Source organism: Rhodanobacteraceae bacterium (assembly GCA_024234055.1).
Taxonomy (GTDB): domain Bacteria; phylum Pseudomonadota; class Gammaproteobacteria; order Xanthomonadales; family SZUA-5; genus JADKFD01.
The window spans coordinates 695,079-810,421 of sequence record JACKOW010000001.1 but is presented as its reverse complement, the minus strand read 5'-3'; the positions used below and the strand labels follow the sequence as shown (position 1 = coordinate 810,421).

91 protein-coding genes and 2 tRNA genes (2 of these 93 cut by a window edge) are annotated in these 115,343 nt (G+C 64.0%); 43 read left to right on the top strand and 50 right to left on the bottom strand.

What is annotated here, in order from left to right:
* A protein-coding gene (locus H7A19_03305) for a MerC domain-containing protein (GenBank protein ID MCP5473848.1) crosses the window boundary here: on the bottom strand, positions 1-148 show its start. It extends 347 nt beyond the left edge of the window; only the first 148 of its 495 coding nucleotides appear in the window; its start codon is at positions 146-148; the stop codon falls past the left edge of the window.
* A gap of 76 nt (positions 149-224) precedes the next feature.
* Here H7A19_03305 and H7A19_03300 point away from each other — a divergent pair, with 76 nt between their 5' ends.
* From H7A19_03300 to H7A19_03290, 3 genes are read left to right on the top strand one after another with little or no spacing between them, the layout of a single operon-like run.
* Positions 225-914, top strand: coding sequence for an ABC transporter ATP-binding protein (locus tag H7A19_03300; GenBank protein MCP5473847.1), 690 nt, complete (start codon positions 225-227; stop codon positions 912-914).
* Complete coding sequence (locus H7A19_03295) at positions 911-2,215, top strand: ABC transporter permease (protein ID MCP5473846.1); 1,305 nt, start codon at positions 911-913, stop codon at positions 2,213-2,215. Before H7A19_03300 ends, H7A19_03295 begins: the two co-directional genes overlap by 4 nt.
* A 21-nt stretch (positions 2,216-2,236) precedes the next feature.
* A complete protein-coding gene (locus H7A19_03290) occupies positions 2,237-2,722 on the top strand; it encodes a DUF3299 domain-containing protein (GenBank protein ID MCP5473845.1) in 486 nt (161 codons plus the stop codon).
* Between the two features lie 445 nt (positions 2,723-3,167).
* On the opposite strand, the gene H7A19_03285 is transcribed toward H7A19_03290, so the two are convergent.
* From H7A19_03285 to pepQ, 3 genes are all read right to left on the bottom strand, one after another.
* A complete protein-coding gene (locus H7A19_03285; GenBank protein MCP5473844.1) occupies positions 3,168-4,931 on the bottom strand; it encodes a VWA domain-containing protein in 1,764 nt (587 codons plus the stop codon).
* An 83-nt stretch (positions 4,932-5,014) separates the two neighbouring features.
* Positions 5,015-5,671, bottom strand: a complete 657-nt coding sequence (locus tag H7A19_03280) for a hypothetical protein (GenBank protein ID MCP5473843.1) — start codon at positions 5,669-5,671, stop codon at positions 5,015-5,017.
* A gap of 12 nt (positions 5,672-5,683) precedes the next feature.
* The gene (gene pepQ / locus H7A19_03275) at positions 5,684-7,000 is read right to left on the bottom strand and encodes a Xaa-Pro dipeptidase (GenBank protein ID MCP5473842.1); all 1,317 of its coding nucleotides are present in this window, start codon (positions 6,998-7,000) and stop codon (positions 5,684-5,686) included.
* Between the two features lie 135 nt (positions 7,001-7,135).
* Here pepQ and H7A19_03270 point away from each other — a divergent pair, with 135 nt between their 5' ends.
* Positions 7,136-7,393, top strand: coding sequence for a GlsB/YeaQ/YmgE family stress response membrane protein (locus tag H7A19_03270; protein ID MCP5473841.1), 258 nt, complete (start codon positions 7,136-7,138; stop codon positions 7,391-7,393).
* A gap of 412 nt (positions 7,394-7,805) precedes the next feature.
* Here the strand turns inward: H7A19_03270 and H7A19_03265 are convergent, their stop codons facing one another.
* Together H7A19_03265 and H7A19_03260 are read right to left on the bottom strand one after the other, a co-directional pair.
* Positions 7,806-9,284, bottom strand: coding sequence for a hypothetical protein (locus H7A19_03265; GenBank protein MCP5473840.1), 1,479 nt, complete (start codon positions 9,282-9,284; stop codon positions 7,806-7,808).
* 262 nt (positions 9,285-9,546) lie between these two features.
* The gene (locus tag H7A19_03260) at positions 9,547-10,728 is read right to left on the bottom strand and encodes an MFS transporter (protein MCP5473839.1); all 1,182 of its coding nucleotides are present in this window, start codon (positions 10,726-10,728) and stop codon (positions 9,547-9,549) included.
* Positions 10,729-10,862: 134 nt separating this feature from the next.
* Here H7A19_03260 and ilvA point away from each other — a divergent pair, with 134 nt between their 5' ends.
* Both ilvA and H7A19_03250 read left to right on the top strand, forming a co-directional pair.
* Complete coding sequence (gene ilvA / locus H7A19_03255) at positions 10,863-12,389, top strand: threonine ammonia-lyase, biosynthetic (GenBank protein ID MCP5473838.1); 1,527 nt, start codon at positions 10,863-10,865, stop codon at positions 12,387-12,389.
* 683 nt (positions 12,390-13,072) lie between these two features.
* The gene (locus H7A19_03250) at positions 13,073-14,119 is read left to right on the top strand and encodes a cyclic nucleotide-binding domain-containing protein (GenBank protein MCP5473837.1); all 1,047 of its coding nucleotides are present in this window, start codon (positions 13,073-13,075) and stop codon (positions 14,117-14,119) included.
* Positions 14,120-14,402: 283 nt separating this feature from the next.
* Here the strand turns inward: H7A19_03250 and H7A19_03245 are convergent, their stop codons facing one another.
* The 4 genes from H7A19_03245 to H7A19_03230 all read right to left on the bottom strand — a co-directional run bounded on the left by H7A19_03245 (position 14,403) and on the right by H7A19_03230 (position 18,691).
* Positions 14,403-15,146, bottom strand: coding sequence for a proteasome-type protease (locus H7A19_03245; protein ID MCP5473836.1), 744 nt, complete (start codon positions 15,144-15,146; stop codon positions 14,403-14,405).
* Between the two features lie 353 nt (positions 15,147-15,499).
* Positions 15,500-16,306, bottom strand: a complete 807-nt coding sequence (locus H7A19_03240; GenBank protein MCP5473835.1) for a transglutaminase family protein — start codon at positions 16,304-16,306, stop codon at positions 15,500-15,502.
* A gap of 49 nt (positions 16,307-16,355) precedes the next feature.
* Positions 16,356-17,297 (bottom strand): alpha-E domain-containing protein, encoded by a 942-nt coding sequence (locus tag H7A19_03235; GenBank protein MCP5473834.1) that lies wholly within the window; start codon positions 17,295-17,297, stop codon positions 16,356-16,358.
* Positions 17,297-18,691 carry a circularly permuted type 2 ATP-grasp protein gene (locus tag H7A19_03230; GenBank protein ID MCP5473833.1) on the bottom strand — a complete coding sequence of 465 codons (1,395 nt, stop codon included), beginning with the start codon at positions 18,689-18,691 and terminating at the stop codon, positions 17,297-17,299. The genes H7A19_03235 and H7A19_03230 overlap by 1 nt, the downstream gene beginning before the upstream one ends.
* Before the next feature lie 223 nt (positions 18,692-18,914).
* Between H7A19_03230 and H7A19_03225 the strand changes: the two genes are divergently transcribed.
* The 4 genes from H7A19_03225 to H7A19_03210 all read left to right on the top strand — a co-directional run bounded on the left by H7A19_03225 (position 18,915) and on the right by H7A19_03210 (position 23,413).
* Positions 18,915-20,147 (top strand): alpha/beta hydrolase, encoded by a 1,233-nt coding sequence (locus H7A19_03225; GenBank protein MCP5473832.1) that lies wholly within the window; start codon positions 18,915-18,917, stop codon positions 20,145-20,147.
* 96 nt (positions 20,148-20,243) lie between these two features.
* On the top strand, positions 20,244-21,296 hold the full coding sequence (locus H7A19_03220; GenBank protein MCP5473831.1) for a TraB/GumN family protein: 1,053 nt from the start codon (positions 20,244-20,246) through the stop codon (positions 21,294-21,296).
* Between the two features lie 703 nt (positions 21,297-21,999).
* Entirely contained in the window at positions 22,000-22,518 is a 519-nt protein-coding gene (locus tag H7A19_03215; protein MCP5473830.1) for a DUF4124 domain-containing protein, read from the top strand.
* Positions 22,519-22,654: 136 nt separating this feature from the next.
* Entirely contained in the window at positions 22,655-23,413 is a 759-nt protein-coding gene (locus H7A19_03210) for a DUF4124 domain-containing protein (protein ID MCP5473829.1), read from the top strand.
* Between the two features lie 387 nt (positions 23,414-23,800).
* On the opposite strand, the gene H7A19_03205 is transcribed toward H7A19_03210, so the two are convergent.
* Both H7A19_03205 and H7A19_03200 read right to left on the bottom strand, forming a co-directional pair.
* A complete protein-coding gene (locus tag H7A19_03205) occupies positions 23,801-24,190 on the bottom strand; it encodes a glyoxalase/bleomycin resistance/dioxygenase family protein (protein MCP5473828.1) in 390 nt (129 codons plus the stop codon).
* 89 nt (positions 24,191-24,279) lie between these two features.
* Positions 24,280-24,609: a hypothetical protein gene (locus H7A19_03200; GenBank protein MCP5473827.1), complete on the bottom strand. Its 330-nt coding sequence runs from the start codon at positions 24,607-24,609 to the stop codon at positions 24,280-24,282.
* 125 nt (positions 24,610-24,734) lie between these two features.
* Here H7A19_03200 and H7A19_03195 point away from each other — a divergent pair, with 125 nt between their 5' ends.
* Positions 24,735-26,543, top strand: coding sequence for a serine hydrolase (locus tag H7A19_03195; protein MCP5473826.1), 1,809 nt, complete (start codon positions 24,735-24,737; stop codon positions 26,541-26,543).
* A 206-nt stretch (positions 26,544-26,749) separates the two neighbouring features.
* Here H7A19_03195 and H7A19_03190 read toward each other — a convergent pair whose 3' ends face one another.
* Positions 26,750-27,496 carry a hypothetical protein gene (locus tag H7A19_03190; GenBank protein ID MCP5473825.1) on the bottom strand — a complete coding sequence of 249 codons (747 nt, stop codon included), beginning with the start codon at positions 27,494-27,496 and terminating at the stop codon, positions 26,750-26,752.
* 631 nt (positions 27,497-28,127) lie between these two features.
* On the opposite strand from H7A19_03190, the gene H7A19_03185 reads away from it, so the two are divergent.
* The 3 genes from H7A19_03185 to H7A19_03175 are packed head-to-tail and all read left to right on the top strand — an operon-like array spanning position 28,128 to position 29,262.
* On the top strand, positions 28,128-28,379 hold the full coding sequence (locus H7A19_03185) for a DUF1778 domain-containing protein (GenBank protein MCP5473824.1): 252 nt from the start codon (positions 28,128-28,130) through the stop codon (positions 28,377-28,379).
* Positions 28,289-28,744, top strand: coding sequence for a hypothetical protein (locus tag H7A19_03180; protein ID MCP5473823.1), 456 nt, complete (start codon positions 28,289-28,291; stop codon positions 28,742-28,744). The genes H7A19_03185 and H7A19_03180 overlap by 91 nt, the downstream gene beginning before the upstream one ends.
* 26 nt (positions 28,745-28,770) lie before the next feature.
* On the top strand, positions 28,771-29,262 hold the full coding sequence (locus tag H7A19_03175; protein MCP5473822.1) for an AlpA family phage regulatory protein: 492 nt from the start codon (positions 28,771-28,773) through the stop codon (positions 29,260-29,262).
* Between the two features lie 107 nt (positions 29,263-29,369).
* Here H7A19_03175 and H7A19_03170 read toward each other — a convergent pair.
* The 3 genes from H7A19_03170 to aspS form a co-directional block, all read right to left on the bottom strand.
* Positions 29,370-29,445: transfer RNA gene (locus tag H7A19_03170), tRNA-Thr, on the bottom strand.
* Between the two features lie 55 nt (positions 29,446-29,500).
* Entirely contained in the window at positions 29,501-32,482 is a 2,982-nt protein-coding gene (locus H7A19_03165) for an EAL domain-containing protein (protein ID MCP5473821.1), read from the bottom strand.
* Positions 32,483-32,605: 123 nt separating this feature from the next.
* A complete protein-coding gene (aspS, locus tag H7A19_03160) occupies positions 32,606-34,402 on the bottom strand; it encodes an aspartate--tRNA ligase (protein ID MCP5473820.1) in 1,797 nt (598 codons plus the stop codon).
* A 253-nt stretch (positions 34,403-34,655) separates the two neighbouring features.
* Here aspS and H7A19_03155 point away from each other — a divergent pair, with 253 nt between their 5' ends.
* Together H7A19_03155 and H7A19_03150 are read left to right on the top strand one after the other, a co-directional pair.
* Positions 34,656-35,888: an HD-GYP domain-containing protein gene (locus tag H7A19_03155; GenBank protein ID MCP5473819.1), complete on the top strand. Its 1,233-nt coding sequence runs from the start codon at positions 34,656-34,658 to the stop codon at positions 35,886-35,888.
* Between the two features lie 24 nt (positions 35,889-35,912).
* On the top strand, positions 35,913-37,166 hold the full coding sequence (locus H7A19_03150; GenBank protein ID MCP5473818.1) for an EAL domain-containing protein: 1,254 nt from the start codon (positions 35,913-35,915) through the stop codon (positions 37,164-37,166).
* A 12-nt stretch (positions 37,167-37,178) separates the two neighbouring features.
* On the opposite strand, the gene H7A19_03145 is transcribed toward H7A19_03150, so the two are convergent.
* Positions 37,179-37,958, bottom strand: coding sequence for a hypothetical protein (locus H7A19_03145; GenBank protein ID MCP5473817.1), 780 nt, complete (start codon positions 37,956-37,958; stop codon positions 37,179-37,181).
* Positions 37,959-37,970: 12 nt separating this feature from the next.
* Positions 37,971-38,555, bottom strand: coding sequence for a hypothetical protein (locus tag H7A19_03140; protein ID MCP5473816.1), 585 nt, complete (start codon positions 38,553-38,555; stop codon positions 37,971-37,973).
* A 203-nt stretch (positions 38,556-38,758) separates the two neighbouring features.
* Between H7A19_03140 and H7A19_03135 the strand changes: the two genes are divergently transcribed.
* The 4 genes from H7A19_03135 (at position 38,759) to H7A19_03120 (ending at position 41,775) form a co-directional block, all read left to right on the top strand.
* A complete protein-coding gene (locus tag H7A19_03135) occupies positions 38,759-39,697 on the top strand; it encodes a LysR family transcriptional regulator (GenBank protein ID MCP5473815.1) in 939 nt (312 codons plus the stop codon).
* On the top strand, positions 39,694-40,302 hold the full coding sequence (locus H7A19_03130; GenBank protein ID MCP5473814.1) for a hypothetical protein: 609 nt from the start codon (positions 39,694-39,696) through the stop codon (positions 40,300-40,302). Before H7A19_03135 ends, H7A19_03130 begins: the two co-directional genes overlap by 4 nt.
* Before the next feature lie 112 nt (positions 40,303-40,414).
* The gene (locus H7A19_03125) at positions 40,415-41,359 is read left to right on the top strand and encodes a carbohydrate kinase family protein (protein ID MCP5473813.1); all 945 of its coding nucleotides are present in this window, start codon (positions 40,415-40,417) and stop codon (positions 41,357-41,359) included.
* A complete protein-coding gene (locus H7A19_03120) occupies positions 41,356-41,775 on the top strand; it encodes a nuclear transport factor 2 family protein (GenBank protein ID MCP5473812.1) in 420 nt (139 codons plus the stop codon). The genes H7A19_03125 and H7A19_03120 overlap by 4 nt, the downstream gene beginning before the upstream one ends.
* A gap of 360 nt (positions 41,776-42,135) precedes the next feature.
* Here the strand turns inward: H7A19_03120 and H7A19_03115 are convergent, their stop codons facing one another.
* The 21 genes from H7A19_03115 to H7A19_03015 all read right to left on the bottom strand — a co-directional run bounded on the left by H7A19_03115 (position 42,136) and on the right by H7A19_03015 (position 73,417).
* Positions 42,136-42,930: a hypothetical protein gene (locus H7A19_03115; GenBank protein MCP5473811.1), complete on the bottom strand. Its 795-nt coding sequence runs from the start codon at positions 42,928-42,930 to the stop codon at positions 42,136-42,138.
* A gap of 43 nt (positions 42,931-42,973) precedes the next feature.
* Positions 42,974-44,197 (bottom strand): hypothetical protein, encoded by a 1,224-nt coding sequence (locus H7A19_03110; protein MCP5473810.1) that lies wholly within the window; start codon positions 44,195-44,197, stop codon positions 42,974-42,976.
* Positions 44,198-44,310: 113 nt separating this feature from the next.
* A complete protein-coding gene (locus H7A19_03105) occupies positions 44,311-46,488 on the bottom strand; it encodes a DnaJ domain-containing protein (GenBank protein MCP5473809.1) in 2,178 nt (725 codons plus the stop codon).
* Positions 46,489-46,494: 6 nt separating this feature from the next.
* Entirely contained in the window at positions 46,495-48,729 is a 2,235-nt protein-coding gene (locus H7A19_03100) for a polysaccharide biosynthesis tyrosine autokinase (GenBank protein ID MCP5473808.1), read from the bottom strand.
* A gap of 94 nt (positions 48,730-48,823) precedes the next feature.
* Positions 48,824-49,543: a polysaccharide export protein gene (locus tag H7A19_03095; GenBank protein MCP5473807.1), complete on the bottom strand. Its 720-nt coding sequence runs from the start codon at positions 49,541-49,543 to the stop codon at positions 48,824-48,826.
* Between the two features lie 31 nt (positions 49,544-49,574).
* Complete coding sequence (locus H7A19_03090; protein MCP5473806.1) at positions 49,575-50,372, bottom strand: capsular biosynthesis protein; 798 nt, start codon at positions 50,370-50,372, stop codon at positions 49,575-49,577.
* A gap of 87 nt (positions 50,373-50,459) precedes the next feature.
* Positions 50,460-54,299, bottom strand: coding sequence for a TIGR02099 family protein (locus tag H7A19_03085; protein MCP5473805.1), 3,840 nt, complete (start codon positions 54,297-54,299; stop codon positions 50,460-50,462).
* Between the two features lie 22 nt (positions 54,300-54,321).
* Positions 54,322-55,794, bottom strand: coding sequence for a ribonuclease G (rng, locus tag H7A19_03080; GenBank protein ID MCP5473804.1), 1,473 nt, complete (start codon positions 55,792-55,794; stop codon positions 54,322-54,324).
* Positions 55,795-55,971: 177 nt separating this feature from the next.
* Complete coding sequence (gene maf / locus H7A19_03075; protein MCP5473803.1) at positions 55,972-56,547, bottom strand: septum formation inhibitor Maf; 576 nt, start codon at positions 56,545-56,547, stop codon at positions 55,972-55,974.
* A gap of 18 nt (positions 56,548-56,565) precedes the next feature.
* Positions 56,566-57,051 (bottom strand): 23S rRNA (pseudouridine(1915)-N(3))-methyltransferase RlmH, encoded by a 486-nt coding sequence (rlmH, locus tag H7A19_03070; protein MCP5473802.1) that lies wholly within the window; start codon positions 57,049-57,051, stop codon positions 56,566-56,568.
* 17 nt (positions 57,052-57,068) lie between these two features.
* Positions 57,069-57,371, bottom strand: coding sequence for a ribosome silencing factor (rsfS, locus tag H7A19_03065; protein MCP5473801.1), 303 nt, complete (start codon positions 57,369-57,371; stop codon positions 57,069-57,071).
* 35 nt (positions 57,372-57,406) lie between these two features.
* Positions 57,407-57,676, bottom strand: a complete 270-nt coding sequence (locus H7A19_03060; protein ID MCP5473800.1) for a pentapeptide repeat-containing protein — start codon at positions 57,674-57,676, stop codon at positions 57,407-57,409.
* Between the two features lie 297 nt (positions 57,677-57,973).
* Positions 57,974-58,639: a nicotinate-nucleotide adenylyltransferase gene (gene nadD, locus H7A19_03055; protein MCP5473799.1), complete on the bottom strand. Its 666-nt coding sequence runs from the start codon at positions 58,637-58,639 to the stop codon at positions 57,974-57,976.
* Positions 58,636-59,655, bottom strand: coding sequence for a DNA polymerase III subunit delta (gene holA, locus H7A19_03050; GenBank protein ID MCP5473798.1), 1,020 nt, complete (start codon positions 59,653-59,655; stop codon positions 58,636-58,638). Before holA ends, nadD begins: the two co-directional genes overlap by 4 nt.
* An 11-nt stretch (positions 59,656-59,666) precedes the next feature.
* The gene (locus H7A19_03045; protein ID MCP5473797.1) at positions 59,667-60,131 is read right to left on the bottom strand and encodes a chemotaxis protein CheW; all 465 of its coding nucleotides are present in this window, start codon (positions 60,129-60,131) and stop codon (positions 59,667-59,669) included.
* A gap of 72 nt (positions 60,132-60,203) precedes the next feature.
* Complete coding sequence (locus H7A19_03040; GenBank protein ID MCP5473796.1) at positions 60,204-62,384, bottom strand: hypothetical protein; 2,181 nt, start codon at positions 62,382-62,384, stop codon at positions 60,204-60,206.
* On the bottom strand, positions 62,374-69,816 hold the full coding sequence (locus H7A19_03035) for an Hpt domain-containing protein (GenBank protein ID MCP5473795.1): 7,443 nt from the start codon (positions 69,814-69,816) through the stop codon (positions 62,374-62,376). The genes H7A19_03040 and H7A19_03035 overlap by 11 nt, the downstream gene beginning before the upstream one ends.
* A gap of 111 nt (positions 69,817-69,927) precedes the next feature.
* Positions 69,928-71,964, bottom strand: a complete 2,037-nt coding sequence (locus H7A19_03030; protein MCP5473794.1) for a methyl-accepting chemotaxis protein — start codon at positions 71,962-71,964, stop codon at positions 69,928-69,930.
* 51 nt (positions 71,965-72,015) lie between these two features.
* Entirely contained in the window at positions 72,016-72,570 is a 555-nt protein-coding gene (locus tag H7A19_03025; GenBank protein MCP5473793.1) for a purine-binding chemotaxis protein CheW, read from the bottom strand.
* A gap of 10 nt (positions 72,571-72,580) precedes the next feature.
* Positions 72,581-72,949, bottom strand: a complete 369-nt coding sequence (locus tag H7A19_03020; GenBank protein ID MCP5473792.1) for a response regulator — start codon at positions 72,947-72,949, stop codon at positions 72,581-72,583.
* A 27-nt stretch (positions 72,950-72,976) separates the two neighbouring features.
* Entirely contained in the window at positions 72,977-73,417 is a 441-nt protein-coding gene (locus H7A19_03015; GenBank protein MCP5473791.1) for a response regulator, read from the bottom strand.
* Positions 73,418-73,726: 309 nt separating this feature from the next.
* Between H7A19_03015 and gshB the strand changes: the two genes are divergently transcribed.
* Together gshB and H7A19_03005 are read left to right on the top strand one after the other, a co-directional pair.
* The gene (gene gshB, locus H7A19_03010; protein MCP5473790.1) at positions 73,727-74,674 is read left to right on the top strand and encodes a glutathione synthase; all 948 of its coding nucleotides are present in this window, start codon (positions 73,727-73,729) and stop codon (positions 74,672-74,674) included.
* A gap of 41 nt (positions 74,675-74,715) precedes the next feature.
* A complete protein-coding gene (locus H7A19_03005) occupies positions 74,716-75,537 on the top strand; it encodes an energy transducer TonB (GenBank protein MCP5473789.1) in 822 nt (273 codons plus the stop codon).
* 402 nt (positions 75,538-75,939) lie between these two features.
* Here the strand turns inward: H7A19_03005 and H7A19_03000 are convergent, their stop codons facing one another.
* Positions 75,940-77,565: a DUF1501 domain-containing protein gene (locus H7A19_03000; protein MCP5473788.1), complete on the bottom strand. Its 1,626-nt coding sequence runs from the start codon at positions 77,563-77,565 to the stop codon at positions 75,940-75,942.
* 10 nt (positions 77,566-77,575) lie between these two features.
* Positions 77,576-79,369, bottom strand: a complete 1,794-nt coding sequence (locus tag H7A19_02995) for a DUF1800 domain-containing protein (GenBank protein ID MCP5473787.1) — start codon at positions 79,367-79,369, stop codon at positions 77,576-77,578.
* Between the two features lie 276 nt (positions 79,370-79,645).
* Between H7A19_02995 and H7A19_02990 the strand changes: the two genes are divergently transcribed.
* The 8 genes from H7A19_02990 to H7A19_02955 all read left to right on the top strand — a co-directional run bounded on the left by H7A19_02990 (position 79,646) and on the right by H7A19_02955 (position 85,527).
* Positions 79,646-80,209 (top strand): YqgE/AlgH family protein, encoded by a 564-nt coding sequence (locus H7A19_02990; GenBank protein MCP5473786.1) that lies wholly within the window; start codon positions 79,646-79,648, stop codon positions 80,207-80,209.
* Positions 80,202-80,660: a Holliday junction resolvase RuvX gene (ruvX, locus tag H7A19_02985; protein MCP5473785.1), complete on the top strand. Its 459-nt coding sequence runs from the start codon at positions 80,202-80,204 to the stop codon at positions 80,658-80,660. Before H7A19_02990 ends, ruvX begins: the two co-directional genes overlap by 8 nt.
* A complete protein-coding gene (gene pyrR, locus H7A19_02980; GenBank protein ID MCP5473784.1) occupies positions 80,647-81,156 on the top strand; it encodes a bifunctional pyr operon transcriptional regulator/uracil phosphoribosyltransferase PyrR in 510 nt (169 codons plus the stop codon). The genes ruvX and pyrR overlap by 14 nt, the downstream gene beginning before the upstream one ends.
* A gap of 8 nt (positions 81,157-81,164) precedes the next feature.
* Positions 81,165-82,136, top strand: a complete 972-nt coding sequence (locus tag H7A19_02975; GenBank protein ID MCP5473783.1) for an aspartate carbamoyltransferase catalytic subunit — start codon at positions 81,165-81,167, stop codon at positions 82,134-82,136.
* Complete coding sequence (locus H7A19_02970; GenBank protein MCP5473782.1) at positions 82,133-83,413, top strand: dihydroorotase; 1,281 nt, start codon at positions 82,133-82,135, stop codon at positions 83,411-83,413. The genes H7A19_02975 and H7A19_02970 overlap by 4 nt, the downstream gene beginning before the upstream one ends.
* Positions 83,410-83,940, top strand: a complete 531-nt coding sequence (locus H7A19_02965) for a hypothetical protein (GenBank protein MCP5473781.1) — start codon at positions 83,410-83,412, stop codon at positions 83,938-83,940. The genes H7A19_02970 and H7A19_02965 overlap by 4 nt, the downstream gene beginning before the upstream one ends.
* A 449-nt stretch (positions 83,941-84,389) precedes the next feature.
* A complete protein-coding gene (locus H7A19_02960; GenBank protein MCP5473780.1) occupies positions 84,390-84,953 on the top strand; it encodes a sigma-70 family RNA polymerase sigma factor in 564 nt (187 codons plus the stop codon).
* Positions 84,954-85,092: 139 nt separating this feature from the next.
* A complete protein-coding gene (locus H7A19_02955) occupies positions 85,093-85,527 on the top strand; it encodes a hypothetical protein (protein ID MCP5473779.1) in 435 nt (144 codons plus the stop codon).
* A 12-nt stretch (positions 85,528-85,539) separates the two neighbouring features.
* On the opposite strand, the gene H7A19_02950 is transcribed toward H7A19_02955, so the two are convergent.
* Positions 85,540-87,645 (bottom strand): TonB-dependent receptor, encoded by a 2,106-nt coding sequence (locus tag H7A19_02950; GenBank protein ID MCP5473778.1) that lies wholly within the window; start codon positions 87,643-87,645, stop codon positions 85,540-85,542.
* Positions 87,646-87,679: 34 nt separating this feature from the next.
* Positions 87,680-87,880: a rubredoxin gene (locus H7A19_02945; GenBank protein ID MCP5473777.1), complete on the bottom strand. Its 201-nt coding sequence runs from the start codon at positions 87,878-87,880 to the stop codon at positions 87,680-87,682.
* A gap of 149 nt (positions 87,881-88,029) precedes the next feature.
* Between H7A19_02945 and H7A19_02940 the strand changes: the two genes are divergently transcribed.
* Positions 88,030-88,656: a thiamine phosphate synthase gene (locus H7A19_02940; GenBank protein MCP5473776.1), complete on the top strand. Its 627-nt coding sequence runs from the start codon at positions 88,030-88,032 to the stop codon at positions 88,654-88,656.
* Positions 88,657-88,839: 183 nt separating this feature from the next.
* Here the strand turns inward: H7A19_02940 and H7A19_02935 are convergent, their stop codons facing one another.
* Positions 88,840-89,217 carry a hypothetical protein gene (locus H7A19_02935; protein MCP5473775.1) on the bottom strand — a complete coding sequence of 126 codons (378 nt, stop codon included), beginning with the start codon at positions 89,215-89,217 and terminating at the stop codon, positions 88,840-88,842.
* 208 nt (positions 89,218-89,425) lie between these two features.
* Here H7A19_02935 and alr point away from each other — a divergent pair, with 208 nt between their 5' ends.
* The 4 genes from alr to H7A19_02915 all read left to right on the top strand — a co-directional run bounded on the left by alr (position 89,426) and on the right by H7A19_02915 (position 95,666).
* On the top strand, positions 89,426-90,526 hold the full coding sequence (gene alr / locus H7A19_02930) for an alanine racemase (protein MCP5473774.1): 1,101 nt from the start codon (positions 89,426-89,428) through the stop codon (positions 90,524-90,526).
* Positions 90,527-90,530: 4 nt separating this feature from the next.
* Entirely contained in the window at positions 90,531-93,275 is a 2,745-nt protein-coding gene (gene glnE / locus H7A19_02925) for a bifunctional [glutamate--ammonia ligase]-adenylyl-L-tyrosine phosphorylase/[glutamate--ammonia-ligase] adenylyltransferase (GenBank protein MCP5473773.1), read from the top strand.
* A 440-nt stretch (positions 93,276-93,715) separates the two neighbouring features.
* Complete coding sequence (gltX, locus tag H7A19_02920; protein MCP5473772.1) at positions 93,716-95,113, top strand: glutamate--tRNA ligase; 1,398 nt, start codon at positions 93,716-93,718, stop codon at positions 95,111-95,113.
* Positions 95,114-95,228: 115 nt separating this feature from the next.
* The gene (locus H7A19_02915; GenBank protein ID MCP5473771.1) at positions 95,229-95,666 is read left to right on the top strand and encodes a hypothetical protein; all 438 of its coding nucleotides are present in this window, start codon (positions 95,229-95,231) and stop codon (positions 95,664-95,666) included.
* A gap of 306 nt (positions 95,667-95,972) precedes the next feature.
* Here the strand turns inward: H7A19_02915 and H7A19_02910 are convergent, their stop codons facing one another.
* Both H7A19_02910 and H7A19_02905 read right to left on the bottom strand, forming a co-directional pair.
* Positions 95,973-96,947, bottom strand: coding sequence for a ribokinase (locus tag H7A19_02910; protein ID MCP5473770.1), 975 nt, complete (start codon positions 96,945-96,947; stop codon positions 95,973-95,975).
* Positions 96,948-97,096: 149 nt separating this feature from the next.
* The gene (locus H7A19_02905; protein MCP5473769.1) at positions 97,097-98,386 is read right to left on the bottom strand and encodes a NupC/NupG family nucleoside CNT transporter; all 1,290 of its coding nucleotides are present in this window, start codon (positions 98,384-98,386) and stop codon (positions 97,097-97,099) included.
* A gap of 214 nt (positions 98,387-98,600) precedes the next feature.
* Here H7A19_02905 and H7A19_02900 point away from each other — a divergent pair, with 214 nt between their 5' ends.
* Positions 98,601-100,025 carry a diguanylate cyclase gene (locus H7A19_02900; GenBank protein ID MCP5473768.1) on the top strand — a complete coding sequence of 475 codons (1,425 nt, stop codon included), beginning with the start codon at positions 98,601-98,603 and terminating at the stop codon, positions 100,023-100,025.
* Between the two features lie 41 nt (positions 100,026-100,066).
* On the opposite strand, the gene H7A19_02895 is transcribed toward H7A19_02900, so the two are convergent.
* Positions 100,067-100,140, bottom strand: a tRNA-Gly gene (locus H7A19_02895).
* A 67-nt stretch (positions 100,141-100,207) separates the two neighbouring features.
* Here H7A19_02895 and H7A19_02890 point away from each other — a divergent pair.
* From H7A19_02890 to H7A19_02860, 7 genes are all read left to right on the top strand, one after another.
* Entirely contained in the window at positions 100,208-104,059 is a 3,852-nt protein-coding gene (locus H7A19_02890; protein MCP5473767.1) for a response regulator, read from the top strand.
* Positions 104,028-104,963 (top strand): diguanylate cyclase, encoded by a 936-nt coding sequence (locus H7A19_02885; protein ID MCP5473766.1) that lies wholly within the window; start codon positions 104,028-104,030, stop codon positions 104,961-104,963. Before H7A19_02890 ends, H7A19_02885 begins: the two co-directional genes overlap by 32 nt.
* 42 nt (positions 104,964-105,005) lie before the next feature.
* On the top strand, positions 105,006-105,206 hold the full coding sequence (gene thiS / locus H7A19_02880; protein MCP5473765.1) for a sulfur carrier protein ThiS: 201 nt from the start codon (positions 105,006-105,008) through the stop codon (positions 105,204-105,206).
* 258 nt (positions 105,207-105,464) lie between these two features.
* Entirely contained in the window at positions 105,465-106,724 is a 1,260-nt protein-coding gene (locus tag H7A19_02875; protein ID MCP5473764.1) for a DUF819 family protein, read from the top strand.
* A 45-nt stretch (positions 106,725-106,769) separates the two neighbouring features.
* Entirely contained in the window at positions 106,770-109,754 is a 2,985-nt protein-coding gene (locus H7A19_02870) for a diguanylate cyclase (protein MCP5473763.1), read from the top strand.
* A gap of 137 nt (positions 109,755-109,891) precedes the next feature.
* Entirely contained in the window at positions 109,892-111,754 is a 1,863-nt protein-coding gene (sppA, locus tag H7A19_02865; protein ID MCP5473762.1) for a signal peptide peptidase SppA, read from the top strand.
* Between the two features lie 496 nt (positions 111,755-112,250).
* A complete protein-coding gene (locus H7A19_02860; protein MCP5473761.1) occupies positions 112,251-112,706 on the top strand; it encodes a helix-turn-helix domain-containing protein in 456 nt (151 codons plus the stop codon).
* Between the two features lie 239 nt (positions 112,707-112,945).
* Here H7A19_02860 and H7A19_02855 read toward each other — a convergent pair whose 3' ends face one another.
* The 3 genes from H7A19_02855 to ilvD all read right to left on the bottom strand — a co-directional run.
* On the bottom strand, positions 112,946-113,812 hold the full coding sequence (locus H7A19_02855; GenBank protein MCP5473760.1) for an aminotransferase class IV: 867 nt from the start codon (positions 113,810-113,812) through the stop codon (positions 112,946-112,948).
* Positions 113,813-114,061: 249 nt separating this feature from the next.
* Positions 114,062-115,075, bottom strand: coding sequence for a ketol-acid reductoisomerase (gene ilvC / locus H7A19_02850; GenBank protein MCP5473759.1), 1,014 nt, complete (start codon positions 115,073-115,075; stop codon positions 114,062-114,064).
* 179 nt (positions 115,076-115,254) lie between these two features.
* Positions 115,255-115,343, bottom strand: partial view of a dihydroxy-acid dehydratase gene (gene ilvD, locus H7A19_02845; protein MCP5473758.1) — the end only. The gene runs 1,570 nt beyond the window's last position; only the last 89 of its 1,659 coding nucleotides appear in the window; the start codon falls outside the window, past its right edge; its stop codon occupies positions 115,255-115,257.

Sequence of the window (115,343 nt, the reverse complement as noted above, 5' to 3'; positions counted from 1 at the left end):
AGGATTGCAGCGCCAGTTGCATGCTGGGAATCAGGCCAAAGATCAACGGAATCGCCGCGCAATGCACCGCGCACGCCAGCGACACGCCGGCGCCCAGCCCGTCCAGGCTCACTGATCCGCGATGTTTGGGGTGCTGCGGCATACTCATTCGACCATCACACCGGTGCGGCGATAGTGTAACAGTATAACATTGGTTCCAGACAATCCTCCATGAACGTGATGCCGTGTCCCAGCTTCTGATCATCGAGCAGCTACGCTTCGGCTGGCGCCCTGACCGGATCCTTCTGGATCTGGAAGCCGTGCATCTGGAGGCCGGCGAGAGCCTGTTCCTGCGCGGCGCCAGCGGTTCGGGCAAGAGCACGCTGCTGAATCTCATCGGCGGTGTACTGGCACCGGCCAGTGGCAGCATCCGCTTGCTGGGCACGGCCCTGGAAACACTGCGACCGGCCCAGCGGGACCGATTGCGCGCTGACCACATCGGTTACATCTTCCAGCAGTTCAACCTGTTGCCCTATCTGGATGCGATTTCCAACATCCACCTGGCCTGCGGCTTCTCGCGCCGGCGCCGCGAGCGCAGCGCCGCTGCCGGAGCACTGCGAGCCGAACAACTGCTGCAGCGGCTGCAACTGGATCCGGCCGAGTTGGCCGGGCGCCCGGCAGCCCAGCTGTCGGTGGGACAGCAGCAGCGCGTCGCCGCCGCAAGAGCACTGATCGGCGCTCCGGAACTGGTGATCGCTGACGAGCCGACCTCGGCACTGGACAGCGACAGCCGCGACCAGTTCCTGACACTGCTGTTCGAAGAATGCCGTCGCGCTGGCGCGGCACTGCTGTTTGTCAGTCACGACCGAAGTCTGGAGGCGCGCTTTGATCGCAGCCTCGAACTCTCGGCAATCAATCGCGCCGGAGCTGGCTGATGCTGCTGCGCATTGCCTCGGCCAGTCTCTGGAACCGGCGCCTCGCCGTTGGCCTGACCCTGTTCACGGTCGCCATCAGTGTCGCCCTGCTGCTGTTGGTCGAGCGCGTGCGGGTGCAGACCCGGGCCAGCTTTGCCAGCACCATTTCCGGCACCGACCTGATCGTCGGTGCCCGCAGCGGCCCGGTGCAACTTCTGCTGTATTCGGTGTTCCGCATCGGCGATGCCAGCAACAACATCCGCTACAGCACCTTCGAGGAATTGGCGGCACAACCGCAGATTGCCTGGGCCATCCCCATTTCCCTGGGCGACTCCCATCGCGGTTTCAGGGTGATGGGCACCAGCGGCGCGTATTTCGAACACTTCCGCCATGGCCGTGCGCAGCCCCTGCGCTTTGCCAGCGGCGCGCCCTTCAGCGCCTTGCACGAGGCCGTGATCGGGGCCACGGTGGCGGCCAAGCTCGGCTACCAGCTGGGGGACTCGATCATCGTCGCCCATGGCGGCGGCAATCACGACATCATGGTCCACGACGATCAACCTTTCCGCGTGGTCGGCATCCTGGCGCCCACCGGTACACCCGTGGACCACACGGTACACGTGTCGCTGGAGAGTCTCGAAGCCATACACGCCGATTGGCAACATGGCGTGCGCCTGCCCGCGCGCGGACCCGCTCAAGACCACGACCCTGATCACGGGCACGATACGGACCACGATCACGGGCACGAGGCCGACCCCGACCACCACAAACCCGAGAACATCACCGCGATCTTTGTCGGCCTGAAGAATCGATCCGCGGCCTTCGCCCTGCAACGCCAGCTCAACAACTACCCTGGCGAACCGCTGCTGGCGATCATGCCGGCTTACACGCTGACGCAACTATGGAGTCTGGTGGGGGTGGCCGAGTCGGCACTGATGCTGATCTCGATCTGCGTGGTGCTGGCCGGGCTGCTGGGAATGAGTACGGCGCTGGTCACGACGCTGAACGAACGTCGGCGCGAGATGGCCATCCTGCGCGCGCTGGGTGCCAGGCCCTGGCAGATCGCTGCCCTGCTGCTGCTGGAATCGACCGCCATCACCCTGCTCGGCGCATTGGTCGGCGCGCTGCTGATGGCAGTCGCTCTGTGGATCGCCGCACCCTGGGTCGCCGCGTCATTCGGGCTGTATCTGGATCCCTTCGCGTTCACACCGCGTGAGCTAGCCTTCTCCGCTGCGGTACTCGTCGGCGGCCTGATCGCAGGACTGATTCCAGCCTGGCTGGCCTACCGGCGATCACTGGCCGACGGCCTGACCCTCCACACCTGACCTCTGCCTGGGCCCCACTGCATGCGTCTGATCCTGCTCTGCTTCTTCCTGCTCCTGACCGGCGGCCGGGCCCTGGCTGCCGAGACCGCGGCCCGTGAGCTGGACTGGCTGGAACTCATGCCGAAGGACGAAGTGGAGGCGCTGATGGAAGCGCCCACGGTGGTTCACGACGGCATGTTCAAGGCCGAACAGACCGGCAGCTTCGAGGTCATCAAGGAACTGGACGGCATAGAGGTCAGAATCGCCGGCTACATCGTGCCGGTCGAGGTCGACAGCGACAACCAGATGAGCGAGTTTTTCATCGTGCCCTACTTCGGTGCCTGCATCCACGTACCGCCGCCGCCACCCAACCAGATCATCCTGGCACGACTGGCCAAGCCGATCCCGGTCACCGAGATCTACGACGCCTACTGGATCGAAGGTACGCTCAATGTCGAGACCATCAAGAACGACATCGCCGCCTCGGCCTATACCCTCGACGCCAGCAAGGTCACCCTCTGGGAGTAGATGCGACCTTGCATCGCGACGCCCTGTGGGAGCGGATTCATCCGCGACCGGTCATGCCGGGAACTCTCCAAGGGGACCCTGAAAAAGAGCAGGACGCGAAGGACGCGAAGGAAAAGCAACAAGAAGAGCCAGGAAGATAATTGCACGTGTTACAGGCCACATTGGCCGCGGCGCGGCCTGAGTGGCTGGCAAAGCTGTCACGTAGACCCTTCGGGTCAACGTGACTTACTTCCAAGTCCCTGTTGCGCGAATAAGCACGCCGCCATGTCAGAACGGATCTCACGTCCGGCGCCATGCCTGAATCGGCTCTTCTTCGTGTACTTTCTGCTTTTCCTTCGCGTCCTTCGCGTCCAGCTTCTGGCCTGTTACTGGCCGAAGAGCGTTCGCGGGCAGAGCCCGCTCCCACAGTGTTGGCACCTGCCTGTGGGAGCGGATTCATCCGCGATCAGCGGCTCACCGCAATCTGCGCCGGCGCCTCGCCGCCGCTCAGCACCTCGGCCTTGCGCACCAGATCCTCGAGTTCGGCGACCATGCCATAGCGGTCCTGACCCTTGTGCTCGGCGACCAGCCCGGCGATGGCGCCGAGAGCGAATCCATCCAGGTACTTGCCGCCACGCAGGGCCTCGCCGAAGGCTGCCACGGCCGCGGCCAGCTGCAGCTGCGCGGAACCGGCATTGATCTGGCGCGGGCGCGTGACCGTCTGTTCGATCAAGCGGCTGCGCTCCTGCTCGGGCAGCTTGTAGCGCAGTTTCAGCAAGGCCACTTCATTGGACTTGCCCTCGGCCTTTTCGGTGGCCGCGTAGCGCAGCGGCGGCAGCCGCAGAGCCGGCGATCCCACCGGGGTGAGCTCGTACAGGGCAGTGACCGTGTGGCCGGCACCGATCTCGCCGGCATCGACAGCATCATTGTTGAAGTCCTCGCGCGCCAGCATGCGGTTTTCGTAGCCGATCAGACGGTACTCGGCGACCACCGCCGGGTTGAACTCGACCTGGATCTTCACATCCTTGGCAATGGTCAGCAGGTTGGCGCTGAGTTCGGTGACCAGCACCTTGCGGGCCTCGCGCTCCGTGTCGATGTAGGCGTGGTTGCCGTCGCCCAGATCGGCCAGACGCTCGGCGATCTCATCGTTGTAGTTGCCCTGGCCGAAGCCCAGCGTGGTCAGGGCGATGCCACTCTTGCGCTCGCGGGTCACCAGGTCTTCCAGGTCCTGCTGATCGACCATGCCGACATTGAAATCGCCATCGGTGGCCAGGATCACGCGATTGACCCCGCCTTCGACAAACTGCTCGCGAGCCACCTGATAGGCCAGCTGGATGCCCTGCCCGCCATTGGTCGAACCGCCCGCTTCCAGCGCATCCAGTGAAGCAATGATCTGCGCCTTGTCGGCGCCGGAAGTCGACGGCAGCACCAGACCTGCCGCGCCGGCGTAAACCACGATGGCGATGTGATCCTGCGGCCGCATCTGCTCGACCACCAGCTTCATGGCCTGCTTGACCAGCGGCAGCTTGTCGGCACTCTGCATGGAACCGGAGACATCCAGCAGGAACACCAGATTGCTGGCCGGCAACTGCGCCAGTGGCACTTCGAAGCCCTTCAGGCCCACCTGCAACAGCCAGCGCTCCTGGTTCCACGGCGCCAGCGCCAGTTCGGTGTGGACGCTGAAGGGTTGCTCGCGGCTGTCCGGGGTCGGATAGGCATAGTCAAAATAGTTGATGAATTCCTCGATGCGCACGGCATCGGTGGGCGGCAACTGGCCCTGGTCGAGAAAACGACGCACATTGCTGTAGGCGCCGGTATCGACATCAATGGAGAAGGTGGACACCGGTTGCTCGCTGGCGGCGATCACCGCATTCGGCGTGATGTCGGCATAGCGTTCGGTGTCGGTGGGCTCGCCCACGCCAGCCCGGTTCTGCGGCCCATTGGGCAGATTCGTCGGTGCCGGGGCCACCGCACCCACCGCGATGGCCGTCTGCGCCACCACTGGAGCGGAGGGTTGTGCTTCCTGCGGCTTCAGCGCACGCGGCCTGGCCACCGCTTCCTCCTTGGCCAGCAAGACGTCACGGGTATCCGCTTTGGACTCATTCTGGCGCAGCTCGGGGCCGTCCTGTCTGGCAGTCTCGGGCGAGGGACTGTTGCGGGCGCAGGCGCCGAGGGTGAGCGCGGCGGTCATGGCCAATACCAAGGGCAGCGGACGAAGACAGAGTTTCATGGCGGTTCCTTCGGGTCAGGGCCGGCCGCTACTGGCCGGGTTGATCCGAGAAACGCGCCGATGCGCGCAATGGGGTTAAGCCGCTACATCGACACGGCGCAGCGCAGCTTCTCGGTCTGCGGACTGCGATAGAAACGGCGTAGCTGTGTGCGCGCCTGCGGATGGTCCAACCGGCCCTGGAATCGCTGCTGCATGCTGCCGCAGTAGCGTGCGGCGTAGTGACTGGCAAGCCGGTAGCGCTCGCTCTCCACCGCATCCAGCCCACGCTCGAAAGAAATGTGCTCGAACAGGCAGGCCAGCAGCGGCTGCGGACTGTCGGCACGCTGTTCGCGCCAGAGCTGATGCAGCAAGGCGAATTTGTCGACTTCGGCCTGCAGCTCCAGCTCCAGCTGCGTGCAGGGGCGCTCATGCAGGGCGTGCCAGACCACGCAGACGAAATGGCTGACACCCTCGATGACCGCGGCAAAGGCATCCAGCAGCTCCAGTTCGAAGGCGCGCAGGGGATTGCGTTCGATCAAGGGCTCAAGCAGTGCCCGATCCAGATACAGACTGAGTGACAGCTCGTCACCGCCCTGCTGCACCAGCAGCTGCTCACGGGCCTGTCGCTGGCCGCTGCCACGCAAGCGCCGGGCCAGCTCGGCGTCGCTGAACACATGGTCCGCCACCTGCGCCGGCAGGTCCAGATCGTAAAGCGCCTCCAGCCGATGTTGCAGCGCGTTGGTGAGGCGCTCTGCGGTCATCGGCGGCATGGCTCAGGCCGCCAAGGTCCGGAAGGCGTCGCGGCTGAGATTCTCCGGTTCGCCCTCGGTGACGTGGACATCGTCTTCGATGCGGATGCCGCCAAAGGGCAGCAACCGATCAATCAGCGACCAGTCGACGTTGGCGGCATCGGCCGAATCACGCAATCTGGCCAGCAGCATCGGGATGAAATAGAGGCCGGGCTCGATCGTCACCACATGCCCGGGCTCCAGCGTGCGCGTGAGGCGCAGATACGGATGCCCGGCGGGCTTGGGGATGTCGCCGCCGCGATCGTCGCGCTGGAATCCGCCGACGTCATGCACCTGCAGCCCCAGGAAGTGTCCCAGACCATGCGGGAAGAACACGCTGGTGACGCCGCGCTCGACCTGCGCCTCCGCACTCATGTTGACGATGCCGCTGCGCTGCAGGATCCCGCCCAACCTATAGTGACATTGCAGATGCAGCTCGCGATAGTCGAGGCCGGCGCGGACTTCGGTCACCAGACCCTGCTGCAACTCATCCATCTGTCCGATCAGATCAGCAAACAGCCCCGGATCGCGGGCGTAGCTGCGGGTGATGTCACTGCCATAGCCGGCCTCGCTGCCGCCGGCATCGATCAGGAAGCTGCGCGATTCGTCCGGACGCGGCGCTGGCGTGTGGTGGTAGTGCAGGATGGCGCCGTGCTCGTTGAGAGCCACGATGTTGGCATAGGGCAAGCCGTGGTCGGTGTGTCCGGCGGCGGCGCAGAAGGCCAGATGAATTTCATGTTCGGAAGCGCCATCGCGAAAGGCCGCCTCGGCGGCCAGATGGCCGCGCGCACCACGCAGGCTGGCGGCGCGCAGCTGCGCCAGTTCGTAGGGCGTCTTGCGGGCTCGGTGATAGTGCAGATAGGCCAGCGCTGCCTCGGGATTGTTGGGCACATAGCCGTCGATGGCGGCATTGTCCTCGCCGATGATGGCTGCCCGTGTGGCCGCCGGCAGAAATTGCGCCGCATCTTCCGGTGAGCGGATCACCTGCAGATCGAAATGCTCCACCCAGAATCCGGACGGCGCCGCCGGCGGCACGTGCCAGTAGTCCTCGGGTTGGTAGTAGGCCAGCAGCGGTCGCTTTCCCGGCGTGTAGGCAATCCAGCAGGCGGGATGCTGGGTCAGCGGCAGCCAGGACAGAAAATGCGGATTTGGCCGGAAGGGATAGGTCTGGTCATCCAGAAAGCCATAGCGCTCAGTGCCACTGGGGATCAACAGATGATCGAAGCCGGCGCGCTCCAATGCCACATCCGCCCGGCGCATCTGTTCGCGCAGGTGGTCCGCATACAGCTGCTGCAAACCCATGACTACCCTCGCTGCTGACTGGATGAGCGCACTTTACGAGAGGCAGCCGTCGAGGGCCAGTGCAGAATCACCCTTGCAACGACCATCGAACAGAGGGATGGTCAGATACCCCTGAACCGATGGAGATCCATGCTCATGACCGTCACATCCTTGTTGATCTTCCTGTTGATCGGCGCCGTCGCCGGCTGGCTGGCCGGACAACTGATGCGCGGCCGCGGCCTCGGCCTGGTCGGCAATATCGTCATCGGCATCATCGGCGCCTATGTCGGCGGCTGGTTGCTCGGCGGCGTGCTGGGACTGGCGATCGGCGGCGGCATCATCGGCGCCATCATCAACGCCACCATCGGCGCCGTCGTGGTACTGGCGATCATCGGGGTCATCAAGCGAGCCTAGCGTCGGTGTGTCGCGACGGCGAATCTTGTCGCCGCGACTCTGCCGGCGATCCGTGTCGGCCCGGCGCTGCCTGTGGGCCATGAACCACAAGCTCGCCTGTAGGACCGACCTCGCGTCGCGACCGCCAAGCCGCACGTCCGCCGCAGCGGTCGTGCCGCAAGGGCGCTCCTACAGGTGAACAAAGCCGGCGTTGTGCTCACGCGGACTTCAAATCAATCACTTGGGATCTGTGTTCACCGCTTTGCCTTGCCTGAAGCACAAGAATGGCCACGCTGGCGCGCTTCTCTCCTCGAAGCTTCTTCATCACCGAGCGAGGAGCGTCCAGACAAGTCTGGACCTACAACAGCGCCATCCGCGCCGACCCATGACCCGCGCGCCGCTCAAGCCAACACCGCCTTCCCCGCAAGCTGGACTAACCCTCGAAACCGTCCCTGAACAGAGGCGTGGAATCGGAATAGCCGGACACCGTGCCGTTACTGATGACGGTCTGGTTGCCGCGCACGGGCGGCGGCGGTGGCAATGGCTCGGCGCCGATGTAGACCACCGTGCCGCCGCTCAGCGTGCGCGTGGCCGAGTTGTAGCTGGCGCCGCTGAAATCGACCACATCGTTCAGCTGCAGGGCGGCAAAGAACTGGGGCCGAGTCAGGAACACCCCAAACTCGTCGAAGATGTTGACCCCGGTGGTGTCTATCGTCAGCCCCTGGATGGTCAGCAGTGGATCGGCGATGGTCTGGACCGGTCCACGCAGGCGCACGGCGTTGTTGTTGGGATTGCCGCGGTCGCGCACCCGGGTAGCGTACAGGCGTCCAAGGCCGTCGATGTAGCCGCGCACTTCCACCTGCCGGGTCTGGGTCAGGCCGTTGGCCAGAATCAGGTCTTCGTCGCGCGCCTGGGGACTGGCCCGCACCAGCAGCTCATAGGGACTGATCGACACTCCTGGCGTGACCTGTGCCGGCGTCACCGGCACCTGGAAGCGAACAACCGGCCGCACATATTCAATCACTGCCGCATCAAATGCCTGGGTATCGACATAGCTACCCTCGATGATCACCGGCATGCCCACCGCCAGTTCATCACGTCCGCCATAGACAAACTGGGTCGGAGTCGATACCAGTACGCTGAGCGATCCAATCCGGAATTCGGTGGCGTCCACGATCTGGGTAATGATGCCCTGCAGCATTCCGAGGGCACCCGCAGTGCCAGGCGGTACCGGTGTCAAGCAGAAACCCGAGATCACCTGGGTGAGCACCGATCCCGGCTGGAAATTGGGCTGCGATTGAGCGCGCACGGCAAGAAACTCGCCCACTTGCGGCAGCGGCTCGGCACAGAGAATGAAACTGACGCCGGCGTAGCTCACCCACTGACTGCCCACCAGCACCTGGGAGAGATTGGCATCGATGGCCTGCACAGGCCCGCTCAGCAGGAAAGTCTGTCCGAACTGACCCCGGCGTTCGATCAGCGTGGCCAGAACGCTGCCGTTGGGGTCGAGCAAGCCCGCCACCACCACCGGCGTGTTGACCGGCAGGTTGAGATCCGGCTCGACGCCGGCCAGAACAGTATCTCCGTTGACCGTGATCGCCTGTCCCAGCACGCGGAAGGGCGCCGTGCTGGTGACCGGGCCGATCAGCCTGAAGCTGAAGACCGGATTGCCCAGCCCTTTCTGCGGTCCGATCTGGCGTGTCCACTCCATCTGCAGGCCATCGGGGAAATTGCGCAGATCGCCCAGCGTGCCTGGCACCTGATCGATCAGCACCGGCGTTTCCACAGGCAAGGTGACCGGACGGCCATTCAATCTCAGACTGATCATTTCCTGGGCGGCGACTCCAGAAGCGAAGGTGCTCAGGACCACCAGCAACAGACAGAGAGCTGACAACCACCGGTACTTGGCCATGATCCGATCATCCGAAACAGTCTGGATCAGATCGTTGCACCGACTGCGATCGGGTGCAACCAGAGCGTCAGTGTGCCCGGCTTGCCAGGCGGGGTGTGCAGCTCCTAGCGTGGTCTGAAGAGCAAGAGCCAAAGCCCAGCAGAAGCAGCGGAGCAAGCTCCGCTCTACCAGAGCATCGGAGTACGAGGCTTTGGTAGTGCCGAGCTTGCTCGGCAGGGTGTGCGGCGCTTCGGGCGGTCGGAAGAGCAAGAGCGCAGCACGGTCAGGCGCTACGCGCTGGCACCCGCACCCAGAACATCAGCAGCAGCGCGGCGAGAACCGCACAGCTCCCGGAAAAGGCAAATGCCAGCAGTGGCGAAGCGCCCTGATACAGGCCACCAAAGACCACCGACGCCGGCAGCAGCGTGATGCCGGCGATGAGATTGAACCAGCCAAAGGCGGTGCCGCGGCGCTCTTCCGGGGCCAGATCGGCCACCAAGGCCTTTTCCACGCCCTCGGTCGCGGCCAGAAACAGACCATAGAACGCGAACAAGCCATAGAGCAGCAGACCACCCTGACCCAGGCCGCCGAGCACGAAATAGAAACAGGCATAAGCCAGATAGCCGCCGACCAGCAAACGCACCCGGCCGTAGCGATCGGACAAGGCCGAGAGCGGTGTCGAGAACAGCATGGCCACGACCGACACCGCCGCCCACAGCAGCGGAATCTGCGCTTGCGGCACCCCCAGTTCATGGGCGCGCAGCAACAGGAACATGTTCGAGGAATTGCCCAGCGTGAACAGGCCAACGACTACCAGATAGCGCTTGTAGACCGGCGGCAGATCGCGCATGCGCCAGTCGAACGGCCTTGGCGGTGACGTTCGCGGCAGCGACGGCGGCTCACGGATGGCCAGCGCCAGGGCCACGCACAACAGCGCGGGCACGATCGACCACAGGAAGACCTGCTTCAACTCCACGCCGGCCCCGAGCAGCGCAAAAGCCAGCAGCGGCCCGACCACGGCGCCGGCGTTGTCCATCGCCCGATGCAGACCGAAGGCCAGTCCGCGTCGCTCGGGCCCGGCACTGGCGGCGAGCAAGGCATCGCGCGGCGACGAGCGCAGGCCCTTGCCCACACGATCGGTAAAGCGGATCAGCAACAGCCAGGGCCAGGAACTGGCGAAGGCGATCAGCGGCCGGCCCAGCCCGGCCAGCCCGTAGCCGAACACGATCCATGGCTTGCTGCGCCGGGTGCGATCGACGATGACACCGGAAAACAGCTTGAGCAGACTGGCGGTGGCTTCGGCAATACCTTCGATGATGCCGAGCGCGCGCGGCCCGGCCATCAGCACAGAGGCCAGATACAAGGGGATCAGCGGATACAGCATCTCGCTGGCGCTGTCGTTGAGCAGGCTCAGCAGGCCGATCAGCCAGACCGTGCGTGGAAGCTGCCGCAGGGCTGCAAACATGAATGGGCCATCGAACGGGGACCGGGCGGATGCTGTGCGCCCACTGGGCTGTCGTCAATCACCCTGGCACGATCGCTCGGTTGCACGCTTTGCCTGTTGCAATGCAACATCAGGAACCGAAGGAAGCGATGTTCATGGATCCGATACCCGATTATCTGCGCGCCGTGCTCACCTCTCGCGTCTATGAGGTGGCGATCGAATCACCGCTGACCGAAGCCCAGCGGCTGTCGCGGCGACTGGGGCACCGCGTGCTGCTCAAGCGCGAAGATCTGCAGCCGGTGTTTTCCTTCAAGCTGCGCGGCGCCTACAACAAGATGGCCAGCCTCAGCGCCGACGAACGCGCCGCCGGGGTGCTGGCGGTGTCGGCAGGCAATCATGCCCAGGGTGTCGCTCTGGCGGCGCGCGAACTCGGCTGCCGCGCCACCATCGTGATGCCCAGCACCACACCCTCGATCAAGGTCGACGCGGTGGCCGCCTATGGCGCCGAGATCATTCTCGAAGGCGATGGCTACGACGCCGCGGCCGCGGTCGGCAAGCGCCTGGCGACCGAGCGCGGCCTGACTTTCGTCCATCCCTACGATGATCCGGCGGTGATCGCCGGTCAGGGCACGGTGGCGATGGAGCTGTTGCGGCAGCATTCCGGGCCGATCGACGCAGTCTTCATTCCGGTCGGTGGTGGCGGATTGGCGGCCGGCATGGCCGCCTACATCAAGGCGCTACGCCCCGAGATCAAGGTCATCGGCGTCGAGCCGGTCGATGCCGCCTGTCTGGATGCCGCACTCAAGGCCGGCGAGGCGGTGACCCTGGATCAGGTCGGGCTGTTCGTCGACGGCGTGGCGGTCAAGCGCATCGGCGACCACACCTTCCGGGTGCTGCGCGAGCACATCGACGCCATGGTACTGGTCAACACCGACGAGATCTGCGCAGCCATCAAGGACGTCTTCGATGACACCCGGGTGATGCTCGAACCAGCCGGCGCGCTGGCGCTGGCTGGCCTCAAACGCTACGCCGAAACGCTGAAGCAGCCCGGCGCCACGCTGTGCGCCGTGGCCAGCGGCGCCAACGTCAATTTCGACCGGCTGCGGCATGTGGCCGAACGTGCCGAGATCGGCGAATCGCACGAAGCCGTGTTCGGCGTCGGCATTCCCGAAGAACCCGGCAGCTTCCTGCGCTTCTGCCGGGCACTCGGCCCGCGCAGCGTCACCGAGTTCAACTACCGCTTCACGCCCGCAGCGGCGGCGCAGATCTATGTGGGCATCAGCCTGCGCCGCGGCACCGCCGAGCGCCGCGAGATCGCCACCCAGCTGGCGGCCGAAGGCTATGCCGTCAGCGACTACACCGACAACGAGCTGGCCAAGCTGCATGTGCGCCATATGGTCGGCGGTCGCGCCGAGATCAATGGCCGCGAACGCGTCTATCGCTTCGAATTCCCGGAGCGCCCCGGCGCCCTGCTGCGCTTCCTCGAACAGATGGGCACGCGCTGGAACATCACGCTGTTTCACTATCGCAGCCACGGCGCCGCATACGGCCGGGTCTTCGCTGGCATCGAGGTTGCCGACGCCGAGGATGCCAGCGCCCTGCGCGCCAGCCTGGACGCCCTGGGCTTCGACTGCGTCGACGAGACCGAGAACCCGGTGGTGCGGCAGTTTCTGCGAGCCTGAGCGCGGTGAAGCCGGTTCTGGGTTGTCGGTTGTCGGTCGGGGCACGAGGCACGGGGCACGGGAACCACGATGACCCCAAAGCGGCGTCATTGCGAGCCACCTGTATCGGCGCGAAACTGCACATGGGCCATGAACCCGCCTGATGCGCGTAGCCCGTTGTGCCGCGCAGCGGCTCAGCGGGGCTCTTTGGCGTCACCTCCCGGAGAGCGCTACGCGCACTTCGGGCTACAAGAGCCGTCTCTTGCCGGAATATGGCATTACAACGACTTGCGACATGGGTTTATGGAGAGCCACCTGTTCCGGCCTGAAACTGCCCACGGGCCGTGAACCCCCCGCGTCATTGCGAGCGTAGCGAAGCAATCCAGGAGTGTGCGGCGCTACCCTGGATTGCTTCGTCGCTGCGCTCCTCGCAATGACGCATCAACAACTTACGATATGGGTTCATGGAGAGGAGCGCAGCGACGAAGCAATCCAGCCGTTGTAGGTTCTGACTTGTCTGGACACTCTTGAGTCAAAAGCGTCCAGACAAGTCTGGACCCACAACAGCCGATTCCCGATCCCCGATCCCCGAGTCCCGAGTCCCGAGTCCCGAGTCCCGAGTCCCGACAACCGACAACCGACAACCGACAACCAGCACCACCGATCGGGCTATATTCAGGCCATCGCGCTGCGCAGGTCAGGCCATGTCTATCGACGCCAGTCAGCTCAAGCATCTCTACCCGCTGGATTCGCTGCGTCCGGAGCATCTGGACGTGATTGCCAACGAGGCGGAATCGGATGAGTACGGCAAGGGCCATGTGCTGTTCAAGGCCGGTGATCAGGACGAGATCACCCACTATCTGCTGGGCGGTGTCGTCGCCGGCGACTACCCGGACGGCAAGCGCAAGGACATCGTGGCGGATTCGCTGCAGGGCCGCTACCCGATCGGCGATCTGATGCCGCGGCGCTTTACCGCCTCGGTGCAGTCACTCACCGCAACGTTGGTGTCGCTGGACCGGCGCTTTCTGGAGAAGGTCATCACCTTCGACCAGCTCACCCGCAGCGCCGACTTCAAGCTGCTGGACAAGCATCCTGACGGCAATCGCTGGATCTTCCGCCTGCTGCAGAACAATGCCATGCGCCGGGTGCCAGCCGGCAATCTGGAACGACTGTTCTCGCGCTTCGAGGAACTGAGTGTGAGCGAGAACCAGACCATCATTCGCGAAGGCGATGACGGCGATTACTTCTATGTGATCAAGGACGGCGCTGCCAGCGTGCTGCAGTCCGGCGATGGTGATCCGGCGGTGGTGGCCTATCTGGTACGCGGCGACAGCTTCGGCGAAGACGCGCTGCTCTCCAACAGCGTGCGCAATGCCTCGGTGACCATGATGAAGCCGGGCAAGCTGATGCGCCTGAAGAAGAGCGACTTCAGCGAGCTGTTGAAGCAACCCACGGTGGAATGGCTGACCCCCGGCAAGGCCTCGATCCTGGTGCGCCAGGGCGCCGGCGTGGTCGATGTGCGCCTACCCGAGGAATTCAGCGAGCGCGCGATCAAGGGTGCGATCAACATGCCCTTGTACCGACTGCGTGAGTACGCTGTGGACCTGGACCGCGGGCGCTCGTATCTGTGCTACTGCAACACCGGCGAGCGCAGCGCCGCTGCTGCCTTCATCCTGACCAAGCTCGGATTCGAGGCCTACGCCCTGGCCGGTGGCCTGTCCGGCATGGTCAAGCAGATGGACAAGAAGTAGCGGCTGGCACAGCGCACAGCTTCAGGAGTTCCGGTCGCCCGCGGTGGTGCGCCTATTCGCGCATCGAACTTTGGAGGGCGAGAGGGCACGAGGGCACGAGGGCGCGCGAAGGCGGCCTCACCGCGAGCTCTTGATCTTGCGTGCCCTCGTGCCCTCTCGCCCTCGTGCCCTCAAATCAATGACTTGCGGCATGTTGAGTGGGAGCGGGCTCTGCCCGCCATGCGTCGGCTTCGGGTATACCTCGGTCGCGGCTGAAGCCGCTCCCACAGGCGATGCCGCTGACTCAATCCAGCGCCCAATCCGGGGCCGGGATGTTTCGATGGGCTTCGCGCAGCGCTGAAGACCAGCGCTCGCGGATCATCAGGAAGTAATCGTCGTTCTCGCAGATCCGACGCTGCACTGGCGCGACCAGTTCGTCGCGCTTGTAGACCAGCAGGTCCAGCGGCAGACCCACGCTCAGATTGGATCGGAGCGTGGAGTCCATCGAGATCAGCGCCAGTTTCACTCCGTCGGTCAGTGTGGTGGTGCTGTTCACGGCGCGATCGAGGATGGGCTTGCCGTATTTGTGCTCGCCGATCTGCAGGAAGGGCGTGTCCCGGGTGGCTTCGATGAAATTGCCGGCGGCATAGACGTTGAACAGGCGCAGCGTGCGTCCGGCGATCTGTCCACCGAGCAGTATCGAGACGTCGAAGCCCACATCCTGCTTGCGCATGGCATCGGCGTGGTTCTTGTGCACCCAGCGTACCGCTTCGCCGATCAGGGCCGCGGCCCTGAACATGGTTGGCACGTTGTAGATGGTCTGGATGGCGCCGGTCTCGGGATCGGCCAGACCATCCTGAATCAGGTTCACCACCGCCTGCGAGATCGCCAGATTGCCGGCGGTCATGATCGAGATCATGCGCTCGCCCGGCACATGGAAGACGTGCAGCTTGGCGAACACCGAGATGTTGTCCATCCCGGCATTGGTGCGGGTATCGGCCAGCATCACCAGGCCCTCGTCCAGCAGCAGGCCAACGCAATAAGTCATCTGAGGGGATTTCCTGGCTTCGATTTTGGGGGACGAGCATAGCGCGCCGGGTCGGGCACGGCGCGCACGGCCGTTGGAGGGCGCCGCGCCTGCGGCGCCGCTTTGGGTGTTCCAGGACAGGAGGAGGTAAAAAGCGGCCGCGCGCGCGTCCCTCCGCAAAGCGCAACAGCGTCCAGACAAGTCTGGACCCACAGCAACACCCGGCTTTTCCCGTGCCCCGTGCCCCCTGCCCCGTGCCCCGTGCCCCCTTTTGAAGCGCAAGAGCGTCCACACAAGTCTGGAACCACAACAGCGCCGGGCTCTTCCCGTGCCCCGTGCCCCCTTTCCCGTGCCCCGTGCCCCCTGCCCCGCCGCTACTGCGAACCGTCGCCCACCTGCACCGACACTTCCAGGGTCTCGGCCAGACCGCCGTGGCGGACGCCGCGCACGGGGGCGGCGTCGTTGTAGTCGCGGCCGACAGCGACGCGCACATAGCGATCGTCTGGACAGACGCGGTTGGCCGGATCAAAGCCCACCCACCCCAGATCGGTGATCCAGACTTCCGCCCAGGCGTGACTGGCGGCGGCCAGGCCGGCGCCAGCGCACAGGTAGCCGCTGATATACCGGGCCGGGAAGCCCAGCACGCGGGCGCAACTGATCAGCACATGGGCGTGATCCTGGCAGACGCCGGCGCCGGCGCTGAGGGCCTCAGCGGCGGAGGTGGCGACATGGGTGCTATGGGGCTGGTAATCGATGCGCTCACTGACCGCGGTACACAGCCGGTGAATCAGGGCAACCTCACCGTCGCCTTCGTCGCGGCAGGTGGCGGCAAGTTCCTGCAGGGCCACATCCGGCGCGGTCAAGGGTGTGGAGTTCATGAAGTACGCCGGCGGCAGCGGCTCTGTGCTTGCACCGAGCACACCGCTGCGATCCTGGGTCTGCACCTCGGCGCGGACCGTGATCCTGATCGAATCGACAAGCCGATCGATCACATGGGTGGCCGCTGGATTGCCAAAGCCATCGACACAGGTAGGCTCCAGCCGCACCCCGTCGATGTCCACCCGCCAGAAGCGGATCACCTGGCCGCTGCCGGGAATGGGCCAGAGCCGCAGTGCCTGGAAGACCCGATGCGCGGCCTCGTCGTAGCGATAGAGGGTGCTGTGGTGTATCGACAGTTGCATGCGAACTCCAGGTCCTGGCGTCGGCCGGCGGCCGACGTCATGCGCTTGCTCAGAAGAAATAGCCTTGGGCGATCTCGCGCGTCAGCTCGTCATTGCGCACGATCACATCGGTCAGGTATTCGTGCAGACCACTCTTGAAGATATGGTCGATGCGGCCGAAGCGCAGCTGCGCATACATGGAATGGGCCAGTCGCTTGCCCTCAGCACTGCGCTTGGGATCGTGCCCCTGGATCTGGTCGAGCTGGTTGGTGATCTGCTCGTAGCAGAACACCAGCGAGCGCGGGAATTCGGGGCGCAGGATCAGCAACTCGGCCACGTGGATGGGTGCCACCGAGGTCTTGAACAGCACCCGGTAGGCCCGCCGCGCCGCGAGCACGCGCAGGATCGCCAGCCATTGGTAGTAATCGACCACGCCGCCGACATCCTCGGCGCTGGGCAGCTTGACGTGGTATTTGACGTCGAGCAGGCGCGCGGTGTTGTCGGCGCGTTCGATGAACTGTCCGAGCCGGGCAAAATGGAAGCCGTCGGCGCGCAGCATGGTGCTGGCGTAGACGCCGTTGAACAGCCCGGCGCGGGCCTTGACCCAGTCCAGAAAGGCGGTCAGCCGATCATCGTCCATGGCCGCGAAGTCGAACTCGCGCAGCTCCAGCCAGGTGCTGTTGACCGCATCCCACATGTCGGCGGTCAGCGCCGTGCGCACCGTGCGCGCATTGCGCCGGGCGGTGCCGATGCAGCTGACGATGGACGAGGGATTGTTCTGGTCGAAGGCCAGATAGGCGATCACGCCCTCGGCATTGGCGGTGTCACGGCTGGCGAAGTAGTCGTGATGGCAGCCCGAGGCCACCAGCGCCGATTCCCACTCGCTGCTGCGCTCGGCATCCACCCGCACGGCGCTCATGTGCCCCGCCCCCTGCAGCAGGCGCGCGACGTAATCGGCGCGCTCCACGTAGCGGGCCAGCCAGTACAGACTTTCGGCAGTTCGGGCGAGCATCAGGTCTCCAGCACCCAGGTGTCCTTGGTCCCGCCGCCCTGCGAAGAATTGACCACCAGCGAACCCTCGGTCAGGGCCACGCGGGTCAAGCCGCCGGGAACGATGCGGATGCGATCGCCGCCGCTGAGCACAAAGGGCCGCAAATCCACATGCCGCGGCGCGATGCCCTGCTCGACAAAGGTCGGCACCGTGGACAGGGCCAGCGTCGGCTGGGCGATGTAATCGGTGGGACGGGTCTTCAGCAACTGGGTGAATTCGGCCAGCTGCGCCTTGCTGGCGTGCGGTCCGACCAGCATGCCGTAGCCGCCCGAACCATGGACGGCCTTGACCACCAGCTGATCGAGGTGGGCCAGCACGTACTTGAGATCGTCGGCCTTGCGGCAGTCCCAGGTCGGCACATTCGACAGCAGCGGTTCCTCGCCCAGGTAGAAACGGATCATTTCCGGTACGTGGATGTAGACCGCCTTGTCATCGGCAATGCCGGCACCAATGCCGTTGGTGAGGTTGACGTTGCCGGCGCGATAGGCGAAATACAGGCCGGGCACGCCCAGCATCGAGTTCGGGTTGAACACCAGCGGATCGATGAAGTCGTCGTCGATGCGGCGATAGATGACATCGACCCGCTCCAGCCCGGAGGTGGTGCGCATGTAGCAGACATCGTTCTGCACCAGCAGATCGGCGCCTTCGACCAGATCGATGCCCATCTCGTCGGCCAGAAAGGCGTGCTCGTAATAGGCGCTGTTGTGGATGCCCGGCGTCAGCAGCACCACGGTGGGTTCGCCCTTGCAGTTGACCGGCGGCACCGAGCGCAGCGTTTCCAGCAATTCGTCCGGGTAATGTGCCACCGGCGCCACCGAGGCGCGACGGAACAAATCCGGGAACAGCCGCAGCATGACCTCGCGGTTCTCGACCATGTAGGACACGCCGGAAGGCGTACGGCAGTTGTCCTCCAACACGTAGTACTGATCCGGCCCGGTCCGAACCATGTCGATACCGGCGATGTGACTGTAGATGCCGCAGGGTACGTCGAAGCCGGCCATTTCCGGCCGGAACTGAGCATTGTTGAGCACCAGATGCTCGGGTATGCGGCCGGCGCGGATGATCTCGCGACCGTGGTAGACATCGTGAATGAAGGCATTCAGCGCCTTCACCCGCTGCTCCAGTCCGAGCTTGAGGTTCTGCCATTCGGCCTGCGCCAGCACCCGCGGGATCAGATCGAAGGGGATCAGGCGTTCCGGATCGCCGCCGTCGGTGTACACCGCAAAGGTGATGCCGATGCGCCTGAACAGACTTTCGGCCTCGCGACGCTTGAGCTCCAGCTGCGGCCTTGGCAGCGATTTCAGCCAGGCATCGACCAGCGCATAAGGCGCACGGGTATGGTCTGGCCATCCCATTTCATCAAAGCACTCAGGGGTTCCGGTCATCGATGCTCCCGACTAGTGCTTTCAGGTTGCCGACGCGCAGGGAGAAGGTCAAGCACGACGTCGCCCGGCGCCCCCGATTGCACCAGTCTGGCGCGCGCTGAGACCGTCACGCACCGAGATCGCGCTCTACTGCAGCCTTGAGCACGTGCACCATGGCATCGGGGTACAAGAGCAGAACGTGGGAGGAAAAGCGATGACGACAGCACCAAGCAGGCGCGGCAAGGCCAGCAGCCATCTGGGCGATGATCTGCGCGGCGCCAGCCGTCTGGCCATCGATGCCGTGTCCGGCGTGACCTCGATCGTCGAGTCCATGCACCGGAACATCTCTGGGTTGGCACCGGCCTTGGGAAAACCGCGTGAGGGCCCGACCAGGGGCATTGCCGGTCTGGTCTATCGCTCGGTGCGAGGCGTCAGTCGGCTGGTCGGACATGGTTTGGACGCCGGCCTGCAGCTGGCGGCACCCATGCTTGCCGGCAAGCAGCCGCCACCGATACGCGATGCCGTAGTCGCGGCGCTGAATGGGGTCTTCGGCGATCATCTGCATCGCAGCGCCAATCCCCTGGCCATTCCGATGCAGTTTCGCCACGGCGCTCAGCCGCTGGAACTCGAAGCGGCGTCCTTGTCGGCAGCCCTGCCCGATGTCGGCCCCCATGTATTGCTCATGCTCCACGGATTGTGCATGAACGATCGCCAATGGCGACGCGAGGGCCACGATCACGGCGCCGCGCTGGCACAGGAGCTCGGCTACACGCCGATCTATCTGCACTACAACAGCGGTCGCCACATCGCCGAGAACGGCCGCGAACTGGCGGCGCTGCTGCAGCAACTGCTGGATGCCTGGCCGGTGCCGCTGAAGTCACTGACCCTGCTCGGTCACAGCATGGGCGGCCTGGTCGCCCGCAGCGCCGTACACCAGGCCAACGCTGAAGCACAGGGATGGACCCGACACCTGCGCGCCATGGTCTTCCTGGGTACCCCGCATCATGGTGCGCCGCTGGAGCGCGCCGGCAGCTGGGCCGATGCGTTGATCGGGCTCAGCCCCTACAGCGCGCCCTTGCTGAAACTCGGCGAGAGTCGCAGTGCCGGCATCAAGGATCTGCGTTTCGGTCGACTGATCGATCGCCAAAGCAGCCAGGAACGGCACCGGGACACGCGGGCCTTGGCGCCCCTGCCGGCGGATGTGCGCTGCTACACGATTGCTGCCACCCGGGCCCGTGCATCCGAGCAGCGCCGGCGCTGGCCGGGCGACGGTCTGGTGCCGGTGGCCAGCGCCCTCGGCGAGCATCATGACCCGCGACGCTCGCTGGCTTTCCCGGACGATCAGCGCTGGATTGCCCACGAATGTGGCCATTTCGATCTGCTCAGCCGGGCCGAGGTCTACGCCCGGGTGCGCGAATGGCTGGCAGCGGAGAGGTCATCCAGCTGAACCGAGGCTGTCAAGCTTGTACGGACTAACGGGAACTTCACGCGCGGGCGCAGAGGACTTGGCGAGACTTCGCGACGATCTGTAACGGATACCCCCATGCGCACATTGCTCTTGCTGCCCTTGCTGCTCGCGACCCTTGCCGCTCCCCGCCCTACCCTGGCCGAAGAGCCGGAGGCGCCATCCAACCCAGACACCGCCAGCCTGTCACTGCCCGTCGAGCGGGAAATCCCGGCCAGCGGCCAGATGATGGAAGCCATCGTCGTCAGCGGCGAGTTGCCTGGTCCCGGGCTTTGGCGAATCTCCAAGGGTGAGCACTTCATGTGGGTACTCGGCACCCAGTACCCGCTGCCCAAGCGCATGACCTGGGTGTCGCGCGAGGTCGAGCAGGCGGTCATCGAATCCCAGGAAGTACTGCTGCCCCCCAGAGCCAGCCTCACCACCAAGATCGGCTGGTTCAAGGGCATGCTGCTGCTGCCCGCGGCGATGGGCTCGCGCAAGAACCCGGACAAGGAAAAACTGGTCGACGTGGTCCCGCCCGAGCTCTACGCGCGCTGGTTGCCGCTCAAGGCCAAGTACATCGGACGCAGCCGCAGCATCGAGAAGCAACGACCGCTGTTTGCCTCGCAGAAGCTCTACGAGAAGGCCATCAAGCGCGCCGGTCTGAGCAATGACAGCATCGTCTATCCGCTGATCAAGAAGACGGCCAAGAAACATGAGATTCCGATGTCCAATCCAGAAATCAAGGTCGACATCGGCGATCCCAAGCAAGCCATCAAGGATTTCGCCAAGACCAGCCTGGATGATCTGGATTGCTTCGCCAAGACCCTGGATCGCCTGGAATCCGACCTCGACACCATGCGCGATCGCGCCAATGCCTGGGCCACCGGTGACATCGAAGCCCTGCGCGGCCTGCCCTTCTCCGACCAGAATCAGGCTTGCGCCGACGCCATCCTGAAATCGCAAGTCACCCGCGAGCGTGGCCTGGACGATCTCTTCGACCGCCTGAAAGCGGCCTGGCTGGATGCCGCCGAAACCGCGATCGCCAAGAACCAGACCACCTTCGCCGTGTTGCCCATGTCGCTGATCCTGCGCTCGGATGGCTACGTCGAAGCCCTGCGGGCGCGTGGCTATGAGGTGGAAGAGCCTTGACGGGACTCGGGACTCGGGACTCGGGACTCGGGACTCGGGAGTCGGGAGTCGGGAGTCGGGAGTCGGGAGTCGGGAGTCGGGAGTCGGGAGTCGGGAAAAGGCTACTGGCTCTGGGCTCTTGCAGGTCCAGACTCGTCTGGACGCTTTTCATCTGATTCCCACGCGAGATGAACAGTGTGGCGGCTGGGCAGGGCGCCGCGCTGCGGCGCCGCCTTGTTTTCCCCAAAGGTCCAGGGCGGCCGCGCACGCTCGCGTCCCTCCTCAGAGCCGCCTTGAGCCCGCCACCGAAGTCATGACCGATGCGCCGTGTCGAGCCGGCACAGGTGGCTCTCCATGAACCCATATCGCAAGTTATTGATGCGTCATTGCGAGGAGCGCAGCGACGATGCAATCCAGGGTAGCGCCGCACATCCCTGGATTGCTTCGCTACGCCCTCCATGACCCCATATCGTAAGTTGTTGATTTTGCTGTTGTAGGTCACGTTGCTCGCGTAGCGAGCTACGTGACGCAAATGGATGTCACGTAGTCCGCTGACGCGGACAACATGACCTACGACGGCAGGTTCATGGCCCGTGGGCAGTTTCAGGCCGAAACAGGCGGCTCGCAATGACGCGCTGGCAAAGCATCCTGCGCTCACACCACCCCACCCTCGCGCTCCGCTTATCCACCATAATGACGATCAGCCGCACACCCGAGGCCGCCCATGCTGAGTCTGCCCGCCATTGTCCTGCTGCTGTCCCTCGGCGCCTCCGGCGACATCTACCGCTGCGCCGATGCCAATGGCGCACTCAGCTATCAGGACAAGCCCTGCAGCAGCGGCGCCTCGGCACGCCTGGCGACCGCCGGCACTGACACCGCCGCCACCCAGCGGGCCTTGCAGCAGTGGCTGGATCAGCATCGCGATCGACCGACCGCATCGCATCGGTCTTCGGCGGCAGCGGCGTCAGTACCCATGAACTTTGGCGGCGCCGTCAGCGAGGCCCAACTGGCGATGTGCTCCGAGCGTTTCCTGGGCTGCGCCCATGGCGAAGCCCAGGTCATGGACGCCTGCGTTGCCCGCTTGCCACGCTGCTCGGCCAAAATCGGCAGCGGCTGTTGCCCGCAGGCCTGTGTCAGCCGCTATCAGGCCCTGCGGCAAGCCGGCAACCCGCTCGCTCTCTCGGTCAAACTGGCCTTGCTGGATCCGGATGCGCCGGCTTGTGGGGCCACCCGGCAAGACTGATTGCTCCTGCCACTTCGGCTCTGGAGCCGATTCACACGCCGCCCGTCGGTGCCTGGGTGCCGCCGCTCAGCCACGGTTGCACGCTGAGCACGGATGATGTTCGACTTCACCTCGGTCGTACCATTCCGGAAGCATCATGAGACGGCAATCCTTGTTGATTCGCTCGGCGCAAGCAGGCTGGTGGCTGACCTTGTTGTTGCTGTCGATTGCACCGCTGGCCGCGCAGCAGGTCTACAAGTGCAAGGATTCCGGTGGCAACCCGGTGTATTCGCAAAGTCCGTGCTCGGCAGATCCCGCTGCGGTGGAAACGGTGGATACATCTCGGGCGCTGAAGACCGGCAGCGGAGCTGCGCCGCCGGATGCCGCTGGCGACGCTGACTCATGTACCGCAAAGGAACAGGAAATCAGCAAGCAATACGCCGCGGCCAACACCAAGCTGGAGCGCCAGATGGCCGAACTGGGCAACAAGGACGCTGCCTTGTCCAGGGAACTCGGCATTCGCAAGGATGAGCTCAGACAGGCAGAGATCGACGAACGGGTCAAGCTGCGAATGGAATGCGCACAAGCCCAGGCCCTGCCGACCGTCGTTGATCAAGGCGCGCCTGCGTCGGCCGATGCGCCAGCGCTCTATTCTTGGCACTGCATTGCCGAGAACGGGGTGGTGTTTTACCGTCACGACGCTTGCCCGGTGACGATCCGCGATCGCCCGGCCAACCCGCAGCTGATACCGGAAGCCCGAAGCCAGCCCTTGCAGGAAATGTCTGTGAGGGCACTGCAAGTGCCGCGCAAGGAAGCCTGCGAGCAGATCCATGCGCCCGAGGCCGACAAGCGCTGGGGCAGCAATCGCGACCAGCGGACTCAAGGCGGAAAGGACGAGTGCCAAGCCCAGCCCTGAGCGGCCGGCACGGTGACGATCCGGACCTCAGCAGATCGCGGTCAAGCGCTGGCCACAGAGTACGCAAGGGAGGGGCCGAGAGCGCACAAGGGAAGAGCGTTCGGATCTTGAACATGGCCCGAAGTGATCCATTGCGCAGGTGACACGCCTTGGTCGGTGGCTTGAGGCGGGCCACAAGCCACCGCCATCAGCAGCCGCGTGTGTAGTCCCGACACCGCCCACGGGCCATGAACCGGCCCCTGTGGGAGCGGCTTCAGCCGCGACGCTTGGCGCCGCGCACACACCATCCCAGATCGCGGACAAAGTCCGCTCCCACAGCCTGGCCCCAGACCTCCGATCCAAGCGAACCTGGACTGTGCCGGTAAATCGACAATTTGCGACACGGGCTCACGGAGCGCTCGATTCCCGCAGCTGGAAGATATTCCCTTCCGGATCGATGGCATTGCAGGCCCGGAAGCCGCGTCCCTCCCAGCGATCGTGCAGCACTTCGCCGCCATGCGCGGCGGCGATCACAGCGGCTTCATCCAGAGACGGCACGGTGAAAAAGAACTTCAGCGCCGCTTCCTCGCGCCGCTCGGGGGGCGAAGTGATCTCGAAGCTGTCGGCGATATGCCTGGGTATGGCGTGAATCACCAATTGAAGCCCGGGCACTTCCAGCACCGCGATGTCCTCGCGCGCATGAATTTCGCCGAAACCCAGAAGTGCCTGATAGAAGACACTCAGCCGTTCCAGATCCTTGGCATAGATGAACAGACCAGCGGTGGCGGGACCAGCCATGATCACTCCTGGAATCTGACGATGGAAAAACCGGCTGGCGGCCATGGCCGCTCGCCGGCCTCCCATCATCGGCAACAACCAGCATCAATTCAAATCCGGGTTCCAAACCAGGGCTGCGGTCCGTTGCCATGCTGCTGGCTTTGCCAGGCGCCGTAGATCGTGCTGCCATCGGCCGAGAGGAAGAACACCGCATCGCCTTCATCGCCGCTGCTGTTGCGCTCATCGATTCGCGCAGTCCAGATCAAGCCGGTGGCATCCAGCGGGCCGAACAGGCGGGCGTCTTCGCCCGGCCGCGGATAGGCTCCATCAAGTGCGTTGGGATCGGCGTCTGCCGTGATCGTGAGGGTGATCATCTCGGGGTTGGCAGGGTCGTTGCCGGAGTACCGCGTGGTAGTCCACTGTCCAATGAAACTTGGCATCCTCGCCTCCTGGTCACTGCATCGGATCTGTTACCCGCGGCCGCGTCGCGGACGCATCGGTCCTTGCCGATCATATCCATCTCCACGCCGGCCTTGATGCCCGATCCATCCAAAGGGAGCTTTCCATGTCCAAGCAGCCACCATCGATCAAGCGCCAGTCATGCCTGGCACTCACGGCCGTGATCGGCCTGCTGCTCGCGGGTCCAGGTCAGGCTGATGAGGCGTCGGACGCCCAGATCGAGCGCGTCATCCATGGATTGCGTCCGCCGGTCAGCTTCGTTGGCGATCCGGGCTGGTCGCTGGCAGAGCGCATGAGCCACTACGGCGTCCCGGGCGTCGCCATCACCGTCATCGACCAATCCGGCATCGCCTGGACCCGCGTCTACGGTCTGGCAGATCGGGACAGCGGCGCTGCAGTGCAGGAGAACACCCTGTTCCAGGCCGGATCTGTCAGCAAGCCAGTCGCCGCCTTTGGGGCCATGCGCATGGTCGAGGACGGCCGACTGTCCCTGGATCAGCCGGTCAATGACCGGCTGGCATCGTGGAAGATTCCAGACAATGAATTCACCGAGCGGGTGCCGGTGACGCTGTCGCACCTGCTCAGCCATACCGGCGGCTTGACCGTACACGGATTTGCCGGTTACCCCGCGGGCGCCAGCGTGCCTTCCATGCTGCAGATCCTGGAGGGTCAGGCACCCGCCAATTCGGCGGCCATCCGCGTGGACCTGCTGCCGGGTAGCCGATGGCGCTATTCGGGAGGCGGCTACACCGTCGCCCAGTTGCTGATGACCGAAGTGTCCGGCCAGCCTTTTCCCAAGCTGATGCGGACATTGGTGCTGAAACCCGTCGGCATGCGCGACAGCAGCTTTGACAATCCGCTGCCACCGAAGAAACTGGAACATTCGGCCGCCGGCGTGTTGCCCGACGGCAAGGATGTTGCCGGCAAGCGCCACATCTATCCGGAAATGGCGGCCGCCGGCCTGTGGACCACATCAGCAGATCTGGCGCGCTTTGCCGTCGAGATGCAGCAGGCGCTGGCCGGGACCAGCAAACTGCTGAAGCAGTCCAGCGCACGAGCCATGCTGGAGGCACAGGCCGACGCGCCCTATGGCCGCGGATTCGGACTGTCGGACTTCAATGGTGAACGCTACTTCGGTCACAACGGCTGGGACGAAGGCTTTTGCGCGCTGCTGCTGGCGCATCCAGATCGAGGCATCGGCGTGGTCGTGATGATCAACGCCAATCAGCCGGCGCTGATGGGTGAAATCCAGCGAGCGGTGGCCTTTGCCTACCAGTGGCCGGGATTCCGCAGCTACACCCCCGTGGCACTCAGTGAATTCGCCCGAGAAACCGCGCCCGGACGCTACCGCTACAACAGCGAGCAAGTGGCCACGGTGGTACAGGATGGCGAAGAGCTCTATCTGCAACTCGCCGGCGAGGCCCGCAGCGAGTTGGTACCCATCGGTGACGAACGCTACCGCCGTCGCGAGAGCGATGGCGAGATCGCAATCGGCATCAATGATCAGGGCCTGCAGGAACTCAGCATCGAAGGGCGCACGGGCGAATGGCAGCGATACCCGCAGTTGCCGAAGGGCCAGAAGCAGCCGCGTGAATTGCTGCTGGCCGGTGACAGCCAAGCCGCACTGGCCGCGTATCAGGCGCTGAAGGAAGCCGGCGACGAGGCCGCCTCCGAGGCCTACCTCAATCAACAAGGCCTGGCGCTGCTGCAGCGCCAGCCATCAGACGCCGCCATCCAGCTGCTGACCCTCAACACCCAGCTCTACCCCGATTCAGCCAACACCTGGGACAGCCTGGGCTACGCCTGGAAGATCAAGGGCGATGCCGATCAGGCCCGCAGGCACTACCGCAAGGCGCTCGCCATTGACCCAGAATTCGCCAGCGCCAAGGCGGCGTTGCTGGAATTGGAGGATTGAAGAAGCAGCCAGATGCATGGAGCAGTTTCGGTATGCAGCGACATGCGCAAAAAGTAGTGGACGAGCCAATCCAGCGGCAACCGGTTTCAACCCTCAACAGCAAAGAGCAAGTATTGATTGAGTCTCGCCCAAAGGCGCTCGGGGACCTGCGGCCGACCGGCATCGGGCACTTCCTCTCCCGACGTGGATTCAGCTATCCGCCGCCGTCATTCGACAAAAAGAAACATCCCGGCAGCCAGCTGCGGCGGACGCGGTATCGCATCAGCCACAGGTGCGTCCTTGGGAAGTGAGGGGTCGCGGGCGCGCGCCAAAGCGAGATCACGCTGCTGCTGATCGCTGATCTCGTAGTAGGCGCCACTGCGGATGGTCATGCCCACGGCATTTTCGCCCATCATCACCCGAGCCAGGTAACTGCCGACATAGGTGAACTGGTCGGCACGGATTTCAAATGGGTGGGAAAATCCGGGCGCCGACCTGTAGGAGGCGGTGGCGACCCCGACATCAGTGACCATGTCACCACCGGTGATCTCGTACTGCCCGGGGCGCAGCGGAATCACAATGACCTTCTGCAGCTTGCCGCCCTCGAAGACATCCAGTTCCTCTCGCGGCGCATTCACTACGTCGTTGATGTACGCATAAAAAGTTCCGGTAGCGCGGCCCTGCTCGGGCACCGGGCGGAAATTCACGTAGTTGCCGTGGAACGGCGGCAACTTGTCCTGCTCGCCCAGCACGCCAATCGTGGCGACCAACCAGCCGCGCGGCTCACCGTCGATCGGCGTCAGTGATGAATGGACGCTCTTGCCGCCGCCTGCAGTTGCGCAGGCGCCCAGCACGGCGATCAGGACAAGCAACGCCGCAGTACGCAGAACTCGATGTGGCAATGAGGCGGAGATGTTCGGGCAGATACGCATTGGCTCAAGAGTCTTCTTGGATTGCTTCAGGGACAACGGCATCGGTCGCGATTGCCGGAGCGAGTTCCTGCGAGGAGCACAGACCAGCGCCCCTGCCCCGCGACAATGCAGCTGATGGGCACGGACAGGAATTCCAAAGTCACGGCTTGCGCACTGCGCAGGGCAGTCTACGCTGCGGTCTCATGCCGTCAAGCGTCCTGTTCACATACCGCGCTTCCGTCTATTGCGTCATTCTGGGGCGCAGTGACGCTCGCCGTGTCCTTGGCTCCCACGCGGAGCCTCTCGCCAGATCTCTACCCGGGCGCCTTCGCCGTCTCGCGGGCAAGCGCCGGCATCGACGCGACAGTGACGTCGCTTCGCGTCGATAGGGATCCCGCTTGCCAGACCAGGTCCTAGATTCGTGTCGGAGTACTCTGACGTGCCCTGAGGCTGTCGGGTCAGTGCGGGCGCTTCTCCTCGGGCATCCAGGTCAATCAGGTGGCGCCGCACCGGCACCTGGTCAACCCAGCTGAACTGCCCGGCACCTGCCGCAGCCGCGCGGGTCGCATGACGCCCTTCCAGTTGCCCACCGACTTCAAAGCCATCAGCCGGCACACCTCACGCGGCAAACAAGCCACACGCCGCGTAAGTCAATCTGACGCACAATGCACTGAGCACACAACAGTGCCGATCCATGTCCGCCACCCAGGAATCCGCCCGAATCAATCTTCGCACCAGCCCCGAGGCCAAGGCGCTGATCGAGCGTGCCGCGGCGTTGATGGGCACCACCGTGTCGAGCTTCTGCAGAACGCCTTTGCGACGGCGCGTAAGGTCATTGCCGATCACGACAACCTGGTGCTCTCGGCCGAGGCCTTCGATGCCTTCATTGCTGCCGCTGGGAACCCGCCGGAGCCCAACGCGAACCTGCGCGACGGCCAGAAGCTGATCGCCATCGGCGACACCAAGTGGAAGCTCACCAGCCGCGACGAAGCCGGCCGCCTGCGTCCCGGTAATGATGACCTGCTGCAGATGTATGCCTACGCCGTCGCGTACAAATGCCCCAACCTCGCGCTGATCTACCCTTGGAGCGATCAGCTTCGCGAATTGGTGGAGACGCACCTTGAGCTACCCGAGGTTCAAGGACAGCGCGTACGCGTCGACGTGCTAAGTGTGGACGTGCGTTTGGATCATCTGCCGGCGGTTCGGGGTGCAACGATGCATGGGTTTGGCAGCTTGCTGGCGACGAGGGACAGCGGAATCATTGAAGGGCACACCGCGTCAGAGTCGTTCGAATCAGACATCCATCCATGACCGAAGCTCGCGTAGTCCAAGGACGAATGCTCAGAATCAAGGACCTCACCCAATTGCTCGGGGTGGGACGCTCCAGCATCTACCGCATGATGAAGATCGGCGATTTTCCAGCCCCTGTCCGTTTGGGAGTACATACGACCTGCTGGCCGGAGACGGAGGTCCATGCATGGCTGAACACAAAGGCTGGTCGCAACATCGTGCTCTCGACTGGAGCCAGTAGCTCGCGCCCACAGGCGCCTGCGCCTTCGGTTTCGCAGCCTACCGAAGGCCCAGAGGCAATCGGACTTGTGACAGTCTTGCTGAGGGCTCTGGCTGCCGAAGCTTTTTCTAGCCAAAGGCGGCGCGGTAGGCCGAGCAAGCGGCTTGGATCGGTGCTTGCCGAACCCATTCCCGGAGCCGACTGCCTGCCTTCGATGGACATGCTGCTCGCTGAAAACGCGATTCTTCGACGCTTGCTGGTCGACGCGCTGGTGGAATTGGAGTGCCTTCGCACTGGAAGGTCCCGAGCACGGAAATGACGGGGCGAGGCTCGAATGCTTGGTCAGATAGCGCGCCAGCTGCTGACTCTATGCTGACTCAGCCTGGTTGAAGCCCCGGCAAAAATCATCCAAGCGCTTGATTTTCCTGGTGCCGGCGATAGGACTTGAACCTACAACCTACTGATTACAAATCAGTTGCTCTACCAATTGAGCTACGCCGGCTTGCAGCCGCGGGATTGTACCTGTTCGAGCTGCCAGTGGAAAACGCGAGTCGGCTTCAGGGGGTGAGGAAGCGTTCGGCCAGGGCATCGGCGCTGAGGGCTTCGCTGATCAGGAATCCCTGGAAGAAGTCGCAGCCCTGGGCTCGGAGGAAATTCAGCTGCTCGATGTTCTCGACGCCCTCGGCCAGTACATCGAGGTGCAGGGTGTGGGCCAGGCCGATGATGGCTGAGGCGATTTCGGCGCCGCCGGCGTGTGCCGGGATGTCGGCGACGAAGCTGCGGTCGATCTTCAGGGTGTCCAGCGGCAATCGCTTGAGATAGGCGAGCGAACTGTAGCCGGTACCGAAATCATCGATGGCCACGCGCACGCCCAGGCTGCGCAGCGCGTGCAGGGTGCCGAGCACCATGTTGCCATGTTCCATCAGCATGGATTCGGTGACTTCCAGTTCCAGTGCATCCGGATCCAGGCCGGTATCGGACAGCACCCGCGTCAGCCGGTCGGGAAACTCCAACTGGCGCAGTTGGCGGGCCGAGAGGTTGACCGCCAGCCGCAGATCGGGCGCGCAGCTGCGGCGCCAGCGCTGCACCTGGCGGCAGGCGGTTTCCATCACCCAGTCGCCCAGAGCCCCGATCAAACCGGTTTCTTCAGCCAGGCCGATGAATCGACCGGGCAGGATCATGGGCTGACCCGGCGGCTGCCAACGCACCAGTGCCTCCACACCCATCACTGCGCCGCTCTGGCAATCCAGCAGCGGCTGGTAGTGAACCACGAATTCGCCCCGGGTCAGCGCGTGCCGCAACCTGCCCTCCAACTCCAGTCGGTCGCTGGCGGCAGCAATCAGACCGGGCGTGTAGAAATGGAAGGTGTTGCGGCCCAGATCCTTGGCGCCGTACAGCGCAGCATCCGCGCAACGCACCAGATCGGTGGCAGTGGCGCCGTCTTCCGGGTACAGGCTGATGCCGATGCTGGCGTTGGCGAAAACCTCATGGCCGCTGGGCAGATGGAAGGGCTCTGACAGGCAATTCAACAGATCGCGAGCAACGTTGCCGGCCGAGCGCGCGGTACCCACGTTCTCGACGATGGCCAGAAACTCGTCACCGCCCAGTCGGGCCACGGTGTCGCTGATCTTGGAAGCCCGTCGGAAGCGCTCAGCGACTGCGCACAGCAGTTCGTCGCCGACCTGATGCCCCAGACTGTCATTGACGTTCTTGAAACGATCCATGTCGATGAACAACAGGGCCAATCGCCTTCCATCCTGTTCGGCACGCTCGATGGCGTATTCCAGGCGTGACTGTGCCAACAGGCGGTTGGGCAGGCCGGTGAGAGGATCGAAATGGGCCAGTCTGGCCAGATCGGCTTCGGTCTGTTTCAAACGGGTGATGTCGGTCACCACGCCCACATAGTGCTGCGGACGTCCGGATTCATCGCGAACCACGCTGATGGTCAACCACTCCGGATAGACTTCGCCGCCGCTGCGCCGACTCCAGATCTCTCCCTGCCAATGGCCTGTGGCCAGGAGCGCCTCCCACATCGACTGATAGAACTCGGGATCATGGCGCCCCGACTGCAGCATGCGCGGGTTCTGCCCCAGAAGTTGTTGTTCGGAGTACCCGGTGATTTCGCAATAGGCGCGATTGACGGCAATGATCCGGGCCTCCAGATCCGTCACCACCACCCCATCATGGGTGCTGTCGATCACCGCCGCAGACAGCCGCAAGCGTTCTTCGGCCTGCTTGCGTCCATCGATGTCCAGCAGAATGCCGACCATGCCGTCGATGCCGCCGTCCGCGGCCCGCCGCGGGCGCCCGATGGTGGCGACCCAACGCGATACGCCATCGCCGTGGACCACGCGATATTCGATGGCCAGGGCGCTGCCGTGCACATAGGCGTGTCTGACCTCGGCATCGACCCACTCGCGGTCCTGCGGATGGACTACGGCCATCCAATGCTCGTGGCTGGCCTGGTCGGTCGTCGGGTCCAATCCCAGCAGACGAAACTGCTGGCGGGACCAGAGACTGCGACCGTCCGGACTCCATTCCCAAGCGCCGGCATTGGCACCTTCCAGGGCCAGACGATGGCGTTGCTCACTGTTCAGCAGTGCCTGGACATTGCGTTGCTGCTCGATGGCGGCCCCAAGTGCGGCGGCCGCCAGGCGCAGCACGCGTTCCTCAGCGGCACTCCAGTGCCGCTCGCCACGCACCGCGTCCAGGCCCAGAAAACCCCAGAGGCAGCCGCGCAGTTGCACCGGCACCACGATCAGGCTCAGGATCTGCTGCTGTCTCAGCAGCTCGCGCTCGGACAGAGGAAAGCTGGAAACCGCACCGTTGATGCCTTGATCGTTCTGCAATTGCGTCAACCAGCGCGGAAACAGCCGCTCGATTTCCAGATTCTGCAGTTGCGGATTGTCAATCTGTGGCGCGATTCCAGCCCGACACCATTCGAAGCGCTGGCTCGCCAGCGCGGTGTTGTCGGGCCCGCCCGAGTGGGTCTCGAAAACATAGGCCCGGTCGGCCCCCATGCCTTCGCCCAGACGATTGAGCACAGCCACGATGCGTTCCTGCAGTGGCTCGGTGGTCAGCAATCCCGGCACTGCCGTGGCAGCCAGCTCCAACGCCAGTTCTGCCCGCTTGCGCTCGGTGACGTCCAGTAGCACACCGACATAGGCCCGCGGCTCACCGTCCTCACCACGCTCAACCCAGGTGTGATCCTCCACCCAGCGCCAGTCGTCGGCACCCTTGCGCAACCGGTATTCCTGATGGAATCGACTGCGACCGAGGCTGCCGTGGCGCTGGACCTCCGCCGACACCCGCACGAGGTCATCGGGATGGATGAGCTCGGAAAACGCCGGCTCGCCGCGCTGCAGGGCATCTGGGTCGAATCCCCAGTTCCTGACATTGTCCGATACCAGCTCGACCGGCCAGCCGGGCGCTGCGCGCCAGCGGAATCCTACCGCCTCGGTGTGCTGCAGGATGTCGCCGAGTGCCGCGAGTCGCTCGACCGAGACCACGTCCAGCGCAGAGGCGTTTCCAGAATTCATGATCCCAAGGTACAGCCCGGAATCCTCAGTCTGCCTCATCCGAGCGCGTACGCAAAGGTCAACGCCGAAGAACTGACCCGGGGCTTTGCCGACGGGTCAGCTCGACCTCAACGCTGGCGCTGCTCAGGCCTTGGTCGCTTCCTTGCGCACCACGCGAATCGACAACTCCTGCAACTGGCGTTCGGAGACCTCCGAGGGCGCTTCGGTCAGCGGGCACTGGGCGCTGGCGGTCTTCGGGAAGGCAATGACTTCGCGAATGGAATCGACGCCGCACATCAACGTGGCAATGCGATCGATGCCGAAGGCAATGCCGCCGTGCGGCGGGCAGCCGAAGCGCAGCGCGTCGAGCAGGAAGCCGAACTTGGCCTGGGCCTCCTCGGCCTCGATGCCGAGCAACTGGAACACCGCCGATTGCAGGTCGGGACGGTGGATACGGATCGAACCACCGCCGATCTCGCTGCCGTTCAGCACCATGTCGTAACCGCGCGACAGCGCATCGCCCGGATTGGCTTCGAGTTCGGCGGCATCCTCGATGGTGGGCGCGGTGAAGGGGTGATGCAGCGACACCCAGCGGTTCTCGCCGTGATCGAACTCGAACATCGGGAAATCGACCACCCACAAGGGGCGCCAACCCTCTTCGACCAGCTTGAGATCGCGGCCGACCACCAGGCGCAGCGCGCCCATGAAATCGGAGACGGTCTTGTAGGGGCCGGCGCCGAAGAAGATCAGATCGCCTGTGACCGCACCGGTGGCGCCCAGGATGCCGTTCAACGCCTCATCGTCGAGGAACTTGACGATCGGGCTGGTCAGGCCTTCACGGCCCTTGGCCAGATCATCCACACGGATCCAGGCCAGACCCTTGGCACCGTAGCGGGCCACGTAGGGGCCGTAATCATCGATCTGCTTGCGGGTCAGCGTGGCCCCACCGGGCACGCGCAGCACCGCCACGCGACCGCCCGGATCGTTGGCCGGACCGGCAAAGACCTTGAAACCGCTGGTCTTGACGTGCTCGGCAATGTCGACCAACTCCAGCGGATTGCGCAGATCGGGCTTGTCCGAACCGTAGCGGCGCATCGCCTCGGCATAGGTCATGCGCGGGAATTCGGCTGCAAGATCGACATTGATGACGCTCTTGAAGACGTGGCGGATCAGATCTTCGACCCGATCCTGGATGTCCTTCTCGCGCACGAAGGCCATCTCGATGTCGAGCTGGGTGAATTCAGGCTGGCGATCGGCGCGCAGATCCTCGTCGCGGAAGCAGCGCGCGATCTGGTAGTAGCGATCCATCCCAGCCATCATCAGCAGCTGCTTGAACAGCTGCGGCGACTGCGGTAAGGCATAGAACTGGCCCGGATTGACCCGACTCGGCACCAGGTAGTCACGCGCGCCTTCGGGCGTGGCCTTGGTCAGGATCGGGGTTTCGATGTCCTGGAAATCCCGCGCGTCCAGATAGCGGCGAATTTCCGAGACCAGTCGCGTACGCAGGCGCAACTGCTTCTGCATCTGGCCGCGGCGGATGTCCAGATAACGGTAGCGCAGACGCGCTTCCTCGTTCGGGGTCTCGTCGAGCATGAAGGGCAGCGGCGCGGCGGCGTTCAGCACTTCTACCTGGGCGGCCACCACCTCGATCCTGCCGGTGGCCAGACGCTCGTTGACCTGCGAGGCAGGTCGGGCACGCACGCTGCCTTCGATACGCAGGCAGAACTCGAAGCGCACCCGGTTGGCGGCAGCGAAAGCCTCGGCATTCTCGGGTTCGATGACCACCTGGACCAGGCCGGAGTGATCGCGCAGATCGACAAAGATCACGCCGCCGTGGTCACGCCGCGTATTGGCCCAGCCGCACAGAACCACATTCTGGCCGGCCAGGGTCTCGTCGACTTGGCCGCAAAGGTGGGTGCGATAGGAGGTTTCAGCGGTCATGGCACGCTCGATCAGCGGAAAAGGAAAGGTCGCGCATGCTACGGGACGCGCCCCAGAGCCCGCAAACCAGTCTTGGACGAGGGCACGAGGGCGCGAGGGCGCGAGGGCGCGCAGAGGCAGGTACCTCGCGCCCTGGATTTTTCGTGCCCTCGTGCCCTCGTGCCCTCGTTTCTTCCCCGATGCAGCACACGATCACGCGACCATGGCATGCTTGGGTGAATCCTGCGGGCCGGACAGATCACTCCCAAGATCCATGGAAATCGAGGAGCGCCGCCTTGGAATCGATGAGCTGACGCTGGGCATGTTCGTGTCCAGGCTGGATCGCCCATGGACCGAGACCAGCTTTCCCTTGCAGGGATTCCAGATCGATGCCTTGAGCCAGATCGAGCAGCTCAGGCGCTATTGTCGTCACGTCTACATCGATATCCACAAGAGCACCCCGCCCGGCAAGCGCGGAATGCTGGAGAAACTGGGTTACGGCAGCCTGACACGGCGCGGGCGGCCGCTGCCGGCGCCCGGCGTCTATCACACCCAGACCGAACTGGCCGACGAGCTGAAGCAGGCGCAGATTGCCTGGGATGATGCCCGTGCCCTGGCTGCCAGCTTTGTCGACGATGTGCGCGCCGGCAAGCGCCTCTCGACTGAGGCCCTCGGCGGCGCCATGGAACCCATCGTCGCCAGCGTCATTCGCAATGCCGATGCCTTTTTCTGGCTGGACGCGCTGCGCAAACGCGACGCCTACAGCTACAGCCACGCCGTCAACTGCTGCGCGCTGGCCGCCAGTTTCGGCCGCCACCTGGGCTTTCCGAGGGAAATGCTGGTGGACCTGGCCAGCGCCGGCATGCTGATGGACATCGGCAAGGGTGCCTTGCCCGAAGAACTGCTGCAGCGCTCCGATGCGATCAGCGAGCGCGAGCGCGAACAGTTGCGCACCCATCTGGATCACAGCCTGTCCATGCTGGAACAGTCGGGCATTCGCGATCTGGAAATCACTGACATGATCCGCCACCACCATGAGCGGCATGATGGATCCGGCTATCCGGCGGGTCTTGCCGGCGCAAGAATCCCGCTCACCGGGCGCATGCTCGGTCTGGTGGATACCTTTGACGCTCTCAGCAGTGATCGGCCGCATCAGAAGGCAATGTCGCGCCATGACGTGCTGCAGTATCTGTATCGGCAGCGCGATCAGCTGTTCCAGGCTGAGCTGATCGAACAATTCAGCCAGTCGCTGGGCGTGTACCCAACGGGCAGTCTGGTCGAACTCAGCAATGGTGCGGTAGCGGTGGTGATGGCGCAGAACCCGGCGCGCAGGCTGTACCCAAGGGTGACCATTCTGACCCATGCCGACAAGCGCCTGGATCGCGCGTTTCCACAAGTGGATCTGTGGACGCTGGCCAATGCACCGGACACGGCCGAACGCGTCTGGATTGAACGGGCGCTGGCTCCTGGGGCCTATGGATTGGATCCCACGGAACTTTATCTTTGACTCGCGACACTCGGGGCAGGCCTGATGCTGATCGGCACGGAGCAACTGCAGGAGATCGACCAGATCCTGGCTGCAGGTGATGACGCTGGCTGCGCCGGCATTCTGCTGGTGCACCTGCGTGGCATGCGGCAGATGGTGGCCTTGCTGGGCATGGATTGCGGCGCCAGCCTGATGGATGCTGCTCAAGCACGCCTGCGCGAGTTGCTGCGACCCACGGATCGCATCTATCGGGTGGCATCCAACGAGTTCCTGGTGTGCCTTCCGGACCTGCTCAGCACCAACCACGGCGTGCTGGCGGCGCGCAAGGTCCTCGGTGAATTCGACTTTCCGCTGTCGGTGCAGGATCGACCGATGACGCCGGTGTTGAGCCTGGCGTTGGCGGTCAATGCCGGCAAGCGACAGGACAGTGGCAGCCTGCTCGCCACCGAGAGCCTCATCCGTAGTGCCATGACCGCCCTCCATCGGGGTCTGGAGCTGAATAGTCGCTTCATGCTCGCCGGCACCACCAACGCCGATCTGTGGCTGCAGGACGAGTTGCGCGACGCCCTGATCAACAACGAGCTGTCGCTGGCCTTTCAACCCGTGTTTGCGCTGGCTGATCGCCGCATTGTTGCGGTCGAGGCACTGGCACGCTGGAGTTCGACTCGCCATGGCGTGATCCCACCGGGCCGCTTTGTGGCCCTGGCTGAGCAGACCGGATTGGCCCAGGAACTGACTCGCTGGAGCATCAACGCGGTTCTGCGTGAATATGCGCAACTGCGTCGTCAGGCACCACAGCTGCGCTGCGCCATCAATCTATCGCCCAAGGTCTTTGGTCAATCCGGGCTGGTGGAACAGATCTCGGGGGCACTGGCGATCTGGGACATTCCGCCGACCAGCCTGATGCTGGAGGTGACCGAAACTGCGGTCATGGAAGACCCGGAGCTCAGCAGTGTCTCACTGCACCATCTGCGCGCGATCGGCGTCGATATCGCCATCGACGATTTCGGTCAGGGCTATTCCTCCTTCACCTACCTGAAGCACTTTCCTGCCACCGAACTCAAGATCGACCAGTCCTTCGTCACACCGATGGCCAGCGACAGCCGCGCCTGTCAGCTGGTCCGCGCCATGGTGGATCTGGCCCACCATCTGGACATGCGCGCCGTGGCCGAAGGCGTTGAAGATGCCCAGGCGCTGACCTTGCTGGAGGGCATGGGCTGCGACATGGCCCAGGGCTATCACCTCGCCCATCCGATGACGATCAGCGAACTCGGCGCGATGCTGAAGGCGCAACCCTGAGCCGCAGCGCACTCAGACCAGTTCGATGGCCTCGTGATCGGGACCCGCCAGAACACGGGCGCTGGGATCATCTGCCGCCTGCAGGCGCCGACCCGAGAGATCACTGCGCGCGAGACTGAGCAGACGCAGGCCCAGATGCAGGCCGGCATCGCGCGGGACCGCTGGCAGAGCCCGGATGAACTCGATGCGCTGATCGCCACGAAGTCTGCCGAGGCCACGCGCGGAATCGTGATCCGCGGCTTGCGGCGACTCGGATGGATGCGATCCGCTGACCAGCCCCAGTCCCTGATAGAAACCGATTGAGGTCGCCATGTTGGCCACCCTCAGGCCAGCGCCCAGCAGTACAGGTGCGTGCTCAGCGCTGCCGCTTTCGGTGGCTCCGTCGGACGACCGGCGCAGCACGATCTGCTCACCCGCCGGTCCAGTGAAGCTGCAGCTTCCGGCATCCGCCAGATCCTGCGGTATCCAGTGACTGGTCGCGAGAGACTGGCGGACTGATTCAGGATCCTTCACGGCAAGAATCAGCTGCCACCAGCCGCGCATGCCGGACTCGGGCAAAGGTAGCGCGCCCGGCACCTCGATCAGCGTCAGGCTGACTGGAAAGTCGTTGGCGAGAGTCAGCGTGGCCGTGGGCGCATCCATCAGGGCGGTATCGCCAAGATCCAATGCGCGCTGGCGCGGCACGCGCCCCTGATCCTGCTGACGCAAGCGCAGTCGCTCAACGTAGGCAACCAGCGCCTGTTGCAGATCGGGCACGATCAGAGTCGCCCCGGCTATGGGTCCCAGCCGCATGCAAAACCATCCTCAAAAAGTGAAGCGTGAGACCTGCTCGAGCGCCGCGATCACAAAGCCGGTCAGGAAGAAGACATAGCTGAAGCGCAGATAGCGGTATTTGTGCCGCGCCAGATAGGTGCCCATGGAGTAGAGATCATTGGTCCAGTTCTCGTAGACGGCGGCATCCGTGCGCAGCGCGTCGGCCCACAGACGGCAGAATTCTTCCCGGGGAATCTCCGAAAAGTGTCCAAAGAACATGATGTTGAAATAGTCAGGCAGATTCTTCGGATCTTCCAGCCGCAAGGGCCTGTACTTGGGGAGAACCGCGAGTATGGCCATCAACAGGGCCGCAAGAGAGAAGGCCGCAAGCGTCAGCATGCTCAGACGCAGCTCGGGGTCATTGAGTCGGCCCATGGCGATGGTGAGGACAATGGAGGACACCGTGATGATGATGTTGGCCTTGGCATCGGCCATGCGGCTGAGCTGGATGTGGTGTCGCTGGGCAGACATGATCGAATAATCAGCGGTGTTGCGCCCGAGAATCCCCTGGAAATGCTCTCGCATGCCGATATGAGACTGGCCGGGAATGCTCGACGGGTTGGTGACGTCGCTCATGCTTCTCTCCGTAGTTGGCCCTAGTCTAAACCCGCGCGCCCCGGATGCAGCCCTTGGCGGCGAGCGCCGCTCTGCGAGAACTGGCTGGCCGCGCGGGGATTGCGGCCATGGTCTGATTGATGTTGACTAAAGAGAGCGCTCGGTCCGTCCGAGGAGTCTTCCGACTCCCCTTCCTCAGCCAATCTCGGCAACGGCAGCCTGCCATGAATCTGCGTGATCTCAAGTATCTGGTGGCATTGGCGGATCACAAGCATTTTGGCCGCGCGGCGGAAGCATCCTTTGCCAGCCAGCCTACGCTGTCCACCCAGATCAAGAAACTGGAAGAAGAGCTGGGCGTTCAGATCTTCGAACGCCAGCCGCGCGCGGTCTTGCTCACCGCTACCGGCGAGGCCATCGTCGCCCGGGCCCGCGCCGTGCTGCGGGAAGTCGACGCCATGCGCGAACTGGCGCGCGGCGCTCGGGATCCGGAAGCCGGAAGCATCCGGCTGGGCATGTTTCCCACGCTGGGTCCCTATCTGCTTCCACATGTCGTTCCGGCTTTGCGCCAGCGCTTCCCCAAATTGGAGCTGTTGCTGATCGAAGAGAAGACCGAAGACCTGCAGGCGCAACTGGAACGCGGCGAACTTGACGCCATCGTTCTCGCCCTGCCTGCGGCGGGTGACGCCCTGGGAGTGGCCGAATTGTTCGACGAGCCTTTCCTGCTGGCGCTTCCACGCGAGCGCGCATCGGAATTTCCGGGCCCGATCGAGATCAGCGATCTGCGCAACCGTGAGGTGCTGCTGCTGGAAGAGGGCCATTGCATGCGGGCTCACGCCCTGTCGCTCTGTGAATTGGGCGGCGGCACCGAGCGCAGCGGCTTTCGCGCCACCAGTCTGGAAACGCTGCGACAGATGGTGGCGGCCAATGTCGGCCTGACCCTGCTGCCCAAGCTCGCGGTCATGCCGCCGGTGGCCAACAACGACCATGTGCTGCTGCGCCCTTTCCGTGAACCTGCACCCAGCCGTCAGCTGGGGCTGCTGTGGCGCAAGAGCGATGCCCGCGAGGCGCTGATGCATGAACTGGCCGAGTTGATTGGCCAATGCGGGCGCAGAGCGCTGGCCGGGAGCCCTGCGTTTGAGCTCGACACGGAGGCATCCGGATGAGCCGTAATGGCTGGCTGGTGCTGATCGTCTGCGTCGTTGGCGGACTTTGGCATCTGCACACGCGCGATCCCGGCGGCATCCCGCGCGAACCGGGAATTCTGGCCCCGGAAACGCCGCTGCAGCGCGACCTCCCGGCCGGCCAGCCCAGCATCCGCCACGGCGAGTTCGAACTGACGCCGCTGGCCGAGTTCCGCACCGAGGCGCGCGTGCTGTCTCGCCTCAGCTATCGATTCGATGCCGGAGCGGCCTTGTCGCCCGTGGATTTTGCCATCGGCTGGGGCCGGATGTCGGACAGCGCGGTGATTGATCAGCTCGACATCAGCCAGGGCGCCCGCTTCTTCAACTACCGCTGGATCGATCAGCCACCGATTCCGGCCGACGAGATCGTCCGCTCGGCCGCCAATGTCCATCTGATCCCTGCCGATGCTGCCGTGAGCGCCAGTCTGCGTCGGATACGACCCGGGGAGGTGGTGAGACTGGAAGGATTGTTGGTCGCGGCGCGCCGCGAAGACGGCTGGTCCTGGCGTTCATCGCTGACGCGCGAGGACAACGGCGCCGGCGCCTGCGAACTCTTGCTGGTCAAGAATGTAGACGTGCTGCCGTAGTGCGGTCCTCGGTAGCGTCCGCGTGTGTGCGCTTTCCCCGCGTGCGGCTGGCCTCGTCGACGCTGGCGCGGTAGTCTCCGCGTGATTTTCCTCTCGTTCGGATTCCCAACGCATGGCGCCCAAGCAAGCCCTGATCTGTGGCTCGTTGGCCTTCGACACCATCATGGTGTTCGAAGACCGCTTCAAGAACCACATCCTCGCCGACAAGGTTCACATGTTGAGCGTGGCGTTCTATGTGCCCACCTTGCGCCGGGAGTTCGGCGGCTGTGCCGGGAACATCAGCTACAACCTGAAGCTGCTGGGCGGTCATCCGGTGCCCTTCGGCTCTGTCGGACGCGATTTCGACAGTTATCGCGCGCATTTCGAGGCCCTGGGCATTGATCTGCGCTGCGTACGGGAACTGCCGGACCACTACACCGCGCAGGCCTACATCACCACTGATCTCGACGACAATCAGATCACTGCCTTCCATCCCGGCGCGATGACCCAAAGTCACGGTGCCCACGTCAAGGACGTCAAGAACGCGGCCTTCGGCATCGTCGCTCCCGACAATCGCGATGCCATGCTGCAACACGCCGCCGAATTCCGCGAGATGGGTGTGCCTTTCATCTTCGATCCGGGACAGGCATTGCCCCTGTTCAACGGCGAGGAGTTCCGCGCCTTCATCGAGAATGCCACCTACGTCTCGGTCAACGACTACGAATCGCAGTTGCTGTCGGAACGCACCGGCTGGTCACCCGAGCAGATTGCCGAAAAGGTTTCGGCCTACATCGTCACCCGCGGCGCTGAAGGCTCGCGCTGGTATACGCGCGAAGGCCTGATCGAGATTCCCAGCGCCAAGGCCAAGGCCGTGCTCGACCCCACCGGCTGCGGCGATGCCTATCGCGCCGGGCTCATCTACGGCTTGATGAATGGCCTGGAATTTGAAACCACGGGTCGAATAGCCTCATTGATGGGCGCCATCAAGATCGAACATCCAGGCACCCAGAATCAGAAGTTTGACCGTGAGCAGTTTCTGAGCCGCTTTCACCAAGAATTCGGTTACCGCTTCGAATGAGCAGCGCAGCATCCAGTCGCGAGCTGATTCATCGCTACTATCTGGCCTTCAATCGCGCCGATTGGCCAGGAATGCTGGAACTGCTGACCGACGACGTGATTCACGATCTGAATCAGGGAGACCGGGAAATCGGGCGAGCTCATTTCGAGCACTTTCTGCAGCGCATGAAGCGGTGTTATCTGGAAGTCCTCAGCGATATCGAGATCATGGTTTCGGCAAATGGCCAACGCGCGGCGGCCGAATACGTGGTTTCCGGCCAATATCTGTCCACCGACGAGGGATTGCCGGCTGCCAGCGGACAACGCTATCGGCTTGCCGGGGGCGCCTTCTTCGAGATCAGAGAGGGACTGATTCAGCGAATCAGCAACTACTACAATCTGCAGGCCTGGCTCAGGCAGATCGGGAACAACGACTGATCGGATGAGCGGTTTGAAGAAGCGTCGCGAACCGGCAGAGGGCAAGGCGCACGGAGCGCAGCGACCGAGGCAAATCAAGTAGATAGGCGAAGAAGCGAGCACCGCCCAACATCGTCATCTACCCGTGCAGAAGGCCCTTCAAACCGCTCGGAGACTGGCCGCAACAGTTGCGAACGGCAGGCCTGAATACCCGATCTCCAGCGCTCCCCTGACCCAGCGGCATGCGCTGCATTGGCAGTCAAGAACGCGCTGGGGCGCAGGCGCAAGCCGAGGGGTCGCTACGACGCCGGGTATTGGAACGATGCGGCGGGCACTATGCCCGCAATCCTTGCGGGACGTAGGCTGCATTGGCCGCCCTGATCAGGGCGATGCCACATCCTTCTTGTCTTCCACGGTCACACACAGACCGGCGGCAGCCGCAGCACTGGCCCACCAGGTTCCCGGCGTGAAGCAGGGTGAATTGTGCGGTACCACGTAGCGGTCTTCGCGCTCGTCACGGTCATCGCGATCGCCGCCGACCTGAATTTCCTTGGTACAGCCGTCGTCAAAACGGATCACCGCCTTGGACAATTCCTTGACCACCACCTGCTGGTCGGCGCGCAAGCGCGTACCCGGGCGAATGACCTCAAGCTCGCCGGCCTGATTGGTGGCGTAAACCTCACCCTCGGCCGATTCCAACGCTGCAGCGTATTCCCGGTAGTCCGTCTCCCGACCCTGGGCAACACCGAGCAAGCCGCCACCCGCCGCCAGTCCGACCGCCGCCAGAGCCCGTGAGTTGTTGGACTTGTTCGCATGTGCCGCACCGCAAGCCACACCCGCAGCGGCAGGACCCGCCCACCACAGCGTGGCGCAGGGAGAACGACGCGGAATCTCGTAGAGCTCCTCGTCTTCCAGGTCCATGTCACAACCGTCGTTGAACACCAGCAGGGCACGCGCACCGTCGGTGACCAGGACTTCTTCGGTGTAGCGAACTTGCTGCCCCTCCACCGCGGGCACCGATTCATCGCCAACCTTGATCAGGACAGTTCCGACCACATTCTGCAGGGTGCCGACGATCTCGTCTTCTCGCTCCGAGGGCTCATTGGTCTGGGCAAACGCCGACGTCGCCACAATGGCCAACATCGCGGAGCACAGTCCTCGGGCAATGATTTTCATGCGTGAGCACTCCGCTCGCTTCAGAAAGTCTGACGGACATAGGTTATCTCGATCCGGTGACAGTCTCAAGCTTGGGATGAGCCGCGTCAGCTGATGAACGGGGTGCGAGGGCCGCGATCTGGAGATCGTCGAACCAAGCCTCTCCGACAATCTGCTGCTCCGCAGCAATTCGAGCCTCTACTGCCAGCACCAGTGACTGCCCGCCGCAATTGTCCTCAGGCACCTGAAACTGAATATCAAAGGCCCGCCAGTCACTGCTGCCTGAAAGCAATTCGCTCTTGCCGATCACTGCTTGCCCCGGGGTGCAGGTCAGTGTCCATGCCAGGCCCCGCGGCGTCTGCAGATCGACCAGACGCACCCGACCCGTCAAGCGGTAAGGGCCTGGCTGCAGAAGCAGCAGTTGCGAGACATGGCGAAAGGGCACGCGGCGATCGTGGAATTGCAATCGCAATGCACGATTCCCGGCTGCCGAGGGGTCTTCTGAAATCATGGCGTCGGCACCTGGAACCCGACCGATATTCCAGCCCAACACGGGCCCGTGTCCGTCCCCATCAAAGGCGCCATCGTGCACGAGCGTGTTCGCACTCCCCAGCTCCGGATGGGCGGACAGCAAACGGCGCAGCCTGATCCAGTCGTTGGCGGCGATCAGCCTTGCGATAAGCGCGTCCCATTCGCCGGGGTGCACCTTGCCCTGCTCGGCCGAGATGGCGCGGAACAGTCGCAGTACATCCGTGGCGGCAGGCGCCTGGTAGATCAACTGCTGCATGAATCCGCCACGCCAAGGAGGATCCTGTGCCAGGGTACCGGCGATCGCACCGACGCCGGCCGGGCTGACGGCAATGGTGGCAAGAATGGGAAAGGCATCCGGCTCAACCTGGGGCTCGAATCGCAACAGGCGATCGAGTCGTCGCAGGCAATCGCCAAGATCCCGAGCGACCAGCGCATTGATCGCCAACCAGAATTGTCCGGCTGTGTCCCTGGGAGTCACGGCAACGGCGAGTTCAATCAGTTGCCGAGCTCTGGCCTGATCTCCTCGCGCCTCGGCCACGGCACCAAGCACTCGCAAGGCCGGACCACTCATGGGCGCAATTCGCAGTGCTTCGCGCGCCAAGTTTTCCGCTTCGCCGAGCCGATGTGTCAGCAAGGCCGATTCAGCCGCTCGCAGCAGCGCCTCGGGCTGGGATGGATTGAGCGCAAGCGCACGCTCGGGAAGCACCCGCGCCAGGTAATCCGAATAGCCTCTGACGCCGACCAGCCAGAGCAGCACGAGCAGAAGGCCGAACAGGCCTAGCTGTCTCCTTGCGACCCGCCTCACGAGCTAGAGGTCCACATCGCGTACATGGATACTGATCCGGGCGCTGCAAATCTCGAGCATCTTGGCTACCCGCTCCGCGCCAGGCCAGAAATACGAGCCGCGCCGTCTTCCAGATGAATGATCCACTCGATGGTTCCGGTCTCGGTTACCGCACGCCGCTCACCGCGCGGTACGTAGGTATCGCGAAACCGGGCTCTTGCGCGGGTGGCACCTGATTCTGGCGTCAACCGCACTTGCTCGAATTCCAGGAATCGCATTTCCGTATTGCCGAATCGGCCACGCATGCGCTCGTGATCCAGGGCCTGCGGGCGCCCCTGACTGAACAGGCGGTCAAAGCGACCCAGGTCACCCGCTGCATAAGCAGACGCAAATTCGCGGATCAGGGCTCGCGCATCGGCGTCAGCCGGCGCCAAAAGCGCGCTTGCAGGTGTTGCCGGCGCAATCGGGGCTGCATCTGACACAGCCTTGGGAACTGCATGAGCAGCGGCATCGACCTTCGCCTGAGCTTCGGCTTTCGCCAACGCATCCGCCTTGGCCTGAGCTTCGGCTTTCGCCAACGCATCGGCCTTGGCCTGGGCCTCGGCTTTCGCCAACGCATCGGCCTTGGCCTGGGCCTCGGCTTTGGCCAGCGCATCGGCCTTGGCCTGGGCCTCGGCTTTCGCCAACGCATCGGCCTTGGCCTGAGCTTCGGCTTTCGCCAACGCATCGGCCTTGGCCTGGGCCTCGGCTTTCGCCAACGCATCGGCCTTGGCCTGGGCCTCGGCTTTGGCCAGCGCATCGGCCTTGGCCTGGGCCTCGGCTTTCGCCAACGCATCGGCCTTGGCCTGAGCTTCGGCTTTCGCCAACGCATCGGCCTTGGCCTGGGCCTCGGCTTTCGCCAACGCATCGGCCTTGGCCTGGGCCTCGGCTTTCGCCAGCGCATCGGCCTTGGCCTGAGCTTCGGCTTTCGCCAACGCATCGGCCTTGGCCTGGGCCTCGGCTTTGGCCAGCGCATCGGCCTTGGCCTGGGCCTCGGCTTTGGCCAGCGCATCGGCCTTGGCCTGGGCCTCGGCTTTCGCCAGCGCATCCGCCTTGGCCTGAGCTTCGGCTTTCGCCAGCGCATCGGCCTGGGCCTGGGCCTGGGCCTGGGCCTGGGCCTGGGCTTTGGCGAAGGCGTCGGCCTCGGCCTGGGCTTTTTCCTGTGCTCGCGCCAAGGCATCTGCCTGGGCTTGAGCCTGCGCCTGCGCACGCGCCAGGGCATCGGCCTTAGTCTGGGATTCCGCCTGCGCTTCAGCCCAGGTAGCCGAATCGGAGTCGGCGGGCACCCATCCATCACCGTCGGTCCGGGTTTCGTCAGGTGCTGCCGGGTCCGGACTGACCTCGTCCTCCCCAGCTGCAGCCAGCATCTCTCCGTCGATCAATTCCTGCTCGTCGGCAACCTCTTGATCGCCCGGACCGGCATCCACGGCAAGCGAGACGACAGCTGTTGGCGCCAGACCTGCGTCGGCGACAATCGGTGAGGGTGGCGCTGTCAAATCAGAATCGGCAGTTGCATACGCAGTGGTAGCCGGATCTTCCGGGAGTCCGGCCGCCGTGCTCTCATCCACCTTGCGCTCAACAAGAGCCTGGGTTCGAGAGGCTGCGAGCTGCTTCTGGGTTTGTATCTGCGACCAGTACATCAGACTGATCACCGCCACCGCGCCCAATCCCAGCCCTCCGAGAATGAACGCAGGCAGAAGACGAACCGTTGAGCCGGACAGGATCGGTGCGCTCGGCGCCGCCTGCGTCTGGCGAGTCCTCAATACCAACTCAGTCGACACGCCAACGGTGGGGATCACCGCCGATTTCTCGTCGTAATCCGCCCTGCGGCTGGGCGTCTTGAGGTCTTGCCAGGCGATATTCACGCGATCGGCATAGACCGCTTCCCAACCATCCTGATTGCGATCGGGGTGCAGCCATTTCATCAGCCAGCGATAGTTTTCACGCAGGCGATCTTGCTGGCTGTTCGATGCGGCGCCAAGGACTCGATAGGAATCCGCGCCCGGGGCAAACAAGATCTGCTGGAGAAAGAAAACCGAGGCCTCGACGAGCTTTTCTTCGTTCTCTCCCGTCGACCTGACCGCGTCTTCCAGTGCCGATGCCTCGCCGGCAGCCAGACGAATGACCCTGGCCACATCTTCGGGCAGTGGCCGCTCGCGTATCTCGGCGATACGCGCCGGCTCGCGAAATACCGCCAGCACCAGATCGAAGCTGTCACTGCCCATGCTCGATCAATCCTTAGTCAGCGCTGGCTTCACCTCGCCGCCACCGTAGGAATAGTAATGGTAGCCACCATAGTCGCCACCATAGCCGGAACCGTAACCCGCGACGCGCGCGTCAAACTTGGTGATCAGCGCACCCACGACGTGGGCACGCGCGCCGAACAAGCGCTTGAGCGCAGCCTTTGCCGTCGCGATGCGGGTGGTCCCGGCCTCGATGACCAGCAAGGTGCCTGACGACAGGTTCGACAAGATCGGCGAATCGGCAAGGCCCATGATGGGCGGGCCATCAATGATGACCTGATCGAATTTCTCGCTGGCCAGACTCAGCAAGGACACCATTTTCGGGCCAGCCAGCAGCTCTGCCGGATTAGGCGGCAGCGGACCCGACGGGATATAGGTCAGGCGCAGGGTCTTGGTCGGCTTGATGGCTGCCGCCGGGCGAATGCTCCCGGCCAGGTAGTTGCTCAATCCATCCGAGTTGTCACTGCCAAGAATACGATGCAAGGACGGATTGCGCAGATCGCCGTCGATCAACAGCACTCGCCGTCCCAGCTGGGCGAAGTTTCGCGCCAAGGTCAAGGCCGTGGTGGACTTGCCCTCGGAGGCCGAAGGGCTTGTCACCAGCAGGACTTTGGGCACGCCAGCCTCGGTGGAGAACTGCAACGAGGTGCGCACCGACCGATAGGCCTCCGAGAATGCGGATCTGGCGTCCATGGATGCCTCCTCCGGCGTCAGTCCCTGAATCTTGGGAATGACTCCCAAGACACCGATGCCTAGGTGCTTTTCGATTTCGTCCGGTCGCCGCAGCGTGTCATCAAGGAATTCGAACAGGAAGGCCAGCAATACACCGAGTACCAGACCGACGAAGGCCGAAAGAATGAAGTTGCCCATGAAGTCAGGCTTGAAGGGCGCTCCAGGATTCAGCGCGATATCGACCATGCTGACGTTATTGGAATCGACATTCGAGGTGATACCGATTTCCTTGTAACGCTGCAGCAGCGCGTCGTACAGCTGCTTGTTCGTTTCCACTTCGCGCTCAAGCAGGGTGAAATTGGTGCTGCGCCCCTGCAAAGCCAGCACGTCATTGGCCAGCGCATCCACCTGCTGCTGCAACATTTCCTGCTTGTCCTTGGCAGCTTCATAGGTGGCAGCCAAGCCCTGCTTGATGATCTTGACCTCTTCCGCCAGCTGCTTGTCGATCTGCTCGATCTGGTTCTTGATCTGCAGCATCTGCGGGTAGGCCGGCTTGAAGGTCAGCAATTTTTCCTGGTATTCCGCCTCGAGCTTGCCGCGGGCCGAGCGCAAGGCCTGTACACCCTCGTTCTGCAGCATCAACGGATGCGAGAACACGCTGGCGCCCTGGGACTGGCGCAAGCGCGCCTCGGCATCGATGCGTTCCTGCTTGGCGGCCGTCAGCGCCGCGTTCAAGGCCGTCAGGTCGCCCGACAGCAATGATTGCCGATCGCCGATATTGACGATCTGTTCCTGCTGGGCGAAATCGGCCAGCGCCTTTTCCGAATCCTGCAGCTTGAGCTTGACCTGCTCCAGCCGATCTTCCAGGAACTCCTTGGCGTAGGAGCTGTTGTCGATGCGCCGCTCCATGTTCGACTCGATGAAACCCTCGGCCACGGCATTCGCGATCTTGGCCGACAGTGGGCCGTCGGGGCTGTCAAAATTGATCCGCACCAGCCTGGAGCCTTTGACCGGCTCTACCGACAAACCGCTCTGAACCAGACTCACGAGCTGTCGGCGCCGCGTTTCCAGACCCACGGCATCGACGTCTGGCTGGCTCACGCCCAGCACGGCATAGAGCAGCTTGCCCAGCGGCGATGGCGCGCTCATCACCGCAAAGACCGGTTCGTTCGGGTCCAGGTCAGCGGCAACCTTTTCCGCCATCGAGCGACTGCGCAACAGCTGGAACTGGGTCTCGTAGAACTCGGGGTCGTAAATGACGTCGCCCGAGTCGATGCCTGGCACTCGGACCACGCCATTGGCCTGACGTTCGATCTGCAAGGTCGCGGTAGCCCTGAAAATCGGCGTGGTAAGCATGGTCACCATGATGCCGGTCAGCAGGACAATGGCGAAAACCGCCAATACCGTCCATTTGCGCTTGGCGATGACACGCCAATATTCGAGCAGATCGACGTCTTTCTCGCCAAACTCGTCCTCACCGCCGCGCGCCAACGTGGACAACGCCTGCATGCGCGGGTCCAATGCAGCGATTTGCTGGTTGCGCTGGGGCATGGGACTCGGCAGTTTGTCGCCGCCAAGGGGGCCGTTTTCCGCCGGCTCCTGCATATGTAGCTCCTGGGTAAGCGCCCGAACTGGGGCGGCTTGGCTAGAGGATTCGGAACAAACCGAGTACTGGCATGGTCTGCAGCAGCGAACGCCAGGCCGACCTGGGCCCGGACTCGTCGATCACGATCAGATCATCGCCGTAAACCTGAGGATCCTCGGCATTGCCGCCGCGTATTTCCCGCAAATCGAATACGGCGGCCATGCGCTCGCCGTCAATGACCCGAAACACGATGATGCCACGCGGATTGGCCAATTCGGTCACGCCACCAGCAATCACGATGGCCTGCAACAGGCTGGTGCGGCCGCTCAGGGGATAGATGCCCGGTGACTTCACCGCACCCTCCACCGTGATTCGCTGGCTGGTGTATTCCCGCACGAAAACCGTCACCTGAGGATTCTGCAGGAAATCCTCCGCCAGAAGCTGGGTAATCTCGGCTTCCAGCTCCGGCACGGTCTTGCCGGCAGCCTCGATGGGGCCGAGCAAGGGCAGCGAAATCATGCCCTTGGAGTTCACCCGGACGGAGCGCGTCAGATCCGGCAGTTGATACACCGAGATATCGATGACGTCCTGAGCGCCAATGCGGTACTCGGAGCGGCCTTCGTAGGCGCCGCTGGCCGTGGTTGTATCCGGTGGCTGCAGCTTGTCGGTGGTGGTCACCATCCGCGCACGACCCTCGCGGACGTCGCGGGTTCCGTCGCTGGCACAGGCCGTCAACAGCATCAGCGCAACTGCAAGCAGAACTTTGTATGGCAAACGCATTATTGACCTCTCCATCCGCATTAGCGCCGCATTATCGACGCGATAGCCATCGCCGCACAAAGTTGACGGCACTAGGCTTTGCCGCGGGGGTATCCAATGCTGGCGCGAGACGTTCCGGCCGCCAGTTCTTGAGTACGCCCGCCGGCCGGTCCCGGACCAAGGCCCAGGCTTCCGTCTCACCGACCTGCCTGGCCGCTGCCACCCGGGCTTCGGCCATCAACGGCGGCCGCCGATTGGGGCTGTGTGCATCGCTGGCAATGATGTGCACGGGGCCCTCATCGAGCAAACGCTGCGACCAGTAGCGGGGGCGCTTGCCAAATCGCCCGACCAGGGCCCCGGCGGTAATCTGCAGCCAGGCACCGGCCCTGGCCAGGCGCAGGAACATCGGATAGTGATCCTCGATCCAGGTCAGCCGCTCAGGATGGGTAATCACCGGTACATAACCATTCGCCAGCAGACCAAAGACATTCTCTTCGAACCGCGGCGGAGCGACGTGATGCGGCGGTTCCAGCAGGAAATAGCGGGTGCCGTTGAGGCTGGGGATACGGTCGGCACGCAAGCCCGCCAACAGATCCGGCGTCAGGTGCACATCGGCGCCCTGTACCAGACGCAGCGGGATACCGGCCTCATCCAGCGCCTGCTGCAGGACAACGATGGCATGGCGGATACCGGCAGCCGTGTTCTCATACAAACCGGGGTAGATGTGGGGTGTGCACGCAGTGACGGTAATGCCATCGCCACAGGCGATCCTGGCCATGGCCAAGGCCGTGTCCAGATCTGGCGCACCGTCATCGATGCCCGGCAGGATATGACAGTGCAGATCAATCATGAGCTTTGGTCAAGACCAACGATGGTGACAGCAGGTAGCGTGCCAGTGTGACAGCAATTGCAGACTAACCCACAAGTTCATGCATGGTCACCCGGCCTCGTCGGCCGCTTCTTCCCGCCGACGCCGCGGGGGCGCGTCCGGGCGCACCGGAGTCAGACGCGCGACGACTGGCTTTTCCCAGGAACCGGCGACGCTGTAATGCACGCGTGAGGCCTTCTCGATGTCCCCATCCTGCTGCACCATGCCCTGGGCCAGAAAGCCCGCAGCGGCACCGACGGGACCCGCAGCAAGCCCACCGATCACCGGTAGCACGCCCGACATTCTCGGTGCGACCATGACCTGCTGATCGTAGTCACGGGAGGCCAACCCGGTGCGGCCGATGATGAGAATATCGGCCGCCGGTCCACGCACCGTCAGATTCTCGGTCCAGGCATTGCCATCGGCGAGCTGAAACCGGCCTTCGATCCGATCAAAGCTCATGCCGCTTTGGAACAGATCCCGGAAATCCAGGGTCAGGCGACGGGGAAGTTCGCGCAGGCTGAGCAATCCGAAGATGCGCCCGGCGCCAGGATCGACGTCCAGGAACCGCCCCTGGCCGACGGAGATGTCGATGGTTCCGGTCAGGCGCTCCAAGGCAAACGCAAAGGGCGCGCCGCGCCAGCGGGCATCGATCTGCGCCAGCGTCTGTCCACCGGCAATGACACCGGCAAATCCCAGGCCGGTCATCATCCCGCCAAGGTCTTCGGAGAGCATGCGAATCTTGAAGCGCGACTCGGCACCGCTGGTGGTTGCACGCCAATCGCCACTGGCGTGGATCTCCATGACCGGCGACCTTGCTTCCAGCAGATCGACTCGCAAGCCATCGGCACTGGCAAAGGCCTCCAGCCTGGCCTCACCCAGACGGGCATCGCCGACCCGCAGATCGCGCACCCGGAAGTGCAGCGTTGGCACCATCGCCGGAGTCAGGGCCAGGCTGGCAGCGCCATCATCCGGCTCCGGCACGTACAGATGATCGAATTCGGCAACGACGGCCGCCGATCTGCCTTCGCCGCCCTCGAATCGCACCGTTCCTTCGGCCATGGGCCCCTGAACCTTCAGCAACCAGGGGCCCTCGCTGCGATCCAGCTGCAGCCGGTCTCCCCGACTTCCAATGCGCAAGTCCAGATCGCTGAGTATCGAGTCAACCGGAGCCCCAGAGGGTCCACCGAAGATCCAGCTCGTCCAGCCGAGCAGGTCGACCTCTGGCGTTGCGCCCGTGACCCGCAGTCCACGCGAGGGCAGGTCCTTGGCTGTTTGGCTGCCGAGCTGCAACTGGCCGTGGAAGTCGCTGTCACGAGTGCCCAGAGCTGCGTACAGACGCGCTTGACTGCCGATGTCCATGCGCAAGTCCGGAGCCACGCCTTCAGCCGCCGGTAGCTCGATCTCCAGTGCCAGCGGCAGCACGGCGTCGGCGGCCTTGCCTAGCGGCTCAGGCAGGGCGATGGCGATACCGGCCAGATCGGTCTGGTAGCGCAGCATGCTGCGGGCTCCGGCGCTCTGAGCGGCCGCACGCGGCACATTGAGTGCCGCCTGCCAGTCGGCGCTGCCGCTGATCTGATTGAGCAAGGATGTGAGCTGCTCCTGATGACCAAACAGCGCCTGCGCCGAGAGCCTCCCGATCATGCTGGCCTCCAGTTGCTGTTCTGGGTCGGCGCAGAAGCTGCCGACCGCCAGTGACAGCCTGGCCGGCTCGCCCGCCAGATTCAGGCCCAAGTTCTCTGCCTTGAAACCGCTAGCACTGTAGTCGGCGTGACCCTGTACATCGGCGTAATCCAGATCCCACTTGGTATCCAGAAACTGCACGCCGTGGAGTTCTACCTGACCGGTCAGGCTGCCCGGCTCCAGATCCTTGCGCAGGGGAATGCTGAACTGCGCCGCCACCTTGGCTGGCCCGGACATGCTCATGCCGAACAACACCTTGTCGTAACTGCGCTGCAGCGGCGTGGACTTGAGAAAGCGCAGCCAGTTGCCAGCATCGCCCTCGCCAACAAGACTGAGTTGCAGCACTGGATTCTTGAGACTGGCGATGCCGCCGCTGCCGGAGACCACGCGATTTCCGAGCAATTCGCCGGTGGCGCTGTAGACCTCCAGACTGTTGTTGATGAAAGCGGCCTCGGCATTGACGCCTTTGGCTTCGGGCCAGTCGGCGTGGTAATTCAAATCGGCCCCGGCAACCTCGAAACGCGCTTCAAATCGCCCCTCGTTGCCGGCAAAGGGCCAGCGCTTGACCGGCCCCCGGAAGACGACGTCACCGCGGGTGACCCTGCCGACACCCAGTGCCCGGTCGAGCCAGGCCACCGTCTTGGGCGGCATCTTGTTGATCGTCCAGAATGCCTTGGCTGCCTCGATCTCTGCACCCGGCACATGGGCTTGGACCTGAAGCAGCGGGCCTGCCTCCGGATCGAGATCCACCCTGAGCGCCAGGTCGGCACTGAATCCCTGGCCTTGAACGTGTGCCGCCGGCACTTCGAATACCCAGTTTCCATCGCGCTTCGCAGCGCCCAGCAGCAGTTCGAGCTCCTGGAACTCGATGGCTTCACGGAATACCCCGGGCATCGAATACCTGACCGGTACACGGTCTATCTCCAGGACCAGGCCTTGGCCGTCGGCATGGACAGTGCCATCGACGCCGTCCAGTCGCAGCGATCGTGCCATGCCGGAACGAGTGCGCAGTTGCTTGAGATCCGCATGCAGCTGCCAGCCATCCGGACTCCACTCGGCACTCAGGTCAGATAACTCACCATCGGGCTGCGAGGCATAGACCGCTGAGCGCAACCCCTCCGGCGTCGCCCGGGTCAATTGGACCAGCGCGCTGACGAGGGCTACCGGCAGTCGGCTGGCACGCGCCTGCACCCGCCCGGAGGTATCCAGTCGGGCGCTGATCTCCGCCTGCAGGTCCTCAGCCTCAAGCCCATCGCCAAAGCGCAGATCCAGCGCCATGCCCCCGGATCCGCGCTGACCCTGCAGCACCAGCCTGCCCTCCGGCAAGTGCAGATTGGGGGCCACATGGCCGGTCTTGGGCAAATCCATGGCCGGCGCGGTCAGCACCAGGCCAGCGCTGCGCCAGTCGCCTTGAGTGTTTTGCAACTGCGAATCGCGCCAGCTGCTCCATTGCTGACCATCGAGCTGCCCGTTCTCGAGCGAGATCCCGAGCACGATGCCGAGCCCGGCCAGATCAGACACCGGAAACTGCTCGGCCTCCAGATAAAGTTCGGCGTTGTTGGGCGGCCACTGCAATGCCCCCTGATTGTCCAGCACCAGGCGCAACTGCCCGCCGCCATCACGGCTGCGGCGCAGGAGCCCCAGACTCAGCCCGCTGCCGGACTGGCGCAATCGCAGCTCGACCTGATCGAGCTCGAACTCGGCGCCGCTGGCGCGGTCGACAAAACCCACCTGGCCGCCAGTCAGCCCGACATGCCCGACCTTTGCCAACCAGTCACCGATGCCACCTGCTTGCGCAGCCGAGCCCCCGAAGCCGCCCACGGATATGAGCCCGGTGGTTTCGCGGATCAGCTCGATGCGTGCATCGACCAGCAGAAAGTCGCGAATGAGGTGTCGGCCAGGCCACAACCAGGCGTAGACATCGACCTGCACCCGGGCGCGCCCCAGGCTGATGGCGGTTTCCCCACCTGATTTGTCGAAGATCCGCAGCCCGCCCAATTCCAGTACCGGCCCTGGACCATCCCAGTGGGCCGATACCGAGTTGAGCTGCACCTCTCGCCCGATTCGATCGCTGAGCCATGCCGCCACGACATCAGGTGAACTGACGATCCAAGGCACCAACAATCGGCTGAGGGCCAGCAGCCCGGCGGCACCGATCAGAACCGCGGCAATCGTCAACAGCGTCCAGCGCCGCAAGCGACGCCAAAGGCGTTGTGCTGGCTTCACTCCTGCTCCCCGCGAGCCGCTGTCACAACACCACCACGTCGTACTGCTCGGGTGAGTACTGCTCTTCCGGCTGGAAGCGGATCGGCTTTCCGATAAAGGTCTCAAGCTCGACCAGAGCCGCCGACTCCTCGTCCAAGACCCGCTGCACCACGGCCGGTGGTGCCAGCACCAGTACGCTGCGGGCTTCGAACTGCCGCACCGCCCGGGTAATCTCGCGGAAGATCTCGTAGCCGACGGTCTCGGCAGACTTGACGGTCCCTCTGCCCGCGCATTCGGCGCAGGGTTCGCAGAGCTGACGCTCCAGACTTTCGGTGGTGCGTTTGCGCGTCATCTCCACCAGCCCCAGGGGCGACATCTCGTAGACGGTGGTCTTGGCGTGGTCCCGTGCCAGCGATTTCTCCAGCGTGCGCAACACCTGACGCTTGTGCTCGTCGTCCATCATGTCGATGAAATCGATGATGATGATGCCGCCGAGATTGCGCAGCCGCAGTTGCCGGGCAATGGCCTGCGCCGCCTCGAGATTGGTCTTGTAGACGGTTTCCTCCAGGTTGCGATGCCCGAGGAAGGCGCCGGTGTTGACATCGATCGTGGTCATCGCCTCGGTCTGATCGATGATCAGATAGCCACCGGACTTGAGCGGTGTTTCCTTGCGCAGGGCCCGCTGGATCTCATCCTCGACACCATAGAGATCGAACAAGGGTCGCTCGCCGGGATAGTGTTCCAGACGCTCGGTGTACTCGGGGATGAATTCCTCGGTGAAGCGCACGGCGCGGTCAAAAGTCTCGCGCGAATCGATACGCACCTTCTCCACGTGTGGCTTCAGGAAATCACGCAGCGCCCGCAGCGATAGCGGCAACTCTTCGTAGATGCGCTCGCCGAGCTTGGCCGTCTGCATGTCCTCACCCACCGACAACCACAGGCGATCGAGGAAATCCATGTCCGCCCGCAGCGGCTCCTGACCGACACCCTCGGCGTTGGTGCGCACGATGTACCCCTGCTGGCGCTCTGCGGTCAGCTCCTGCATGGCCTCCTTGAGGCGCGTTCGCTCACCCTCGTCTTCTATCCGCACCGAAACACCCAGAGACTTGGTGTAGGGCAGCAGCACCAGGTAGCGTGAGGGAATGCTGAGATGCGTGGTCAGTCGAGCACCCTTGCTGCCGATCGGGTCCTTGACCACCTGAACAATGATCTCCTGACCTTCGCGCACCAGTTCGGTGATCGATGGCACGGGCGCTGCAGGGCCGTCTGATGGCTCCCCATCCTGAGGCATGCGTGCCAGATCGTTCGCATGCAGAAATGCCGTGCGCTCCAACCCAATCTCCACGAACGCCGCCTGCATGCCGGGCATCACCCGGGACACGCGACCCTTGTAGATGTTCCCGACATAACCGCGGCGTCGCGCGCGCTCGATATACACCTCCTGCAGCATGCCGTTCTCCACGAGGGCGACACGCGTTTCGCGCGGGGTGACATTGATCAGTATTTCTTCGGACACAATAGGTAATGGCCAGTCTGGATGGTCGGCTTATAACGGAAGCGGGCTTGGGACGGCCACTCGGACAAGTGCAGGGAGTCATGCCACTGCCCCGAGCACTCTAACCGCGAATCGATGAACCTGGAGTGTCGTGGGCCTGAATGAACCCTCTACCAATCCCTCCATCAACAGCATCGTTCAGATTAGTCCGACACGCCGGAGCAGCGTAGCAGTCTCGAACAGCGGCAGGCCCATGACGCCAGAATAGCTACCCGCAATGGACGCGATAAAGCAGGCCGCACGCCCCTGGATTGCATAAGCGCCGGCCTTGCCGAAAGGCTCACCGGACTCCACATAAGCCTGCATTTCCGCCGCCGCGATCCTGGCCATGCGCACGCTGGTGCTCTGCAACATGACCTCGTCGAAGTGCGGACCGATCAGGGCGACGCTGCTCAACACCTGGTGCTCGCGGCCCGAGAGTAGACGCAGCATGCGCAGGGCATCCTCGGGATCCTGCGGCTTCCCCAGTGGCAGACCGTCCACCACCACCTCGGTATCGGCACCCAGAACCCAGTTGTCGACATTGTCCGCACAGAGCGCACGCCCAGCCACTGCCTTGTCCCTCGCGATGCGTCGGCTGTACTCCGCTGCCGATTCCAGTTCGGTCTGGCATTCCACGATATCGACCGCACAGACACGCGGCTCGATGCCGATCTGCCGAAGCAGTTCCAGCCTCCGTGGCGAGGCCGAGGCCAGGATCAGCGACGAGCTCATGGCCGTGTACCGGCCAGCTCAACCCACACTGGGGCGAGCGCGGTGATAGGGGTGATTTCCAAGCATGCTGACTGCGCGATAGAGCTGCTCGGCCAGCACGATGCGAACGAGCGCGTGCGGCAGGGTCAAAGGCCCGAGCGACCATTTCTGGTGCGCCACCATCAGACACTGCGGTGCCAGACCATCAGGGCCGCCAATCAGAAAGCACAAGTCACGGCCATCCATCATCCACGCCGCGAGATGCTTGGCCAGCGCCTCGCTCGACCAGGACTCGCCGCGGCCGTCGAGCGCAATGACCCGCGATTGCCGGGGAATGGCCGCGTGCATGCGCTGGCCCTCATCAGCAATCGAACGCTTGATATCGATGGTCTTGCCGCGTGGCCCCAACGCCAGCTCCGTCAGCTGCACCGGCAGTTTGTGCGCCAGTCGCCGAGCGTACTCGTCAAAGCCCAGTCGCACCCAGTCAGGCGCGCGCTCGGCGACGGTCAGCACGTGGGCCTGCATGGCCATGACCGGCCGCCTCAGCCCGTTCGGGCGGTTTGCGGGTCATCGCCCACCGTCCACAGACGCTCCAGACCGTAGAACTCACGGGTACGCGGCAGCATGACGTGGAAAATCGTGTCGCCCAGATCCACCAACACCCATTCCGCCTCGCGCTCACCCTCGACGCCCAGCGGCGAAATGCCGAGATTCTTGGCCGTGACCACCACTTCATCACTCATGGATTTGACATGCCGCGTCGACGTCCCGCTGGCGATCACCAGGCAGTCAGTCAGACTGGTCTTGCCACGCACGTCGATCACCAGCAGATCGTTGGCCTTCATCGAATCCAGGCGCGCGATCACGGCGTCGCGAACCCTCACATCGATAGTCGGCTCTGTGCTCTTGGCTTTGGTCTTGACAGTGCGCCGAGGCACTCCTGGCACGGTCTTGGCGGCGCCCGTAGCAGTCTTGCCCGTAGCACTCTTGCCCGTAGCCGCCTTGCCCGTAGCCGTCTTGCCCGTAGCCGTCTTGCCCGAAGCAGCCTTGCCCGTTGCAGCCTTGCCCGTTGCAGCCTTGCCCGTAGCAGTCTTGCCCGTAGCAGCCTTGCCCGCCGCAGTCTTGCCCGCAGCAGTCTTGCCAGCCGCACTCTTGGCGGTGGATGACTTCGGCGCCTTGCCCGCAGCGCTTGCCGACGGCGTCTTGCGGGGCTGCTTTGTCGCTGCCACTTGCGCCAGATCCGCCTGGGTCACCGCAGTGGTCCTGGGGTTTCGGGTTGTGGGCGTGGCGGTGCGAGGCGCCGACGTCGTGCTCACAGCGTCCTGAGACTCGGTCCTGGCGCGTGTGCGCGTCGTTTTCCTGACAGCAGTTTCAGTGACAGCGGTATCCGACTTCCGGGTGCGCGTGGTGTTCAATGCGAAACAGCCTCCTGTGCAATATCAGCCGATTATAGATCGGACCTGTCCATACCGTTGCTGGCGCCATACCAGCCCTGTTCACGAATCAGTTCGATGACCGGGTCCGGAACCAGGTAACGCACGTTTCGGCCTTGCCCGAGGCGGGCGCGTATCAAGGTCGAAGATACCGGTAGCGGTGGAATCTCCAGTCGCAGCACCCGTCCGGCAGGACTACGCGACAGCTGCGCCGGTTCAGCCGTTCCGGTCATGGCCAGCAATTCCTCAAGCCTTGGATCGATCAGTCCATGGGCATCCGGCCGGCTCAATACGGCAATGTGCGCCAGATCGATGATCTCGCGCCAGCGATACCAACCTGGAAGGCCGGCGAAGGCATCTGCGCCTAGCACCAGTACCAAGGGCCGTTGCTCGCCAATCTCGGCGCGGACGCTGACCAGCGTGTCGTAGGAGTAGGAGGGGCCACGCCGCTGCAATTCGCGTGGATCACAACTGATCCGCGGCAGTCCAGCGACCGCACGTTCCAGCATCTGCAGGCGTTGTTCGGGGCCGACAGAGGGTCGATCCCGGTGCGGCGGGAGCGCGCAGGGCAAGAGACGAAGCTCCTCGGCGTCCAGCGCTTCACGGGCTTCGATGGCGGCCCGCAGATGCCCCACGTGCACGGGGTCGAATGTCCCCCCCAGCAGCGCCAGCGCTTTCATGCGGCGAAGCGCGCAGCGCGCGCGGGTGGCAGGCTGCCGCGCAGCAGCCAGCGCTCGATCTCAACCCAGGGATCGCCAGCCGCCCGGCCCTTGCACACCAGATCAATTCGATGGGCCTCGGCCAGTCTCTGCGCCCATCCGCGGCCCAGCGCCCGTTCCATCGCCGCCTGCCTGGGCCCGAACACTCGATGACTGGGCCAGTACGCATGCAGGGATTGTCCGCGACTCTTGAGCACTTCGGCACCAGCCAGCACGGTGATCTGATTGATCAGAAAGCCCAGCAGTTCCGCCGGATGGGTGTCCTCTCCGCGCAGACCTGCCAGAATCCGGCGAACCCTGGATGCGCGCCCGGCAGTCACCGCATCAAACAGGGCGAAAACGTCGTAGCGGGCGTAGTCGGCAACGAGGTCCACCAGTCGCGACGCATCGATGCTTTGCCCCGGTGCCAACAAGGCCAGTTTCGAGAGCTCCTGATGTGCGGCCAGCAGATTGCCCTCGACCCGTGAAGCCAGCTCGGCGAGGCCGTCGTCGGTCAGGTTCACTCCAAGTTTGTTGGCTCGTTGCCGGATCCAGTTCGGAAGCTCGCCGATCTTGAGCGGCCAGATCGGCATCAGCGCACCGGATTCCTCGATGGCACGTACCCAGGACAGGCTTTCGACGGCCTTGCTCCATTCGCTGGTTTGAACAAGCAGGATGTCTTCACCGGGTTCGGACAGGAATTCCAGGACCGCCGCACTGCCTTCGGCACTCAGCTTGGGGGTCGGGAGGCGCAGCTCGATCAGCCGACGAGTCGCAAACAGCCCAAAAGAGCGCACTTCCATTCGCCACTCAGGCCAACTGAAGCCGGCCATGACATCAAAAACCAGTCGCTCGCCGACGCCGCTGGCCATGGCAGCTCGCCTGAGCTCGTCAGCGGCTTCCAAGACCAGCAAGGGCTCATCGCCGGCAACGAGGTAGGCGGGCAGCAATGTACCCGTAAGATGCCTGCGCAATTGCTCCGCTTGCAGTATGCGCATGGGGCGCGAACTTAGGCTGCCGCCAGCGAATCGCTGATCAACTGCTCGATCTGGCCGAGGTCAGGAATAACCGCCTGATCATCGCGGACCATGACATTCATCAGTACGCCTGGGCGGGTGGGCATCGATTCATTCGACGGCACCATGACCTCGGGCGACAGCGTGGTCAGTCGCGGGAAGCCCTGCGCCAGCATGGCGATATAGGGCATGCGCAGATGCCCACCCAGGGCCTTCAGGACGGTAATTCGGGTACCGCGCGAGCCCTCGTCCAGAGCCATGCCGGCCAACAGCGAGAAGGAGAACAGCGGTAGTCGCCAGCCGCGCCAGTTGATTCTTCCCATCAGCCATTCAGGCGCGTTGGGAATCTTGTCCGGGTTCGACAGCGTGATGACCTCGGCGACACTGGCGTTGGGCAGCAGGACGCGACCATTGGTCACAGGAATCATCAACCCTCGAATTTCAATCTGTTCGTTCATGGTCGGGTTTACTTCCTCAAATTCCTGCAGGCGCTCTGAGCGCGTCGCCGCGCCCAGTGCATTGGCGTGCCGTCAGCCCAGAACCTCAAGCACGCGTTCGGCCAACTGCGCCGGCGTGCCCTCGAACTTGACGATGCCCTGGGCCTTGGCCGCGTCGATCATGGAAGCAATCACGCACGAGCCCCGGTCCTGCGCCCAGACCTGGCCGCCGTGATCGCTGAGATAGCGACCACCTTCCACTGCATCGGTGCCCATGCCGCTGAACAGGATCAACGTGACCTGATCGCCGAAACGCTCGGTGGCGCCGCGCACCAACTGGTCGATGGAGGGGCTGTAAGGTGTGCTGGCAGATACCGCGCTGAATCGTAGACTGCCGCTATCGTCGATGCTGATCTCTTCGCCGGCCGGCGCCACCACGACCTCACCGTGTCTCAGACGCTCGCCGGGCTTGGGGTAGCGAACTTTCAGCTTGGTGGCCGAGTCCAGCTGTGCGGCCATCATTTCCAGGAATTCTGCACCCATGTGCTGCGCCACAACAAAGGCTGCTTCCACATTGCCAGGAATCCTGGACAGGAAGGCCTTGATGGCTTCCGGTCCGCCAATGGACGCTCCGAGGACAAAGAGCCTGTTGAGATCGGGAAGATTCAGTCCCGGTCTCGATGGACTGGGGGTCGACACGAACAAGCTGTCGAGATCATCTTCGCTGCTGCCGTCCAGGCTTGCTCCGATGCTCGCGGAAGAACTGTCTCCAACGTCCAGATCGAGATCGAAATCCAGTTCTGCGAATCCGAGTTCCGAATCGACCTCGGACGGCGGCGGCGATCCAGCCTGATCGACGTCGCCCAGATCCATTTCTATGGAGGACAGATCCAGCGAATCGAAGTCATCCGAAGCTGTCTCCATCGGCACTGACGCGCCGGTGTCGCTGGACTCATCGTCATCCATCAACTTGAAATCAGCCAGAGCCAACGACGCCTCCAGATCCGCTGGAATCGGCGGGGCGTTGTCGGCTTTGGGCGGCTTCTCTGGCGCCGCAGCAACCGGCTTGGGGATTTTCGGAGACGGACCGCCATCCAGCCGCCACTCAAAGGTCGGTGCGGCTTCGTCTCTGGCAGGCGTTTCCGGCTTGCTTTCTTCCACCGGCTCCAGTGACCAGTTAAGGGCCTCGCTCATGCCCTTGAATGCAGGCTTTTCGGCAGCTTCAGGCTTTCGCGGTTCAGACTCAGGCATCGGCGCGGGATCGACCGACTGGGAAGCCTCGAATTCCCTGAACATCGCGTCAAGATCGGTCAATTCATCAGGTGCAACCAGGCTCTGTCCGGCCGGCGGTTCCACAAGGTCGGTCGAAAACAAGGAATCCAGTTCACTCAGAGCCTCTGGCGCTTCAGCCCGCTCCTCGGCGCCTTGGGCAGCGAAGGGCTCGTCGAACAAGGCATCGAGATCATCGATCTCGTCGCCCATGGTCAGCGCACCTGGACTGGCCCCCGCCTGCATCGCTTCAATCGGCAACTCCAGCGTGTCGGCCAGCCTTGCCGTGGTCGGCGCGGTCCCGATGTCATCGACGGATACTTCAAGATCCAGCGCATCCAGCGAAAATTCCCGGCCTTCCGTCGGGTCCTCGGAGCCTACGTCGCCGGCCGGATCAAAGGTCAGATCCAGCAGATCAGCCATGCCATCTGCCGGCGCCGGAACAGCTTCTTCCGTCAGCTCGGGTGTGGAGAACGAGAGCTCGTCGAAGCTGGATGCCTCGGCCGCAGGCTGCACCTGCAGCTTCTCGGGCTCAGCTTCCAGATCGAAGGCGAGATCTCGCAGATCGGCCTCGGCCACCGCGCCGGCGGAATCGGCAACCAAGGGCACCACCGGCTTGCGAGCGACCGGCACCGGTATGGACTGCGAACCCGGAGGCGCGGGCGGTGTGACGTCGCTGTTGCCCTTGAGCTTTGCCGACAAGTGGCGCATCCAGCGCGCCCGATCCCAACCGCTAAGATCACTGGACGCGGAAGGATCATTGAAGATGACCGGGCGCTCCGACGCATCCAGCGCATCGGTGACGTCATCCAGCAGGTCGGCAAGGTCCGAATCAAGATTGACGACGATGGCATCGGCACCGCTGCCGAGGATCGCATCGGAATCCAGAGCACTGGCCCTGCACTCCGCGGCAATGCGCACGCCGGCATTGGCCAGCGCCGCCTTCAGAGCAGTGACACCCTCCTCTAGTTCGAACACCAACGCAACCGTGATCTCAGTGGACATTGGCATGCCCCGCGGCCAGCGCATCCTGTACGTTCTTCAACAGATCAGTCTCTTGATAGGGCTTGCCCAGATAACGATCCACGCCCACCTCAAGGGCCCGCTGACGATGCTTTTCGCCGGTACGCGAGGTGATCATGATGATCGGAATGTGCTTGAGCCGGTTGTCGTTGCGAATGTAGGTAGCCACCTCGTAGCCGTCCATGCGGGGCATTTCGATGTCGAGCAGGATCACGTCCGGCATGCGGTCCTGAAGTTGTTCGACGGCATCCAGTCCATCCTTCGCCGTGAACACATCGATGTTGCTTCGCTCCAGCACGCGCGTGGTGACCTTGCGCATGGTGATCGAGTCGTCCACCACCATCACCAGCGGCTGACGGCGCGGTGCCGGTTCCGGCGTCGGTTCCATCAACTCCAGTTCGGCCGCCAGTTCCGGTGCCTGACGCAGAGCGACGCCGTGACGAACCAGAGGCGCCAGATCGAGAATGACCACGACCCGACCGTCACCCATGATGGTGGCGCCGAAGATGCCCGGCACGATACTGAGCTGGGCACCTGCAGACTTGACCACCACTTCCTTGGAGCCGATGACCTGGGTCACGCGCACGGCGGCTCGCTGGTCACCGGTTTTGCTCATCAATAGCGGCACCTGGGTCTCGTCGATGCCGTGGCCCACCGGAGATCGCAGCAGATCACCCAGATCGTAGATCTGATAGATCTCGCCGCCGTAGCTGATGTCCAGCTGCTTCTGTTCGAGTCGGCGTTCCAATTCCTTGCGCGGCATCCGGGTCACGCCGGTGATGGATGTCATCGGAATGGCGTAGGTGGCCTCGCCCAGGCGCACCATGACGGCCTGAGCCACGGCGAGGGTGAAGGGCAGACGGATGGTGATCCGGGTGCCTATACCCACATCGGAATCCAGTTCCAGCGAACCGCCCAGCTGTTTCACTTCGCTGGCGACCACGTCCATGCCGACGCCACGACCGGCAACCTTGCTGACCTCGCTTGCGGTCGAGAAGCCCGCTTCCAGCACGAACTGGAAGATATCGCGGTCGCTCAGCGTCGCGTCCGGCGTCATCAATCCCCGCTCGATCGCCTTGGTGCGAATGGCGTCGCGGTTCATGCCACTGCCGTCATCGGTCACCTGGATCAGCACTTCGGTCGCTTCTCGCGACACCTTGATGCTGACTGTTCCCTCTTCGGGCTTGCCCTTGGCGACTCGATTTTCCGGCAGTTCGATACCGTGTGCCAGCGAGTTGCGCAACATGTGCTCGAAGGGCGCTGTCATGCGCTCGAGCACGGTACGGTCCATTTCGCCCTGAGTACCCTCGACCTTCAGTTGCGCCTTCTTGCCGAGTTCCGACGCTGTCTGGCGGAGAATTCGGCGCAAACGCGGCACCAGGCTCTCGAAAGGCACCATGCGCGTGCGCATGAGACCTTCCTGCAGATCCGAGCTGACGCGGGACTGCTGCAGCAGCAGCGTTTCCGACTGACGCGCAATATCGTCCAGCAGGTTCTGAATGGAGACCAAGTCGGACACCGACTCGGCCAGCGCACGTGACAGCTGCTGCAGGGTGGAGAATCGGTCAAGCTCCAGCGGATCGAACTCGGTGTTGCCTGATTGCTCGGTCTCGCGCTGGAAACGCGACAGGATCTGAGCCTCGGTTTCCATCTCCAGCTTGCGCAACTGGTCGCGCAAACGGCTGACGGTCTGTTCGAACTCGACCAGGTTGAACCTGAAGCCACCCATCTGGGCTTCGAGGCGCGAACGGTAGATCGAGACCTCGCCCGCGAAATTCACCAGGTTGTCGAGCAGGTCCGCGCGAACACGGATCAGTTCCTGCTGCGCCGCACGCGCTGCAACCTCGTCCTCATCCAGCTGGGTTCGCCGTTGCGCGCCCGATCGCGTGGGTGCACGGGCCGGGATGACCTTGCGCACAGGCGCTTCTTCTGTGCCAGCAGATGTCGATTCGTTGCCCGAGTCTGCGCCGGTCAGGGTCTCTGCAGCTGCCTGCGCCTCTGCGGCTTCCGCAGCGGAGGCGCCCAGCTCGGCAAGCTCTGCATCAAACTCGGCCTCTCGTCCTTCGAGGATGGCTTCAAGTCGGGCAATGGTGTGCTCGGGCAGAGCGATCGCCTGGCGAACCTTGACTCGCTGCACCATGCCATGCAGCCGATCGAAGGCCTTTTCGAGGGCCTCGATAGAAGCCCGTGATGCCGCCCTTTCACCATGGACAATGGATTCAAACAGAGATTCCATCGCATGGCTGAGATCGCCGACCGGATACAGTCCGGCCATGCGGGCGCCACCTTTCAGCGTATGCAGATCGCGCTGCAGTGACGCGACTGGCTCACGGTCTTCCGGATTCTCACGGAGCTGCGCCATGGCACCGTCGGCGTGATCCAGAATATCGACAGCCTCCTCGACAAAGATATCGAGCAGGTCCATGTCCATATCGGGCAGGTCGAGCGGGCCCTCGGGATCGACGTCTCCAGCGAAAGCCGCCGCGTGATTGGCTGCAACCGCTGTTTCCGCCTCCGCAGCAATCACCGGTTCGATCGTTTCTTCTGATTGATCAACCGGCATTGATGCTGCGTTGGTGATTCCCTCATCAGCACCTGCCGCCGCTTCGATCTCAGTTTCCTCAACTCGATCCGAAAGCGACTCCCCGTCGGTCACGGTGGCCGGCTCAATGCTTTCAGCGAGTTCGAGGCTCTGATCGGAGCGCTCAGCCTCATCCTCCAACTGCTCTTCGGCTTCGCTCAGCGGCTCGGCAACCTCGTCGGTAAGCCCAACGGCTTGATCGGAGAGAGCCTCTACCTCGATGGCGAGCCCCTCTGCCTCCTTTTCGAGCCCCTCGACCTCGTCAGCGAACGCCGCGGCCTCGTCAGAGGGTATCTCAAGGTCAGCGTCATGATCTGCCAGCAAAGCAGACACGGGCACGTCGTCCCGTTCCCGGGCGTCTTCACGGCTGTTCTCGTCGAAGGCTTCGTCGGAACCTACGGCGGCTTGCTCCTCGCTGTCATCCAGCGACCACAAACCACCGTCGTCAATCGCTTCTGCTTCAGAGTCGGCGGTCTCTTCCACCCGGGCTTCCGCGGAGATCCCGTCGCTGCCGGCTTCATCTCCGATGGCACCCAGATCAGCGAGGAAGGCCTCTGTCTCAGTCAGTCCCGCAAGTTCGTCATCGGGGGATTCGGTCAGATCGGCGAGTTCTCCGAGCGCTTGCAGTTCGTCGGCTGAATGCTCGCTTTCGCCGAGGCGCGCGCTCTCTGTTTCGCTCGAATGGGCAGCGACTTCGACCTGATCCGATTCTTCCGAGAGTTCTGAATCAAACAGCGCTTCCAGATCCGAGGCCGCGGACAACGCATCCGCGACGTCCGCTGCCGCTTCGACCGGCTCGGACTCCGGCAGCTCTTCAATGGAGGTTTCGAACAAGGCTTCCAGATCGTCTGCCATGGCCTCAGGCGCCAAGGCATCTCCTGCCGGCGAGTCATCAAGCGCCGCACCCGCATCGCTCTCGTCAGCTGTGACGGCGACGTCCTCGACATCGGTCAGCCAAGTCAGAGCGTCGTCATCGCTCGCACCCGTTTCGGTGACTGCTTCTCCCAGATCTTCCACCGGCAGGTCTTCATCCGGGCGAAGCTCCTCGGCGGCCAGTTCGGCCAGTGCGTTCAGCGTATCCGGCGAGACGTCGTCCTCAGCGGCGTCAAATACTTCCGTCATTTCCACCGTTCCGACGGTTTCACCTTCGTCGGCTGCTTCGGCGGCTTCGGCATCGAGTTCGGCCTCGTACCACGGCAGAGGGGCGGTCTCGACGTTATTGGCGTCAGCAGACTCGTGATCCTCGGCACCGGTCACCTCATCGCGAACCTCATCAGCGACGTGGATGCCGAAACCGTGGTACGGATGATCGGGCGGCGGCAAACCGTCGCGGAGCGCTGACACCCGCTCGGCCAGCCCTGAGGTGTCGGGCAGTTCAGAACCGCCACCAACCGCGGCCATGACCTCGGATATGCACTCGGCAGACTCGGTCAGGGCAACCATGCCTTCTTCAGCCGGCTGCAAACCGCGGGCACGCAGCCGCTTGAGGTATCCCTCCAGCGGAGCGACGACACGCGTCAACAGCGGCAGATCGACCATGGCCAAGGCGCCATTCAGCGTATGCACGGCGCGCAGCAATTCCTCGGTCACCGGCTGTGGGCCGATTTCCGCCGCCTGGCCGAGATAGCCTCGGATAGTGGCCAGGTGTCCTTCGACTTCGCTGCTGAGGATGTCCATCAGCATTGGATCGACTTCCAGCGGCGAAGGCTCGCGTTGCGCCTCGGGCTGCTCGTCGGCATCCACCGAGAGATCGTCGGTCTGGGCTTGCTCAGCCTCTTCCAGAACTACCGCCGCATCCGTCTCGTCGTTGCCGTCGGCCGGCATGTCGACGTCGACCTCTGCCGGGACAGTGGACTCAGGCACGCCCGCCTCGGAGGCCGGCTTTGCGTCAGCCGTGACCACCGGGGCGGGCGAGAATTTTGGGAGCCAGACCTCCTGTCCCGAGGACAATTGATCTGAAACCCACATGATCGCGCCGATGTTGGCATCGGGCTGACCTTCCCCCTTGAGCGCCAGCAACATGCCGGGTAGTGCAGCAATGGCGTGGTCCAGCAGATCCAGCACTGCCGGCGTGGGCTGTATGGTCTTGTCGAGAACACGGTTCAGCATGTTCTCGATCTTCCAGGCGTACTCACCGATCGCCAGTGCACCGACCAGTCGACCACTACCCTTGAGCGTATGGAAGGAACGTCTGACCGGCTTCAGCTTCTCGAAATCACCGAGGTCGTTCTTCCAGGCCGGGTACTGCTTGTTGAGATTGTCGAGTTCGTCCTGCACCTCCTCGACAAAAACTTCCCGGATCTCATCGTCGATCTCGTCGGAGGGTACCGAATGGAAGCCGACGTCCGGCAGACTGAAGCCGGTCGGCATACCATCAGGCAGCGGTGCCTCCGGCACCTGTTCGACCGGTGCCGACGGAGTCTCTACGGCTTCCGGTACCACCAGTGCCTCAGCTTCGAGCGTACTGTCCGCAGCTTCCGGCTCGGGCGCATCGAGCGCCGCAACAGGAGTCTCGATCGATGCCTCTGGCTGGATCTCGAGTTCTTCACTCGGGGCTGGCGTGAAATCGGCAGCCTGTTCGCTGCTGGCAGCCTCCACCTCGACAGCGGTTTCGACCGCAGACGAATCCAGATCGATCGCCTCTTCCACCGGTGACTGCAGGCCTTCGTCTGCAGAAACACTCTCTGGTGGCTCGAATTCAGCGCTGGTGATGCGGAGTTCATCCAGATTCTGGATGGACGGCGTTACCGGCTCGGAAGCAATCTCGCCGATCACCAGATCATCAAGGCTTTCGCCCGGCGCGATCTCGACCGCACTGCTCATCTCGGCCGACGCGCTCTCCAGGCTTTCCGGCGCCGCTGCATCGGCGGCAGCGGTCGGTTCCGGAAGGTCCAGACTGTGGATCAGGGCATCGACTGCACTGGCGTCACTTTGCGGTAGCTCGATCTCGGGCAACTGCTGCCCGCCGTCGATCTGCAACGTGACCGAGTCCGACTCCGGTGGCTGGGTTCTTTCGGTCTCGAAGGTGTCTGAGAAACTCGGAAATTCGCTGGCGGCCTCGACCGCTGCTTCCGCGACGGGCGGAGTTTCGTCCGCAGTTTCGGCCGCCACTTCGGCGCCTTCCTCGGGCAGCGGCCAATAGCCCAATGCCTCCAGACTGCGTCGGGTGACGTCAAGGATCTTGTCGCGGTTGCGTCGGCCTTCCTTCACGGCCTCGAGATAGAACTCGATGCTGGCGATCGCGTCGGCCATCAGGTCGAGCTGATCCCCCGAGGGCACCCGACGATGCTGCAGCAATTCAACTTCTGCAAAGCGCACCACGCCGCCGAGCAGTGCCGCCGGCTCGGGCAGATTGAGCATGCGCATGGCACCGCTGATCTCGTCCAGCAAGCGCGGGATCTGTTCGATCTTGCTGTGATCCCAGGGCGACTCGATGAAAGCCACGATGTCCTGCTTGGCCTGCTGGATGTTGGCAGACGCTTCCTTGGTCGTGGCATCAAGGATCTTGCGAACTTCCGCCTGGGGCAGTTCAAAACCGGAACTCGGCGTGGTTGGCGCCTGCTGCTCGCCGCCGAGGCGCTCGATGTGATCATCCAGCGAAGACTCGACGTACAGCAGCGAACCGGCGATATCCAGCAGCGCGCTTTCCTCGGCCGGCTGGCGACCGCGCACGATGCGCTCCAGCACATCCTGCTGATCAAGAACGACCCGACGTGGCACGCCCAGACCCAACATGCCGAGCGTGTCAGCCACCCGGTGCAGCGCCTCGCCCTGCGGTGCCAGATCATCGACGTTGCCGCTGCCGGTGCGCAGGTACAGATCCAACGCGTCCTTGACGCGCAGCAGATCTTCCTTGATCGCGGTGCCCACCGTATCCAGCAGCGCACGATTGTGTCCGGACAGGGCGCCACGGGCGTGCTCAAGTTCGGCCTCGCTGGGCATCAGCTTGTCGAGCTTGTACACCTGCCGCAGTTCAGCCACGCGCTGCGAGGTCGCAGATGACTGGGCAACGTAATAGAGCAATCCCTTGGTCAGATCGTTGGCCGGCGCCGCCGCAAAGGAAGCCTCGCCGGCATCAATCAGGCGCTTGAGCTCACGATCGACCCTTCCGATCAACAGCTTGAGTGCCACGGAGGCCTCGATGCTCTTGACCAGCACCGCCTCCAGCGCGCCCGCGCCTACCCACAGCAGACGACGGGCGTCTGGCTGGGTGCACATCGAGCGAAAACGGTCGAGGATCGCGATCAGCCGGGTGAGATTGCCATCGATGTCTTCGCCCTTGAACCACTTCAGAAGTCCGAACTGGAAAGCCAGTCGCAGCCGCCCGCCATTGGCGGCCACCATGGGCTGCGGAACCACTGACTTCGCACCCCCGGCGGAAGACGGTAGCGGCGCGCCCAGATCCGGCGAGAACAATGACGTCTCGCTCAGCAGTTTTTCGCCTCTGCAGGCGCGTAGATCGTTGAGCAGCGGCAGCAGCACAATCGGAATATCCCGATGTCCGCCCTGCAGGCGTTCGAGGTAGTCCGGCAGCTGAACCATGCCGCGCATGAGCACGGTGTAGGCATCGTCTGCCTGTTTCACCTGGCCGTCGAGCAAGCCCAGTGCCAGGCGCTCCATTTCCTCAACCACCATGGCCGCACCGTAGAGCTCGACCATGCGCAAGGTGCCCTGCACCTGATGCAGATAGCTCGCACAGAAACGCATCTGACTCTTGTCAGATGTGTCCTCGACGTACGCTTCCAGCGCCTGCTGGGACTGCTTGAGCGTATCGTCCAGCTCCTGCTTGACCCAGGTCAGCGTGGTGAAGTCGATGTCGTCTTGAAGCCTCATCCGCGGACTCCTGTTTGCCGGCTTCGCCGCGCGTTCTTCCTGCGCCTGCTACCCGCGCTGCGGCAATGGGCCCGCAGCTTCGCCTTGTTGATCACCAACTGCCCCTGACGCCTAGTTGGGCAGCTTGAAGTCGGCCACTGAACGTCTGAGATCAGCAGCCAATTGCGCCAGATTTCCAATCGACTCTGCCGTCTGGCTCGCGCCGACCGAAGTCTGGGTCGTAATTTCCTGAATCACGTTCATGGTGGCCGATATGTTGGTCGCAGCAGCTGACTGCTGTCGCGCGGCCTGCGAGATGTTTTGAATGAGGTCGGCCAGATCGTTCGACACCTTTTCAATCTCGCCCAGCGCCAGACCCGCGTCTTCCGCAAGGCGGGCACCGGCCACCACTTCGGCCGTGGTCTGTTCCATCGAGCTCACCGCTTCGTTGGTGTCGGACTGAATCGTCTGCACCAGCGTTTCGATTCGCTTGGTCGCGTTGGAAGCGCGTTCTGCCAGTCGCTGCACTTCGTCCGCCACCACTGCGAATCCGCGACCGGCCTCACCGGCCGATGCTGCCTGAATAGCGGCGTTCAGTGCCAGAATGTTCGTCTGTTCGGCGATGTCGTTGATCAGTTCCACGATCGATCCAATTTCCTGGGACGATTCACCCAGTCGCTTGATTCGCTTCGAGGTTTCCTGAATCTGGTCACGGATGTTGTCCATGCCCTGAATCGTCTGACGCACGATGGCAGCGCCCTTGCCGGCGATCTGCACTGAGCGTTGTGCCACGTCGGCGCTTTCGGCCGAGTTGCGTGACACCTCGTCGATGGACACCGCGATTTCGTTGATGGCCGCGGACGCCGAGGTGATCTGCTGGGCCTGATGCTCGGCCGCTTCGGCCAGATGCATGGCGGTGGCCTGGGTTTCCTGGGCTGCCGCGGCAACCTGCACCGCGGTCTCGTTGATGGTGGTTACCAGGCTGCGCAGAGCTTCGACGGCGAAGTTGATGGAGTCGGCGATGGCTCCGGTGATGTCTTCGGTCACCGTTGCCTTTACCGTCAGATCGCCTTCTGCCAACGATCCCATTTCGTCCAGGAGGCGCAAAATGGCTTCCTGATTACGCTGATTGAGATCGGCAGTGATCTTGTAGCGACGGGCCTGATCGCGGTAGATCAAGATGGCCAACAGGATCAGTGCGAGTGCTGCGAGAGCGCCGGAACCAATGGCTGCAGTCAGCGAGGGGAAGGTTCGGTTGTTGGCCTGCTCACCGTATTCGACCGACAGCTGTTCGGCATCCTGCAGCAGTTGTTCCGAATCCAGGGAAATGGTGTTGGCGGCCTCGCGCACGTCGATCAGGTCGATGGCGCCGGTGGTGATGCTCTCGACGTACTGGCCCAGCTCCTGGAAGATCTGAAAGACCTCATCGAGCAAGGTGCGAGCTTCGGGAACGGCAATGGCGCGAATGCCTCGATCAGGGCTGCCATTCTGGAGCGCGTCCAGAATCTGACCGAACACGGCGGCGTCGCGGTTGAATCCGTCAGCAGCGGTCGAGGCGGTCTGGCCACCTTGCAGCACTTCGTTCAATCGACGCAGCATTCGATCGGCCAGGGTGTTCTGGCGGCCTGCCACGTAGATCTGGTCCTGCGGCGCGCCGCGGGTGGCGAGCAGCTGCGTCATTTCATCGGTACGCGCCTGCAGCAGCGGAATCTTGTCCTGGAATTCTGTTGCCGTGGCGTTGAGATCCTCGACCACCTCGCGGCGGGAAAGAATGACGTCAGACGCCTGCAGGATCGGCGCCCAGGTGTCCTTCACCGCCTTCAGGGCAACTTCGACCTCGGGATTCTTGCGGATGGAAGGCACACCCTCCTGTGGATCACCCTCCTCCAGCTTGCGCAGATGCGACTGGATGGTGCCCTTGACATCGGACAACTCGTCGAAGGCTTCCGCCTGACCGCCAGCCGCCTGAGCCGCGAACTTCGCCAATTGCTGCGAGTACACGCGTATGTCAGTTGAAAGACCAATTGCCGCTCGGTCTTCGTTGTTGTTGACGTTGGCGAAGAAGAAATTCGCAATCAAGCCTACGAGGCCGACCAGCAACACCACCACGAGGATGGCGAGCATGGTCGAGCTTTCGCGCTGTTGGATACCACCGGCTGCCGCACTCATCGCTCTATGACCCCCACTGTCGTCCCGTCCAAACCCCGATTGTCGGCCTGATCAGGCCGCCGCCTGCATGAAATCCTGCGCCCGCATCAGCGCACTCATGCTGAAAACACCCCAAGTCGATTGCCCCTGACGATATTCGCTTTCGAGAAAGCGACTGATCGGGGAATCGGCATATGTTTCGATGTCGCGCATGTTTTCTTCCACAAAACTGCGCTGCCCCAGTACTTCGTCCACCACCAGCCCTACGCTACCACTGGCAAGGCGCACAACGAGCACCCGGGTACGTTCGTTGACGCGGAAAGGCTCGCCTTCGAGGAATCCGCGCAGATGAATGACCGTCACCAGATTGCCGCGCACGTTGGCGATACCCAACATCCAGGCCTTGGTTCCAGGCACCGGGGTAATCTGGGGGAACATCAGAATTTCGTTGACTTCGGAAATGTCGCTGACGAGAAACACGTCGCCCAAGCGATAGGCAATGGCTCGCCACAATCCTGGCGCGTCCAGCTGCTCTGGCAAACCGGCCACATGCGAGAGGCTGCGACGCTCGTAATCGAGCAGGATCTCGAAGGGATTCAGGGCTGCGTTTTCCGGCAGATCTACCATCGATATTTCCTCAGGATCCCGCGAGCAGAGCTTGGATACGTGAAATGAAGTCGCGCTCGTTCGGTGGCTTGGTCACGAAATCCTTTGCCCCCTGACGCATGCCCCAGATCCGATCGGTCTCCATGCTTTTGGTGGTCACGATGATGACCGGAATCATTGATGTTTCCGGGTCACGACTGAGGGTGCGCGTCGCCTGGAATCCGTTGGTCCCGGGCATGATCACATCCATGAGAATCAGATCGGGGTGCTCTTCCCTGGCGCGGGCAATGCCTTCTTCGGCACTGGAGGCCGACAGGGTCTGAAAGCCGGCGCGCTCCAGCATGCCGCTCAGCACGCGGACATCCGTGGGCGAGTCATCCACAATCAGAATTCTTGCCATGCGACCTCCCCGTCTGCACGCCCCCGCTCAGCTCTCTGCCGCTGTCTTGGTATCCACATAACGTCGGATCGCGCCCAGCAATTCCTCGCGCGTGAAGGGTTTGGTCAGATACTGTTCGGAGCCGACGATGCGCCCGCGCGCCTTGTCGAACAGACCGTCCTTGCTGGACAACATGATCACGGGCGTACCCTTGAACACCTGATTGTTCTTGATCAACGCGCAGGTCTGGTACCCATCCAGGCGCGGCATCATGATGTCGACGAAGATGATGTGCGGCTGGTGATCGGAAATCTTGGCCAGAGCCTCGAATCCGTCCGTTGCCGTGACCACGTCACAGCCTTCCTTCTTCAACAGCGTTTCAGCAGTCCTGCGGATGGTCTTGCTGTCGTCAATCACCATCACGCGCAGTCCGGCGAGGCTCCCCTTGTTCTGCGACTCGTCCACTCCCACCTCCGCCACGTTTGTCATCGGCGCGACCCTCGGTCGCACGGTGCCGGTTCACTCCGGCTGATCTGCGTCCCTGGCCATCCCAAGTACACCGGGGCGGATCAGGAGGACTCCCTGCAAGCTCTTTAGCCAAGCTTCCATCGAATGTCAAGATTACGTTGCAAGTGTTTGTGCTTGCTCGATTCCGACGCTCGACTGAATGGCCTCTGATTCCAGATTCAGTGCTCACGATACAGGGGATTTTGCACCTGCGCAGGCATAATAGGCGAGCCCCCCCGCAAGGCAAGCCGCATTGCAGGGGCAATCCCTAGCGTATCAAGGAGTTGGCGCATGCTTCGCCGCCTCGCGGTGCTGATGGACCCGATCCAGAAGCTGAAAATTCACAAGGATTCGAGCTTCGCGATGCTGCTGGAAGCCCAGCGCCGCGGTTACGAAGTACATGTCTGCGAGCAACGTGACCTGGGCCTGCGTGACGGCCGCGCTTGGCTGCGCACGCGCCTGACCCGGGTCTTCGACGACCCTGGGCACTGGTTCGAGCAATCCCCGCCGGAGATTCACGACGGCGGACACTTCGACTGGATCCTGATGCGCAAGGATCCGCCGTTCAACGCCGAATATCTGTACGACACCCAGATTCTCGATCGGGCCGAGGCCCAGGGCGCCACCGTGGTCAACCGGCCCTCGGCGCTGCGCGACGCCAACGAAAAGCTTTTCACGGCGCTGTTTCCTCAATGCTGTCCTCCCACGCTGGTATCCAGGCTGCCCGACGATCTGCGGGCCTTTGTCAGCGAATTTGGCGAATGTGTGGTCAAGGTGCTGGATTCGATGGGCGGCACTTCCATTTTCCGAGTGCGTCCCGACGACCCGAACCTCAACGTGATCTTCGAGACCGTGACCCTGGAAGGCACCCAGGCGGCGCTGATCCAGCGCTACATCCCGGAGATCACTGACGGCGACAAGCGCATCCTGTTGATCGACGGCGCACCGGTGCCATTTGCGCTGGCGCGGATTCCACGCGCAGGCGAATTTCGTGGCAATCTGGCCCGCGGTGGCAGCGGTCGCGGTCAGCCGCTCAGTGACCATGATCGCTGGATCTGCGAGCAGGTCGGGCCGGAATTGCAGCGGCGAGGCCTGATCTTTGTGGGTCTTGATGTCATCGGCAAGTATCTGACCGAAGTGAATGTGACCTCGCCCACGTGCATCCGTGAACTTGATCAACAGTTCGGAATCAATATCGCCGGCATGTTGTTTGACCGCCTGGAGACGCTGCGACAGTGAGTAACGCGCCTATCGGGTCCGGCGATCGTCTGTCGCTGACACTGCTGTTTGCCACCGTCGTGCATGCCGTGCTCATTTTCGGCGTGGGCTTCACCGATGAGGCACCGCCTGGCGCCGCACTGCCGGCGCTGGACGTCATTCTGGTGCAGTCAGCCACCCAGGAAGAGCCGGAAAAGGCCGATTTCCTGGCCAATGCGGCGCAGACCGGTGGCGGCAACAGTGAAGAGGCCAAGCGACCGACGCAGATGTTCTCCTCACCGGTCCCCAAGCCGGAGGACGGCATTGCGCCGATGCCGGTGCGTGCCAGCAGTCCCGCGCCGGTGCCTGCCGAGACGGCGCCCACACCGGTACTGACCCAGGACAGTTCCACGCTGCAGGTCAGCCCGGTCACGCCCAGGGACGAGATCCAGCAGCGCGAGCTGCCGCGCGACGAGGAACTGGTGGAACGCAGCATGGAAATGGCCAAGCTGGCTTCCGAGCTGGATCGGCAATCCCAGGCCTACGCCAAGCGCCCCAAGCGCAAGTTCATTTCGGCGAATACCCGCGAGTATGCCTTTGCCAACTACATGGCGGCCTGGGTGGCCCGAGTCGAGCGGGTCGGCAATCTGAACTATCCCGATGAAGCCCGCCGACGCCAACTGGATGGCAGTCTGGTACTCACGGTCGCCATCAACAAGGACGGCAGCCTGGAGCGCATCGACGTGATCCGCTCCTCGGGACATCCGGTGCTGGACGACGCGGCGCGGCGCATCGTCGAGCTGTCGGCGCCCTTCAATCCGGTGCCCAAGAGCGAGGATGACGTAGACATTCTGCATATTACCCGCACCTGGCAGTTTGTCGCTGGCGACATCAAGATGCGTTGATCACGGGGCACGGGGCACGGGGCACGGGGCACGGGGCACGGGGCACGGGGAAAGGCTACGGGCTTTGGGCTCTTGTGGCTCCAGACTTGTCTCGACCCACAAGAGCCGGCGTCATTGCGAGCCACCTGTATCGGCCCGACACTGCCCACGGGCCATGAACCACGAATCTGCCTGTAGGAGCGACCTCGCGTCGCGACCGCCAAGCCGCACGTCCGCCGCAGCGGTCGCGCCGCAAGGGCGCTCCTACAGGCGGACAAAGAAAATCAACGACTTGCGATATGGGTTCATGGAGAGCGCAGCGAAGCAATCCAGACACTGACGCAGATTGTCAGCGGACCGTCCAGGCAGGCCTGGACCCACCAGAGCGTGCTACGTCCGGCAGGAGGGCCTCGCCTGGGTCTCCTACACGAAGCCCAGATTGGGACTGGAGAAGTTCGACAGGTTCGGGAATACCGTGTTGACCTGGCCGCTACTCAGCCCCATCCAGCTCGCCAGCGTGGCGCCCATCTGATCCATGGCCGTGGTCGGGATCATCTGGCCGCGGCTGAAGCTGTCGGGGCCGTTCAAGGTCAGGTCCGGGAAGGTCCCGTAGAGCCGTCCACTGCTGGCATTGCCGCCGTTCACGGCACCGCCCATGACCAGCTGGGTTCCGCCCCAGGCGTGATCGCTGCCATCGCCATTGGAGTTCAACGTGCGTGAGAACTCGCTCATCGTGAAGGTGGTGACCGAGTTCTCGACGCCCATTTCCACCAGAGCCTGGTAGAAGGAGCCGAGCGCTCGGGAGATGCGTCGCAACAGGCGCGGTTGGCCGTTGTCCGGCATTTGTGCGGCGTGGGTGTCGAATCCGCCCAGGGACACGAAGAAGATGTTGCGGGTCTGCCCCAGCTGGGAGCGCATCTTGATCAGCCGGGCCACCATGGCCAGTTGCTCGGCCAGCGAATTGTTGCCGTCCGCCGCCAGGTTGTAGCCGGCCACCGCCTGATTGTCGGCCAAAGCCCGGAAGGGGGTGGTCAGCAGCGAGGGATTGGGCGTACCGGTGAGATTGCTGGCCATCGCGCCGGCCAGATCCATGGCCCGCCGCATGGTGGCCGCGTGTTCGGTCTGGAACAGGTTGCCACTGGCCCCGAGCAGGCTGCACAGGGCCAGGTCTTCCTGCTGCGTGGCCGACGCGCAGGGCGCAAAGTTGTTGAGGGAATCCGAGCCGGAGCAGTTGGCAAAACTGCTGCCGACGATGCTGCCGGCGAAGGGATTGCCACCATTGGGGTCGCCACAACTGGACATCTGGTAGGGCACCACCTGAGTGCCGACCTGGAAGCGATTGCTGCCAGAGAAGGACACGTTCATCGGCATGATCAGCGGCGGACTGGTGCCCACAATCGGCGTGTTCTGCGAGAACAGGAGGTCAGCGACCTGACCGCCCCAACCGTAGCCGAAGTTCGTGGTTTCGCGTCCCTGGAACCAGAGATTGGTCTGATCATTGTGCGAGTACAGCTGGGGCGGCTTGGGCAGGGCCGGATTGCTGTAGGTGGCCTTGGTCAGCGGCACCACCAGGGTGCCGGTATTGGCCAGCCAGGCGATCTTGCCCTGATTGCTCAGGGTGCGCAGGCCGGGCATGTTGGTCTGGTTGCCATTGTCATCGATCGAGGTCCAGTCGGCGCAGGCCGGGTGCAGACCGTAGGTGTTGCCGGCCGGCAAGGCCGCGCCCCCCGGCCCGGTCAGGTTCACCGGCAACAACGCGCCCTGGGCGATGCCGAGCGGTCCGTTGGCGCCGGTGTAGACACCACCACGGGAAGCCGAGTAGATGCCGTAGCGGGTGTTGTCCGAGGGGATCAACCAGTTGAAAGAGTCACTGCCGCCACTGAGATAGACGCACACGAGTGCCTTGTAGCCGGGATCGCCCTGGGTCGCCGCCAGCGCCGACTGCATCAGTCGCAGCTGAGGAATCAGCGACAGTGCCGAGCCGCCGGCGAGGGTGGCACAGAAGTGCTTGAGGAAATCGCGGCGCTGTTCACGACGGATGCGGGACATGGCGATCTCCTTACTTCTGAACGGCGAATTCGGGGGAAACGACAATCACGCGCATGACCTGCCGAATCCTGTCGATGCGGGTGCTGTCCGTCGTGGGCGCCGTCTGATTGCTGAGCATGGTGACCAGAACGCTGCGCATATTGCTACTCATGGCACCAGCCATCATCCGCAGGTTCAAGGCATCGACCAGTTGGCCGTAGGTGGTCGCGTTCCCGGGCTGCTGCATGATCGCCAGATAGGGCGCGATCGGCACGCACGGTCGGGTCACGGTATTGCAACTGCTGCTGCCCACATACCAGTCGACAATCCGGCTCTGAATCGTGTCATTCATCCGGGTAATGGTCGACTCGTTGAGGATCTGGAATTCCGGCGAGTACAGATTGGCGTTCTGGATGGCGCCTGGATTGCGGAAATCGGGCTCGTAGAAATTGAAGACCGTGGGCGAGTTGTAGGGCCGCTGGCCCAGGCTGCTGTCGAAACCCAGCGACATGCTGATGTTGCCGACGTTGGTGTTGGTGCCGCCGCTGCCATTAAGCGGCGGCTCGGGCTGGCCCTGGATCACCTCCAGGCCGCGCCAGAGGGCGGTCATTCGCAGGACCGGCTCACGCAGCTTGCCGAAGTTGCCGCTGGGCGCCGAACGCGCCTCGGTGTCCATCAGCACCGCGGTGATCACTGCGGCCAGATCGCCACGCACGCCCTGCCCGTTGTTGTTGAACCTGGTCGCCACCCGCTGGATGTAGGCCGGCGAGGGATTGGAGGTCACAAAACGCTGGATCAGCTGGCGGCTGATGAAAGGCGCTACCGAAGCGTGATTGGCAATGGCGTCCAACGCAGCATTGATGTCCTGGGCACAGCCTGCCTGGGAGTCGGCCACTGCCGGCAGGGTGATCCCGTCGAACAGCGTCTTGCCGGCGAAATCGTGGAAGGTGCGCCCTCCGGCCAGATAATTCTGGTTGTTGGGCGGATTGTTCATCGGAAAACAGATCATCGGCGCCAGCAGGTTGCGATTGGTGTTGTTGCCGAAGCTGGTGCCGGTGTAGTTGGTGCGTTCGTAGGACAGCCCGGTAAACACCCGGGCCAGCGAACCGATGATGGTGTTGTCGTAGGTTGGAATCGGATTGCCGCCCGAAAGCTGCGGGCTGAAATCAAGATTGCGCTTGATCAGGCCGAAGGAGAACAGCTGCATGACCTCGCGGGCGTAGTTCTCGTCGGGAAGTATCGTCGTCGGCGGCGTACCGGTGCTGTAGGAGGCGCGGTTGCGCACATAGGTCAGCCATTGGCCCATGGTCGGGCTGAAGGTGACGTCTCCCAACAGCGTGCGGTAGCTGCCGAAGGCGTTGCGTGTCAGCAGATCGGCGTATTCGGCAATCATTCGGGTATCGATGCCGCCGGAGTCGGCCGTGACCATGATCTGACTGAGCGCCCAGGCCATGCGCTGACGCAGCTGGTCCTGACCGAACACCGCCTGCACCCACCAGCGGTCCACCCGGTGCCCGGAATTCAGCGAGAAATCCGGATTGGCGACCAGAGCGTCCAGCCATGGACCCGTCAGCGTCGGGGGCATCGACAGCTGCTGCTCCAGCCACTGGCTGTAGCCGATGCCGCGCAGGCGCGCGATTTCGGCAACGGTGGGTCCGAAGGTGGCCTGGGTCAGGAAGCGAGCGGCCTCGGCATCGGTGGCAGGGGCATCGGCGACGGTTTCAAAACTGCCCCGGTAGATCAGGCCCGTATTCTGGGCGCACACTGGCTGGGCGCAGAACGCCGCCAATGCGGTCAGCGCAACGCCACACCAACTTCGAATCATCCACATATTGCCCCCGGCATTCGGCCCGTCGACGGATTATGGACGGGCAGCAGCATTCTCGACTGTGACGGCCAACACGGCACTCCGTTGCGCCCCCCCATGGATGCCGTTGGTCGGATGACGCTGTGACAACGCAGGACCGGACCATCGGTTGACCCGATCCTCGCCCTCATCTGCCTGGGCCGAGTCTGCCGTAGGGACGAAACTGAATCCGGCGCTGCCAGGATCAGCCGTACAGACTGCACGGCTCCCCATCGGGACCGCTACAATCGGCACATGACTAGCTCATCCTATCTGGCCAACCATCTGCTGATCGCCATGCCCGGGCTGGACGACCCCAATTTCTCGCGGGGCGTTACCTTCCTGTGCCAGCACAATGCCGACGGTGCCCTCGGCATCGTGGTCAACCGGCTGAGTAGTTATCGGCTCGGCGAAGTGCTGGAGCAGATGGAGATCTCGACCACCGATCCCCAGTTGAGCCAGATGCCAGTGTATGCCGGCGGACCGGTGCAGATGGATCGCGGTTTTGTGGTCCATGATCCGGGCGTACGATATGACTCCACCTTCAAGGTCTCCGACGAAATCTGCGTCACCACCTCGCGCGACGTGCTCGCCGCCATGGCCGAGGGTCGCGGCCCTAAGCGTGCGCTGGTGGCGCTGGGCTATGCCGGCTGGGGCGCCGGGCAGCTGGAGAACGAGATCAAGGAAAATTCCTGGCTGAGTGTGCCGTCCAGCGCCTCGATCCTGTTCGACACGCCGCTGGAAGCGCGCTGGCTGGCGGCCGCCCAACTGGCCGGTGTGGACATGCGCCTGCTGACGGACTACGCCGGGCATGCATGAGGATGCGCCTAAGCCGGCGGTGACCAGTGGCGTTTGGCTGGGGCTGGATGTGGGCACCCGAGACCTTGGGGTCGCCGTTGGCAATGAACTTACTGGACGCGCCCGACCGCTGAAGACACTGGCCATGCAGCCGGAAGCCTTGATGTGGACGACGCTGGACGCGATGGTCTCTGAATGGGCTCCAGGCGGCATCGTGGTCGGCCTTCCCCTGACCCGCGAAGGCGGAGAGCAGCCGATGAGCAAGCGCGCGCGCCGTTTCGCGGCAGCCGTCGAGCAACGCTACCAGCGTCCGGTGGTACAACACGACGAGCGCGGATCCACCCAGGTGGCCAAGCGCCGCTTTGCCGGAGAACGCGCCGCCGGAAACGCCCGACGCAAACACGCGGTCGACATCGACGCGCATGCTGCTGCTGTGATCCTGGAGGACTATCTTGCACTTGCCGGCCATTGACCCCCTGCTCGCCGCGCTGGTCGCCAGCACCCGTGCCCGCCTCGCCGAGCACAACATCGCTGATCCGCGCATTGTCGGCATTCATTCCGGCGGTGTCTGGCTGGCCCAATACCTGAGTGAAGCGCTCGGCCTGAGCGAGGCCATCGGCGAGCTGGATATCAGCTTCTACCGCGACGACTTCACCCGTGTGGGTATGCATCCCACGGTTCGCCCCTCGCGCATCCCCTGGGATGTGGAGGGCCGGCACCTGCTGCTGGTGGACGATGTGCTTTACACCGGCCGCACCATCCGCGCGGCGCTGAACGAAATCTTCGACTACGGCCGCCCGGCCAGCGTTACGCTGGCAGTCCTGGTCAGCCGCAATGGCCGTGAACTGCCCATTGAAGCCGGCGCCGTCGGCGCCCGACTGGTGCTGCCACCCGACCAGCAGATCAAGCTGCGCGGCCCGGCGCCGCTGTACCTGGAGCTGGTCGAACAACCGAGCCGCCATCCGTGACCATGCCCATGAGCCTGCAACTGACCGACGACAGCCGTCTGCGCCACCTGCTGACGGTGGACGGCCTTCCACGCAAGCTGATCGAAGAACTGCTGGACGTCGCCGACTCGATGCGCTCGGTGGCGCTGCGCGGCAACAAGAAGCTGCCGCTGCTGCGCGGTCGAACCATCATCAATCTGTTCTTCGAGCCGTCCACGCGCACGCGCACCACTTTCGAACTGGCGGCGGAAAGGCTGTCGGCCGACGTGCTGAATCTGGATGTGGCCTCGTCGTCGACCAGCAAGGGCGAGAGCCTGCTGGATACGCTGGCCACGCTGGAAGCCATGCATTGCGACATGTTCGTCGTGCGCCACCCCGAGTCAGGAGCCGCCCACTTCATCGCCGAACACACAGCGCCGGGCGTGGCGGTGCTCAACGCGGGCGACGGTCAACACGCACACCCGACCCAGGCGCTGCTCGACGCCTACACCATTCGCCGCCACAAGCCGCGCTTCGAGGACCTGACCATCGCGGTCGTGGGTGATGTGCTGCATTCACGCGTGGCACGCTCGGAACTGCGCGCTTTCGGCATCCTGGGGGCCGGGGAGCTGCGCGTCATCGGACCCCGCACCTTGTTGCCGCCAGCCATTGAGGAACTCGGCGTGCGCGTCTACACCGACATGGATGCGGGAATCGCCGATGTCGATGTCATCGTCATGCTGCGGCTGCAGCGAGAGCGCATGCGTGGGGCCTTCCTGCCCTCGGAGAACGAATACTTCCGCCGCTACGGGCTGACCCGTGAACGCCTCGCCCTGGCCAAACCTGACTGTCTGGTCATGCATCCGGGGCCGATGAATCGCGGCGTCGAGATCGCCAGTGACGTGGCCGACGGCCCGCAATCGGTGATTCTGGAGCAGGTGTCCAACGGTCTGGCCGTGCGCATGGCGGTGATGTCGCAGATTCTCGGCGCCCAGGTGCCACAGATGGATGCTGGCGCATGAACCGCATACTGATCGAAGGGGCGCTGGTGCGCTTTCCGCACCTCGGCATTGACCGCATTGCCAATGTGCTGTTCGCGCCGGGCCAGGTGCTGGCATTGGACCCCGATGCCGCCCGCTGCAAGGGCGCCGAGCGTATCGACGGTCGCGGCCGCTGGTTGATACCGGGACTGGTGGATCTGGCGACGCGCCTGCGCGAGCCCGGCGCCACGCACAAGGCCGACATCCGCTCGGAGGCGACCGCGGCGCTGGTCAATGGCATCACTCACGTGGTGCTGCCGCCCGATACCCGGCCAGTGATCGACTCCACCGCGGTGGTGGAACTGATCCTGCGCCGGGCCCGCGATAGCCGAGGCGCCACGGTGCATGTGATCGGTGCCCTCACCCATGGCCTCGGTGAAGACAGCCTGGCTGAACTCGGCGCACTGCGCGCGGCCGGTTGCATCGCAGTCGGCAATATCGGCCAGCCGCTGAGCAACAGCCATCTGCTGCGACGCGCCCTCCAATACGCGGCCTCGCTGGACATGGCGGTGCATCTGCAGCCGGTCGATCCGCATGTCGGCGCTGGTGGCGTGGCCCATGAAGGCCGGGTCGCCGCGCTGCAGGGCTTGCCGGGCATTCCAGAAACCAGCGAAACCCTGGCGTTGTCGCGCGATCTCATGCTGATCGAGGAAAGCGGCGTGCGCGCCCATTTCGGTCGACTGTCCTGTGCGCGCAGTGTCAGCCTGCTGTCGGCTGCGCGCGCCCGCGGGCTCAAGGTCAGTGCCGATGTGGCCATGCATCAGATCTATCTGAACGAGCACGATGTGCTGCCTTTCCGCAGCGATGCCCATCTGCTGCCGCCGCTGCGCACCAGCAACGACCGCGATGCGCTGCGCGAGGCACTGATCAGTGGCGAAATCGACGCGGTGTGCAGCGATCACCAGCCGCATGATCCGGACGCCAAGCTCAAGCCCTTTCCGGCCACCGAGCCGGGTGCCTCCGGCCTCGACAGTTTTCTCGGCCTGGGCCTCAAGCTGGTCCACGAGCAGCTGATGTCTTATGCCGAGTGGATAGACCGCAGCGCGCTGGCACCCCGGGTCATCCTGGGTCTGCCGGCGCCGAAACTGGAGCCCGATGCCGCGCCCGATTTTGTCCTGATCGAGCCGCACGCAGAACACACCCTGGATGCCGCCGCGATGGCCAGTCGCGGCAAGAACACGCCCTTCCGCGGCTGGCGTCTGCCCGGCCGGGTAGATCTGGCGGCCATTGCCGACCGTGTATGGATACGCACACCTTGAACCGCAAGAACACGCTTCCGATCCGCCTGCTGCACGCCAGCCTGACGCTGCTTCTGTTGAGCGGCTGCGCCACCATGCCACCGCCAGAACCAGCGCCCGAGCCGCCGCCGGCCCGCGACCGCGTCGCCGAACTGCGCACCCTCGCCAGCGCCACCCGCTCGGCCGTCGAAGTGGCGCCTCTGCAGAACCCGGCGGTGGAGCTGCTGATCGAGGCCGCCGCCGCCGCCGAAGCCAGGGGCGAGCACAGCGCTGCCCTGGCGCAGATCGAGGAAGCGCTCACGATCGAGACCGAGAACCCCCGCCTGTGGCAGCTCAAGGCCGAAGCGCTGCTGCGCCAGGGCGAATTTCTGGATGCCGAAAAGCTGGCCATGAAGAGCTACGACCTGGGTTCACAGATTGGCGAATGGTGCATGCGCAACTGGCTGCTGATCGCCGAAACCCGCGACGCGCTGGGCGACGCTTCCACCTCCGAAGCCGCCCGCAGACGCGCCGACGGCTGCCCGACCAGGCCGCTGCCCAGGTATTAAGCACAGTCGCCGACGAACGGCGAAAACATCTGGCGGGTTTGCATACGCGGATCCGCACCCAGCTTTGAAACAGCCATTCCGGGCGACAGAGCTCGATGCCATGAATCTCCTGAAGTGCGGCACTGCCGCCACGGTCTTCGCCTGTGCCCCGCCCTGTGTTTGCTGCTGGGCAACGTGACCCCCATCTTCATGGACTTCTATGTCGGGCAGACTCCGCAGAACGCGGCCCTGTCGTGCAACGCCGTGCGTGAAAATGCGACGTCGCAATCCTTCTTCTTCAACTTCTCCGTGAGCAATGGCTCGCTTTTCGCGAATTCCTTCGAATAGTCCCGGAGTCGGCTCGCCGGCAAATCCGGCGGGCGCGGCGATCTCGGCAACGGACTAGAGCTTGGTCGCCGATCCTGCCCAAGCGTCGACAATCCTCCTATCCTAAGGGCCGGAGGGATTCCATGGCCGTCGACACACAAGACTTTTCCACGCTGCTGGCAGCCTTCAAGCAAGGCAGTGCGCAAGCCTCGGCGCAGCTGATCGCCGTGGTCTATGACGATCTGCGGCGGCTGGCGCGAGCACAACTGGGCCACGGACAGCAGGGCCGAACGCTCAATGCCACTTCATTGGTGCACGAGTGCTATCTGCGCATCATGGACCCTGCGGCAAGCAACGTGGAATCCAAGCACCACTTCTTCAATCTGGCCAGCAAGGTCATGCGTCAGGTGCTGTGCGACTACGCCCGTGAGCGGCTGGCGGAAAAGCGCGGCAGCGGTCAGGCGCATGACACGCTCTCGGCAGTGGATTCCGAGCTGCATGCCGAAGCCACCCAGTTGATCGAACTTGACGATCTGCTCAATCGGCTGGAGGCGCGACACCCGCGCTACGCTCGGGTGTTCGAATGCCGTTATTTTGCCGGGCTCAGCGAACAGGAAACCGCTGACACGCTGGATATCAGCCTGCGCACCGCTCAGCGCGAATGGAATGAGGCGCGACAATGGCTGTCGGCGCAAGTGGCGACCTAGGCGCAGCAAGCTCTGGCGACAAGTCCGGAAAGGGTGGCTGAGACTCAGGTGCCGCACAGCAACTGAAGCACGCGAAAAGCAGTACGGCGCGACTTCAATCCGGTGCGAGCATAGTTTACCTCCACACGACAGACAGAAGATGGGTCAAAGCCCCCGGGATCGATTCAAGACCGGCCAGGCACTGCACGGACGCTTTCTCCAGGAGTTGGTCGGCCAGACCTGTGCTGGTGCCATCCTCAGGGCCGGCGCGCGTGTCGGGCCCTGGCGCATCGTCGAACTGGTGGGCTCCGGCGGCATGTCTCACGTCTATCTGGCCGAGCGTGCCGACGGTCGGTTCGAGCAGCAGGTGGCGCTCAAGCTGGTGCGCGGCAACGCCGATCTGATAGACCGACTGCGCCATGAACGGCGTGTCGTTGCCGCCCTCAGACATCCGCATATCGTCGGACTGATCGACGGTGGCGATACCGACGACGGCGATCTGTGGTTTGCGACGGGCGTGGTCGACGGGCTGCGGCGTCAGCGCCGACCTCAGGAAAGTTATCGCCTTTGCCACCCGCAAGGAGCCCTGCGCTGATGCCTTTGCGGTTCAGGGCGAGCACGAGGGCAAGGCCAGGTCCACCCCCAACCACAGGCTGCGGCCCGGGGCCGGCTCGAAGTAGCGTCCGAATGCCTCGTTGACGATGACCGAGGCGCTGTAGCGGCGGTCGAGCAGGTTGTCGACGCGCAGCGTGAAGCGCGGCTGGCCCCAGCGGGCGGGCGGTGCCAGCCACTGGAGGCTGAGACTGCCCACCGCATAGCCGGGCACCCGGTCCTGGTTGCGGTCGCTGGCGGGCGTGGCCGAGACCGCCTGCCACTCGAGGCTGGCGCCGAGATCGTCCTGCGCTTGATAGACCAGCACCAGATTGGCGCTGCGCGCCGGTACGCCCGGCAATCGCTGACCCGCCGCTATTACCGGGGGAATCCCGACACACGGCGGCTGGGGACAGCGGCTGTAGCCGACGCTGTAACGGGCATCGAGCCAATTCGCAATGCCACGCGCGGTCCATTGCTCGGAAAAACGCCACAGAGCAGACAACTCGAGGCCGCGGCGGCGGGTGGCGGTCGCGTTCTGGAAGCTGGTGCGTCCGCCCGAGGAACTGGCCACGACGATCTCGTCGGTGGTCTGCACCTGGAAGGCGGTGAGCTCGGCATTGACGCGCTCCCCTGCGTAGCGCAGGCCCAACTCGGCCTGGCGGGCGCGCGCCGGTCGCAGCTCGGTGTTGAAACCGGTGCCGGCGTCGCTGCGATAGGCCAGCTCGGCCAGCGTAGGCAGTTCCTGGTTGCGACCGAGCGCGCCATGCAGCAGCCATTCCGGGCGTATCCGATAGCTGAATCCCAGCACGGGCAGCGTGGCGGAACTGGCGTACTCGCCACTGTCATCGGGATTGCCGCTGACGATGTAGCGATCCAGGCTCTGGTAGTCCGTCAGATTGCGGCGCACGCCGGCAGACCAGCGCCAGTCCGGGCCGGTATCCAGGTCGACGCGGAACATGGCGTCGCGCGCCCTGCTGTCATTGCGCTCGTTACGCCGCAACTGACCCCGCACGCCGAGCTGGTTGCCGACGAAATTCTCGTATCCCAGGCGATCCTCGGACAAGCGTTCGTCGCGGATCTCGGCGCTGAATTCGGCCTGCCCGAGCGCCAGTTCGGTTTGTCGCGACCAGCGCAATGACCAGCCGTGATAGTCACGCCCCAGATCGATGACACCGCCGCCACTGGCCGGCTGCACCTGGGCTGCTCGCGGCACGCTCAGATACTGATCGATCTGGCGCTCGCCGGTGTAGACCGACAGGCTCCATTCCGACTGCTCGAGCTGGCGCGTGTAGCTCGCGCCCAGCTGCGACTGGCGGGTGCTCTTGCGAGTGTCGTAGAGCACCGCGGCGGGATTGGCCAGACGCCGATCGCGCTCGAACTCGGCCCGGGTCAGCGTTTGCGGATCCTCGCCCAGCGGCTGGTCCTGGTGGTGCGCACTCAGACTCAGGCGCGAGGCTGCATCTGGCTCCCAGTCCATGCGCGCCGCCGCGAGCGTGCGTTCGGCGCGACTGTGCTCGCGACTGCCCTCGCTGCGGTAGCGGTTTCCCGAGAGCGTGCCGCGAAGCTCGTCGTCGGCGTTGAGCTCGAATCCGACCCGGCGCTGGCCGAAGCTGCCGAGCGCCAGATTGACGCGATCGGAGTTGCCCGCCGTGTCGCGCCGGCCATCCACTCGCAGGTAGCCGCCGCCGTTGGTATAGAGCGCCGCGAAGGGGCCGCGGATGAGACTGACGCGCCCGCCCGCCGAAAGGTCCAGATGTCCCATCTGGCTCTGGCCATCAGCAGCCGTGGCCGGAATGCCATCGTATTCCACCCGCAGACCGCGCACGCCGAAGGGGCTGCGCGCGCCGAATCCGCGGATCTGGATCTGGGTGTCCTGGGCACCGTTGTTGCGCGGTCGCGCAATCACACCCGGCATTTCGCTCAGTACCTCGGCGATATCGATCAGTGGCTTTCGCCGCGCCAGATCGACCAGATCCAGCTCGATCAGCGCGTCAGGGCGGCGCTGCTGCTCGATACGCCGCTGCTCGGCGCTGATCACCGCCGGCAGACGCGTCTCCGACGGCGCGCTCTGCTCCGGAACCTGGACCAGCAGCCCGGCCAGTAGCAGCGAGCTCAGCACGTGCTGGCTTCGCCAAGCTGGCCGGGCCCAGGGCTCACGCCTCGACCATATCGAAATCGGCCTTGCCCACACCGCAGTCCGGGCAGGTCCACCAGTCGGGCACATCGGCCCAGCGGGTGCCGGCCGCAATGCCCTCGGCAGGCCAGCCGGCGGCTTCGTCGTAAATGAAGCCGCAGACCACGCATACAAAGGTCTTCCAGGGCCCCTGGCCGTCAGTGGGTTCCACTGCGCTCATCGTTGATCATCCCGAAAATGAAAAAAGGACGCGGATTCTGGCATAAGCGGGCGTGATCACCGGATCATCGGCCGTGCCAGCCGCCATGACCGCAGCATACCGATGCGCCCCAAAAACCGTGCAAAGCCGCCAGCGAGGTTTCCGCCGCCATGAATCCCAGCCTGATCCGTGGCCTTTATGCGCTGATCGACACCACCTGGCTGGCACCAGACCAGCTGAGCGATGCCGCGGCTGCCTGCATCCGCGGCGGCGCCCGCCTGCTGCAGTATCGTGACAAGAGCGCCAGCGCCACCGAGCGCGCCGAGCGTGGCCGGGCGATCTTTCAGGTCTGTCGGCAGCTGGGCGCGGTGTTCATCGTCAACGACGATGTCGAACTGGCCTTCGAACTGATGGCGCATGGGGTGCACCTCGGTGAGCTGGATTCCACCATCGCCGCCGCGCGGACGCGCCTGGGGCCGCTGGCGATCATCGGCGCCTCCTGCTATGACAGCGTGGTCAATGCCCAGCGCGCCGCCGATGCCGGCGCCAGCTATCTGGCTTTTGGCGCGTTTTTCCCGTCCAGCACCAAGCAGAACACACGCGAGGCCCATCCGATACTGCTGCGCAAGGCGCGCGCACTGGGATTGCCCTTGGTCGCCATTGGCGGCATCACGCCCGAGAATGCGCCGGAGTTGATCAGCGAAGGCGCCGATGCCATCGCCGTCGCGGGTGGGCTCTATGGCGGCAGCGACATCGAGGTCGCCGCCCGGCGCTATTCCGCATTGTTTGCGGGATGAAGGCACGGGGCACGGGGAAAGGCCATGGGCTTCGAGCTTTGGTAGGTCCAGACTTGTCTGGACGCTTCTGCATCACCGAGCAAAGAGCGTCCAGACAAGTCTGGACCTACCAAAGCCGCGAGGTTCTGTCTGATCCTGATCAAGAGCGACCAGACGAGTCCGGACCTGCCACAACGATGAAGCCTACGGGGCCTTCGCCCCGACCTTGCCTTCTCCGAGGCGCTCTCGCAGCCTCTCGACATCAAAGCACCGATCCGACTTCCAGCGCTCCGATGCGGGCTGGCCGTGATCAATCTCGATGCGATCGCGCAGATCGTCGAGCACCCGATAGACCCGGTCCTGCAGCGGCTCCGGGCACAATTCCAGATGCAGCAGCAAATCCAGCAGGTGCCCAAGCCGACGGGCATCGCGTTCGATCAATCCGGCCGACACGGCGTCCAGTTCGTCAAAGTCCGGATGCATCAGCCAGACCACTGCTGCATCTTCGGCGACGCGGTAATCGATGTCGCGCAGGGCCAGCTCCAGCGGCGACGCAGTTTCAAATTGCGCACCCGAGTTCATGCGCATTGCCGACCTTGCCCCGCGGCAAGCTTCCATGGTCTGGGATTACATTCCGTCATCCCTCAAGCGTGAGCCCAGCAAGCCGTGACGTCAACTGGGCGACCCAGCGGGCACCACAGCAGCGCCCGCGCATTGCCACGCCTTACGCCTTGCATGCCTGCGGCAGCTCGGCAAGGCTACACTGGACATTCCAGCACCGATTCCGAGCATGCGCGCAACCACCGCCACCATCCATCTAGCTGCGCTGCGCCACAATCTGCAGCGCGTGCGTGCACTGGCGCCGCGGTCGCGGGTCATGGCCGTGGTCAAGGCCGACGGCTACGGGCATGGCCTCGAACGGGTCGCGCAGGCGCTGAGCGCCGCTGATGCATTTGGTGTGGCCACGCTGACCGACGCCGAGCGCCTGCGCCGTGCCGGACACGGTCATCGGATCGTGCTGCTATCGGGTTTTGATGAGACACGCGACCTGGCGCTGGTGCACGAGTTGCAGGTCGATTGCGTGTTGCACCACGAGTACCAGCTGGCATTGCTGGAACGCACGGCCGTCAACAAGGCGCTGTCCCTGTGGGTCAAGATCGACACCGGCATGCACCGACTGGGCTTTGCGCCGGAGCAGGCGCAGCGCGTCTACCAGCGCCTGCGGGCTCTGCCCCAGGTCGGCGAGATCCGCTGGATGACCCATTTTGCCTGCGCCGACGAGAATGACCGCGAACAGACCGAGGCCCAGATGCAACGCTTCGGCAAGGCCATCGAGGCCTTGCCCGGCGAGCGCAGCCTGGCCAATTCGGCCGCGCTGCAAGCCTTTCCCGACAGTCAGGGCGACTGGGTGCGTCCCGGCGGCATGCTCTACGGTTTGTCCACCTTTGCCCGCAAGATGGGCTGCGACCTGGGCCTGCAACCGGCCATGAGCCTGTCGACGCGATTGATCTCGGTACAGACGCTGGCCGAAGGCGAGCGCGTCGGCTACGGTGGCACCTACGTCTGTCCTCACGCCATGCGCATCGGTATCGCTGCCATCGGCTATGGCGACGGCTACCCGCGCCACGCCCCCAGCGGCACACCGGTGAAGATCGATGGACAGACCGCCAAGGTGATCGGGCGGGTGTCCATGGATCTGCTGGCCATCGACCTCAGTACCGCTCCGGGCGCCGGCATCGGCAGCGAGGTATTGCTGTGGGGTCCGGAACTGCCGGTCGAACGCATCGCCGAGATGGCCGGGACCATCGGCTACGAACTGGTTTGCGGCGTGACCCGACGGGTGCAGTTTGCCGTCGATCAGGGCAGCGCCGACATCAGCGCCGCCGCCTGAGGTCATGAGCCATTACCCGCCGCCATGGCAGGACTGGCTGACCGAGCGACGGCAGAGCTTGCAGGCAGCGGACGCCCCAGCCGCACTGGATGCGGTACTGCTGGCCAGTGACTTTGCTGTCGAGGAACTGCGCCGCCGCCCGGCCTTGTTGGCTCTGATCGACGGCCGCGAGGCCGCTGAACTGCAGCCGCCTGCGGCCGACGATCCGGAGCTGAGTGCCCGCCTTCGCCAGTTCCGACGAGCGGAGTCGCTGTCGATCATCATCGATGATGTGCTTGGGCGTGACTCGGTCGAGCGCACACTGGAACGCACCACGGTGCTGGCCGAGCGCTGTATCGAGGTGGCTTTCGCCGCGGCAAGGGCCGAGTTGGTCGCACGCCATGGCGAACCGCGCGACGAAGACGGTGTGGTCCAGTCGCTGATCGTCTATGGCCTGGGCAAGCTCGGCTCCCGTGAACTGAACTTCTCCAGCGACATTGATCTGATCGCAGCCTTTCCACGCGCCGGCGAAACCGATGGTCGCCGCGCACTGGACAATGAGGATTTCTTCGCCCGTCTGGTGCAACGTGCCAGCACCCTGCTCGGCGAGACCACCGCCGAAGGATTCGGCTATCGCGTCGATTGGCGCCTGCGTCCCTTTGGCACGGCAGGCCGCCTGACCCTGTCCTTCGATGCCATGGAAGATTATTACCAGCGCGAGGGCCGCGAATGGGAGCGCTTTGCGCTGCTGCGCGCACGACCGGTGGCCGGCGATCTGGCGGCCGGTCGCGAATTGCTGGAGCGACTGCGTCCCTTTGTCTGGCGCCGTTATTTCGACTACGCCGCGCTCGAGGGCCTGCGCGAACTGAAGGCCATGGTCGACGCCGAAGTGCGGCGGCGCGAGCGCGAGCACGATCTGAAACTTGGTCCCGGCGGCATTCGGGAGATCGAATTCCGGGTGCAGCTGGAATCGATCATCCGCGGCGGCCGCGACCCCAGCCTGCGCACCGGCAACACCCTGGAACTGCTGACCTTGCTGGCAGAACGCGGCGTGATCGCCGCCGACGAGGCCCTGGCGCTGGCCGAGGCCTATTGCTATCTGCGGCGACTGGAAAACCGGGTGCAGATGTATCGCGATGAACAGACCCATGTGCTGCCCGAGGATCCGGACGTCCGCGAGCGCTACGCGCTGGCCCTGAACTACACCAGCTTCGCCGCGCTGATGAATGATCTGGACTATCACCGCACCCTGGTCAGCGCGGCCTTCGAGCGCTGCCTGCCGCTGGCGTCCACCGGTCCTGCGCTGCCGGCCGGTCACGCTGGCGATGTCCAGCTCTGGCGCCGATTCTCGGCATCGGCGGAACAAAACGGCGACCGGCCGGCATTGCCCGACAGCCCCGATGCCCGGGCGCTGCATCGTTTGGCAGAAACACCGGCTGTGCGCGCCATGAGCGCCCGCGGCCGTGCTCGACTGGATCGCATCGTGCCGCTGGTGCTGGCGGCTTGTCGCGATGGTCAATGTTCGGAGTCGGCGTTGGAGCACTGGGTCAATCTGCTCGCCGCGGTGGCCGGGCGCACCAGCTATCTGGCCCTGCTGGCCGAGCGCCCGGCCCTGATCTCAAGGGTGCACCGGCTACTGGTCGCCAGCCCCTGGCTGGCCTGCGCGCTGGCGCAATCACCGATCCTGCTGGATGACTTGCTCGACCAGAGGCTGGCCACCGGCATCCCGGGCAAGGTCGAATTCGCAGCACGCCTGGAGCAGGAACTGGCAGCGGTCGATCCGGGCGACACCGAACACGAACTGGAACGGGTGCGCCAATTCCAGCAGAGTGCGCGTCTGGAACTGGCACTGGCATTTCTCGATGGGCGCAGCGATGCCGCGCGCACGGCCAGCGGGCTGGCCGATATCGCCGATCTGGTCATCGATCGCCTGTTGCGCTTTGCGCTGCGCGACCTGGCCGCCCAGCACGGCGTCCTGCCCGGCCTGAACCCCGAACTCGGTCTGGCCGTGATCGGCTATGGCAGCCTCGGCGGTCGCGAGCTCAATTTCAGTTCAGATCTCGATCTGGTGTTCGTCTATGACGAAGTACTTCAGAACGCCGAAAGCGGCGGCGCCCGCGCACTCGATGGCCAGCGCTATCTGGCGCGCGCCGCCCAGCGACTGCTGCATCTGCTGACGGTGCAGACCGCCTTTGGTCCGCTGTATGAAATCGATGCCCGATTGCGACCGAATGGCAGCAAGGGTCTGTTGGTCACGCCGCTGTCGGCCTATGCCCGCTACCAGGAATCAGAGGCCTGGCTGTGGGAGCACCAGGCCCTGGTGCGGGCGCGTTTTGTCGCCGGCGATGCCGCCTTGGGCGCCGAGTTCGAAGCGCTGCGCACGCGCACGCTGCTCCGCCAGCGAGACCCGGTCGCGGTGGCCCAGGAAGTCAGCCAGATGCGCGAGCGCTGGCGCGAGGCGCTGGATCGAAGCAACAGCGAGCGTTTCGACCTGAAACAGGGCCATGGCGGGCTGGTGGATATCGAATTCATCGCCCAGCAGCAGCTGTTGGCCGAGGGTCATCGCGCTCAGGGGCAGGAATCGCCACCGACCGAGACCGCGGCGCTGCTGGGCTGGTTGACCGGCCACGGCCTGCTCGACACTGAGCGCGCCACAGCGATGGCCGAGGCCCATCGCCGCCTGCTCGACCGCGGCCTGCGCTGCGCCCTGGCGCTGGAAAGCCGCATCGTGCCCAGCGCCGAAGCCCTGAGCCTGGCCTGGCGCGGGTGACAGCCGGTTGTTGGTTGTTGGTTGTTGGTTGTTGGTTGTTGGTTTGAAGCGGGGCACGGGGCACGGGGCACGGGAAAGGCTTCGGGCTTTGAGCATTTGTAGGTCCAGACTCGTCTGGACGGTTGTTGATGCGTCATTGCGAGGAGCGCAGCGACGAAGCAATCCAGGGTAGCGCCGCACATCCCTGGATTGCTTCCCCCGGATCAAGTCCGGGGTCGCAATGACGCCGGGGGGTCATGGCCCGTGGGCAGTTTCAGGCCGAAACAGGTGGCTCGCAATGACGTCGGAACGCGAGCCTTTCCCGTGCCCCGTGCCCCTTGCCCCTTGCCCCGTCCCCCGTGCCCCTGGCCCTTTGCCCCTAGCCCGCCCCGTGCCCCGTGCCCCGTGCCCCATCCAAATGCTACCCTTCGCCCCCATTTTCCCCTGCCCCCGACGAATCCATGGTCCGTACCCGCTTTGCTCCCAGTCCCACCGGTTTTCTGCATGTGGGCGGCGCCCGCACGGCGCTGTTCAGCTATCTGGAAGCGCGCCGCCATGGCGGCCAGTTCGTGCTGCGGGTGGAGGACACCGATCGCGAACGCTCCACCGAGGCGGCCATCGCCGGGATCATCGACGGCATGCGCTGGCTGGATCTGGAGCACGACGAAGGCCCTTACTTCCAGACCCAGCGCTTCGCCCGTTACCGGCAGGTGGCGCACGAACTGCTGGCGGCCGGCAAGGCCTACCAGTGCTGGTGCACCAAGGAAGAGCTGGAAGCCATGCGCGCCGATCAGGAAGCGCGTGGCCTGAAGCCGCGCTACAACGGCTACTGGCGTGATCGGGTCGAGGCGCCGCCGGCCGGCGTGACCCCGGTGATCCGCTTCAAGAATCCGCTGCATGGCGAGGTCGTGGTCGATGACCGCGTGCGTGGCCGGGTGATCTTCGACAATGCCGAACTCGACGATCTGATCATCTGGCGTTCGGACGATTCGCCCACCTACAACTTCTGCGTGGTGGTCGACGATGCCGACATGCGCATCACCGATGTCATCCGCGGTGATGATCATTTGAACAACACCCCGCGCCAGATCAATATCTACGAGGCACTGGGTCAGGCGGTGCCGCGTTTTGCCCACCTGCCGATGATCCTGGGACCCGATGGCGCCAAGCTCAGCAAGCGCCACGGTGCGGTCAATGTGCTCGGCTATCGCGAAGACGGCTATCTGCCCAATGCTCTGCTGAACTATCTGGTACGCCTGGGCTGGTCCTACGGCGATCAGGAGATCTTCTCGCGCGCCGAGATGATTGCCCTGTTCTCGGCTGACGACGTCAACCACTCCGCCAGCCGCTTTGATGTCGAGAAACTGCGCTGGCTCAATCAGCATTATCTGAAGACCATGGACCCGGCCGAGATTGCCCCCGAACTGCGCTGGCATCTGCAGCAGCAGGGCCTGGATCCGGACCGCGGACCGGCCGCCGAGGATCTGATCGTGGGTCTGCGCGAGCGCGTGCACACGCTCAAGGAAATGGCCGAACGCGCCCGGGTCTGGATCGACCCGCTGACCCAGTACGACGATGCCGCCGTGGCCAAGCATCTCACGGCAGCAGCGCGCGCGCCCTTGCAGGCCGCGCATGAAGCGCTGGCGGCCGCCACCGAATGGAGTGCCGTCTCCGTGCATGAGGCCCTCGCCGCAGCCGCGACCACCCTGGGCGTGGGCCTGGGCAAGGTTGCCCAACCCCTGCGCGTGGCCATCACCGGCACCCAGGTCAGCCCCTCGATTGACCACACCGTGTACCTGGCCGGCAAGGCTGAGGCGCTCAAGCGCATCGACGCGGCGTTGGCGAAGCTGCCAGCCTGATGGTCGAGACCCACCCGATGCTGGTCGCGAGTCTGTTCGCGGACAGAGTCCGCTCCCACAGAAAGCCAGGCCGCCGCTCCTGTGGGAGCGGACTCTGTCCGCGACGGCTCCAGCCATGAGCCGCCGCCGCGGCACCGCCATCGAGAGTGCCCACGACGGCGATCGTGGTGGGGTCGGCAGCAACCGTGTATTCGGTTGGCTGATGGCCGCGGTCGCCGCGTTGGTGACGCTGTGGGCCTGGCACCACAGCCACCCGGCCATGCCTTGGGCAGCAGGCGTGAGCCTGTTATTTGCGCTGCTGGCGAGCTTGGCTCCGAGCTGGCTGCTGCCGCTCAACCGCGCCTGGATGGCGCTCGGCCATCTGCTCGGCCGCATCGTCAGTCCCATCGTCATGGCCCTGATCTACTTCGGTGTGGTCACCCCGATCGCCCTGCTCGCCCGCGCCCGCGGCGTCGACCCGATGCGGCGACGCTTCGACCGCGAGGCGAAGAGCTACTGGATCGCCCGTGAGCCGCCGGGTCCGGATCCGAAGACCATGGAAAGGCAGTTCTGAAGGGCGGGAAAAGGGGAAAGGGAAAAAGGAAAAGGGAAGAGCGGATGAGCGGCTCAGCCACCTGCATCGGCTGCCGGGAATAGTCTGCAAGGGAAAGACAGATTGATCCGTGGCGCTGCACGGGGACTCACCCAAGTTTCGTGCGAAGCGCCTCGGTGGCTATCCTTTCGCGGAGATTCAATTCAAGACACGCTGCCCTGGACAGGCCCATTCGAGGCGATGGCCCAGTTCTGCCGGCCCTCGGTTGCTACACCGAATCGCGCCGTGCCTGCTTTTCCCCTTTTCCTTTTCCCTTTTTCCCGCTTCTCATCTTCCAAACCGCGCCCGCACCTGCGCCAGGGTGGGCATGGCGGGTGCTGTGCCCAGTGTCTCGGTGCTCATCGCGGCGACCCGGTTGGCGTGGATCACCGCGTCGCGAAACGGCGTGCCCGCCTCGGCAAAGGCCAGTGCGGCCGCCAGGGCCCCGGAAAAGGCGTCACCGGCGCCGGTCGTATCGATGGCGCGCACTGCTTCGGGCGGCAGGCGGTAATAGGGCTGATCGTCGCCGCGATGATCGCGGCCGTGCGAGACGAAACAGCCATGCTCACCCAGCGTGATGACCACGGTGGGCACGCCGGTGGTGCGGCATAGCGCATGAAGATCCAGATCATCAATGTCCCAGGGCCGGGACACGTCATCAGGCACGCCAAGCTTGGCCAGCAACAGCGCAAACTCAGTCTCGTTGGGGGTGAGCAGATCGGCCAGCGCCAACAGTTCGGGCGTGATCTCAGGGTGCATCGGTGCCGGATTCAGGAACGCCAAGGCACCGACCTCACGTGCTCGGGCCAAAGCCGCGGCGACGCTGGCGAGGCCGGTCTCCAGTTGAGTCAGGACCACACGCACGCCGCGCTCGACCTGCTGCGCCACCGCCGGATCCAGGGCCAGGTTGGCGGCCAGATCGACCACGATCAGATTGCGACCTGCGCCATCGACGACAATGCTGGAGGTCGCTGTCGGCCGCGATTCCACCTGCTGCCAGTGACAATCCAGCCCCTCGCTGTCGGCAAACCGTCGCGCGGTCTCACCCAGCGGATCAGCGCCGACGGCGCCGATGAAGCGCGTCGCCACACCCTGACGGTGGCTCGCCACGGCCTGATTGAAACCCTTGCCACCAGGACCGGTGGAAAAACGGCCCACCCGGGTTTCTCCGACCGCCGGAAAGCGATCGGTGGTCCAGCAGTGATCCTGGACGTAGCTGCCGAGGATGGTGACGAGGGGGGCCGAGTTTTTAGCTTTGTGCATGGCAGGAATTCCCACGACTCCGTTGGGGCAAGTCAAATGTCAAACGTCAATTCGAAGCAAGGTCCTGCACATGCTCCCGGCGGCCAAACGAGACCGAGCAATCGGGACTACGCAATTGACGTTTCACTTTTTACGTTTCACTTTCCAATTCAACCAAACCTCGTCAACACCCCGGCAATGGTCGCCGTCATGAAGGTCGCCAGGGAGCCGCCGAGCACGGCGCGCAGGCCGAATCGGGCGAGATCGCTGCGGCGTTCGGGGGCGAGGCCGCCGATGCCGCCGATCTGGATGGCGATCGAGGAGAAATTGGCGAATCCACAGAGCGCGTAGGTGGCGATCAGCTTGCCCTGATCGGTCAGCATGACGCCATCGACGCCGTTCTTGATGATGTCGGCCAATTGCAGATAGGCCACGAATTCATTGATGACGATCTTCTGTCCGATCAGGCTGCCAACCACGGTGGCATCCTGCCAGGGCACGCCGATGATCCAGGCCAGCGGCGCCAGCAGATAGCCCAGGATCAGGGCCATGTCGGTGGGTTTGCCGATCGCCGCCTGCAGGCCGGTGACTTCGCCGATCCAGGTCAGCGGCCAGTTCAGCAGTGCAATCAAGGCAATGAAGGCCAGCAGCATGGCACCGATGTTGAGGGCCAGGCGCAGGCCGTCGGCGGCGCCACCGGCGGCGGCGTCGATGATGTTGCTGGCGGTCTGCTCGACTTCCATCTTGACCGTGCCTCCGGTCAGCGGCTGGCCGGTCTCGGGTATCAGGATCTTGGCGATGACCAGCGTCGCTGGCGCCGCCATGATCGAGGCCGCCAGCAGGTGCTTGGCGTAGAAGGCACTCTGCACCGGGTCGCCGCCGCCGAGCATGCCCACATAGGCTGCCAGCACGCCACCGGCAATATGGGCCATGCCGCCGATCATCATCGTCAGCAGTTCCGACTCGGTCATCTTGGCGATGTAGGGTCGTACCGTCAGCGGAGCCTCGGTCTGACCGATGAAGACGCTGGCGCACACCGAGGTGGTCTCGGCGCCGGATACCTTCATGACCTTGGTGATGGCCATGGCCATCACGCGCACCACCGCCTGCATGACGCCGAGGTAATAGAGCACGCCCATCAAGGATGCGAAGAAGATGATCGTGGGCAATACCTGGAAGGCAAAGATGAATCCGTAGGTCGAGGTGTCCATGAGGCTGCCGAAAATGAAATTCGAGCCTTCATTGACGAAACTCAGAATCTTGACAAAGCCCTGACCCAGCTTGTCGAACACGTCCTTGCCACCGGGCACCAGCAGCACCAGTACCGCGAATCCGATCTGCAGGCCGATCCCGGTGAGCACCAGTTTCCAGTTCACTGCGCCACGGTTGTTGGAGAACACCCAGGCAATCCCTATCAGAACCGCCAGCCCCAACACCCCGAATGCCATCTGACCCAGCATGCTGCTCTCCCCAGTTCCGGTACGCGGCCGCGCCCCGGTGCGACCAATCGGGCGAGACTAGGCGAGGCGTTGACGGCGCGCAAACATATTGAATGCTCGTGACCGCCTACCGGCGTCACAAGAGATCACCTGAACCCGGTTACGGACCGTGCACAGACCGTGCTTAGGCTCTAACATCGGCAGATTGCGCAATTCACGTCGAGTTCCTACTGCCGTGTCAGGGGCCACTCCGCCAGTCAGTCTTTCGCGCCGACGCCTGACCATCGGACGCAGACTGTTCTACACGCACCTGCTGGTGGCCTTGCTGGTGGCCTTGAGCTTGGGTGTGTATCTGCATTGGGCGGCTGAATCGGAGCTGCGCAATGCGCTAAATACGCGCCTGAGCGAGAATGCCACGCTGGCGGCCGAGGCCATGCAGCTCAGCGACTGGAGCGCCTTGCGATCCCCGGCGGACACCGCACGCCCCGAATACGCCGACCTCATGCGGCGCTTTGCCAGCATCACCGAGCGCAACCGGGTCATCAGCCGGCTGACCCTGCTGCGGCGGGACGGCCCGCGGTTGACGGTCGTGGCTGATTCACTCGGCGCCGCATCGGGCTATTCGCCGGGGGATTCGCTGCCCGGAAGCCTGCGTTCCGAGTCGCCGACAGGGGGAGCGCCAGTCATTCAGGGTAGTGACTTCAATGCGATCGCCGAGGTGAAGAACAGCGACGGCAACTATCTGCTCGCACTCAACATCGCTGCCGAGGACATTGCCGAAAAGCTGGCCACCTTGCGCACCAACGCGGCGGTGTCCTTCGTCATCGCCGTCGCCCTGGCGCTGGCGATGAGCCTGTGGCTGGCGCGTTCCGCACGCGCGGTACTGCGGCGCTTCGCCGGACGCTTCAAGGAAATCGCAGAGGGCAAGCTCGACAAGAAGCTGGCCTGGACCGGCGATGACGAATTTGCCGATCTGGCCACGGCACTGAACGACATGTCGGAGCGGCTGGACCTGTCGCAGTCGCAGCGCGAGGGCGCAGTGACTGAACTCAAGGCAGCGCGCGACCGGCTTGAGGAGATGGTGCGCGAACGCAGCGCCGAGCTTGAGAAGCTGAACACCATGCTGCGCTCCGAGATCGAGGCCCGGTGTCAGCTCGAGGCGGCATTGGCCGAGGCAGCAGCCACCGACACCATGTCGCAACTGCTGAATCGACGCGGCATGCTGGAAGCGCTGGAACAGGCCTCGGAGCAGGCCCGGCGTCAGAAGAGCTCTTTCATCGTGGTCATCGGCGACGTCGACCACTTCAAGCGCATCAATGATCAGAACGGACATACCGTCGGCGATCAGGTACTGGTGGGCCTGGGGCGCAGGCTGAAGAGCAGTTTGCAGTCGCACGACGCGGCCGGTCGCTGGGGCGGCGAGGAATTCCTGATGCTGTGGCCGGACATGAGCATCACCGAGGCCGAGGCCCGCGCCAACAGTCTGCGCGAGAGCATCGCCAACAAGCCGGTATATCCGGGGGCTCCGCCGATCACGATGAGCTTCGGGGTGGCCGAATTCACCGGGCTCGACACTCTGGATCGTTGCATCAGCCGGGCCGACAGGGCGCTGTATCGGGCCAAGATCGATGGCAGAAACCGCGTGTCCGTTGGCGTCTGAGGCAGGCCACGCAAGGGTCGGCGCGGGCGGCAGGATCGGATTGGAGCGGGTGATGGGAATCGAACCCACGTTAGCAGCTTGGGAAGCTGCAGTTCTACCATTGAACTACACCCGCTTCAGGTCCTCATTCTACGGATCGGCGCGCATATCGCCAGTGGCTGGCACACAGGTAGCATGCAGCCATGGATAAAGCCCTACAGCCCGGGCAATCACGCTTCAGCCAGTGGTTGCGGCGGATTGGTCTGGCCCAATGGTCACCCTGGCCGCTGGTAGCCATCGGCCTGGCCATCATCGGCACCGGGCTCGGTCTGGATCTGCGCCGCCAGTACCAAGAGGCACAATCGCTGGCCCGCGACCGCATCGGCAGCTCGGCCACGCTGGCGGCACAGACCGTCGGCCAACGTCTGGCGGCCGCTTCACTGTTGCTGAACCGCCTGGATTCCTCGCTGAACGCCAATCCTCTCGATGCCGCCGCCATCGTTTCGGTCATCTCCGGACTGGAGTCGGACCTGATCGCAGTCCTGCTGATTGACGCTGACGGGCGAGTCGCCGCCAGCAGTCGCCCGGAGCACGTGGGCATCGATCTAGGCAATCAGGCCTTTCTGTGGTCAGCGCGGGCCGACGCCGATGTCGATGCACGCCTGTACCTCACCACGGCTCCCGAGGAGCTGTCCTCCAGCGGTGAACTGGCGGCACGCGCGCGGCGCTCGGTGAACGGCAGTTTCAACGGCGTGATCGCCCTGATCCTCGCCCCTTCCTATTTCGACGCGCTCCTGCCACTGGTCCAGCCTGGCACTGCAGTGATCCTGCGCGATGCTGACGGTCGGTCAGTGGCGAGCTATCCGGCAGATGGTGTCCAGATGACGGAGGCCAATGCCTACAGCGCCAGAGTCACCGTCGAATCGGGCTTGATCACGCTCGATCGACCGTGGTCGCTGGAAGTATTGCGTGATCGGGAATCGGTGTTCGCCGACTGGAGCCGGCAAGCGCGCTTCGGCTTGCTGCTGTGGCTGCTGGTGGCGGTCGTTGCCTGTCTGGCCGGGGTGATCGCCACGCTGCGGCGCCGGGAAATGAAGCGCCTGCGTGGATTGCACCGCCGACTGCTGCAGGGTGTAGACGAGGGCCTGGCAGGAATCGACGTGCAAGCCCGAATCCGCTTTGCCAACAGCGCCTTCGCACGCCATCTGGAACAAAGTCCCGGCGCCTTGCTGGGTGCCGATCTGCGCACGCTGCTGCGCTGGCCTGAACCGGGCATGGACCCCGTCAGTGCTGTCATTGCTGGAGAACTGCCGCGCTACGAGGGCAACTGCCAGCTCGGGCCGAACGCTGCCAGCCTGCGGGCCACGATCACCCCCACCCGGGAAGACGGCACAGTCTCCGGCGCCCTGCTGGCTTTTGCCGACCCGATCAGTCACAACGCCACCAGCAGTGCCCGCAGTCCGGCAGATCGTTTGTATCGCACCCTGTTCGATCTGTCCCCTGACGCCGTGCTGATCGTCGATCTCGACAGCGAGAAGCCGCTGGCCTTCAATCCAGCCGCAGCACAGATGCTGGGATACAGCCAGGAGCAATTCGGCGCGCTGAGGGTGCGGGACCACGAAGCCCATGCCGCCCCGATCGACTCGATCCGGCATATCGCCCGCGTTCTGGCGGAGGGTCGGGTGGAATTCGAGACCCGCTACCGCACCAGCGATGGCGGCATCAAGGAAGTACAGGTGCGCGCCCAGACCATCGAATTCGCCGGGCGCCCGGCGCTGTACTGGATCGTGCGCGACATCCACGAGGCCAAGCGCATCGCCCTGGAACTGCAGCAGAGCGCTGCCCTGATGCGCGCGCTCGTAGACCATCTGCCCCTGCCATTCCTGGTTTTCGAAAACGATGTGCTGAGCTTCTCCAACGCTCGCTACGACAGCGATTTCTCGCCCGCCGCGTCAGGCATTTCGCTGGAAGACTGGCTGGCCAGTCACTGCACCGATGCCGCCGCCTGTGACGATTTCCGCAGCCTCTGGCAGCGTCTGGAAACCGACGCCAGCGCACCCCTGCAACTGGAACTCAGCCTGCTGGCGGCAAACCAGCAGGTCCGGGTATTCGATCTGCACGGTGCGCGCGTGGGCACGCGCAGCCTGCTGTTGCTGGTGGATCTGACCGAACGTCGTCTGGCCGAAGTGCGCCTGGGCGAAGCGCGCGAACTGGCCGAACGCGCGAACCGTGCGCGCAGCGAATTCCTGGCCAACATGAGCCACGAGATCCGTACGCCGATGACGGCGATCCTGGGTCTGACCTATCTGCTGCAGAAGTCCGAGATCAGTGCCGTCCAGCGCGACCAGACCCAGAAGATCGATGCTGCAGCGCGCGCGCTGCTGGCCATCCTCGACGATCTGCTCGACTACTCGAAGCTGGAGACCGGGCGAATCGCCATCGAGCAACGGCCGTTCCGACTGACCGAACTGACCGCGGAAATCACCGCACTTTTCGCGCCTGGCGCGCGCAGCAAGTCACTGGCGCTGACGACCTTTGTCGATCCGGCGATTCCGGCCATCTTGATCGGCGACCCACTGCGCCTGCGCCAGGTGCTGATGAACCTGGTCGGCAATGCCCTGAAGTTCACCGAGGAGGGCGAGATCGAGGTGCGCATGAGCTTGCTCGACAGCGACGCGGATCGGATCGAGCTGGAACTGTGTGTACGCGACACGGGCATCGGAATCGAGGATGCGCAGGTAGAGAGGATCTTCGAACCTTTCTATCAGGCCGAAACCTCGTCGACGCGCCGCTTCGGCGGCACCGGCCTTGGACTGCCGATCACCCAGTGGCTGATCACCTTGATGGGCGGCAGTCTGAGTGTCGACAGCCGCCCCGGCACCGGCAGCGAATTCCGGGTACGTCTGGCCTTCGGTCGCTCCGACGATGCACTGCCTGCGGCGGCTGCCGACCGCACCCTGACCAGTGCACCCGCGGCTGTTCGGCGTCCCCTGGAGGGCATGTCCGTGCTGCTGGTCGAGGACCATCCCATCAATCGACACGTCGCGCGCGAGATTCTCATCGGGGAGGGCGCCGAGGTTGCGGTGGCCGGCGACGGCCAGGAGGCAATCGACCAGTTGCGGGAGCGACCCGGCGCCTTCAACGCCGTGTTGATGGATATCCAGATGCCACAGATGGATGGTTTCGAAGCCACCGCAATCATCCGCGGCACCCTCGGCTTGACCGAGTTGCCGATCATCGCCGTGACTGCCAACTCCAGTGCTGAAGATCGCGCCCAGAGTCGTGCCGCCGGCATGAACGCGCATCTGGCCAAACCCATCGATGTGCAGTCGCTGGTGGCGACGCTGCTGGCACTGGCCAGACCCGGGTCCGCCGATGGCCCGATGCCGGGCACGGCCAGCCCCAGCCCCGCCCAGCAAGTCGAGGAGCTGCCGGTACTGGCGCTGGAACCGGCGCTCGCGCGCTTGGCCGGACACCGGACGCTGTACGCGCAGATGGCCCGCTTGTTTGCGCAGGAACAGGGAGAATCCGTGAGTCGATTGCGTGCAGCCTTGTCCCAGGGAGACAGGATCGAGGCGGCACGCGCCGCGCATACGCTCAAGGGTGTGGCTGCCACGCTCGGCGCCGAAGCGCTCTCCGCGCTGTCATCGCAGCTCGAGCGGGCACTGAAGCGCGGTGCCAATCCTGAAGAACTGCAGCGGCTGAGCGATCGCCTGGCCGATGCTTTGGCGCAGGCCATCGTCGCCCTGGAGCAGGCCGCCGAAGAACTCGCTCCCGCCGCCGAACATGCGATCGCCGAAGAAGACTTCGACAGCAGTGCCTTTGTGCAGTGCCTGGATCGCCTGGTCGTGGCGCTGGTCGACAGCAACATGGCGGCACTGGACCATTTTTCAGACCTTCGCGAATTGGCCACCGCAGAGCTCCTGCCAGCACTGCGCAATGTCGAAGATGCGCTGGGCCGGCTAGACTTCTCCACTGCACTGGATGCCTGCCGCCGCGTGGAAGCGGCACTCGACGCCATGACTGACAACCACACAGGGGAAAGCCGTGAGTGAGCTGCCGCAGGCCGAGCGCCCGCGCATCCTGGTGGTTGACGATCAACCGACCAACATCCAGACGCTCTATCAGATCCTGAAGGGTGACTACGACGTCTCCATGGCCACCGATGGCTCGCAGGCAATCAGCCTGTGCCAGCGGCGTCCGCCCGATCTGGTATTGCTCGACGTGGTGATGCCGGGCATCGACGGTTTCGAGGTCTGCCGCCGACTCAAGGCCGATCCTGCCACCCGCGATGTACCGGTGATCTTCGTCACTGCCCGCGACAGCACCGAGGACGAAACCCTGGGCCTGGAGGTGGGCGCCGTCGACTTCATCGGCAAGCCGGTCAATCCGCCCGTGGTGCGCGCACGTGTCCGTACCCAGATCGAACTCAAGCGGCAGACCGACATCCTGCGCTCACTGGCTTTCAATGACGGTCTGACCGGCGTCGCCAACCGACGCTGGTTTGACGAGCGCCTGCAGGTCGAATGGCTGCGCTGCCGCCGCAACAAGCTGCCACTGTCGCTGATCCTGCTGGATCTGGACCACTTCAAGGCCTACAACGATCACTACGGCCATCAAGCAGGCGACGATTGTCTGCGCGCCGCGGCAGCAGCGATGAAGGCTCGCCTCGGCAGACCAGCTGATCTGCTCGCCCGATACGGTGGCGAGGAGTTTGTGTGCCTGTTGCCCGAGACACCCACGGACGGGGCTCGCGCCAAGGCCGATGATCTGGGCCGAGCGGTATTCGAGCTGGGCCTGCCGCACCTCGATTCGCCCACGGCCAGCGTGGTCACTATCAGCCGCGGGGTGGCGTCGGCCATGCCCGCCGTGGAAAGCAGTCCGGCGGAACTGTTGCAACGCGCCGACGAGAAGCTGTATGTGGCCAAACGATCTGGTCGCAATCGCACCGAAAGCTGATTCCACCAAACCGGAGCTCGCCCGCCCATGTCCGTGGCACCCATTTCCATCCGTTTGAACGGCGAAATCAAGGAAGTTCCGGCCGGCATCAGCATCAGCGGGCTGCTGCAACTGGCCGGCTATGGCGAGCGTCGGGTGGCCATCGAACGCAACGGCGAGATCGTCCCCCGCAGCCAGCACCTCATTACCGAAGTCGCCGCCAACGACCGCATAGAAATCGTCCAGGCCATAGGAGGAGGGTGAGGAGCGGTCGCGAAGCGAGCCGACGCATGCGTCGGCAGCGACGAACGACCGGCCATGGATGGCCGGGCCGGCGCAAAGCGCCAGGGAAGGCTCAGGCGAAAGACCCCAGAGCGGTCGCGAAGCGAGCCGACGCATGCGTCGGCAGCGACGAACGACCGGCCATGGATGGCCGGGCCGGCGCGGCCATCTGCTCTCGCCACATACCCGCCCAAACCCCGCTAGGCTAGGGGCCATTGCTGGTCCACTCGAGAATGGCTGATGTCTGTCGAAAATCCTGAAGCAGCGACCGCCCTGTTCAGCAACGATGCGGTCGTGCTCGGCATGCTGGCGGTGATCCTGGGCCTGGTGTTCTGGACCTCGGCCCGGCCCGACGGATTCTGGAAGAAGTTCTACGGCGTGGTGCCTGCCATCTTGCTGTGCTACTTCATACCGGCATTGCTGAACTCGACCGGCGTCATCGATGGCCATGCCTCGGGCCTGTACCCGATGGCCCGCGACTACCTGCTGCCGAGCGCCTTGGTCCTGCTGTGCATCGCCATCGATTTCAAGGCGATCGTGCGGCTCGGCCCCAAGGCGGTCATCATGTTTCTGGTTGGAACCTTCGGCGTGATGCTGGGTGCCGTGATCGCCTTCGGGCTGATGGGATTCATCCACCCCGAAACTGTCGCCGGCGACACTTGGCGCGGCATGACCACGGTGGCCGGATCCTGGATCGGCGGCGGCGCCAACCAGGCAGCGATGAAAGAAGTCTTCGGCGTCGACGCCACGCTCTTTGGCCAGTTCGTGGCCGTCGACGTACTGGTCGCCAATGTGTGGATGGCGGTGCTGCTGTTCCTGGCTGCCCGCGGCGAGGCCTTCGACCGCTGGACCGGCGCCGACACCTCTGCCATCGACGATCTGAAACGTCGCGTCGAGAGCTATCAGGCAGAACACAACCGCATCCCGTCATTATCGGACCTGATGGTCATCATGGCACTGGGTCTGGGTGCCACCGGACTGGCGCACGCGGTGGCTGAGCCATTGGTCACCTGGATTGCTTCATTGCCGCCGGAATGGCGCTTGCAGGACTACAGCCTGACCTCGCGCTTCTTCTGGATCACGGTGACCGCCACCACCGTGGGCCTGTGCCTGAGCTTCACCAAGGCCCGCAGTCTGGAAGGAGCTGGCGCTTCGAAGGTGGGCTCGGTGATGCTCTATGTGCTGGTGGCCACCATCGGCATGCACATGGATCTGGGGGCCCTGCTCGACCGACCCTGGCTTTTCGCTCTGGGCGGCATCTGGATCAGCGTGCACGCCGCCCTGATGCTGATTGTGGCCAAGCTGATCCGCGCGCCGCTGTTCTTCATGGCCGTGGGCTCGCAAGCCAACATCGGTGGGGCAGCCTCGGCGCCGGTCATTGCCAGCGCCTTCCACCCGGCTCTGGCACCGGTCGGCGTATTGCTGGCCGTCCTCGGCTATGCGCTGGGCACCTATTGCGCCTATCTGGCAGGCCTGGTGCTGCAGGCCATGGCCGGATAGTTCGACCTGCCCGGCGCGGATGCAGGCGGCGATATCATCCACGGCATGATCTCCCCATTGCCAACGCTTCGGGCAATCACACCATCCGTGCTGGTCCTTGCGGGTTTGCTCGCCTGCGCGGGCAGCGGCATTGCAGCACCGGACCTGACCGTGCGCGAAGGTCCGGACGCCGACACGACCGTCGAACTCGACAGTCTGGGCGTGCACCAGTTGGGGTCGGCAGAGGGGCTGCCGCAGATGACCGTACTGGCCTTGGCGCAGACCACTGCCGGCTACGTCTACGCCGGCACGCAGGATGGCCTGGCCCGGTGGGATGGCGTGCGTTTTGCTCCGGTGCCCATCCAGTCCGGCGTGCGCGCCTGGGTCAACCGACTTTGGGCCGATGCCGACGGGTTGTGGGTGGGTACCGACAGTGCCGGGCTGTACTGGCTGAATGACTTTGTGTTGACGCCTGTGACGGGTCCGGACGGACAATCGCTGGGGTCCGTCGAAGCCATCACTGGCGCCCTCGATGGCGTTTGGGTAGGCACACCAAAGGGTCTGTTCCACTGCCAGTCCCAGCACTGCTCGATGGTGCCGGACAGCGCCGACCTGCAGGTGGCGCAGCTGCTGCAGACGCCGGATGGCAGCACACTCTGGGTGGGCACCAATGTCGATGGCTTGTTCCGCTTCGACTTCGATGCCGCCGGGCAGCCGCAGCGCAGCGACTTCCGGTTGACCCAGGCCTCAGGCCTGCCCAACAGCGCCATTCGCGGGCTGGCGCTGGATCGGCTGGGACGGCTGTGGATAGGCACTGGTCGCGGCATGGCCAGGTGGGACGGCCAGCAGCTGACGCGCTGGCGTACCTCGGAGGGTCGACCCCTGGGTGGCGTGTTCGCGATCGCGCCGCTCCCCGATGGCGACATGCTGGCGGCACTCTGGGGTGGCGGGCTGGCGCGCTTCCGGATGGATGATGGCTTTCGCTGGTACGGGCTGCGCGACGGCTTGCCGGACAGTTATCTGCAAGCCCTGTTGCTGACCGGCAACGCCGAGGATCCCATCATCTGGCTGGGCAGCGGTTCCAGTGGCGTTCTGCGCCTGGAACCAGGTCGTTGGCGCAGCTTTGACGAGCGCCAGGGTTTGCCGCAAAGAGTAGTTGTCGGCGTGGGCCAGATGCGCTTTCGGGATGGCCAGCGTGGGCTCTGGGCCGGGACGCTGGGCGGTGCAGTCCGCCAGCATGATGGCCGCTGGCAACGCTTGCTGCCGGAACCCTACAGCGACCGCGTCGTCTATGACGCCCATGTGGATGCCCAGGGTCGCTACTGGTACGCAACCAGCCGCGGTGTGCTGCTGGACGACGGTCGACATTGGCGGGAATTTGATGCCGACCACGATCGTCTGCCGGCGACCGCCAGTGAGTCGCTGATCGAATTCCGTGGCAGGATCTGGGCCGGCACCGGCCATGGATTGGCCGAGATCAGCCCCGAAGGCGTGCACCGGATGTTCTTGGAGCGGCCTGAATACGCCGAGATGGCGGTGCGCTCGATGGCACTGGTCGATACGCCCGAGCGCGGGTCGCTGGTCATGATCGGGACAGGCGGCGGTGCGCTGCTTACCGACGGCGAGCACATCGACGCGATGCCGGCAGACTGCTCACCCTATGGCTCCGTCTACGATGTCGAGCCCCTGGCCAATGGCGAAGTCTGGCTGGGCACGCGCGCCGGTGCCGTGCGCCTGCGTTGGGGCAGCAAGGGTCCGGAATGCTCGCCGGTGCCGGAGCCCGGCGGCGCACCGCGCTCGGTGTACGAGATTGCGCAGGATCTCAAGGGTCGCGTCTATCTGTTCGGCTACGATGGCGTGCGCCGACTGGAAGCCCCCGATGCCACCCTGGCCGGTGACGAAACCGGCTTTCGTCGCTTTGATCTCAATGACGGGCTGCCGGCGCTGGAATTCAATCGCGATGCCGTGGTCGACGATGCCGGGCGCCTGTGGGCGGCCAATGCTGGCGGACTGGTGGTCTTCGACCCGGATTCCGGTGTGCGAACTACAGATCCTGCCCCATTGCAGCTACGGGTAGAAACCGGCGGCCAGCGGCTTGCGAACGGCGCGCGAATTCCGGCCCAACATGGTGAGATCGACTTCGCCCCGCGCCTGCTGTCCTTCCGCAACGAGCACCGCATCCGCTACCGCACCCAGCTGCTCGGTCTGGATTCGCAGCCTGCCGACTGGTCGGCCGATGGCGATCGGCGTTATCCGAGAATTCCGCCAGGCGACTATCGTTTCGAGGTCAGTGCCCTGGACGCAGCCGGTGCCAGCCATGGCCCGCTGAGTTTCAATTTCAGGGTGGACGCGCCCTGGTGGCAGCACCCGCTGGCGCTGACAGGTGCGGCGCTGGGGCTGGTTCTGCTCGGACTCGCCGGCGGACGGGTGCGTGCCCGAGCGCTGGCCGCTCGTGCGACGGAATTGGAGCAACTGGTCGCGATCCGCACCGAAGCGCTGGAGCGGGCATCGAATACCGATCCCCTGACCGGCGCCTGGAACCGACGCTATTTCCACGCCCTCATCGGCCAATGGCTGCGGGACAGCGAAGCCAGGGGTGGCTTGCTGCTGTTGCTGATCGATATCGACCATTTCAAGCAGATCAACGACCAATATGGCCATGCCGTTGGCGACGCGGTACTGGTCGAGGTTGCCGCACGTCTGCAGCGACTTGAATCCGGCTCGGGTCAGTTGATTCGCTGGGGTGGCGAGGAATTCCTGCTTATCCTGTCGCACGATCCCGATCGCGCTTCCGAGGTCCGCGTACGCGCCGTGCTGAACGCCGTGGGCACGAAGGCCGTAACCGTCGGCGAGCTTCGGATCGTGGTGCATTGTTCTATCGGCTTTACCCGCTGCCGTCCGCCCGCCGAAGGCATAGAACAGCACATAGACCTGGTCATCGGCCGTGCAGATCTGGCGCTTTACCGCGCCAAGAACGCTGGCCGCCATCGCGGCGTGGAGGCGCAGGAGAGCGAAAGCGATGAGCCACGCTGGCTGAGTGTGGAACCCTGAACCTTGCAACTCGCAGAAACCCAACGCCGCTGACAGCATTTTCACGTGACCAACGGGACATCGGTTTTCACCCGCAAAACCGTATGATCGGCGCCACTGTGCGCAGGCTTGCGCACTCAAAGCCCTAGGAGTACTGCATGGCTGAAAAGCGCCCCGGCTTCCTGCGCCGCCTGATTGGCGGCTTGTGGAATGGACTCGATTTCACCCGCCGGCTGGTGGTAAATCTGGTGTTTCTGCTGATCCTGATCTTTGTGGTCATGGCCATCTTTGGCGGCGGCGACAGGGATCTGCAGAAGAACACCACCCTGGTGCTGGACATCAAGGGCGAGATCGTCGAGCAATACTCAGGCAGTCCGGCCGACGTGGCCTTGGCCAAGGCCCTGGGCGACGAAGTGCCGGAAACCCAACTGCGTGATCTGCTCAAGGCGCTGGACGAGGCGGCCAAGGATGACAACATCAGCCAGATCCTGCTGAGTCTCAACAATTACGGCGGAGCCGGCGTCAGCACGCTGCGTGAAGTGGGTCGCGCCCTGGATGCCTTCCGCAAGAGCGGCAAGAAGGTGGTGGCCCATGGCGATTACCTTGATCAGGGCGCCTACTACCTGGCCTCCCATGCCGACGAGATCTACATCCATCCCGATGGCATGGCGCTGCTGGAAGGCCTCGGCCGGTATCGCAACTACTACCGATCGGCACTGGAGAAGATCGGCCTGCAGATGCACGTGTTCCGCGTCGGCAAGTTCAAGAGCGCGGTCGAGCCCTATCTGCTCGACGGCCCTTCCGATGCCGCCCGAGAGGCCGACCGCTACTGGCTGGAGGACGTCTGGACCGTGTTCCTCGACGATATCGCCGCCGCCCGCGGTCTGGAGACCGCCGAACTGCGCGCGATGATCGACGAACTGCCGCAGCGTATTACTGCCGTCAACGGTGACATGGCGAAGCTGGCTGTCGACGAGAAGCTGGTCGATGGCCTCAAGACCGCCGACGAAATCCGGGAAATGCTGATTGCGTCCGGCGCCAAGGACGACGACAAGGAAACCTTCCGGCAGGTCAATCTGGCTGCTTACCTGAAGCGCTTCCCGGCCATTCCGGTGATTGGCGACGCCACCCAGATTGGCGTGATCGTGGCCCAGGGCGAGATCGTCGGCGGCCAGCAGGCACAGGGCATGATCGGCGGTCGCAGCACCAGTGAGCTGGTGCGCAAGGCGCGCGAGGACAAGAACATCAAGGCGGTCGTGTTGCGGGTGGATTCACCCGGCGGCAGCGGCTTCGACTCCGAACTGATCCGTCGCGAACTGGAGCTGACCCGCGCGGCTGGAAAGCCGGTCGTGGTGTCCATGGGCGATGTGGCAGCCTCCGGTGGCTACTGGATCTCGATGACCTCCGACGCCATCTACGCCGAGCCCAGCACCATCACCGGTTCGATCGGCATCTTTGGCCTGTTCCCGGATGCCAGCCAGACCATGGAGAAGCTCGGCTTGCACAGCGAAGGCACCACCACCACCTGGCTGGCCGGCGCGCTGGATCCGCGTCGCCCCCTGGATCCGCGCATCGGTGACGTGCTGCAGTCGGTGATCAACGCCGGCTATCAGGATTTCATCGGGAAGGTGGCCAAGAATCGCGGCAAGACGCCCGAGGAGATTGACGAGATTGCCCAGGGCCGCGTGTGGAGCGGTAACCAGGCGCTGGAGCGTGGCCTGGTCGACCAGCTCGGCGGCCTCAAGGACGCCATCGCCAATGCTGCTGAACGCGCCAATCTGGGCAGCGATGGCTACCAGGTGGTCTATGTCGAGAAGGAACTGACCGGTTTCGAGAAGTTCATGGTCAGCATGAACTCACGGGCTCGGGCCATGATCCAGTCCAGCGTCGCCAGCGCTCTGCTGCCGAGCTGGCTGCAGCCGCAGATGGCGCGCGAGCTCAATCACGATCTGGCCATCCTCAACGGCTGGGAAAAGCGACCGATGGCTACCTACGCCTTCTGCTTCTGCGAACTGCGCTGAGCAATCGAAGACCCAGGTGCCGTTGCCTGCGGCACCAGGGTGGGTTCAAGCCAGTGCCCTGGCTCCGCTGAGCCGCTCCGCGGCACAACGGGCTGCGAAAAGCAGGTGCCTTGGCTCTTGTAGCCCGAACTGCGCGCAGCGCTGTCCGGGCGGTGACGCCAAAGAGCCCCGCTGAGCCGCTGCGCGGCACAACGGGCTACAAAAGCGCTTGTAGCCCGAACTGCGCGCGGCGCTGTCCGGGCGGTGATGCCAAAGATCCCCGCTGAACCGCTGCGCGGCACAACGGGCTACAAGAGCGGCAGGCCTGCAGCGCCCTGGCGTCGCCTTGTCAACGACTGCGAGCAGCAAAGCCGGGACAAGTAGACGCTCCCAAACCGGCTGGCGTGACTTTGGCGGCCTGCTGACGGCTCCGCGACACAGGCCTGACCTTGCATATCTGCCTCGATCAGGCACCCTGAGCCCGGGCCGATACTTGGCCGCAAACAGGAGCAAGAACATGCAGTACAGCCCGGATGGCGCAAAAAACAGGCGCTGGCGCGAAGAGCGCTGCTGGTCACAGGAGCATCTGGCTGAGACCGCCAGCATTGGCCTTCGCACTGTGCAGAGAATCGAGGGCGGCGACAAGGCCTCGCGCGAGTCGCTGATGGCGCTGGCCTCTGCCTTCGGCGTGGATGTGATGGCGCTGACCGTCGATGCCAAGTCTGAAGCTGCACGGAGCAGCCAGCAGAAACAGCAAAAGGGCGCAGCCGCGTTGCGCCTCTCCTTCTGGATCCACCTCGCCAGCTACGTCTTCGGCATGATCCTGTTCGCCGGCATCAGCCTGGGCATGGGTGGGGAGCACTTAGTGATGCGCTGGCCAATGATCTGGTGGACCGTGGGTGTGAGCGGCCACGCCTTGACAGTGGCGATCGTTGAGCTGGTCGGTCGATTTCATCGCGAACGTGGTGCGTAGGGCGGCACGCGCCCACAACAGCATCCGGCCGTTGCATGAGTTGTCCAGCCGACGTCACGTAGCCCGCTGCGCGGGCTACGTGGCCTGCAGTCCCGCGTGTATTGCGCAGCTATTCCGCACTGCTCACACCTGCGCGGGCAGATGCAGCCAAACACTCTGTGGCTGGTGCGTGTCTCGGAATCCCCTTTTTTCACTAGAAGAATGGGGGCATCTGCCCGCGCAGGTGTGAGAAATGCGGGTTAGACCTGGTACTCGCTCAGCCAATGGCGGTAGCGGTCTTCGTCGCCGTGGACGATGCGCTGGTAGAGGGCGGCGAGTTCGCAAGTGACCGGGTTGTCGGCGTACTCGCGATCGTCGAGGGCGGCGACGGCGCAGATTTCGGCGGAGGTGCCAGTGAGGAAGACTTCGTCGGCTTGCTTGAGTTCGGCCAGGCTGATCGGGCGCACCTCTGCATGGGTGAGTTCGATGGCGGTCTGGCGAGTGATGCCGCCCAGCGCGTCGGGGTGTTCGGAGGCGATGACCTTGCCGCCCTTGACCATGAACACGTTCTCGCCGGTGCATTCGACGACATGGCCGTCGTCATCGACGAACAGGGCTTCGTCAAAACCGCGGCGACTGGCTTCGAGCTTGGCCATGGTCGCGTTGGTATAGCCGCCGGTGAGCTTGAGCGCCGGCATTGCTCGCGCGGTGTTGCGGCGCATGGGCGACACGCTCATGCGCACGCGATGCCCGCCCAAATGGCTGGACCATGCGATGGTCGCCACCATCAGGTGCGCGGTCTGTTTGCCCAGGTCCAGGCCCAGGCCACCATCGGCCAGCCACGCGAGCGGCCGAACGTAGGCCTGGCGCTGTCCATTGACGCGCAGGGTGTCGAGGATGGCCGCCTCGCAGGCTTCGATGTCGAAAGCCATGCCCAGGGCTTCGGCGCCGCGCTGCATACGCACCATGTGCTCGCGCAGGCGGAATACCGCTGCACCATGGGCCGTGGGGTAGCTGCGGATGCCTTCGAACACACCCGTGCCGTAGTGCAAGGCATGACTCAGCACGCTGACGGTGGCGTCCTCGGTGGACTTGAGTTCGCCGTCGATCCAGATTTTCAGGCTCATGGAACTTCCTTCGGGTGTTACGGGGCACGGGGCACGGGGCACGGGGCACGGGGCACGGGGCACGGGGCACGGGAAAAGGCTACGGGGTTCGTGCTCTTGTAGGTTCAGACTTGTCTGGACGTTCTTGGCAAAGTTCCGACAAGCGTCCAGACAAGCCTGGACCTACAGAAGCCGGGATCTTGTGGGTTCGGACGGGTCCGAACCCAGCACTTCCCGTGCCCCCTGCCCCTTTCCCCGTGCCCCCGCTTCTTACGCCGCCTTGTCCTGCGCGCCAGCCTGCAGCCAGCTCATGCGCGCACGCAGGCGCTTGCCGACCGACTCGATCGGGTGGGCCAGATCACGCTCCAGCAGAGCCTTGTAGTTGGGGCAGCCGTTGGCGTTTTCGGCGATCCACTCGCGGGCGAAGGTGCCGTCCTGGATTTCCTGGAGGATCTCGCGCATGGCCTTGCGCGAAGCGCCGTTGACCACGCGCGGACCGCGGGTCAGATCACCGTACTTGGCGGTGTCGGAGACGAACTGGTGCATCCGTGCCATGCCGCCTTCGTACAGCAGATCGACGATCAGCTTGAGCTCGTGCAGCACTTCGAAATAGGCCACTTCCGGCTGGTAGCCTGCCTGCACCAGTGTTTCGAATCCGGCCTGGACCAGTTCGGTGGCACCGCCGCAGAGCACGGCCTGCTCACCGAACAGATCAGTCTCGGTCTCTTCGGCAAAGGTGGTTTCCAGCACGCCAGCGTGCGCCGATCCCACGCCCCAGGCCCAGGCCAACGCCCGCGCCTTGGCGGTGCCGGTGGCATCCTGGTGAACGGCGATCAGGCTGGGCACGCCGCGACCTTCCTCGTACTGACGGCGCACCAGCTTGCCGGGTGCCTTCGGTGCCACCAGCGCCACGTCCACATCCTTGGGCGGCACGATGGTGCCGTAATGCACGTTGAAGCCGTGGGCGAACATCAGCAACGTGCCGGCCTTCAGATTCGGCGCCACCCACTGCTGGTAGGCCTTGGGCTGTTCGGTGTCCGGCAGCAGCATGGAGATGACGTTGGCGTCTTTCAGCGCCACCGACGGTTCCTTGGGCTTGAAGCCATCGGCCTCGGCCTGGGCCCAGGTCTTGCCACCCGGACGCAGGGCGATGGTCACGTCAAAACCCGAATCCTTGAGATTCATCGCCTGCGCACGGCCCTGGCTGCCATAGCCCAGGATGACGATACGTTGGCCCTTCAGGGCTTCGGGTTGCACATCTTGATCGGAATAGAGTTTGGTCATGGGATTGGCCTCGGGGCTGGGGTTGGGGGACAGGGGCAAGCAGTAGTCAAACGCAAAACGTAAAACGTCAATTCGAAGCGCGCTCTGATTGACGTTTTACGTTTTACGTTTCACCTCTCCGGCAGAGTACCTGCAGGAAACCGGGCGTGGGCGCCACCAGGCGCCCACTGACAACGTATTCACGCACGCGCCCCTCGATGCGTCGGCGCCCCTTCAGACGCCGAACCCACCAGTTGCGCGTACTTGGCCAGCACGCCGTAGAGCTCGG

Excerpts from the sequence above, each read along its gene's own strand:
- H7A19_03290 (MCP5473845.1), top strand. The coding sequence starts at position 2,237 with ATGCGTCTGATCCTGCTCTGCTTCTTCCTGCTCCTGACCGGCGGCCGG.
- H7A19_03285 (MCP5473844.1), bottom strand. The coding sequence starts at position 4,931 with ATGAAACTCTGTCTTCGTCCGCTGCCCTTGGTATTGGCCATGACCGCC.
- H7A19_03280 (MCP5473843.1), bottom strand. The coding sequence starts at position 5,671 with ATGACCGCAGAGCGCCTCACCAACGCGCTGCAACATCGGCTGGAGGCG.
- pepQ (MCP5473842.1), bottom strand. The coding sequence starts at position 7,000 with ATGGGTTTGCAGCAGCTGTATGCGGACCACCTGCGCGAACAGATGCGC.
- H7A19_03270 (MCP5473841.1), top strand. The coding sequence starts at position 7,136 with ATGACCGTCACATCCTTGTTGATCTTCCTGTTGATCGGCGCCGTCGCC.
- H7A19_03265 (MCP5473840.1), bottom strand. The coding sequence starts at position 9,284 with ATGGCCAAGTACCGGTGGTTGTCAGCTCTCTGTCTGTTGCTGGTGGTC.
- H7A19_03260 (MCP5473839.1), bottom strand. The coding sequence starts at position 10,728 with ATGTTTGCAGCCCTGCGGCAGCTTCCACGCACGGTCTGGCTGATCGGC.
- ilvA (MCP5473838.1), top strand. The coding sequence starts at position 10,863 with ATGGATCCGATACCCGATTATCTGCGCGCCGTGCTCACCTCTCGCGTC.
- H7A19_03250 (MCP5473837.1), top strand. The coding sequence starts at position 13,073 with ATGTCTATCGACGCCAGTCAGCTCAAGCATCTCTACCCGCTGGATTCG.
- H7A19_03245 (MCP5473836.1), bottom strand. The coding sequence starts at position 15,146 with ATGACTTATTGCGTTGGCCTGCTGCTGGACGAGGGCCTGGTGATGCTG.
- H7A19_03240 (MCP5473835.1), bottom strand. The coding sequence starts at position 16,306 with ATGCAACTGTCGATACACCACAGCACCCTCTATCGCTACGACGAGGCC.
- H7A19_03235 (MCP5473834.1), bottom strand. The coding sequence starts at position 17,297 with ATGCTCGCCCGAACTGCCGAAAGTCTGTACTGGCTGGCCCGCTACGTG.
- H7A19_03230 (MCP5473833.1), bottom strand. The coding sequence starts at position 18,691 with ATGGGATGGCCAGACCATACCCGTGCGCCTTATGCGCTGGTCGATGCC.
- H7A19_03225 (MCP5473832.1), top strand. The coding sequence starts at position 18,915 with ATGACGACAGCACCAAGCAGGCGCGGCAAGGCCAGCAGCCATCTGGGC.
- H7A19_03220 (MCP5473831.1), top strand. The coding sequence starts at position 20,244 with ATGCGCACATTGCTCTTGCTGCCCTTGCTGCTCGCGACCCTTGCCGCT.
- H7A19_03215 (MCP5473830.1), top strand. The coding sequence starts at position 22,000 with ATGCTGAGTCTGCCCGCCATTGTCCTGCTGCTGTCCCTCGGCGCCTCC.
- H7A19_03210 (MCP5473829.1), top strand. The coding sequence starts at position 22,655 with ATGAGACGGCAATCCTTGTTGATTCGCTCGGCGCAAGCAGGCTGGTGG.
- H7A19_03205 (MCP5473828.1), bottom strand. The coding sequence starts at position 24,190 with ATGGCTGGTCCCGCCACCGCTGGTCTGTTCATCTATGCCAAGGATCTG.
- H7A19_03200 (MCP5473827.1), bottom strand. The coding sequence starts at position 24,609 with ATGCCAAGTTTCATTGGACAGTGGACTACCACGCGGTACTCCGGCAAC.
- H7A19_03195 (MCP5473826.1), top strand. The coding sequence starts at position 24,735 with ATGTCCAAGCAGCCACCATCGATCAAGCGCCAGTCATGCCTGGCACTC.
- H7A19_03190 (MCP5473825.1), bottom strand. The coding sequence starts at position 27,496 with ATGCCGTTGTCCCTGAAGCAATCCAAGAAGACTCTTGAGCCAATGCGT.
- H7A19_03185 (MCP5473824.1), top strand. The coding sequence starts at position 28,128 with ATGTCCGCCACCCAGGAATCCGCCCGAATCAATCTTCGCACCAGCCCC.
- H7A19_03175 (MCP5473822.1), top strand. The coding sequence starts at position 28,771 with ATGCTCAGAATCAAGGACCTCACCCAATTGCTCGGGGTGGGACGCTCC.
- H7A19_03165 (MCP5473821.1), bottom strand. The coding sequence starts at position 32,482 with ATGAATTCTGGAAACGCCTCTGCGCTGGACGTGGTCTCGGTCGAGCGA.
- aspS (MCP5473820.1), bottom strand. The coding sequence starts at position 34,402 with ATGACCGCTGAAACCTCCTATCGCACCCACCTTTGCGGCCAAGTCGAC.
- H7A19_03155 (MCP5473819.1), top strand. The coding sequence starts at position 34,656 with ATGGAAATCGAGGAGCGCCGCCTTGGAATCGATGAGCTGACGCTGGGC.
- H7A19_03150 (MCP5473818.1), top strand. The coding sequence starts at position 35,913 with ATGCTGATCGGCACGGAGCAACTGCAGGAGATCGACCAGATCCTGGCT.
- H7A19_03145 (MCP5473817.1), bottom strand. The coding sequence starts at position 37,958 with ATGCGGCTGGGACCCATAGCCGGGGCGACTCTGATCGTGCCCGATCTG.
- H7A19_03140 (MCP5473816.1), bottom strand. The coding sequence starts at position 38,555 with ATGAGCGACGTCACCAACCCGTCGAGCATTCCCGGCCAGTCTCATATC.
- H7A19_03135 (MCP5473815.1), top strand. The coding sequence starts at position 38,759 with ATGAATCTGCGTGATCTCAAGTATCTGGTGGCATTGGCGGATCACAAG.
- H7A19_03130 (MCP5473814.1), top strand. The coding sequence starts at position 39,694 with ATGAGCCGTAATGGCTGGCTGGTGCTGATCGTCTGCGTCGTTGGCGGA.
- H7A19_03125 (MCP5473813.1), top strand. The coding sequence starts at position 40,415 with ATGGCGCCCAAGCAAGCCCTGATCTGTGGCTCGTTGGCCTTCGACACC.
- H7A19_03120 (MCP5473812.1), top strand. The coding sequence starts at position 41,356 with ATGAGCAGCGCAGCATCCAGTCGCGAGCTGATTCATCGCTACTATCTG.
- H7A19_03115 (MCP5473811.1), bottom strand. The coding sequence starts at position 42,930 with ATGAAAATCATTGCCCGAGGACTGTGCTCCGCGATGTTGGCCATTGTG.
- H7A19_03105 (MCP5473809.1), bottom strand. The coding sequence starts at position 46,488 with ATGGGCAGTGACAGCTTCGATCTGGTGCTGGCGGTATTTCGCGAGCCG.
- H7A19_03100 (MCP5473808.1), bottom strand. The coding sequence starts at position 48,729 with ATGCCCCAGCGCAACCAGCAAATCGCTGCATTGGACCCGCGCATGCAG.
- H7A19_03095 (MCP5473807.1), bottom strand. The coding sequence starts at position 49,543 with ATGCGTTTGCCATACAAAGTTCTGCTTGCAGTTGCGCTGATGCTGTTG.
- H7A19_03090 (MCP5473806.1), bottom strand. The coding sequence starts at position 50,372 with ATGATTGATCTGCACTGTCATATCCTGCCGGGCATCGATGACGGTGCG.
- maf (MCP5473803.1), bottom strand. The coding sequence starts at position 56,547 with ATGAGCTCGTCGCTGATCCTGGCCTCGGCCTCGCCACGGAGGCTGGAA.
- rlmH (MCP5473802.1), bottom strand. The coding sequence starts at position 57,051 with ATGCAGGCCCACGTGCTGACCGTCGCCGAGCGCGCGCCTGACTGGGTG.
- rsfS (MCP5473801.1), bottom strand. The coding sequence starts at position 57,371 with ATGAAGGCCAACGATCTGCTGGTGATCGACGTGCGTGGCAAGACCAGT.
- nadD (MCP5473799.1), bottom strand. The coding sequence starts at position 58,639 with ATGAAAGCGCTGGCGCTGCTGGGGGGGACATTCGACCCCGTGCACGTG.
- holA (MCP5473798.1), bottom strand. The coding sequence starts at position 59,655 with ATGCGCATACTGCAAGCGGAGCAATTGCGCAGGCATCTTACGGGTACA.
- H7A19_03045 (MCP5473797.1), bottom strand. The coding sequence starts at position 60,131 with ATGAACGAACAGATTGAAATTCGAGGGTTGATGATTCCTGTGACCAAT.
- H7A19_03040 (MCP5473796.1), bottom strand. The coding sequence starts at position 62,384 with ATGTCCACTGAGATCACGGTTGCGTTGGTGTTCGAACTAGAGGAGGGT.
- H7A19_03035 (MCP5473795.1), bottom strand. The coding sequence starts at position 69,816 with ATGAGGCTTCAAGACGACATCGACTTCACCACGCTGACCTGGGTCAAG.
- H7A19_03030 (MCP5473794.1), bottom strand. The coding sequence starts at position 71,964 with ATGAGTGCGGCAGCCGGTGGTATCCAACAGCGCGAAAGCTCGACCATG.
- H7A19_03025 (MCP5473793.1), bottom strand. The coding sequence starts at position 72,570 with ATGGTAGATCTGCCGGAAAACGCAGCCCTGAATCCCTTCGAGATCCTG.
- H7A19_03020 (MCP5473792.1), bottom strand. The coding sequence starts at position 72,949 with ATGGCAAGAATTCTGATTGTGGATGACTCGCCCACGGATGTCCGCGTG.
- H7A19_03015 (MCP5473791.1), bottom strand. The coding sequence starts at position 73,417 with ATGACAAACGTGGCGGAGGTGGGAGTGGACGAGTCGCAGAACAAGGGG.
- gshB (MCP5473790.1), top strand. The coding sequence starts at position 73,727 with ATGCTTCGCCGCCTCGCGGTGCTGATGGACCCGATCCAGAAGCTGAAA.
- H7A19_03000 (MCP5473788.1), bottom strand. The coding sequence starts at position 77,565 with ATGTCCCGCATCCGTCGTGAACAGCGCCGCGATTTCCTCAAGCACTTC.
- H7A19_02995 (MCP5473787.1), bottom strand. The coding sequence starts at position 79,369 with ATGATTCGAAGTTGGTGTGGCGTTGCGCTGACCGCATTGGCGGCGTTC.
- H7A19_02990 (MCP5473786.1), top strand. The coding sequence starts at position 79,646 with ATGACTAGCTCATCCTATCTGGCCAACCATCTGCTGATCGCCATGCCC.
- ruvX (MCP5473785.1), top strand. The coding sequence starts at position 80,202 with ATGCATGAGGATGCGCCTAAGCCGGCGGTGACCAGTGGCGTTTGGCTG.
- H7A19_02975 (MCP5473783.1), top strand. The coding sequence starts at position 81,165 with ATGAGCCTGCAACTGACCGACGACAGCCGTCTGCGCCACCTGCTGACG.
- H7A19_02970 (MCP5473782.1), top strand. The coding sequence starts at position 82,133 with ATGAACCGCATACTGATCGAAGGGGCGCTGGTGCGCTTTCCGCACCTC.
- H7A19_02960 (MCP5473780.1), top strand. The coding sequence starts at position 84,390 with ATGGCCGTCGACACACAAGACTTTTCCACGCTGCTGGCAGCCTTCAAG.
- H7A19_02955 (MCP5473779.1), top strand. The coding sequence starts at position 85,093 with ATGGGTCAAAGCCCCCGGGATCGATTCAAGACCGGCCAGGCACTGCAC.
- H7A19_02945 (MCP5473777.1), bottom strand. The coding sequence starts at position 87,880 with ATGAGCGCAGTGGAACCCACTGACGGCCAGGGGCCCTGGAAGACCTTT.
- H7A19_02940 (MCP5473776.1), top strand. The coding sequence starts at position 88,030 with ATGAATCCCAGCCTGATCCGTGGCCTTTATGCGCTGATCGACACCACC.
- H7A19_02935 (MCP5473775.1), bottom strand. The coding sequence starts at position 89,217 with ATGAACTCGGGTGCGCAATTTGAAACTGCGTCGCCGCTGGAGCTGGCC.
- alr (MCP5473774.1), top strand. The coding sequence starts at position 89,426 with ATGCGCGCAACCACCGCCACCATCCATCTAGCTGCGCTGCGCCACAAT.
- glnE (MCP5473773.1), top strand. The coding sequence starts at position 90,531 with ATGAGCCATTACCCGCCGCCATGGCAGGACTGGCTGACCGAGCGACGG.
- gltX (MCP5473772.1), top strand. The coding sequence starts at position 93,716 with ATGGTCCGTACCCGCTTTGCTCCCAGTCCCACCGGTTTTCTGCATGTG.
- H7A19_02915 (MCP5473771.1), top strand. The coding sequence starts at position 95,229 with ATGAGCCGCCGCCGCGGCACCGCCATCGAGAGTGCCCACGACGGCGAT.
- H7A19_02910 (MCP5473770.1), bottom strand. The coding sequence starts at position 96,947 with ATGCACAAAGCTAAAAACTCGGCCCCCCTCGTCACCATCCTCGGCAGC.
- H7A19_02905 (MCP5473769.1), bottom strand. The coding sequence starts at position 98,386 with ATGCTGGGTCAGATGGCATTCGGGGTGTTGGGGCTGGCGGTTCTGATA.
- H7A19_02890 (MCP5473767.1), top strand. The coding sequence starts at position 100,208 with ATGGATAAAGCCCTACAGCCCGGGCAATCACGCTTCAGCCAGTGGTTG.
- H7A19_02875 (MCP5473764.1), top strand. The coding sequence starts at position 105,465 with ATGTCTGTCGAAAATCCTGAAGCAGCGACCGCCCTGTTCAGCAACGAT.
- H7A19_02870 (MCP5473763.1), top strand. The coding sequence starts at position 106,770 with ATGATCTCCCCATTGCCAACGCTTCGGGCAATCACACCATCCGTGCTG.
- sppA (MCP5473762.1), top strand. The coding sequence starts at position 109,892 with ATGGCTGAAAAGCGCCCCGGCTTCCTGCGCCGCCTGATTGGCGGCTTG.
- H7A19_02860 (MCP5473761.1), top strand. The coding sequence starts at position 112,251 with ATGCAGTACAGCCCGGATGGCGCAAAAAACAGGCGCTGGCGCGAAGAG.
- H7A19_02855 (MCP5473760.1), bottom strand. The coding sequence starts at position 113,812 with ATGAGCCTGAAAATCTGGATCGACGGCGAACTCAAGTCCACCGAGGAC.
- ilvC (MCP5473759.1), bottom strand. The coding sequence starts at position 115,075 with ATGACCAAACTCTATTCCGATCAAGATGTGCAACCCGAAGCCCTGAAG.